The 84,520-nt window shown below is 36.4% G+C and carries 81 protein-coding genes, 6 tRNA genes, 1 pseudogene and 1 riboswitch; of the genes and pseudogenes, 24 read left to right on the top strand and 64 right to left on the bottom strand.

Annotated features, from left to right (window positions below):
- Window positions 1–227: 227 nt before the first annotated feature.
- Window positions 228–1,160 carry a D-2-hydroxyacid dehydrogenase gene (locus tag OSO01_RS03180; protein ID WP_147208631.1) on the bottom strand — a complete coding sequence of 311 codons (933 nt, stop codon included), beginning with the start codon at window positions 1,158–1,160 and terminating at the stop codon, window positions 228–230.
- A gap of 445 nt (window positions 1,161–1,605) precedes the next feature.
- Here OSO01_RS03180 and ileS point away from each other — a divergent pair, with 445 nt between their 5' ends.
- A complete protein-coding gene (gene ileS, locus OSO01_RS03185; protein ID WP_147208633.1) occupies window positions 1,606–4,683 on the top strand; it encodes an isoleucine--tRNA ligase in 3,078 nt (1,025 codons plus the stop codon).
- Between the two features lie 45 nt (window positions 4,684–4,728).
- Here ileS and OSO01_RS03190 read toward each other — a convergent pair whose 3' ends face one another.
- The 8 genes from OSO01_RS03190 to OSO01_RS03220 form a co-directional block, all read right to left on the bottom strand.
- Window positions 4,729–5,328, bottom strand: coding sequence for a short chain dehydrogenase (locus tag OSO01_RS03190; protein WP_147208636.1), 600 nt, complete (start codon window positions 5,326–5,328; stop codon window positions 4,729–4,731).
- Between the two features lie 162 nt (window positions 5,329–5,490).
- Window positions 5,491–6,951 (bottom strand): CoA-acylating methylmalonate-semialdehyde dehydrogenase, encoded by a 1,461-nt coding sequence (locus OSO01_RS03195; RefSeq protein WP_147208639.1) that lies wholly within the window; start codon window positions 6,949–6,951, stop codon window positions 5,491–5,493.
- Between the two features lie 100 nt (window positions 6,952–7,051).
- Window positions 7,052–7,195: a hypothetical protein gene (locus OSO01_RS23210; protein ID WP_186813535.1), complete on the bottom strand. Its 144-nt coding sequence runs from the start codon at window positions 7,193–7,195 to the stop codon at window positions 7,052–7,054.
- Window positions 7,196–7,422: 227 nt separating this feature from the next.
- A complete protein-coding gene (gene nhaC / locus OSO01_RS03200) occupies window positions 7,423–8,868 on the bottom strand; it encodes a Na+/H+ antiporter NhaC (RefSeq protein ID WP_186813536.1) in 1,446 nt (481 codons plus the stop codon).
- Between the two features lie 42 nt (window positions 8,869–8,910).
- Window positions 8,911–10,062: a beta-aspartyl-peptidase gene (gene iadA / locus OSO01_RS03205; RefSeq protein ID WP_147208644.1), complete on the bottom strand. Its 1,152-nt coding sequence runs from the start codon at window positions 10,060–10,062 to the stop codon at window positions 8,911–8,913.
- A gap of 204 nt (window positions 10,063–10,266) precedes the next feature.
- Window positions 10,267–12,303 (bottom strand): sigma-54 interaction domain-containing protein, encoded by a 2,037-nt coding sequence (locus OSO01_RS03210; RefSeq protein ID WP_147208647.1) that lies wholly within the window; start codon window positions 12,301–12,303, stop codon window positions 10,267–10,269.
- 59 nt (window positions 12,304–12,362) lie between these two features.
- Window positions 12,363–12,959 (bottom strand): hypothetical protein, encoded by a 597-nt coding sequence (locus OSO01_RS03215; RefSeq protein WP_147208650.1) that lies wholly within the window; start codon window positions 12,957–12,959, stop codon window positions 12,363–12,365.
- Between the two features lie 152 nt (window positions 12,960–13,111).
- A complete protein-coding gene (locus tag OSO01_RS03220) occupies window positions 13,112–13,741 on the bottom strand; it encodes a class I SAM-dependent methyltransferase (protein WP_246145011.1) in 630 nt (209 codons plus the stop codon).
- Between the two features lie 253 nt (window positions 13,742–13,994).
- Between OSO01_RS03220 and OSO01_RS03225 the strand changes: the two genes are divergently transcribed.
- The 3 genes from OSO01_RS03225 to OSO01_RS03235 all read left to right on the top strand — a co-directional run bounded on the left by OSO01_RS03225 (window position 13,995) and on the right by OSO01_RS03235 (window position 17,037).
- Window positions 13,995–14,486, top strand: a complete 492-nt coding sequence (locus tag OSO01_RS03225; RefSeq protein WP_147208652.1) for a sigma-70 family RNA polymerase sigma factor — start codon at window positions 13,995–13,997, stop codon at window positions 14,484–14,486.
- On the top strand, window positions 14,483–15,637 hold the full coding sequence (locus OSO01_RS03230; protein WP_147208655.1) for an anti-sigma factor: 1,155 nt from the start codon (window positions 14,483–14,485) through the stop codon (window positions 15,635–15,637). Before OSO01_RS03225 ends, OSO01_RS03230 begins: the two co-directional genes overlap by 4 nt.
- 218 nt (window positions 15,638–15,855) lie before the next feature.
- Window positions 15,856–17,037 (top strand): metal-dependent hydrolase family protein, encoded by a 1,182-nt coding sequence (locus OSO01_RS03235; RefSeq protein WP_147208658.1) that lies wholly within the window; start codon window positions 15,856–15,858, stop codon window positions 17,035–17,037.
- A gap of 68 nt (window positions 17,038–17,105) precedes the next feature.
- Here the strand turns inward: OSO01_RS03235 and OSO01_RS03240 are convergent, their stop codons facing one another.
- Entirely contained in the window at window positions 17,106–17,444 is a 339-nt protein-coding gene (locus tag OSO01_RS03240; protein ID WP_147208660.1) for a DnaJ family domain-containing protein, read from the bottom strand.
- Window positions 17,445–17,846: 402 nt separating this feature from the next.
- Here OSO01_RS03240 and OSO01_RS03245 point away from each other — a divergent pair, with 402 nt between their 5' ends.
- Window positions 17,847–19,484, top strand: a complete 1,638-nt coding sequence (locus OSO01_RS03245) for a hypothetical protein (RefSeq protein WP_147208663.1) — start codon at window positions 17,847–17,849, stop codon at window positions 19,482–19,484.
- A 153-nt stretch (window positions 19,485–19,637) separates the two neighbouring features.
- Here the strand turns inward: OSO01_RS03245 and OSO01_RS03250 are convergent, their stop codons facing one another.
- Together OSO01_RS03250 and OSO01_RS03255 are read right to left on the bottom strand one after the other, a co-directional pair.
- Complete coding sequence (locus tag OSO01_RS03250) at window positions 19,638–20,072, bottom strand: hypothetical protein (protein WP_147208666.1); 435 nt, start codon at window positions 20,070–20,072, stop codon at window positions 19,638–19,640.
- A 155-nt stretch (window positions 20,073–20,227) separates the two neighbouring features.
- Window positions 20,228–22,441, bottom strand: a complete 2,214-nt coding sequence (locus OSO01_RS03255; RefSeq protein WP_246145012.1) for a DNA topoisomerase — start codon at window positions 22,439–22,441, stop codon at window positions 20,228–20,230.
- A 192-nt stretch (window positions 22,442–22,633) separates the two neighbouring features.
- On the opposite strand from OSO01_RS03255, the gene OSO01_RS23215 reads away from it, so the two are divergent.
- Window positions 22,634–22,783, top strand: a complete 150-nt coding sequence (locus OSO01_RS23215; protein WP_175297047.1) for a hypothetical protein — start codon at window positions 22,634–22,636, stop codon at window positions 22,781–22,783.
- A 114-nt stretch (window positions 22,784–22,897) separates the two neighbouring features.
- Here OSO01_RS23215 and OSO01_RS23885 read toward each other — a convergent pair whose 3' ends face one another.
- Both OSO01_RS23885 and OSO01_RS23890 read right to left on the bottom strand, forming a co-directional pair.
- A complete protein-coding gene (locus OSO01_RS23885) occupies window positions 22,898–23,587 on the bottom strand; it encodes an MFS transporter (RefSeq protein WP_147208669.1) in 690 nt (229 codons plus the stop codon).
- Complete coding sequence (locus OSO01_RS23890) at window positions 23,541–24,128, bottom strand: MFS transporter (RefSeq protein ID WP_186813538.1); 588 nt, start codon at window positions 24,126–24,128, stop codon at window positions 23,541–23,543. The genes OSO01_RS23885 and OSO01_RS23890 overlap by 47 nt, the downstream gene beginning before the upstream one ends.
- A gap of 492 nt (window positions 24,129–24,620) precedes the next feature.
- On the opposite strand from OSO01_RS23890, the gene OSO01_RS03270 reads away from it, so the two are divergent.
- Together OSO01_RS03270 and OSO01_RS03275 are read left to right on the top strand one after the other, a co-directional pair.
- Window positions 24,621–25,328, top strand: coding sequence for a YdeJ family lipoprotein (locus OSO01_RS03270; protein ID WP_147208674.1), 708 nt, complete (start codon window positions 24,621–24,623; stop codon window positions 25,326–25,328).
- Window positions 25,329–25,437: 109 nt separating this feature from the next.
- A complete protein-coding gene (locus OSO01_RS03275) occupies window positions 25,438–25,983 on the top strand; it encodes a nucleoside-triphosphatase (protein ID WP_186813539.1) in 546 nt (181 codons plus the stop codon).
- 99 nt (window positions 25,984–26,082) lie between these two features.
- Here the strand turns inward: OSO01_RS03275 and OSO01_RS03280 are convergent, their stop codons facing one another.
- The 8 genes from OSO01_RS03280 to OSO01_RS03315 all read right to left on the bottom strand — a co-directional run bounded on the left by OSO01_RS03280 (window position 26,083) and on the right by OSO01_RS03315 (window position 34,420).
- Window positions 26,083–26,955, bottom strand: coding sequence for a helix-turn-helix domain-containing protein (locus OSO01_RS03280; RefSeq protein ID WP_147208680.1), 873 nt, complete (start codon window positions 26,953–26,955; stop codon window positions 26,083–26,085).
- A gap of 369 nt (window positions 26,956–27,324) precedes the next feature.
- Window positions 27,325–27,696: a cupin domain-containing protein gene (locus tag OSO01_RS03285; protein ID WP_147208682.1), complete on the bottom strand. Its 372-nt coding sequence runs from the start codon at window positions 27,694–27,696 to the stop codon at window positions 27,325–27,327.
- A gap of 41 nt (window positions 27,697–27,737) precedes the next feature.
- Complete coding sequence (locus tag OSO01_RS03290; RefSeq protein WP_147208684.1) at window positions 27,738–28,538, bottom strand: GNAT family N-acetyltransferase; 801 nt, start codon at window positions 28,536–28,538, stop codon at window positions 27,738–27,740.
- Window positions 28,539–28,564: 26 nt separating this feature from the next.
- Entirely contained in the window at window positions 28,565–29,854 is a 1,290-nt protein-coding gene (locus tag OSO01_RS03295) for an acyl-CoA thioester hydrolase/BAAT C-terminal domain-containing protein (RefSeq protein WP_147208687.1), read from the bottom strand.
- A gap of 89 nt (window positions 29,855–29,943) precedes the next feature.
- Window positions 29,944–30,417, bottom strand: a complete 474-nt coding sequence (locus tag OSO01_RS03300; RefSeq protein WP_147208690.1) for a GNAT family N-acetyltransferase — start codon at window positions 30,415–30,417, stop codon at window positions 29,944–29,946.
- A 196-nt stretch (window positions 30,418–30,613) separates the two neighbouring features.
- A complete protein-coding gene (locus tag OSO01_RS03305) occupies window positions 30,614–31,729 on the bottom strand; it encodes a 5-methyltetrahydropteroyltriglutamate--homocysteine S-methyltransferase (RefSeq protein ID WP_147208693.1) in 1,116 nt (371 codons plus the stop codon).
- A 95-nt stretch (window positions 31,730–31,824) separates the two neighbouring features.
- A riboswitch (SAM riboswitch) is annotated at window positions 31,825–31,927 on the bottom strand.
- A gap of 693 nt (window positions 31,928–32,620) precedes the next feature.
- Complete coding sequence (locus OSO01_RS03310; protein ID WP_246145018.1) at window positions 32,621–33,367, bottom strand: Fic family protein; 747 nt, start codon at window positions 33,365–33,367, stop codon at window positions 32,621–32,623.
- 576 nt (window positions 33,368–33,943) lie between these two features.
- Complete coding sequence (locus tag OSO01_RS03315) at window positions 33,944–34,420, bottom strand: DinB family protein (protein WP_147208699.1); 477 nt, start codon at window positions 34,418–34,420, stop codon at window positions 33,944–33,946.
- A 90-nt stretch (window positions 34,421–34,510) separates the two neighbouring features.
- Here OSO01_RS03315 and OSO01_RS23985 point away from each other — a divergent pair, with 90 nt between their 5' ends.
- Both OSO01_RS23985 and OSO01_RS23990 read left to right on the top strand, forming a co-directional pair.
- Window positions 34,511–34,849 (top strand): ArsR/SmtB family transcription factor, encoded by a 339-nt coding sequence (locus tag OSO01_RS23985; RefSeq protein ID WP_307725831.1) that lies wholly within the window; start codon window positions 34,511–34,513, stop codon window positions 34,847–34,849.
- 30 nt (window positions 34,850–34,879) lie between these two features.
- Window positions 34,880–35,206, top strand: coding sequence for a hypothetical protein (locus tag OSO01_RS23990; RefSeq protein WP_307725832.1), 327 nt, complete (start codon window positions 34,880–34,882; stop codon window positions 35,204–35,206).
- 78 nt (window positions 35,207–35,284) lie between these two features.
- Here OSO01_RS23990 and OSO01_RS03325 read toward each other — a convergent pair whose 3' ends face one another.
- The 3 genes from OSO01_RS03325 to OSO01_RS03335 all read right to left on the bottom strand — a co-directional run bounded on the left by OSO01_RS03325 (window position 35,285) and on the right by OSO01_RS03335 (window position 37,555).
- On the bottom strand, window positions 35,285–35,905 hold the full coding sequence (locus OSO01_RS03325; RefSeq protein WP_147208702.1) for a hypothetical protein: 621 nt from the start codon (window positions 35,903–35,905) through the stop codon (window positions 35,285–35,287).
- A gap of 203 nt (window positions 35,906–36,108) precedes the next feature.
- Window positions 36,109–36,618 (bottom strand): GNAT family N-acetyltransferase, encoded by a 510-nt coding sequence (locus OSO01_RS03330; RefSeq protein ID WP_246145013.1) that lies wholly within the window; start codon window positions 36,616–36,618, stop codon window positions 36,109–36,111.
- A 79-nt stretch (window positions 36,619–36,697) separates the two neighbouring features.
- A complete protein-coding gene (locus OSO01_RS03335; RefSeq protein WP_147208705.1) occupies window positions 36,698–37,555 on the bottom strand; it encodes a helix-turn-helix transcriptional regulator in 858 nt (285 codons plus the stop codon).
- Between the two features lie 109 nt (window positions 37,556–37,664).
- Between OSO01_RS03335 and fabF the strand changes: the two genes are divergently transcribed.
- Complete coding sequence (gene fabF, locus OSO01_RS03340; protein WP_147208708.1) at window positions 37,665–38,891, top strand: beta-ketoacyl-ACP synthase II; 1,227 nt, start codon at window positions 37,665–37,667, stop codon at window positions 38,889–38,891.
- Window positions 38,892–38,979: 88 nt separating this feature from the next.
- Here the strand turns inward: fabF and OSO01_RS03345 are convergent, their stop codons facing one another.
- Together OSO01_RS03345 and OSO01_RS03350 are read right to left on the bottom strand one after the other, a co-directional pair.
- On the bottom strand, window positions 38,980–39,855 hold the full coding sequence (locus OSO01_RS03345) for a phosphotransferase family protein (RefSeq protein ID WP_147208712.1): 876 nt from the start codon (window positions 39,853–39,855) through the stop codon (window positions 38,980–38,982).
- Between the two features lie 60 nt (window positions 39,856–39,915).
- Entirely contained in the window at window positions 39,916–41,679 is a 1,764-nt protein-coding gene (locus OSO01_RS03350; RefSeq protein ID WP_147208714.1) for an ABC transporter substrate-binding protein, read from the bottom strand.
- 104 nt (window positions 41,680–41,783) lie between these two features.
- Between OSO01_RS03350 and OSO01_RS03355 the strand changes: the two genes are divergently transcribed.
- Window positions 41,784–43,019 carry an MFS transporter gene (locus OSO01_RS03355; RefSeq protein WP_186813540.1) on the top strand — a complete coding sequence of 412 codons (1,236 nt, stop codon included), beginning with the start codon at window positions 41,784–41,786 and terminating at the stop codon, window positions 43,017–43,019.
- A gap of 384 nt (window positions 43,020–43,403) precedes the next feature.
- On the opposite strand, the gene OSO01_RS03360 is transcribed toward OSO01_RS03355, so the two are convergent.
- Window positions 43,404–44,000, bottom strand: coding sequence for a TetR/AcrR family transcriptional regulator (locus tag OSO01_RS03360; RefSeq protein WP_147208718.1), 597 nt, complete (start codon window positions 43,998–44,000; stop codon window positions 43,404–43,406).
- Window positions 44,001–44,095: 95 nt separating this feature from the next.
- Here OSO01_RS03360 and OSO01_RS03365 point away from each other — a divergent pair, with 95 nt between their 5' ends.
- Window positions 44,096–44,629: a 2TM domain-containing protein gene (locus OSO01_RS03365; RefSeq protein ID WP_147208719.1), complete on the top strand. Its 534-nt coding sequence runs from the start codon at window positions 44,096–44,098 to the stop codon at window positions 44,627–44,629.
- A 109-nt stretch (window positions 44,630–44,738) separates the two neighbouring features.
- Here OSO01_RS03365 and OSO01_RS03370 read toward each other — a convergent pair whose 3' ends face one another.
- Entirely contained in the window at window positions 44,739–46,163 is a 1,425-nt protein-coding gene (locus tag OSO01_RS03370; RefSeq protein WP_147208721.1) for an aspartate ammonia-lyase, read from the bottom strand.
- A 365-nt stretch (window positions 46,164–46,528) separates the two neighbouring features.
- Window positions 46,529–47,863 (bottom strand): hemolysin family protein, encoded by a 1,335-nt coding sequence (locus OSO01_RS03375; protein WP_147208723.1) that lies wholly within the window; start codon window positions 47,861–47,863, stop codon window positions 46,529–46,531.
- A 609-nt stretch (window positions 47,864–48,472) separates the two neighbouring features.
- Between OSO01_RS03375 and OSO01_RS03385 the strand changes: the two genes are divergently transcribed.
- On the top strand, window positions 48,473–49,951 hold the full coding sequence (locus OSO01_RS03385; protein WP_147208724.1) for an amidase family protein: 1,479 nt from the start codon (window positions 48,473–48,475) through the stop codon (window positions 49,949–49,951).
- Window positions 49,952–50,462: 511 nt separating this feature from the next.
- On the opposite strand, the gene map is transcribed toward OSO01_RS03385, so the two are convergent.
- Window positions 50,463–51,203: a type I methionyl aminopeptidase gene (gene map / locus OSO01_RS03395; RefSeq protein WP_147208729.1), complete on the bottom strand. Its 741-nt coding sequence runs from the start codon at window positions 51,201–51,203 to the stop codon at window positions 50,463–50,465.
- 419 nt (window positions 51,204–51,622) lie between these two features.
- On the opposite strand from map, the gene OSO01_RS03400 reads away from it, so the two are divergent.
- From OSO01_RS03400 to OSO01_RS03415, 4 genes are all read left to right on the top strand, one after another.
- On the top strand, window positions 51,623–52,336 hold the full coding sequence (locus OSO01_RS03400) for a response regulator transcription factor (RefSeq protein ID WP_147208731.1): 714 nt from the start codon (window positions 51,623–51,625) through the stop codon (window positions 52,334–52,336).
- Window positions 52,326–53,366, top strand: coding sequence for a sensor histidine kinase (locus OSO01_RS03405; protein ID WP_147208733.1), 1,041 nt, complete (start codon window positions 52,326–52,328; stop codon window positions 53,364–53,366). The genes OSO01_RS03400 and OSO01_RS03405 overlap by 11 nt, the downstream gene beginning before the upstream one ends.
- A gap of 74 nt (window positions 53,367–53,440) precedes the next feature.
- Window positions 53,441–54,361, top strand: coding sequence for an ABC transporter ATP-binding protein (locus tag OSO01_RS03410; protein WP_147208816.1), 921 nt, complete (start codon window positions 53,441–53,443; stop codon window positions 54,359–54,361).
- A complete protein-coding gene (locus tag OSO01_RS03415; protein WP_147208735.1) occupies window positions 54,354–55,073 on the top strand; it encodes an ABC transporter permease in 720 nt (239 codons plus the stop codon). Before OSO01_RS03410 ends, OSO01_RS03415 begins: the two co-directional genes overlap by 8 nt.
- Window positions 55,074–55,176: 103 nt before the next feature.
- Here OSO01_RS03415 and OSO01_RS03420 read toward each other — a convergent pair whose 3' ends face one another.
- From OSO01_RS03420 to OSO01_RS03450, 7 genes are all read right to left on the bottom strand, one after another.
- Complete coding sequence (locus OSO01_RS03420; RefSeq protein ID WP_147208737.1) at window positions 55,177–56,184, bottom strand: ketoacyl-ACP synthase III; 1,008 nt, start codon at window positions 56,182–56,184, stop codon at window positions 55,177–55,179.
- 238 nt (window positions 56,185–56,422) lie between these two features.
- Complete coding sequence (locus OSO01_RS03425; protein WP_147208740.1) at window positions 56,423–57,847, bottom strand: MDR family MFS transporter; 1,425 nt, start codon at window positions 57,845–57,847, stop codon at window positions 56,423–56,425.
- A gap of 322 nt (window positions 57,848–58,169) precedes the next feature.
- A complete protein-coding gene (locus tag OSO01_RS03430; protein ID WP_147208741.1) occupies window positions 58,170–58,934 on the bottom strand; it encodes a class I SAM-dependent methyltransferase in 765 nt (254 codons plus the stop codon).
- Window positions 58,935–59,128: 194 nt separating this feature from the next.
- Window positions 59,129–60,145, bottom strand: a complete 1,017-nt coding sequence (locus OSO01_RS03435) for a C45 family autoproteolytic acyltransferase/hydrolase (protein WP_147208743.1) — start codon at window positions 60,143–60,145, stop codon at window positions 59,129–59,131.
- A complete protein-coding gene (locus tag OSO01_RS03440) occupies window positions 60,142–60,906 on the bottom strand; it encodes a MerR family transcriptional regulator (RefSeq protein ID WP_147208744.1) in 765 nt (254 codons plus the stop codon). Before OSO01_RS03440 ends, OSO01_RS03435 begins: the two co-directional genes overlap by 4 nt.
- A gap of 140 nt (window positions 60,907–61,046) precedes the next feature.
- On the bottom strand, window positions 61,047–61,562 hold the full coding sequence (locus OSO01_RS03445; protein ID WP_147208746.1) for a ClbS/DfsB family four-helix bundle protein: 516 nt from the start codon (window positions 61,560–61,562) through the stop codon (window positions 61,047–61,049).
- A 36-nt stretch (window positions 61,563–61,598) separates the two neighbouring features.
- On the bottom strand, window positions 61,599–62,552 hold the full coding sequence (locus tag OSO01_RS03450) for a phosphotransferase enzyme family protein (RefSeq protein WP_147208748.1): 954 nt from the start codon (window positions 62,550–62,552) through the stop codon (window positions 61,599–61,601).
- Between the two features lie 209 nt (window positions 62,553–62,761).
- Between OSO01_RS03450 and OSO01_RS03455 the strand changes: the two genes are divergently transcribed.
- Window positions 62,762–63,337 (top strand): nucleotidyltransferase family protein, encoded by a 576-nt coding sequence (locus OSO01_RS03455; RefSeq protein ID WP_147208749.1) that lies wholly within the window; start codon window positions 62,762–62,764, stop codon window positions 63,335–63,337.
- 107 nt (window positions 63,338–63,444) lie between these two features.
- Here OSO01_RS03455 and OSO01_RS03460 read toward each other — a convergent pair whose 3' ends face one another.
- The 5 genes from OSO01_RS03460 to OSO01_RS24055 form a co-directional block, all read right to left on the bottom strand.
- Window positions 63,445–63,924 (bottom strand): NUDIX domain-containing protein, encoded by a 480-nt coding sequence (locus tag OSO01_RS03460; protein ID WP_147208751.1) that lies wholly within the window; start codon window positions 63,922–63,924, stop codon window positions 63,445–63,447.
- 122 nt (window positions 63,925–64,046) lie between these two features.
- Complete coding sequence (locus OSO01_RS03465) at window positions 64,047–64,262, bottom strand: DUF3923 family protein (protein WP_147208753.1); 216 nt, start codon at window positions 64,260–64,262, stop codon at window positions 64,047–64,049.
- 94 nt (window positions 64,263–64,356) lie between these two features.
- On the bottom strand, window positions 64,357–65,826 hold the full coding sequence (locus tag OSO01_RS03470; RefSeq protein ID WP_147208755.1) for an ATP-binding cassette domain-containing protein: 1,470 nt from the start codon (window positions 65,824–65,826) through the stop codon (window positions 64,357–64,359).
- A gap of 27 nt (window positions 65,827–65,853) precedes the next feature.
- Window positions 65,854–66,108, bottom strand: a complete 255-nt coding sequence (locus OSO01_RS03475) for a hypothetical protein (RefSeq protein WP_147208757.1) — start codon at window positions 66,106–66,108, stop codon at window positions 65,854–65,856.
- On the bottom strand, window positions 66,015–66,266 hold the full coding sequence (locus tag OSO01_RS24055; protein ID WP_371863280.1) for a Pr6Pr family membrane protein: 252 nt from the start codon (window positions 66,264–66,266) through the stop codon (window positions 66,015–66,017). Before OSO01_RS24055 ends, OSO01_RS03475 begins: the two co-directional genes overlap by 94 nt.
- Before the next feature lie 812 nt (window positions 66,267–67,078).
- On the opposite strand from OSO01_RS24055, the gene OSO01_RS03485 reads away from it, so the two are divergent.
- Window positions 67,079–68,347, top strand: coding sequence for an aspartate aminotransferase type Ic (locus tag OSO01_RS03485; RefSeq protein WP_147208761.1), 1,269 nt, complete (start codon window positions 67,079–67,081; stop codon window positions 68,345–68,347).
- 687 nt (window positions 68,348–69,034) lie between these two features.
- On the opposite strand, the gene OSO01_RS03495 is transcribed toward OSO01_RS03485, so the two are convergent.
- The 10 genes from OSO01_RS03495 to OSO01_RS03530 form a co-directional block, all read right to left on the bottom strand.
- Window positions 69,035–69,907, bottom strand: a complete 873-nt coding sequence (locus tag OSO01_RS03495; protein ID WP_147208765.1) for a DNA-3-methyladenine glycosylase family protein — start codon at window positions 69,905–69,907, stop codon at window positions 69,035–69,037.
- Window positions 69,908–69,936: 29 nt separating this feature from the next.
- On the bottom strand, window positions 69,937–70,380 hold the full coding sequence (locus tag OSO01_RS03500; RefSeq protein ID WP_147208767.1) for a GNAT family N-acetyltransferase: 444 nt from the start codon (window positions 70,378–70,380) through the stop codon (window positions 69,937–69,939).
- Window positions 70,381–70,413: 33 nt separating this feature from the next.
- Complete coding sequence (locus tag OSO01_RS03505; RefSeq protein WP_147208769.1) at window positions 70,414–70,893, bottom strand: GNAT family N-acetyltransferase; 480 nt, start codon at window positions 70,891–70,893, stop codon at window positions 70,414–70,416.
- Window positions 70,894–70,958: 65 nt separating this feature from the next.
- Entirely contained in the window at window positions 70,959–71,858 is a 900-nt protein-coding gene (locus tag OSO01_RS03510; RefSeq protein WP_147208771.1) for a PhzF family phenazine biosynthesis protein, read from the bottom strand.
- 75 nt (window positions 71,859–71,933) lie between these two features.
- On the bottom strand, window positions 71,934–73,178 hold the full coding sequence (locus OSO01_RS03515) for an MFS transporter (protein ID WP_246145019.1): 1,245 nt from the start codon (window positions 73,176–73,178) through the stop codon (window positions 71,934–71,936).
- A 296-nt stretch (window positions 73,179–73,474) separates the two neighbouring features.
- Window positions 73,475–73,867, bottom strand: a complete 393-nt coding sequence (locus OSO01_RS03520; RefSeq protein ID WP_147208774.1) for a RidA family protein — start codon at window positions 73,865–73,867, stop codon at window positions 73,475–73,477.
- Window positions 73,868–73,984: 117 nt separating this feature from the next.
- Entirely contained in the window at window positions 73,985–74,140 is a 156-nt protein-coding gene (locus OSO01_RS23225; protein WP_186813542.1) for a hypothetical protein, read from the bottom strand.
- Window positions 74,141–74,291: 151 nt separating this feature from the next.
- Window positions 74,292–74,423: a hypothetical protein gene (locus tag OSO01_RS23895; protein ID WP_281289813.1), complete on the bottom strand. Its 132-nt coding sequence runs from the start codon at window positions 74,421–74,423 to the stop codon at window positions 74,292–74,294.
- 125 nt (window positions 74,424–74,548) lie between these two features.
- The gene (locus tag OSO01_RS03525; protein WP_147208776.1) at window positions 74,549–75,781 is read right to left on the bottom strand and encodes an MFS transporter; all 1,233 of its coding nucleotides are present in this window, start codon (window positions 75,779–75,781) and stop codon (window positions 74,549–74,551) included.
- Window positions 75,782–75,786: 5 nt separating this feature from the next.
- Entirely contained in the window at window positions 75,787–76,830 is a 1,044-nt protein-coding gene (locus tag OSO01_RS03530; RefSeq protein WP_147208778.1) for an ArsR/SmtB family transcription factor, read from the bottom strand.
- Window positions 76,831–77,141: 311 nt separating this feature from the next.
- On the opposite strand from OSO01_RS03530, the gene OSO01_RS03535 reads away from it, so the two are divergent.
- The 4 genes and pseudogenes from OSO01_RS03535 (at window position 77,142) to OSO01_RS03550 (ending at window position 79,645) form a co-directional block, all read left to right on the top strand.
- A complete protein-coding gene (locus OSO01_RS03535; protein WP_147208780.1) occupies window positions 77,142–77,909 on the top strand; it encodes a DUF2087 domain-containing protein in 768 nt (255 codons plus the stop codon).
- Between the two features lie 12 nt (window positions 77,910–77,921).
- Window positions 77,922–78,452, top strand: coding sequence for a DinB family protein (locus tag OSO01_RS03540; RefSeq protein ID WP_147208782.1), 531 nt, complete (start codon window positions 77,922–77,924; stop codon window positions 78,450–78,452).
- Between the two features lie 261 nt (window positions 78,453–78,713).
- Window positions 78,714–79,220, top strand: a pseudogene (locus OSO01_RS03545) (GNAT family N-acetyltransferase).
- A gap of 77 nt (window positions 79,221–79,297) precedes the next feature.
- Window positions 79,298–79,645: a hypothetical protein gene (locus OSO01_RS03550; protein ID WP_156985591.1), complete on the top strand. Its 348-nt coding sequence runs from the start codon at window positions 79,298–79,300 to the stop codon at window positions 79,643–79,645.
- Window positions 79,646–79,691: 46 nt separating this feature from the next.
- Here OSO01_RS03550 and OSO01_RS03555 read toward each other — a convergent pair whose 3' ends face one another.
- The 11 genes from OSO01_RS03555 to OSO01_RS03605 all read right to left on the bottom strand — a co-directional run bounded on the left by OSO01_RS03555 (window position 79,692) and on the right by OSO01_RS03605 (window position 84,505).
- Window positions 79,692–80,201 carry a YolC/YozM family protein gene (locus OSO01_RS03555; RefSeq protein WP_147208786.1) on the bottom strand — a complete coding sequence of 170 codons (510 nt, stop codon included), beginning with the start codon at window positions 80,199–80,201 and terminating at the stop codon, window positions 79,692–79,694.
- A 56-nt stretch (window positions 80,202–80,257) separates the two neighbouring features.
- On the bottom strand, window positions 80,258–81,172 hold the full coding sequence (locus tag OSO01_RS03560) for a serine hydrolase domain-containing protein (RefSeq protein ID WP_246145014.1): 915 nt from the start codon (window positions 81,170–81,172) through the stop codon (window positions 80,258–80,260).
- A 28-nt stretch (window positions 81,173–81,200) separates the two neighbouring features.
- On the bottom strand, window positions 81,201–82,124 hold the full coding sequence (locus OSO01_RS03565) for a GNAT family N-acetyltransferase (RefSeq protein WP_147208788.1): 924 nt from the start codon (window positions 82,122–82,124) through the stop codon (window positions 81,201–81,203).
- A 75-nt stretch (window positions 82,125–82,199) separates the two neighbouring features.
- Complete coding sequence (locus OSO01_RS03570) at window positions 82,200–82,718, bottom strand: AAA family ATPase (RefSeq protein WP_147208790.1); 519 nt, start codon at window positions 82,716–82,718, stop codon at window positions 82,200–82,202.
- Between the two features lie 357 nt (window positions 82,719–83,075).
- Window positions 83,076–83,732: an SDR family oxidoreductase gene (locus tag OSO01_RS03575; RefSeq protein WP_147208792.1), complete on the bottom strand. Its 657-nt coding sequence runs from the start codon at window positions 83,730–83,732 to the stop codon at window positions 83,076–83,078.
- 257 nt (window positions 83,733–83,989) lie between these two features.
- Window positions 83,990–84,073: transfer RNA gene (locus OSO01_RS03580), tRNA-Leu, on the bottom strand.
- Between the two features lie 7 nt (window positions 84,074–84,080).
- A tRNA-Cys gene (locus tag OSO01_RS03585) sits at window positions 84,081–84,154 on the bottom strand.
- Window positions 84,155–84,162: 8 nt separating this feature from the next.
- Window positions 84,163–84,237 (bottom strand) — tRNA-Gly (locus tag OSO01_RS03590).
- Window positions 84,238–84,242: 5 nt separating this feature from the next.
- Window positions 84,243–84,317: transfer RNA gene (locus OSO01_RS03595), tRNA-Gln, on the bottom strand.
- 36 nt (window positions 84,318–84,353) lie between these two features.
- Window positions 84,354–84,426 (bottom strand) — tRNA-His (locus OSO01_RS03600).
- A gap of 5 nt (window positions 84,427–84,431) precedes the next feature.
- Window positions 84,432–84,505, bottom strand: a tRNA-Trp gene (locus OSO01_RS03605).
- Window positions 84,506–84,520: the final 15 nt, after the last annotated feature.

Below are 84,520 nucleotides of genomic sequence, written 5' to 3' on the forward strand. Positions count from 1 at the left end.
ACCCCTGCTGATGGCGAATCTGACTGCTCAAGCGCTGCTCCATTATAAATGCATCGTATATTAACAAAATTCTCTCTTTTTCTTGTATTATAGCAAACAACAATACAAAAATCCCTGTAAAATAAATGGACATCGTAGAAAATACCTAGGCAACATACAAAAGGAGAAAAGCATCTGACAACTGATACTTTTCTCCTTACAATCATTTCACTAATATCATATTATCCTCAATATCCTTTTTGGACATCTATCTTATTTTCCAACACCTGCCCTGACTTCACTTTTTCCAGCGTATCAATAAAACAGCCTACTGCTTCCTTGGCAGTTGTCACAGCTGAAATATGTGGTGTTATTGTGATAGCAGGATGCTCCCAGAATGGATGCGATGCAGGCAGCGGCTCTTCCCGAAAAACATCTAACACAGCAAATCGTACCTGACCTTTTTCTACTGCCTCCATTAGGGCTGCTTCAACTACAGATTTCCCTCTGCCTGTATTGATAAATCCAACCCCTTTTACTTGTTCAAAAAAAACTTTATCAAATAAATCAGCTGTCTTATCTGTTAACGGTAATGTATTAATTACATAATCCACTTCTTTTATAACCGAAAAATGTGAATCAATAGCTGCTACTTGGTTAAAAGCTGACTTTGGTTTGCCGCTTAAAGATATCCCATACACCTTCATTCCAAATACAGATAGTATTCCTGCTACTTTTTGACCAATTTCTCCCGTTCCATAGATAACGGCCCTCTTCTTACTCAATAATTCAGGAGTAATTGCATTCCAGGTTTTCTCGTCTTGCTGCTCTGCAAACTTCTGATGAGCCTGAGCATCTCTTAAAATATAGCTTAAGCAATATTCTCCAATCCGTTGTCCAAACGAGCAAATCGTCCGTGTTAATAATACGTTCTCATTCCAATTTCTGCCGGATAAAAATCCGTCCACACCAGCACCTAATGAATGTACCCAGTTCACTTTGCTGTAGTCTATATTTTTCTGTATTTGAAAGCCGCAGAAAGCATCTGCCCATTCCAGGTCTTCTTCTGTTAATTTATCATCTGTCAGGTAACGGATTTCTTGATCCAGATTATACTGATCTATGTATTCTTTTAATTCGTTTATCATTGGACTGACGATTATTATTTTTTGAATATCCATTTAACCGATCTCCCCTTCTTTTATTTCCTATTATACAGTCTACTTACCAATTTGCTAAAAAGCCAATAGTTGAAACAAGTTGACTTTTTATTTTTAATCGTTTATTGTTATTGTTAATTTAAAAATCTAATTCGATGACGGGAAAGAGTAATTATCTCCTCTTATCTACAGAGAGTTGACCATGTGCTGAAAGTCAACGTTAAGAAAGATGATGAAAATCCTCCCTGAGAAGCAAAGTTGAAAAGAAAACGGTAAGTATCTGAATGCTTCACCGTACATTAAACTTTGACGGCATTCTACCGATATCCGGAACGCGTATGATAGTACGTAGTGAAAATCCATTCGAAACCACTACTATGTTGGTTTTTTTATTTTTATGACGAATGTAACCATCCCGATTCTCCTGCGTAGAATCGGGATTTTTTAATTTAATGAGGTGAGAAAAATGAAGGAATCAAGTGCAGAACGTGAATTAAGAATCCGGAAAGAGTGGGAAAAAGATCATACTTTTGAGCGTTCTATTTCCAACAGAGAAGGAAAAGAAACCTTTGTCTTTTACGAAGGGCCGCCAACAGCAAACGGCTTGCCGCATGCCGGTCACGCTCTTGGCAGAACGATAAAGGACTTTGTAGCAAGATATAAAACTATGTCCGGCTATCAGGTTTTACGAAAAGCAGGATGGGATACTCATGGCCTGCCGGTTGAGCTGGAGGTTGAAAAGCAATTAAACATCCGCGGTAAGGAACAGATTGAGGAATATGGCATTGAGAATTTCATCGCAAAATGTAAAGAAAGTGTCTTCACCTACGAAAATGAGTGGAAGCAATTTACCGAAGCACTCGGATATTGGGTGGATATGGAGGATCCTTATATCACATTAAATAATGACTATATTGAATCAGTCTGGCATATTCTTTCTCATATTCATAAGAAAAATTATTTATACCGAGGACATCGTGTTGTTCCCTATTGCCCGCATTGTGAGACCTCCCTAAGCTCTCATGAAGTCGCTCAGGGGTATAAAGATGTAACTGATTTATCGGCGACTGCCAAGTTTCAGATTGCAGGAAAAGAAAATGAGTATCTGTTAGGCTGGACTACAACACCGTGGACACTGCCCGCCAATGTAGCTCTCGCTATGAATCCGGAAATGGATTATGTACGTTTGCAGCAGGGAAATGAAATATATATCGTAGCAAAATCGTTAGCCCATGATGTGATGAAGGAAGATTATAAAGTCTTAGAAGCTATCAAAGGACAGAATTTAATTGGTATTTCTTATCATCCGCCATTTGATTTTGCAGCTGTTTCCAATGGGCATGTAGTGATTGGTGCAGATTTTGTGACAGATACAAGCGGTACTGGAATTGTTCATATAGCGCCGGCACACGGAGAGGATGACTATAAAGCTGTTCAGGAGAATCATCTTGATTTTATTCATGTTGTCGATACAAAAGGCCGCTATAAAGATGCGATTGCGCCGCTTGCAGGTAAATTTGTCAAAGACTGTGATGTAGATATTATCAAAATGCTTGCTGAAAAAGGCCTTCTATTTGATAAAAAAAAATACGAGCACAGCTATCCGCATTGCTGGCGTTGTGACACTCCCCTTCTCTATTATGCAATGGAAGGCTGGTTTATCAAGACAACGGCAGTAAAAGAAAAGATGATAGAAAATAACCAAAAGGCGGAGTGGCTTCCTTCTCATATGAAAGAAGGCAGATTCGGCAACTTCTTGGATAATATGGTCGATTGGAATATCGGGCGAAACCGCTACTGGGGAACGCCACTTAACGTCTGGGTCTGTGATGACTGCGGAGCACAGAAATCACCGGGCTCCATCAAAGAATTACGGAAGCTGTCTGTCGATCCGCTTCCTGAGGATATTGAATTGCATAAACCTTATGTAGATAACATCCATTTTGCCTGTGACTGCGGAGGAAAGATGCACCGGACCAGTGAGGTAATTGATGTCTGGTTTGACAGTGGATCCATGCCGTTTGCCCAGTATCATTATCCTTTTGAAAATGAAGCATTATTTGATAGCCAATACCCTGCTGATGTGGTCATTGAAGGTGTTGATCAGACACGAGGCTGGTTTTACAGTTTATTGGCCGTTTCCACCTTATTCACCGGGAAACCACCATACAAACGCGTGCTGTCACTAGGACATATCTTAGATGAAAACGGACGGAAAATGTCCAAGAGTAAAGGAAATGCCCTATCACCCATTGATTTAATCAATGAATTTGGCGCGGACGCACTCAGATGGGCTTTACTTGCCGACAGCTCCCCATGGAATAATAAACGTTTTTCCAAAAAGACAGTCAGCCAGGCAAAAACAAAAGTACTGGATACACTTTTAAATGTGTATTCTTTCTATCAAATGTATGCAAAAATTGATGACTTTAAACCGGAAAAAGAGGCAGCCGGCCACCCAACTATGCTTGACAAATGGGTACTTTCCCGTTTGAATACGGTTATTCAGAAGGTTACGCAAAGCTTAAATGCCTATGATATCACCAAAGGTGCAAGGGAGATTTCATTATTTATCGATGAAGTCAGCAACTGGTATGTCAGACGTTCCAGACAGCGCTTCTGGAGTGAAGGAATGTCAGAGGATAAGCGGGCAGCATTCCATACCTTATTTGAAGTGCTGACAAAGCTCGCGCAAATCATGGCGCCTTATACACCATTCGTAACAGAGGAAATTTACTCTGATTTAATTGGCTCAAGTGTCCATCTGTCCGATTTCCCGGAAGCTGATAAAGCACAAATTGATGCAGAACTCGAAAAGGATATGGATGCTGTCTTACAAATTATCGAGCAAGGCCGTTCTCTACGAAATGCAGTTGAAATAAAAACAAAGCTCCCTTTATCACAATTAATTGTGATGCCAAAAGAAAACATTGATCTGTCTGCATTAGAAAACTACAAATCCATTATCAAAGAAGAATTGAATGTCAAGGATGTACTATTCAAACAGATGGACTATCAGCTTTTACAATTTGTTTTTAAATTAAACTTTTCAGTTGCCGGCCCCAAAGTTGGCAAGGCTGTTGGTGAATTAAAAAATAAAGTAGAAGCCTTAGATAATACAGAAAAAGAAAAATTTATTGCAGACAAAGAATATCCGTTTACCCTGCAATCTGGTGAAACAATTACTTTGACTACAGAGGATGTGCTTATCGAAAAGAAAGGAATAGATGGGTTTGCATTTGCTGAAGGTAATATGTTTATGACGCTGCTGGATATTCGCTTAACGGACGAATTAAGAGAAGAAGGATTTGTCAGGGAATTCGCACGTGCTGTTCAGACCTGCCGCAAAGAATTGAATCTGCCTGTGGAACAGCGTGTACAACTATTCGTGCATACGGATGCTGCTGCACAGCGTATTTTAACAAAATTTACTGAACAGGTGCATAAGCATCTTATTCTCGATTCCATTCATTTTGAGAAAAAGGAAGAAATGAAGTCATTTGAAATCGAAGGACATGTAATAGAATTATTTATACAGGGTTAAAAGAGAAAAGCAGATCGAACATTGTGTTTGATCTGCTTTTTATACTTAATATACTTTATAAGCCTGCCCTGTTTGCGCACCAAAAACGCTTTTCCTGTAAGCCAAACCAATCCGTTTGGAAGAAACAGGCTCAAATCCTTGGAACAGCTTACCATACTTTTCTTTTGATTTCTCAAGCATAGACGGGCTGACATGATTAATCCGGATTCCACGCGGCATTTCAATCGCTGCTGATTTCACAAACGCTGATACACCGCCATTGGCCATCGCAGAAGAGGATGCTGTTTTCAATGGATCATCCATTAAGACACCGGTTGTCAGGGTAATACTTCCATTATCCTTCAGATAGTGCAGACCGATTAATACTAGATTTACCTGCCCTAACTGTTTACTATTTACAGCAATCATATTTTGCTCCGGAGTCAGCTCATCCACCGTTGCAAAGTGTGCTGAACCAGCTGCACAAATAATAGCATCTACCTGACCTGTCTTTTCAAAAAGTGCATTTATACTCTCTTCGGAGGTGATGTCTACTGGATAGTCAGAAGAATTTCGGCTGGCTCGAATAAATTCCGCATCATCCTTCAGCTCTTCATATACAACTTCTCCGATTGATCCTGTTGCTCCGACTAATAGTATTTTCATATTCTGCCTCTCCTCATTTCTGAAAAATTTTATATATTTTCTTTGCTTCAGTATCTCATGAATTTTATAAAATGCATAAATTCCAGCTCATCACATTTTTTTGAAAATGACATAGGTAGTTAATTAGAAAAGCCACTGTAAATACAGTGACTTCCTTTTACCTTAAACCCATTTGGTTGTGATAACTTTCTTTCTTGTATAGAAATGTAATCCATCTTTTCCGTTGGCATGTAAATCTCCATAGAAGGAATCCTTCCATCCAGAAAAAGGGAAAAACGCCATTGGTGCCGGGACCCCAATATTAACTCCAAGCATTCCAGCATGAATCTTTTCCCGAAATTGACGGACACTTCCCCCATCTCTTGTAAAGATACATGCTCCATTAGCAAAGTGGGATTTATTGGCCAACCCAATTGCTTCACTTAAATTCTTCACACGAGCAATAGATAAAACCGGAGCAAAAATTTCATCCTGCCATATTTTCATTTCCGAAGTAACATGATCAAAGATAGTTGGACCGACAAAATAGCCTTTTTGTTTCACAGCCTCATCTTCACGGCCATCCCGTACCAGGCTTGCTCCCTCTTTTTTACCCGCTTCAATATATTTTAATGTACGCTCCTTATGCTTATCACGTATTACCGGCCCAAGGAAAATTCCTTCATCTAAACCATTGCCAATTTTAATTTCATTAGCTTTTTGTGTCAAAAGCTCAATAAATTCATCTGCAATGCTCTCCTCAACAGCTACTACAGAAGCTGCCATACAACGCTCTCCAGCTGAACCAAATGCAGCGTTCATAATTTGTGTGGTTGCATTATCAAGATTGGCATCATGTAACACAATGGAATGATTCTTTGCACCTGCCAGAGCCTGCACCCGCTTTAAATTATTTGTACCGCGTTTATAAACATATTCTGCTACCGGCTGCGATCCGACAAATGATATTCCTGCTACTTGCGGATGATCTAATATTCCATTTACAACATTATGTGCGCCATGAACGATATTAAACACGCCGCTCGGAAGGCCGGCTTCTTCCAGCAATTCGGCTAAACGATTCGCAAGCAGCGGTGTACGTTCAGAAGGCTTCATAACAAATGTATTCCCAGTAGCAATCGCCATTGGAAACATCCAGCATGGGACCATCATCGGAAAATTAAAAGGTGTAATTCCTCCAATGACTCCAATTGGATAACGATATATCCCGGACTCTAAGTCCGTAGCAATCGAAGCAAGCTGCTCCCCCATCATCAATGATGGTGCTCCTGTCGCAAATTCTACATTTTCAATTCCTCTCTGCACCTCTCCGTATGCTTCTGGAAAGTTTTTACCATTTTCAAGGGTAATCAGCTTTGCCAGATCATTATGATTCTCTACCAGGAGCTGCTGATATTTAAATAGAATCCGTGCACGTTTTGGTACGGGGATTTCCTTCCACGTTTCAAATGCTTCTGCTGCTGTTTCTATTGCATGATTTATGTCCTCTAAAGAGGATAGCGGCACATAAGCAAGCACTTCTCCAGTTGCCGGATTAACTACCGCTTCTGTTTTTACTGTATTCGCTTCAATCCATTTTCCGCCTACATAATTTTTCAATGCTTTTATTGCTTTTTGTGCCAATGAAATAACCTCCTGTAATAGTTCTTTATAAAGCAAGTTTACCAGTAATAATTATGATGCCTCGAACAATAATATTTATAAGGAAAACTGCTCTATACTCCTAGATGTGTGTCTCTCCAGAAATAGCTTTTACCTTTGTAACAGCAGCAATTCCTTTAAGCAGGAGTGAACTGAAATCGCCGGATGCCATCTCTAAATAACGGTAATGCCCAGGAATATACAATCTGATTTCATGAACTGGCATGCATCCATAGCTTTTTATTTAATTACATCATAAGTTTATCGAAAATTCAGTAAGGTAGCAAGGAACTCAAGTACAATTTCATAGCAAGACTGGTAATTTCTTTCATTCTTAGAATTTGGGACTACTATGCAAAGACTCTAGTATCTCTTAAACTAACTCACAAAAAACATCCTCTTTTTTTGATGCTGATAACATTCAAAAAAGAGGATGTTTCTGGTAAGATTTATTTACTGTTCCGGTTTAACTTCTGTAGTTTCTTCAGAATCCTCATCCGGTATTTTCGCGATGCCGATACCTGTATATCCTAAAATAATCGCAAAAATAAATCCTGTATAGCATAATACAGCCCATGGTGCATAACTCAGTGTAGAAACGCCCAGTGTTCCGGCCATAAACACCCCTGCTGATGACCAAGGGATAAGCGGTACTACAACAGTACCAGAGTCCTCTAAAGTACGGGATAAGTTTTTCGCCTGTAATTTCTTTTTCTTATACGTATCTTTGAAAATTTCCCCGGGTACGATAATAGAAAGATATGAATTCCCTGTAACCAAGGCCATCGTAATACAAGAAAGTACCGTAGTCAGAATTAAATCCCCTGTTCGTTTAACCACTTTCATCAATGTTTGGATAATCACTTCAAGTGATCCTGATTTAGCGATAATACCAGCAAAGATAAAAGCAGAAAAGGCAATTAAAACGACCCCGGTCATTGATTGCATACCGCCTTGATGCACCAGGCTAAGTACTTCAGGGATAACTGAATCAGGATCAAAATTTGCTCGATTCACCATGGCTACATCAAATCCTGAAACCGTAGATGCAAATACGTCACCAGCACTGAATCCTTGCATGAAAATCCCTAAAATTGCTGCAACAGCAGATGAAAAGATAATCATCGGAAGTGTAGGCTTTTTCCGGATGGCTCCATATAAAATAATTATCGGTGGAAGCAGCAGCAAAATATTCCAATCGAACATTTCTGTGAGTGTTTGCAGCATCGTATTCATTGTTTCAGGTGTTGCTGCATTACCGGAAGATAAATGAAGACCGGCAAAAAAGTATACAATCATACTCAGAATGGCTGCCGGGACTGTAGTCCAAAGCATATGACGAATATGCTCGTACAATTCACTTCCGGCGGCTATCGGCGCAATATTGGTTGTATCTGAAAGCGGAGATAATTTATCTCCAAAATATGCTCCAGCAACAACTGCGCCTGCAGTTGCAGGCAGACTCGCTCCAAGCCCAGTTGCAATCCCCATTAATGCCACACCGACAGTACCTGCCGATCCCCATGATGTTCCTGTAACAATAGAAATAATCGCCGAAACTACAAACGCAATCAGGACAATAAAAGTTGGATCAATTATTTTTAAGCCATAGTAAATCATCATCGGAATCGTACCGGCAATCATCCACGTCCCAATCAATATTCCAATTGAAATCAGAATTAGGATGGCAGGCATTGCCTGCTTTATTTTTTCTTGAATACCTTCCATCATTTCGTCCCATGTATATCCTAATCGCCATGCAATAAACCCTGCATATACAGAAGCTAAAATCAACAGAGGTTCCGGACTGAAGCCATACACACCAAAACCGATAGCAAGTAACAGCAGCATCACGACAATAGGCGAAAAAGCTTCAAATAAATTGGGTTGTTTTCTCATCTGTGAAATCCTTCCTCTCTTCATCTGTCAGTATAAATTTCTTTATTTTTCAAAGGTTCCTTTTACAAGAAGCTTTTTATTTTCCAGCATGTGACGTCCTTTCGCAAATACATGCTCAAGCGCCAGCGTTTCTTTATCTAAAATAAGTACATCAGCATCTTTACCTTCCTGGATGCCGCCTTTATTATTCAATTTCAATGCTTCTGCCGTATTACTCGTTACAAGCGGAAGAATTTCTTCTATAGACAGTGCTTGGTTTTTCACAGCGGCAATGACTTGCTGGTACAACGTCTGGGTACTCGCTACTCCAAAGCCAATCATTTTTCCTGCTTCATCAAATTTCGGCAGACTGCCATTTCCATCTGAAGAAATCGTTAAATGCTGCATATCGCCACCATTCTTCTTATAGTACGCAACCCACTCACCTGTTTCATCATCAGCAGTGATATCCACATAGCTGCCTTTGTTTGCCAGACGTATTGCATCATCCAGCAGCTCCTGACTACGGGTAATATGTGTAGCATAAAGATTCGAAGCAGGAAGCTCATACTCCTCTAAAAGCTGGTGCAGGAGTGATAAATATTCCTTCCCGGGACCAGTGTGAAAATGCGTTACTCCTGCTTTCCCACTGAGCATACCGCCTACACGGGCTTCTCCTACTATTTTAGCCAGCTCATGCAGGGAAGGCTGTCCGGAGCGGGAATCAGAAATAGCAATCTCAGCAGCTCCAATAATTTTATCAAACAGAATAATATCTTCCTTGACACTTGACGTTATTGTCGTTGTAGGAACCGCATAGTTTCCTGTATAAATAAATGTTGTCATTCCTTCCTCTTCCAGTCCACGAGCTTTTGCGAGAAGGGAAGTCATATGACGGGTTGTCCCATCTGTACCTAAAAGACCGACAACCGTTGTAATTCCAGACTGAATCATATCGCTCAGCTGTATTTCCGGGGTCCGGGTCGCAAAGCCCCCTTCTCCGCCTCCGCCAATTAAATGAACATGCGGATCAATAAAACCCGGCACAGCATAAGCGCCGTCAGCATCTACTATTTTATAGTCAATACCTAATCCTTTTACCGCTTCCTCATCCACTTCTCCTATTTTGGCAATTCTTTGATCAACCAATAAAATAGATGCTTTCCCTAATGACTCGGGAGCATAAACTTCTGCATTTTTAATTAATGTAATCATACATCTGACCTCCATTTGCTAAATAATACTTATTTTCTGAAAAAACATTTAACAGAAGCTCTGCTTCTAAATAAAACGCTATAAGGTACCTCATGCAAAAAACATGCCAATAAATTATAAAGCTTCAAGCAGCTGTTTTTCAAAAACAAGGCAAAATTTAGGAGTGTTTATAGGACCAAAACAACCCTATAAACACTCCTAAATTTAAATAAGTTTTATCATTTTTGCTCCGAGCTCCGTTATTCTTGTTCCCTGCTTTTTTATTCCAGTTTCTATTAAACCGTATTTTTTAAGCACTTCCAATTTTGTACGCAGTCTACTTTCAGAAATTTTATCAGAAAGCATTGCCTGTAATGTTGAACGGCCAATACCTGTATTCTCGTTCTCTGTAATAGATAAGCATTCTAGAATATTCTTAAAAAGATTTATATCTCCTGAGTGCTTAAGCAGTCTGATTATTTTATCCGTCTGGACATCTGTAAACAGATTATCCTTCATTTTGGATGGTAAATCAGCCAGACTCACTTCCGGCCCGTTCACAATAACTGACAAATAAGTAACCAGACTTTCCAATTCCCGGATATTTCCCGGCCATCTATAAGAGGAAAGCTGCTCCATAACATCCGATGGAAAGTTCAACTGGCTATTTTTCTGTGCTAAGAAATACTTTATTAAATCTGGAATATCTTCCCTTCTTTCGGATAAAGAAGGTATCCTTAATGGCAATTGGTTTAAACGGTAAAACAAGTCATCACGGAACTCTCCATTTCTGACCATCTCCTCTAAGTTTTTATTAGTTGCAGCAATAATCCGGACGTTAATTGGGATAACTTTATTTCCTCCGACCCGCATCACCTGTCTTTCCTGCAATACCCTTAAAATAGCAGCTTGAATTTTCAGTGGCGCGTCCCCTATTTCATCCAGGAAAATTGTCCCGTTTTGCGCTAACTCAAAAAGGCCAGCTTTCCCACCTTTTCTTGCTCCTGTAAAAGCTCCTTCCTCATAGCCGAATAATTCACTTTCTGCGAGCGATTCGGAAATCCCTGCGAAGTTTACTGCCACAAAAGGACCTTTGTTTCTGGAAGAATACTCGTGAATAGATTGTGCAAAAATCTCTTTTCCTGTTCCGCTTTCTCCGGTGATTAGTATGGTATAGTCACTTCTGGCTAACCTTTTCGCTATATGCTGTGTCTCCGTAATCATATGGCCGTTGCCAATGTTGTCATCAAAGGAATACTTTGTGGTTAATCCTGTTTGCAGCTTCTTTTTCCTTATCTCCTGCTCCATCCGTTCTACATGCGTTACATCCTGAAAAACAAGAACAATTCCCGAAAAAGCCTCATCAAGCAAAATCGGATTTAGCGTAACTAATAGGTTCATTCCATGTACTTGAATCAGTTGCCTGGGAATTGGCTGTTTTGTCTCCATAACTTTATCAATTTGAAATTCATGTAACACATCCGCATAGTGCTTATGTAAGACATCCTGTCCGTCTATTCCTAAAATATTGCCCGCTTCTTCATTAAATAAAGAAACATGTCCTCCACTGTCAATAAAAACAACACCATCCTGAACAGCATTGAGAACAGCTTGCAAACTGGAGTTAATATAATTCTCGTTTCGGACAGAATTAGCAAGCTCTCTGCCAATTCGAGCAAAATTTTTCACATAGCCCATCGTTATATGATGAGCATGATCAAAATTACACTTAAGAATTTTTGAAATATCAAAAAGTGTACTCAGATCAAGACGTCTGTTTCCTAAATCGATAACTGCTTCCAGCTCTGCCGGGACAAGGTTTGCTAATCCATGTGTAATCGCCACATCAATGCCTTTCATATCAGGAGGATTCTCCATATCAGGGGAGTACGCGTAAAAGTCTAAGTAGTCAAAGCCCAAATACTTCAGCATCGTTACAGATTCATAAGCAATAGCCTCATCATTGCTGACAAGCAGACATCGTGTCGCTTTAGGCAATTCAAATAATTTTTCCAGCTTTTTAAAATCAATAGATCGATTGGCAATCAGCATAGGTGCCTTTGTCTTCTCAAAATCAATAAAATCCTCAACCAGGCTATCCGGGGCCGAAGACAGGATTAAATCCACATCCTCCAGATGAACCGGTAAAAAATGATTGCTGCGCAGCCGGATTTCATTTCCGAAAACCTCCCGGATATTATCGCGAAACGTATAATAAAGATCAATTTCCTTGGTGAGTATCAGAATAACCGGGTTACTCATAGGTGTTCACTCCAATCAGATATTGCGGTAATTAAATAGTAAAAAAATCTTTGAACCAATTAGGTTATATAGATCAGTAAAATTAAAAAGAAGAGAAAGGTCTCCAAGTTAGTTACATAAACATTCGGTTTTACTTTAGCAAATAGCTTTACGGGGGTTACTAAGATATTATTCAGAATCAGAAATAAATAATAAACGCCAAATAAACTAAATAAAATCATAAGGCATCCCATCACATATTCTCCATTATTCCAAAAACCAATCGCTAAAAATAATGCCCATATACTTTTAAAAACATTCGCAAAAGCTTCAAATGGGTCAGACAGTGTTGCCATCATATATTTACTCTCTTTATCAGTAATTGCCTGTCCGGTATTATTCTTTACGATATATGTAATATGACCCGTTTGAAGAACCATTGTAATAATCAGCATAAACAAATAGATAAATCCAAAAATAATCCCTATTTGCAGATAGTCAAAATCCAGCAACTGATTTAAAACTAAAGGAACAGGAAGCCAAAAGGCATACATCCATGCCAATAAAAAATGGATAAAAGCAAATTCGTTATTTTTGGCCATTTTCGGAAATATAAATGCAGTTATAAGAAATAATATAATACCTGACCAGCCTAATATAATTGTAGAAATGATCATTTTGTTTCCCCTTTTAGGTTGATGAATTTTTTATTTATACTTTTTCGCAAGTATCGTAAATTCCCAAGGTATATCCTCGCCACCCCAGCCGCGGTGTTCATCAAATTTTTTAAGCTGAAAACCGGAGCCGATAACAGCATTAATAATGTCACTTAATGTATATAAACGGACAGATACACTGGGAAAATCAGTCTGCTCAGCTTCATCAAAAAATCTTTATAAGCTAAGTCACCTAATTGGAGATGCTTATTCTCAAAGTAACTTATCTTTTTACTATCAGCCAAGACACATTTTCTTAACGGATGAAAATCACTCAAAATCATTTTCCCATCCGTTTTTAAAAGTGCGTAAAGTATGCTCATCAATTTTTCAATATCATCAAAATAATGCAAAATCCCGCCCTCCAGATATAGTACGTCAAAATAGTTCTGATACGCAGATAAGTCAATTTCATAAATATCCGTCACAATATAATCAATATTGGTTTTGGCATATCTTGCAAGCTCCAAGGCATACTGCTTATTTTCTTTTGAGATATCAAATACAGTAACGTCTGCGCCTAGTAAAGCAATTGGAACTGCTTTTCTGCCATTAGATCCGCAGAGATTGGCAGCCTTCTTCCCCTCTATATGCTTAAAATAATCCTTATGCTTCTTCAATTGAGCAATCGGATTCTCCACTATCTGTCCAGCTAATTTTTGAGGCGTTCCATATCTTTTATTCCAATACTCATAAGCTCTATACTCCCAGGCAATTTTATTTCTTTTACTTTGTTCATTCATTTTTCTCCCTCTAAAACATAGGAATTTTATTTGTAATAAGGTTTCAATCTGCTTTCATTTTATATATTCTTTTAATCGTATCAAAGTTTTTAACGGATTTATCGCATAATAGCTGACAATCGTTGAAATACGGTAATGCTGCTATATATAATACCACTCTGGCAATTATATATTTTATTTTACTAAACTTGAAATAAATCTGTAACTTTTTTTAATTTGAAACGTGTTATGTGTAGATGGAAAGGAGGAACACATGAAATCGATTGATCAGGTTTATCAATTATACTTTCGAGATGTTTATCACTTCCTTCTTTCTCTGAGCCGCGACCATTATACAGCTGAAGATCTGGTGCAGGAAACATTTTTGCGGGCTTATCTGTATCTGGAATTTTATCATAATGAAAACGTAAAATCCTGGCTATTTACCGTAGCTTATCGTACTTATATTGATTATTATCGAAGGCATCGAAAAAATGTCGTTACAGATACGGACTTCTTTCAGCAACTACAGAAAAATGAAGTAGACATTCATCATCAGCTTATTTTAAGCGAAGAGGTACAAGAAGTTTTAGCACTCATTGACCAGCTGCCGGATAAACAGCGGACCGCTATTATTCTTCATGATATTCATGAGCTATCTTATAAAGAAGCCTCGCAGATAATGGATGTAAAACTCGGTCATTTTAAAATATTGCTGTTTCGCGGAAGACAGGCAATCAGACAGAGAAAGGATGAAAACCAATGAAAAGAACATTTGAAGAAAAATTACAGGCCTACGAAAAAGGCGAGTTAACAGAAGAAGAGAGAAAAGCATTTGAAAAGGAACTCGATACACTGGAAAATATCTTTGAAAATGGAGAAAAGCAGAATAATAATAATTCTTTCAATAAAAAAGAGCAGAAAATCCTGCGAAGAGGAAAATGGAAAGCCCGGATTCAGACAACTTTTTTCGTTTTTATTATATTTATTGGTGTTTTATTTATTAGCATGATAGGTACCGGCATCTATTACTCCTGGGGGACACCGGACAGATCAGAAATCATCATGAATGTTAATGATTATACTTCCGCACTGACAGACCCCTATGGCAGTTTGTCCTATTCTTCAGCACAGGGCGGTTTATTCTTTGGATTGGATGTAGAAACAACAAAGCGAAAACAGGTTGGAGATGAAATATTTGAAGTCGGTCAATCTAAATCGTCCTTCTTCTTTTCTTATTTAAGAGGGCAGGATGATACTTTATTTACAAATGCCAATTCCGCATCGCCAGGTTTTTATCTGCCTGGTGAGGAAGAGGCACAATACTCTGATTGGGAGCAGCTTGAAAATTTACCGGAAGGAACAGTATCCTCTGCTTATATTTCTTTCAATGAGTTTCTTGAAACAGATGAAGTATATGAACTCTTCGATAACTATAATTTAGAAATTCTTTGGTTCGGAGTTCAAAAAGGTGACATGTCGGATGAGTATGAAATTGATTTTATTTCTAGTCCCGATCCATTCTTTTTTGGATTTCCAGCCAGTCCTATCTGGCTGGAGGAGGATATGCATACCGTAGAAAGACAGGAAGAAAAAGGTTGGTTTGGTTCAGGAACTGTTTCTGAAACGAGCTCCTCTCCCACTTATGAGTATGGAGACAGTAAAATACTGCATGAGCAATTTTTTAAAGTACTACATTTCCTGTCAAACCACGAAAAGCTGGCTAATAAATATGTTTGGGATGATTTGCATATCGATGAAACCATACAATATTTTGAAGAGAACGGGATCAATCATTATGGTGTGGTTGTCACCGGACCGACAAAAGAACTGCTAAAACTGCGGGAAAATGACGAAATCTATGCATTGCAGCTGGATGAAACAAGACTTTGGAACTGGACAGACAGAGAAGAATAGAGCTGCTTTTATAGAGGCATCTTTTCATTGGTTCACTGCTTTTACAGTGGACCAATTGAGGGGTGTCTTTTGCTTTTTTAATTTTCATGTAAATAATTCCTCAAGAAAATAATTCTAAGACAAATTCCCACAATTCTCTCTTTTTTTATGATATATTTATTTGTATTCTAAAATTTTTCATACAACATTAGAAAAACCAATCATGAGGAGAGACAAGAATGACTACGATTTTATTTAAAAACGCTAAAGTATTTACCGGCAAAAACACAGATTTTGAAGCAATTGACTTTGCGGTGGATACAGAATCAGGTCGATTTATCAATCAAGAAACAAAAGCAGCAGATAAAGTCATTGACCTGAAAGGAAAATATGTGATGCCAGGTTTAATTAATGCCCACACACATATTGTTTTAGATCCTTTCTTCAAAATTGGCGGTCTATCCTCCGTGAATGCTGTCAAAACAGGAGCAGTTGTAAATACTTATATTGCGGTGGATAACTTAAACAAGCTTTTAAAAAATGGAGTCACATATATACGTGATGTCGGTTCTTCTGACAACATTGATTTACAATTATCTAATTTAGAAAAAGAAAATAAAATTACAGCACCAGGAATTATCGGATCCGGTCCCGCGCTTGTGATGACCGGCGGACACGGTGTTGAATTGGGACTCGAATCTGATGGTGTTGACGAGCTTCGTAAAAATGCTCGTACCAATATTAAAAATGGTGCACGAAACATTAAATTAATGGCTACCGGCGGCGTAAGCATTGATGGAGAAACACCGCATGATATTCAGCTGAGTGTAGATGAAATGCGTGCGGCGGTGGATGAAGCACATCATAAAGGTTATACAGCCTGTGCCCATGCCCAGGGAACAGAAGGAATCAAGAACGCAATCCGTGCTGGTGTAGATTCCATTGAGCATGGAATTTATCTTGACGATGAAGCGATACAAATGATGCTGGAAAACGATACCTATCTCGTGCCAACACTAATGGCGCCATGGGCGATTAATCAGCATCCGGACAAATTACCTGATTTTATGGTTAAAAAATCTCTCGCTGTTCAGGAAGCACATATTGTAAGTATCGGCAAAGCGGCAAAAGCTGGAGTTAAAATTGCAATGGGAACTGATTCCGGAACCGCTTATAATGATTTTGAAAATGGATCTTCCGAGGAGCTTGAACATATGGTCGAGGCCGGCTTAACGCCATTGCAAGCATTACAATCCGCTTCCGTTAATGCAGCAGAGCTGTTAAAAATCGACGATTATGCCGGTTCCATTGAAGCAGACAAGCTTGCTGATTTTATTATTATTGAAGAAAACCCGCTAGAGAATATAAAAGCTGTTCAAGGCGATAAAATCGTTTATAAAAAAGGAAAGAAAGTGGAATAAGTATAAGAGAAGTCCAGCTGGACCTGCAAGGTTAAGCTACATCCTGCAGGTCCAGTTTTTATTTATGATTACCATTCTTTCTTCGCTGCTTCCAGATTTGCTAAGCTGACAAATTTCTTTTGCAATGGCGCCGGGCATATTCGGTTATGCTTTTTAATCTGCTTGTTAATTTTTTTGATATCCCCTTCTGTCTGTGCATCCTGCACTAATAAGCCGATTTCCTTTTGCAGCTTCAACCATGGCGGCAAATAGCCTGCGTCCTTTGCTATTTTTTGAAAGTGTTGAAAAGTATCCTTCTGAATATAATCCTTCGATAAAGGTTTTCCCTTACCCGGCAAGTTCTTTTCATAACTGTAATCATTCTCTTTAATCATATCTCCAATTAAATCATTGTATTTTCTATCCAATCGTAATGCCCCCCTCTTCTGTTTTGTTAAAGACAATTCAATAAACATACAAAATCCAGAAAATTTAAATAATAAATGCTATTTTTTAGTATACTGTTTTTTTACACATCCTGCTATTAAAAAACAAATCATTATTTAAATATATCCAAAGTAAATCAATAAAATCTAATCAAATATGCTAGAATAATATTGTTTATATTACGTGTTCAAAAAGTCCGATAAATAGAATCAAGAAGTTCAAGGCGACTGGCATTTTCCGAACGGACTTCCACAGGATGCAGTGGCTTCTACATCGCCCACGCAACACAGGCGTTATTAGTAGAAAATCCTCTTATTGCAGTGCCATCTTTATTGGACTTTTTGAACATCCTCTTATATCAAATCATGCAGGAGATAAGAAAAATGGCAAAAAAACAAAAAAATAATACTTCTTTTTCAAAAGGCTGGATTTTCTTTTCTATTCCCTTTTTGATTCCTTTTATCATTATAGGATTTATGTTTTTTAAAGGCTATACAGAATTTCAACCCGAAAAGGAACAGATAGACCAATTAATCCATGAAGCAGAAACACTGGGTGAGAATGTAAATGAAATTTTGGAATATTATATTTTACCAAACGGTCATGGTTTAACAGCCAGATCAACAGACGGTACTATTTTGCTGGAGGAAGTGGACCCTGACGCCAATACAATTGTTCAAACAGAGCAGCTTAACAGCGATATATTTATGCGTTCATTTGTATCCTATCAAAAAGATGGATTAGTCTTTATTACAAAAGCTGATGATAATAGTATTATTAAGGGCTATTATTATGAATCTGGTAAAGAATTAAAAGAATTGGATATTCCGGAAATTCATGCAGATGGGTACTTGGAGAGTCATGTACTCAGCCATCAGGGTACAATCTATTTACTTGGAAAAAAGGGTGATGGGAGCTTCTCTTTATACAGCATTCATGAATTGCAATTGGAGGAGATAAACTTAACGGAAAATGAACAAATTGTTGATCTTGTAGATGCTAAACTATATTATTCCAGCACGTTTACAGATTTATTGCCTGCTGTGGAGCTTAGCTTATATGATCAATCACAATTTATGCTGACCTTATCGCCAAAAGCAGAGGAAAGATTCCTTATCCCAGAGGCGATGAGTTTTTGGGAAACAGAGGAAGAAGCTGTTTCCCAGCTCTATCAAGGTAAAGAATCAACCGTTATACGTATTGCTGATAATCAGCTTGTTCAATACGATATTCATACACATACCGTACAAAATGAAATCCCGACACCAGAGCCAATTTATTACCCAAGTCTATTTCAGATTGATACAAATCTGACCCTGGTCATTGGGAGAGAATCTGTCGATGAATCATCTGCATTAATTGGTTATGTTTTTAATCAATCTGGTGAAGAGCTGGTGGTGGACTTGACCGAGAGGCTGCAGGAGCAGTCTTTCGATTATAATAATGATGCATTTTTTGCACAGGTAACTGAAGAAGAGCTTTATATCGCTTCGGATAGAGCTGCCATATCTGTCAATTTAGCAGACCCATCAGTTAGCGAATGGTTAACACCGGAATTGGTGGAGAAAAGCTATCTTTCATTAGCAGAAGAAAAACAGCAGCAAGCAGAAAAACTCACGCAGGATTCAGATACTTTTTCTAAGGACAGATTACTGCAATATATCCGTGAAGATTCAGCTGGTCAAACATTCACTATAATTATTACTTTTTGGGTAGGTATCCCGTTGCTTATTATGATAATTATCTTCATAATCTCCAAGCTTAGTAAATGGAAACGAAAACGCATATTAAATAATGGCGGTATCAAAGTACAGGCAAAAATTATGCAAATTAATCAGACCGGTACCTATATTAATGAGCAGCCACAGGTACGCATGAAGGTTCAGTTCACCTATCAGCATGACCTTATTCAACGAGAGGTAAAGCAAGTTGTCAGTTTACTATATCCGCCAAGGCCTGGTGATTTTGTTGATCTTCTTTATGATCCTCGAAGCGGGAAGGTATATCTTTGGAGGGATTAATCAACATTATCATGGGCAAAGCAAGCATCTGGAGCCAATCTGGATGTTTGTTTTTTTATAAAAATCTAACTTAAAACAGAATTGCTTAATAAACAAAAAAGCTGCCCCATGAAGTACAACACCTCATAGACAGCTTATCTGTCTGCAAAACATTTATTGTGACATTTTTTTCTTTTCTGAGAATAGCTTTCCTCTTTCCAGCCATTTTTGTTTAGCTGCTTTTCTTCTCTTAACTTCTTCTTTTAAAAGCCTGGGGAAGGTATCCTCGGCAAAATCCTGTACACTGTCCCAATCTGAAAAAAAGAGAACCTTCATATCCTTTGAACCATCCTCGTTACGGCGTTTATTTAGACATACACCAAAAATCCGATCCGATTTCTCAATCATCCTTTTAAATAAGATGGGATGTTTTTCCTGATCTCTGTACAGCTCTTCAACCATTCCCATATAATGCGAATCGTAACGATGGAATGGCGTATCAGCATTAATACTTTTACTGCTGCGATATACTTTGCGGTTATTTGCGTAAATCCATATTAATGTACCATAATCCAGATTTTCCTTTGTGCTTACGATAACCTTTTTCATGTTGGGCATCCTGTCTAGAGGAAAATTTAGCATGGCAAATACAATTCTTTATATCTCCGTTTATTAAAATAATGCTACCTCTACCTTCCATTATACACTATATCCCGGTTAAAAGCTTGAAAACTTAGGAATGCGCACAACCTTCACAGGTTATTTCATTTGGTGAATTCCATTTTCCAGCTATAATAGTCATTTTCCTTATTCTTCTCATAGCTTAAATAAGCATTGAATTTCTTTCCTTTTTTACTTGTCAAACCCTTCACAAAGACTTTCTTCTCTTTCAATAGTTTTTTCACCATTGTTTTCGTCGGCTTTTTCCGCATCGAGGCTAAAAATTTATCATTTTTCCAAATCGCAAAGGAACAACCTTTCTTCCAATTACTGCAGCTAAAGGCTTTATAACCATCGGTCACCTTACCGCCGCACTCTGGACATGTCCCCAGTACTTCATTGGTTGCCCGTGTGGAGACCACTTTATTAATGATAACGTCTTCTCCACCTTTAATTGTTTCAACAGACTCCGTTGTGAAATCAAAAACAACTCGGAGAAACTCCTGTTTACTCGCTTTTCCTTTTTGAATATCTGATAACCCTTTTTCAAGACGTCCGGTGAATTCTAAGTCAAACAGATTTTTTACGGGAAAGGTCTCAACAAGACGATTGCCAAGCTCTGTGCAAAGCAAATGTTTACTTTCCGTTGTAATATATCCTACATCCTTCAATTTTTTAATGGTTTCCGCTCTTGTTGCAGCTGTACCGATACTGAATCCAGTTAAAATACTGCCCAGCAGTTCTTCGCTTTCATCCTCTTTATAACTTTTCCCGCATGTTTCCATAACACGCAGCAGGGTTCTTTCCGTATGGTGTTTTGGAGGCTTTGTTACATGGGAACTGACTTCAGAATCTGTCACATCTACAAGCTCCTCCTTGTTTACAACTGGCAGTAATGTATCCTTTGATTGGATTTTCTCTACTTTTTTCCAGCCTTCAATAAGCTGGACCTTCCCTTTTGAATGGAACACACCAGATAAATCCACATCCAGAATTTTTGTAATCAGCTTTGTTTCTTCATATTCGGCAATTGGCATAAATTGCATAATAAAGCGGTTTTTAATTGCTGTATACACGATTCCTTCGTCCGCTGAAAGTCGTTTCGGTTTCATATAGGTCGGAATAATTGCACTATGACTTTCCACTTTCGCGTTATTAAAAACACGCTTTGTTTTCATAAATTTAATTTCATCTTTATAAGGCAGCTCCTCAGAATGCACTTTTAACACATGGGCTGTTTTTCCAACTAAGCTCTCTTCTAATGCAATACTGGAGGTTCGCGGATAGGTAATCAGCTTCTTCTCATAAAGTGATTGGGCCACCTTTAGCACCTTATCAGAAGTCCATCCCTTGTACTTATTCGTTATAAAACCCTGCAGGTTGGATAAATTGAATAAAAATGGCGGGAATTCTTTTTTCTTCTCCACTTGTTTATCTGTAATGATAGCCCGTTTGTTTTGAATGGCCTCGTGAATCGGCTCCAATAATTCTTTTTTCTTAAATTTATCCTCTTTCTTTTCTGTAAAAATACCTTCATATTCCTGATTATCTGCCGTCTGAAATGTTGCTGTCAGTTTAAAATAATCCTCGGGTTTGAAATTTTTTATCTCCTGATCTCGATCATAGATAATTTTTAATGTCGGAAGAAGAACCCTGCCTATATTTAAAGCTTTACTTTTTCCCTGCTGATATTTTAATGTAGCAACAGATGTCAGATTAATGCCAATGACCCAATCAGCCCATTGCCTGCTGACTCCTGCATCCCGTAATGGCTGCATCGCAGTATTCGGCTTGAGATTTTCCAATCCCTGTAATACTTCATTTGGCGTCCATTCGTTTAAAAGCAGGCGATATACCGCAGCCTTCGGTTTCTTCCCGCCCCGGTAGATGATACTATCTGCGATTAGCTGCCCCTCCCGGTCGTAATCACAGGCGGAAATAATTGTTTCTACATCACTACGCTTCATCAGAGAGTGGATTGTTTTTAACTGTTTTGCAGCTCCGCCATCTGTCTGTGCCCGATTTCTGGAATTGCTTTTCACCTTATATTTAAATTCAGATGGGATAAAAGGAAAATTATCCATTTTCCAGCTTCGCATTTTCCCGTCATAGTCCTTTGCATCGTACAGCTCAACAAGATGGCCAAATGCCCAGGTAATGATATAGTTATTCCCTTCAAAATAGCCATCTTTCTTTGTTTTTATTTTTAATGCGTCTGCAATATTTTTTGCGACGGATGGTTTTTCCGCTAATATTAATTGGACTCCCATATCAATTTCATCGCCTTTCCTGTAACGCAATTTCAGTCTGTTTTCCATTATTATTTTTACCTTATTAGAAACATTCGTTCGATATACTATTATGCCACAGATCGTACTTTTTTTCTAATGGATGACCACTTTTCAATGAATTTCTGGCAGGATATTTATAGCTTATAATTTACAATTATATGGTTAAACTAACTTCATTGGTGATAGAATTCACCCTGAATATTTACAGGAGGTGCAATCATGTCCGAACAAAATAAAAATCGAAACAAGGATAAAGGGAAACAAAATAATCGCAATAAGCATAATAAAACAGGTAATGATACAGAATTTGCAAGTGAAAATAGTGAATTCTTAAACTTGGATAATAAGAAAAACAAACGAAAAAGATAATATCTTTGTAAAAATAGCTGAGTCAATGCATTAATTTTTGACTCAGCTTTTTTATTGCAAGAAGCATCCCTCTTTCAAGTGAATGCTTCCCTGTCTCAATAACCTATTTACTCTTTACCACTCCAGCTTTTCCACCTTATCAATATCTGGCAGGCTTTGAATACTTCGATTAAACAAGTAAAAACCTCCTAAAATAATTAAGCCTATCCCAAATAAACATAGTACAAAAATGGGTGATGCAAGCTCTGTTAAAAAACCTCCAGCCAGTGAACCTATAGGCATTGCAAAACTAATAATACTTTCAATAGCTGTATTCACCCGCCCCAGCATCTTTTCTTCAGGAAGCTTTTGAAAAAGAACTGTAAACAGAACATTGATGGCACCAATAAATGAATAGGATATAGCCAATAAAATATAAAAAATAATTTCTGACAGCTGAATGCTGAACACCATCAAAAGCCAAGTGCATCCAGATAATATAAATCCGGCAGACATCATTATACCTAATCGCTGTTTTGTCCTGAAATTATCTATAAATAAAGCACCCAGCATTGAACCTAAGCCTAAGAATGCGATTGTCAAACCATATGTTGACGGACCATTCCCATATTGATTTGCAAAGGACGGTAGCGTTACAAGAATCATGGCAAATAAAAAGTTAATAATCGTCAACGGAACCAGGAATGCCCGAAGCAAAGGATGATTAACCACTTTCAAGCCTTCCAGCAATTCCTCTTTATAACTGTTTCCTTTATCCTTACTCTCTTTTTTTCCTCTTGAAATATTTATTTTTAATAGCATCATTAAAAATATTGGAATAAGAAAAAATAATAAATTCAATCCATACAGCACTGTGATTGCAAGAAAGTCCAATCAGAATGCCAGATAAACCATTAAAAACAAAATCTAACCCTTGATAAGCCACAGACATAACAGAATTTGCTTTAACTAACTGACCTTTTTCTACAACCTTTGGTATCAGGACATTTTCAATTGGATATACAACTTCAGAAAAAATGGTTAATAGGAGAATAATAAAAAGTAACATCCATACATTCATTTCACCAATTCCCAAGGTAAATAAAATGATTCCTAAGAGAAGCGCCTGTATGATACTTGCAAAAATATATAATTTTTTTGGATGACTGCGATCAATTAACGGACCTAAAAGCACATTGAAGATAGAAGGCAGTGTAAATAGAAATCCAGCCACCCCTGTTAATATTGGAGATCTGCTTATTTCTAAAATCGCCCACATGGAAACAATATAGAAAATGCTGTCACCAATATTTGATGAAATTCTTGACCAGAGTAAAAATTGAAAGTTTTTATTTTTAAATAGCATAACGATTCCTCTTTTCTGCAAAATCTTTTTCCACATAATAAGAGGGGGACAGCGTTTTATTTTTTATTTAAGAACACCAAAAAAAGACTGCTCGATTAACGAACAGTCTCCCCGTCAAATTAATGAAAAAGAATAGTTAATCAGCTGTGAAACATACTTATTTTGCTAAAATTGGACAGGCTTCTCCCATTGTCAGCAAAACAAGCATAATTACACAGGTGAAAACAATCGTATATTCAGTTTTTTCACCTGTGCTCACAGCTATTACATCCATTCTTTTTCACCTCCGTTCTAAACTTAAAGTAACTTTACCATTATTTTCATCCACCGTAAACCACTATTTGATTTTTTTTGCTAAATTTACTTTGACTTCCGAAGTTTTACAACTCAACTATAATACTTTATGATTAATTTATCATGTTTCCTTATTTATTGAATTAGGATTTATAAGATTATTGCAATTTTCAATCAAAAGAAAGGAAAGGTTGTAAAATGATGAAACGAATGAAATTTACCTGCTGCGGTCTTCTACTTCTGTCCATCACCTTTGTACTGATTGCCTGCTCTGATAATACAAACGAGAGCGGCAGTAATGATTCAGCACCAAATGAAACGACTGAAGAACCAAATGCAGCAGAAGATGAGAATGAATCTGATAAGAATACTGCTGAGAATGATTCTGATAATAATTCAAGTGAAGAATCGGAAACAGATTCTTCTGACGACAGCTCAGTTGAAAACGAAGAAAGTAATGGCAGCTCTTCAGAAGAAGACGAAGATAATGCATTATCCAGCTATTCCCCCGAAGAAATTGAATATGCCCGCGTTTGGCTGCAGCTTGGACCAAATCAGGATATCAATGAATTATATGTAGATCATGTTCCAGCCGGTACACCGCTTGATCCAAATGATGAGGAGAATGATGTCAGCTACACGAAGGATGTTATTCAAGTATCTGGTTCTCGTATTGTAGATGGCATGGTAACATATAGCGGCAACGGCGACGGCACAATTAATGTCTATAACATTCCATACGGAAACCGCTGGTATGGAGGCACACCCCGCCCTGATGATATTGATTTAGAAGACGTCAAAGAGGAAATGAGAGATATGCTTGAAAATCCAGAATTAGTCTACATCGATCCCGGCGATGATGAAGAGGTTAAAAATATTATTGAAAAAATGTATATTATTGAATGATAAACTGTCAGCTCTAAAAAAAATTGGCAGGAAAGTGTCTGTTAAAAAAGTCCCCTCCCGCAAGAACAGGAATGATTTCATTGATAATTAAATGAAAGAGGGATATTCAATGCGAAATATATTTTTAATAACTGGCGAACCGCGAGTTGGAAAATCTACCTTAGTTAAAAATCTAATATCAAGATTTAACCAGGAGTATTTTTATGGTCTGATAACGGAGGAAGTTACCGAAAATTCTCAAAGAATTGGTTTTACAACTGTATTATTAAGTAGATATGCTAAACAAATTGCTTCCAAGCACTGGGCAGAAAATAAAATGGGCAATTACGGTGTAGATATTGCAGCTATTGATCAAATGGCACAGGATTTACTGCATATGGAATCTGTCTTCGGGAAGCACATACTTATTATTGATGAAATCGGCCCGATGCAAGTATTGTCTGATGAATATAGAAAGATTTTAGAAGCTTTATTGAAGAGTTCATCTGCGTTAATTATAGGAACAATATACAAAGGGACAGATAACAAGATAATAGATGCTGTCAAAGATAAATATTCAGATTGTATCCATTTGCTGACCTGCGATAATAGAGAGCAAATAGAGGTATTTTTGACAGCAGAAATTGAAAAGTATTTAAAACTGAACATTGCATGATATACAATAAAGCGGATAGAAAACATTGACTCTATCCGCTTTATGTTTATCTGTAGCAATATTCATCTTTTTACATTATTTCACACACAATACACATCCCTATATAGATTTGTGCTCCTCCAAAATTCCCTTCACAATATTCACCATATTCGTGTTTCCCTGAACCTCAAACAAAGTCTTAGCAGTTTGGATATAGTCCAATCCTTCCTCTTTTCTATTTAATTTCACCAGATTATTACCAGTCTGATAATAGCTGTCCGGAAGCATATAGAGCGTATTTCTTTCCACACAAATAGATATCGCCTGTAAGCTATACAATTTTGATTCGTTGTATTCCCCTAAGTAAGTTAGCGTCTGCGATAAACCGAAAAGAATTTTCAGCTCTGTTTCAAAATCATCTATTCCTTCCATTTCCTCTAACTGGTTCCAGACTTCTTTATATAACTGGTAAGCTTTATCATAATTTTTTTCATCCTGATATATGCTGGCAATACTTGTTTTCACATTAATATTCAGCAGTTTATCAGAAGCAGTGTTTTCTTCAACCAATAAATCCTTCAGCAGCCGCACACTTTCCTCAAAGTTATTAGTTAAATGATAAAGCGAAATACCTTTATGCCATAATAAATAGCGATGTTCATAAGGAGCATATCTATTTGCATTAACCGTCAGCTCATTATCTACTATATATTTAATAGAAGCGTAGTTTCTTTGTGCTTTTAACTGCTTTATCATGTTTTTTATTTCAATAAAATGCTCGTTGGACTTTACAGGATCGGTCTCAAAGAAATAATTCATATCAACCAATAGCCTTTTGCTCAGCTCAAACAAAACAAGGCTTGAAGGATTTAAAGCACCTTTTTCAATATTGCTGATTTGTGCCTGTGTACATATATCAGAAGCAAGCTCTTTCTGGGTAAGACCTAATTCCAGCCTTCTTTTTCTTATGTTAGTTCCAATATGAAATGCCATCAATCTGCCTCCATTATATTCATATAAATGTATTCTAAAATGAAATTTTCACATTTATTTTATAACTAAAAAATATTCATTGTTTATTATTTATATCATAAAGTTATAAGCAGTTCAACAGAGGCAGAAATGCTTTCGTACTATGTAGAAGTAACTCAAAGTGAAATACAAAAGATGCTTTAAATGCATATACTCTTGTCTAAAATGAGCAGCTGCATATAAAGCATTTCCTGAAATAACAAGTTTACAATAACCTTTTACTCTTACTTTTGAAAAGTATCTTCTTTCATATTTTCTCCGACAAAAATAAAGAAACGCATATTAAATATCTAAGTATACATTTTTTTTATCAGGAAAATGGTTAGCAGATTAATAACTTGTAATTACATTCTTTAAAACAGGCACTTTCTGGGAATTTAAATTCTTTCCCTCTATAACTAAAGCACTCATCTGAGAATCTGTGCCGGCAGCATGAAATTCTCCTTTTTTCCAAAAAGCAGCTTTTCCAGAAGACAGTGAAATTCTATTTTCATCCTCACCGCAGACCCAGCCTTCACCAGATACAATCATGAAAAGCTGATCTGCCAGCGCCTCATGAAATGGAATTTTATCATCATTCCCAAGATACATATATCCCATTCGAATCTCATTGGCATCCATTAAAATCCGATTGGAGGTAAACTTCGTTGTCTTTGTATCTATGAATGCTCCATATTCTTTTTCAAATGAAATAATTTTCACAGCTTCCATCTCCCTATTTTATTTTAATAAAAGCAGTATTTTCATTCTGCTTCATAACGAAGCATTGACCACATGCCGATATCTTCAAATCCTAACCGTTTATAAATATTTCCAGCCGCCGGATTATCATAGAAAAGACAAAGTGATTTTCCTTCTGCCAATAAGGTGATGCATAACTTCTCCATGCATTTCGTTGCAAAACCCTGTCGTTCGTATCCTGGGCGTGTACATACACCAACGATCATTGCAGAATGAGAATTCTCAGCAGTTGTAGACGCGGATGCAACCATTGTCCCTTTTTCATCACGAATAAAATAGGTACGCCCAGTTTTATTTTTCTCCTCATTCTCCCTTGTTTCAATTGTTACGTTACTGGCTGCAAATTCAGGAACGGACGCCAGCATTTTTATATTCTCTTCATAATCAGCAGGCTTCAGATACTCTACCTGCTTTGTTTGTTCCAAATTCACCGCATAGCTTATTTCTTCACAAGCTGCATAATACATTTCTCTATGTACACGGGTAACTTTATCAATATATGGTAATAATGGCTCCACAATATACTTCAAACCACTAAAATTACATCGTTGCTTATAGCTGTTAATAATCTCCGCAAACCCTTTCAGATCATATTCCGTTTCGCTATAAATTATGTAATTCTCACGATAGCGCAGGAGAACAGCGATTAGATTACCCTGTTCCCATTGTCCCCAGACATCTTGCACATCAGAATCGTAGCCAAACGCTTCTATATCACCGATTATAAATAAGTTTTCTGCAGCTTTTGGCTCAATCAACTCCATTACTTTTACGTGATCCTCTTTTGTCAGTTTTCGTATCATTTAATTTCCTCCAATTAATATAAACATTATAAATTTCTACTGTTTTCTGTTAGAAATCTCTGTATTTTTTCCCAGGAATCCTTTGCTGCAGCTGTATTTGCTGATTTTGATCCACCAAATGTCATCGTCATATTACCACCCACCTGCATAACTACATTAGCTGGCAGATTAACGAAACTATATGGAAAAGATATGAAATGTCCGGCTTCTTCATAATATAAATATTGATCTTGATACGGCCTCTTTAAATTCTTTAGTGTATCTTCCATCATTTTTACACAATGGCTGGAAGGCCATAGCTGATCATCTCCACCAGCTATTAACATAACGGGGGCTTGAATATTCTCGACCGGAATTCTTGCTGCTGTTTTCTCCTGGTTCTTCAATGTATTATTCCAAATAGCTAAAAAAGAGACAGGATTCTTGGTTAACCAGTTCTTTATTGTAGAAAGCATCACGGAAAGAGGGTATTTAAACTTCACAGTGGGCAAAGCTTCCTGATTAAAAACCCACGATGTTACAGGAGCAAAAATACCATTTTTCATTCCTGGTGTTATATAGGCATTAGGAGCACCTGCAATGACAGATTGATAGTTATCAAACGTCGCTGCTAAAAGCAGAGCAAGTTCTCCTCCTCTTGAATAACCAATTAGGCTTACGGTCCCGTTCGCGTATTGGTGGTTTTTCAACCATGTCGTTGCTTCCTGAAAGTACTCTAACGATATTTCCTCAAGGTCTTTTGGCGTTCCTTCTGCCCCAAAATAAGCCAATGCAAATGCTGTATATCCTTTAGAGGCTAATAAAGCTGCTGCGTGCTCCTGTATTCCGCCATCTGATCCACTTAGCACTAAAACAGCTGGATAATGTCCCTTTTCTTCTGGATGAAATAACGTTCCTTTCAGCTGGTTATGCTGAACAACTTCCTTTGAAACACCATCCATATAAAAATATCGGTTAATGGTTACAGAACCTTGCTCCTTCCCATCTACATTTAAACTCAGAGTGATTGATACCTTGTTCGAACTGCTCTTTTCATAATAATCTCCCCATTTGGAATCTGCATGCTCCATAGACCAGAATAAGCCCGAGGCATCCACTTTATCATACGTGCCTTCCACTGGCCTTTGCGAGGATACATCAACAACACCTTCATGACCTGCAATAAATATTGCATAAGAACAAAACTGCTTTTGCTCTTCATCATATGTTGTCGCATAGATGGATACTTTTGCATTTTCTGAACATCCAATTACTTTTATGATAACTGTCTCGTCAATATAAGAATCTATTGAACTAATTTGTAGTTTAGGTGACATAGTACTCTCCTTTTTTCGACAAATATTTTAAAATATTATCTCATTGCTATTACCTTAAATAAATTCTTATATATTCGTTTAAAAAGGATTTACTCCAGCTCTTTTTTAAACAAAACTCTATCATTATTCAATCCATCATAATTCGCCTTTACAGACACCCCGTCTACTATTTTATCTCCATGTTCAATAACAAATCCCATTCTTTGATGAAAGGCAATTGACGTTTTATTTACTGGTGAAGTGATGCAGCGGATGACACTTCGATTTGCCATTTTAACCTTGGCGAAGAATTTTTCATAAAGGACTTTTCCAATATTTTTCTTCCTGTAATCCGGATGTACACCAACAAAATGAATATAGGCTTCATCTAATTGATCTTGGGACAAAAAACCGATTATAAAACCTATAATTTCACTATCTTCTTCTGCCACAAAGCTTGTATTTTTAAAATGATTGAAAAATAATTTAGGCAGCATACCTGCCATATCACGGCCGCCCCACCAATCATTTATCCTTGGAGCCAAGACATCATAATCAGAGCTTATTAAACTGCGAATCTCCATTTTATACCACCTTATTAAGTTATATTATCCATTAAAAATAGCTGAATATTCTTATTGTACATTTCTAATATATCAAAAAATTATATTAATGTCTTTCCCCATTCAAAATAAGCGCCGCTATAAATATATGTAAAATAACATGTAAAAAGGGGATTTGGAAAGCTCACCTCTCCAAGTCCCCTTTTTCTAGTAAAATTTATTTCCATACGTCTTCCGCTATTTGAACAACATGGCGGATTTTTCCCCATTGCTGCGCCTCAGTCAGCAAATTCCCTTCCTCTGTGGAAGCAAACCCGCATTGAGGGCTCAAACAAAGCTGATTCAACGGTACATATTCCGCAGCTTCTGCTATTCTTGCTTTAACAGCCGCTGGATCTTCCAGTTTACTGAATTTAGAAGTGATAAGCCCAAGCACAATATATAAATCATCGCGGTTCACATGACGCAGTGGTTCAAATCCGCCCGAGCGATCATCATCAAATTCCAGGAAAAGTCCATCAACCTGCAGACCTCCAAAAATGGTTTCTGACACGGCTTCGTAACCGCCGCTTGACATATAGGTAGACTGAAAATTTCCCCGGCAAATATGCATCGTCACCAGCATATCATCCGGTCTGTTTGCAATCGATTCATTAATTGCTCTTGCACATAATTCCGCTGTTTTCTCGGGATCTCTTCCTTTTTCAATCAAAGAGTTTCTCCCCTTTTCTGAGAAAAAGGTTGCCCAGGAAGTATCATCCAGTTGTAAGTAGCGGCAGCCTTCATCATATAATGCCTGAATGCCTCCTTGATAAGCAGTAACCAGGTCATCGATAATTGCTTCATCACTTTCATAAATACCTTCTTCAAAATCCGCCCGAAAAAAAAGCATATTCGGACTTGGAATCGCAAATTTGGCAACAGCATCTCCGGCAATACCATGAAGAAATTTATAATGCTCAAGCATATAATGGTCACTGAAACCAATTTTACCTGTTACTTTAATACCCCGCTTTTTGGTTTCTACTCCCGTAAACTGTAAACCTTGTTCAGCGGTGTAACCTTCTACACCATCTAAGCCTTCCAGAAAATCAAAATGCCACCATGCACGGCGAAACTCGCCATCTGTCACTGATTGAAGACCGGCTTCCTTCTGCTGTTCTACCAGTTTGATAATTTCCTCATCTTCAATCTGCCGCAATTGTTCAGGACTGATTTCTCCTTTTGCTTTTTGCGCGCGAGCTTCCTTTAAACGCTGGGGACGGAGAAAGCTCCCTACATGATCTGCTCTGAACGGAGCTCGTGTATTTTTTGTTTCTGTTGATATTGTCATCGAATACCCCTTCCTCTCTACCTGCTATCTTCATTCTATAATCCAATTAAAAAACCCCTTCTGAAAATAGAAGAGGTTTGGTATAGTAAAATCTCTTCTTATCTTCAAGCAAAAATGCTTCTGGAATTAGCACAGTACAAATTAGTGTCTGCTGCTAAGGCTTCAACGGGCCAGTCCCTCCACCTTTCTGGATAAGAATATATGGAATTATACGAATAATTACAGATTACTTTACATGGAAGCGTTGGATTCGTCAAGGAAAATCCCAAAATATAGGGATTCTGCTGCAATTGATTTAAAATCGAGGTAGTGTCAGCTTTTGTTATCAGAAAAAATTTTATAATCTTCGCTGATAACAAAAGCAGACAAATACAAGCAGAAGAATAAAATGGCTGTTCCTTCCCATGATATATTAATTCTCGTAAAAAGAGGCTCAATAAAGTTTTTATAAAAAATAACACTACATAGCAGCTGCACCGTATAACTCAGAAACATTACTTTCTTCGTTTCTTTCATCTTTGCCACTTTAAGAATAAGCTGATATAACAGATCAAAAATTACTCATACAAGATAAGAAAGAAAAAGCAAGCCGCCAAAATAAAGAATATTAATGAAAATATTATCAAAGAATCGTATTTCAATAAGATTCCAGCCTGCTAAAATATTTGATAAACCATATATTATCAAAATCGGGATGGCCACAATAACTACAGCACTAACAATTACTAGGCCGGTAAGCAGCAGATTAGCAATAAGGTTGGAATAATCTATTTTTTTCTCAAACGAAAAAGACCTTTACCATATAGTTTGATAAAAGCCTTCATAACCCTATCTTTTCAGTGCTCTAATTTATAATTATTATCCACTTTATGAATCTTTTTATTTTTCAATTTATATATCCTTTAAAAACTCTAAATAATTCTCTAAAGTATCCACTGCTCGTTCAGCTATAAACAATATAAAAGGCTCATAATCTCCTTTTGTTCCAGAAGTATCCAGAACCTCGTAATACCTGAATCTATCGTCTTTTTCAATTGTAATTGGAGGAAACCCACATTTCATCAATTCAAAATTCATTAATAGTCTGGAGGTTCTTCCATTGCCGTCGGAAAAGGGGTGGATATTTACAAATTTCGCATGTAATAGACCGGCTTTTTCTACTGGATGTAAATCATTATTTTTTTTATACCGATCCATCAGGTTATCCATCTCATCTTGTATTTTTTCATGAGATGGAGGTGTATGATTAGCACCTGTTATCAAAGCTGCAGTATTTCTATATTTTCCAGCGGTTGTTCTATCTATGCCTTGCATCACAATTGCGTGAATATCTTTCATTGTACGCTGGCTCAATGGGATATTATCATTTATTAATTCTTCAACATACTCAATCGCTTCTTTATGATTATTCGCTTCGGCGTGTTCACGAAAAGATTTGCCTTGAATGGTGATACCATCTTCTAAGACTGCCTTTGTTTCATATAAAGTTAATGTATTTCCTTCAATTGCGTTGGAATGGTACGTATTTTTAATGTGAAAATCCTCTTTCATATCTTTTATGACTTCATAAGGTAAAGGTCTCTTTTTATCTAATTGCTCTTTTAAAACACTGGATTTATTCAATAATTTCTTGTTCACATCCAAACATATCACTCCCATCTTTTCGTAAAAAGGCGCTAAGTTCTCCAGCTTTTAAGTTTCTAAAAAAATATTTTAATCGTTCCAAATGAGGTTACTTACAATTGTATCATAAATGAAGTACAATACAGCTGTTCATTACTCTACTACAGGATTATTATGCAGGAATACTCTTTAATTGTCCTACAACAAAAAAACCACAGCACTATCTAATAGTAGGTACACTAATGGTTTGAAATAATCTATGATTTATTTATTACTCTATTAAACAATAAGTTTACTTTATTTGGAAAATTGTTCACTTGGCTTTCTTCAAAATATTCACGTCTGCCCTGGTAGATAATAATTCTGTTATCATTATTAATCCCCCTGTTTCTTCCATAAATAATTTGGTATATTAATGATCATTAATATACCAAATTATTATATATCATATATAAGTTGTTTAATAGTTCATTTGTAAATCAGTAATTCCTCATTTCATTGCAAATGTACTATTTTCAATCGAAAGGTATTGATACTAAATTAACTGATATAGCTTCTATCCAAGCCAGTATTCACAGCTAAGAAATAAATCTAATCCCATATCTTAGGGCGTTCAACCCCCATTGTTCTCATATAATTTAACAGCTGACCTGTATGCACAGATTCATGATATGCAATTCGCAACAGCATATCACCTAATTTTCTTACATACCCGACATCCGAACGGTCAATCTCAATTTTATCTAAATCAATTGCACGAATTTCCGTTATGTATTTCATAAATTCATCCCGGTATGGCTGTGCAAATTCCAATTCATCATCTACTGTTGTAAAGAGTCTTGCCTCAAATGGATTAAATATATTGTTTAATACTTTACTTCCTCTGCCCACCAGAATTTGATGATATAGAAATTCCCCTTCTACTACATGCCTAATCATTTCTACACAGCTAAATGCATTTTCATCAGGTCTCCATTTCAGCTTTTCCTCCGGTATTGCTTTCCAAACCTTTTCACTTCTGCGTCTAACTTCTTCAAAATTAATAATGAGTAAATCGTTTGTATTCATTTCTAAAACCCTCCTGTCGTAATATAATTTATTGTAGCACGTGAAAACTTCGGCTATAATCGAACTATAAATGTTTTAGGAGGAATAAGAATGGGAAGCAGACCTGATTTTTCATTTGTTGCTAAACTAATGGCTGATTCATCAAGAGCAGCTATGTTGGAAGCTTTGCTTGACCTGGATGGCCTTCCTGCGAGTGAACTGGCAAAAAGAGCCAATATCTCGTTGCAAACAGCAAGTGGTCATCTGACAAAACTCGTAGAAGGAAACTTACTTAGCATGGAAAAGCATGGGCGGCATCGTTATTTCCGAATTGCTCATGCTGATGTGGCACAAGCAATAGAAATGTTGACCGTTATTGCCCCTCCGCCGAAAATTAATTCCTTGAAAGATTTTTCGCGTGCCAAAAATATTCAAATTGCCAGAACCTGATATGATCATTTAGCTGGAAAACTGGGTGTATTGTTAACAAGGGCTTTGATTGAGAAAGGTTATTTACATGAAAAAGAAAATAATTTTCTAGTAACAGCAGAGGGTGAACAATTCTTTTATGATTTTAACATTGATCTGAATGCTTTGCGGCAAACACGGAGACATTTTGCCCGAAAATGTCTGGATTGGAGCGAAAGACACTATCATCTGGCTGGGGCTTTAGGAAATGGTATTTTAATTCGATTATTTGATTTAGGCTGGATTGAAAGATTGCCTGGACGAGCTGTGAAAGTTACCGATACAGGAGAAAAAGGATTGTATGAAGCACTTGGTATTATAACAAAAGAGTTGAGCTAGCTTATCATTCAAAGCCATTTGGAGTGGTGGCTGTCACTTAATTCCTGATGGAAGAAGTATCATCCGGGCACGATAAATTCAATCCTGCAGTGAAATATATTCTCCCGTTTCAACATTAAAGGATACTTCTCTCATTTGGGTCTGTCCTCTATTCCAGCCTACTACTGATATGAAGCTAATATTTTTCTCTATGTCCTTTAAAAGAATAAAATTATAACCCTTGGCCCAATCCTTACCTGGATAAAGCCTCCCTGTTTTCAATGCCTTTTTTAGCAGCTCTGGTGAATCATAATGAATATCATCTATTTGTGTAAACTCTTTTTTAAAGTAAGGAGTATCACCTTGATTGGTCAAATCATTGATTGCATCAATTTTCCCATTATGGATGGTTACTAAAAAAAATTTATTTGTATCCGGCACTCCAAAGGCAATATTCCAATGCTTTCTTTTGCCGTTCCTGCCAATTACTTCATTAGATTTTTCATCCAGGTCAATATCCACTGCCCTGAGCAGAAGAGCATTTTTATCCCATTTTAATGCAGACGGGTACGCTAACTTAATTGCTTGTTTTATTGTTAAGTCCTGATACTCAATGGCTGCTGATTTATTTTCAGCTGATTCCCGGGAATGAGCAGGTATTTTCTCAAAAGTATAAAGGGATATTAACAAAAGAAAGACGATAAGAATTGCCTTATTCATTTTCTTCAATCCTTTTTAGGATGTATTCTTTCCTTTATCCTCCATATTATCCTGTCATACTACAACACATCAATACAAGTGTACTCCTTTATCTAATATTCACAAGGATTAGTACAGTTCTTTTTATAGTATTTCGTCATTGTTTTTAATTCTGATTGGTGTTACAACATTCTTGTAGATAACTAAGATTACTGAACAATGAATCAAGACTTAAAAACCAGTATTGGGCCTTGCCATACCTCATTATGCAGTACCTTTTCTTTTAATATATTATTACCCGTATACCCTGTAATTACTTTTTTCCAAAATTCATAAGCGTTTTTATTAGAATTTGTCTGTTTAACTTCCCACACACCTTTAAACTGTTTAAATAATGAAAATGCAGCTTTCTTTCCTACACCCTTGCGTCTATATTTTCTCATTATAAAAAAGTCGCTTATTACATTTGTCTTTTCTTCGGAACTAAGCTTCACGTAACTTTTTGGCACATCAAGGATAAGCAAGGCAAACCCTGCAATTTCTCCATTAACTTTTATTAAAATCGGCTGGCGGTAATCTTCCGTCCATTGATGATCTAAGTATTTATAAGAGTATAAACCATGTTTATTTAAGGTATGAGCATCAAACTCACTGCTATCGTACCGATATAATTGAATCAGCTGCGAAAGAATCTGCTTATCCTCATATGCTATAGATTGCAAAGTAACTTCCACCTGTAATCTCCTCCTTTTTAAATTCGAATAGCTCTTACACATTCTATTTGTACATTTTCCCATACTAGACACAGATAAATTATCTATCATCAGATTTATTCAATAAATTCCTTAACTTTAATTCCGTATCTGTATCCATTACCGGAGTATATACACTGCACCGTAAATCCGAGGTCCCCTGAACCTGTAAAGAGGTCAAATTAAACAACATTTTCCCAGCCTTCGCATGACGGAATTCAATTAAAACATCCGGTGCTGAACTGACCTCTTCCTCATCCCATAGCTTTTTAAATTCGGGAAATTGCTGTTCCATTTTCTCGATAAATTGTTTATACCATTCATCAGCCACATATTGTCCATAGTAGGATCTAAAGATGGAGAGATACCCTTTTACAAAATGCTCCCAGTTTACTGCGAGACTTTTAAATTCTTTTCTAGAAAATAATAAAAAGATAATATTCCGATCCTCTTCAGCTATTTTATCGAAATCGATAAAAACCATTGCTGCTGCTTTATTCCAGCCGACAATCCGGCAGTATTTATCTGAAATAATGGTGGGGCAATGACGCAGCTCCTGCAAAATTCTATTTAAAGAAGGGGTCATCAAGGATTTCTCTGCTTCATTTATAGTAGATGAATTTTCCACTGCTCTTTCACCGGAAGCAAGTGCATACAAATATTGCTTTTCATCTTTATTTAATCTTAAAGCATTCGCAACAGCATCTAATACAGAACCAGATACCTTAATATCTCTTCCTTGTTCAAGCCATGTGTACCATGTTGTACTTACTCCGGCTATTTGAGCTACCTCCTCCCTCCGCAGTCCGGGAGTTCTTCTTCTAGTTCCTGCCGGCAGGCCAACCATCTGCGGATGAAGCTTAGCTCTTTTACTCTTTAAGAAATTGGATAGCTCTAAAAGCCTTGTTTCTTTTTCCATTCATTCTGCCTCCTCTTACATAGTATTAATTATACTATGATAAACGCCAACTTGTAATGGGATAAAGTTTCCGTAAAATAAAATGTAGATACAGTAGGGAGGAATTCTTATGAACAGAGTAGTTATTACCGGTGCTGGTATTATTTCACCTCTAGGTAACAACGTTCATACATTTTGGAATAATTTAAAGCAGGGAAAATCAGGTATTTCTATATTAGATGTGGATGAGGATTATGGAAAAACAGCTGCAGGTATTGTATATGATTTTGATCCTGTAGAGATATTTGGTAAAAAACAGGCCAGAAAAATGGACCGCTTCACGCAATTTGCTTTGGCTGCCACAGAACAGGCATTGGAAAGCTCAGGGCTGGAGCTGGATAAAATAAATAAAGAACGGCTGGGCGTTTTTGTAGGCTCTGGCATCGGCGGTATAAATACGCTGATTGAAAATGTAAATATCCTGAATAAAAAAGGATCAAGCCGAGTCAGTCCAAGCTTAGTTCCAACCATGATCCCTAATGCAGCTGCAGCACAAATCAGTATTCGGCTGAGCGCACTAGGCCCATCAATTTCACCGGTCACTGCATGCTCAATTGGAAACACATCCATCGGGGAAGCTTTTAACACAATAAAACACGGAGATGCAGATATTATCTTTGCTGGCGGAACAGAAGCGGCCATTAATAGCTTATCTTTATCAAGCTTTAGAAATGCACAGGCTTTAACTAAAAATCTGGATCCAGCCTCTGCAAGCCGACCATTTGACGTGGAAAGAGATGGTTTTGTTATCAGTGAAGGTGCAGGTATATTAGTTCTTGAATCATTAGAAAGTGCCGTAGAGAGATCCGCACCTGTTATTTGCGAGATTATTGGCTATGGATCCAGTTCTGACGCATATCATATGGTATCTCCAAATCCAGAAGGAATCGGTGCTTATCTATCGATGAAAAAAGCTTTAGAAAGCGGAAATATGACACCAGACGAAATAGATTTGATTAGTGCACATGCGACAAGTACAAAAATTGGAGATATCTCCGAGACACTTGCCATCAAAAAAGCATTTGGTAAAAAAGCTGACAGCATACCAATTACAGCTAATAAATCAATGCTGGGTCATATGCTTGGCGCCTCTGGGAGTGCAGAGGCAATCGCTTTAATTGAAAGTATAAAGCATGGCATCATACCACCAACAATTAACTTAAATAATCCTGATCCGGACTGTGATCTGGATTATGTTTCAGAAGGCATGAGAAAACAGCAAATAAATATTGGTTTGTCTAATTCATTTGGATTTGGCGGGCATAATGCCACGATTTTACTAAAGAAATATTTATGATTTGTAAAAGGCTGACAGAGAAGATTCCACAACGTGACATTCTTCTCTGTCAGCCTTTTTATATCCCTATCAAATTGAGCTTATTATTTTATCTGTAATCTTTTATTCCATTTTCAAATGCCTGTTGGTCATTATTTTCAATTCCATGCAAAGCTTCTTGTAATGCAAACGTACTTTTATAAAATTTTACCCGTTCAGATATCTCGTTTCCATTAGGATACCGGCCGATACACATATCAAAAAATTTCTCTCCATAACTGGACAATATTCCGGCAAAATCATATGCTGGATCTCCTATACCTGAACCTCCAAAATCTATTATCCCTGAAATACTTCTAGATTTGGGCTTCCATAAAATATTAGATGCTCCGAAATCTCCATGTATCAGTACTGTTTTTAAATTTAAAGCCGCTTTTCCGTTCAAGAAGGATTCAAAGGCTTGGTTTATTTCCTCCTGCGCTTCTCCTCTAATAAAAGGAAACAGCTTATTTTGTATTCTATTAAATAGATCGGACATTTCCGCAGTAGGATTATTATCATTTAAGTTTAGATCATTCTTTGCTTTTTCTTTAGAAATAGAGTGAAGCTCCATCAGAAAAGTCACCAGCTGTGATGCCAGCCCCTTCAATAATTCTTCATTCTTTATATTTTGTAAGCTGTCTTTCCATAATGGAACCCCTGCAATTAATTTATACCCTGTGAATACTTCTCCAGGCTTTGAAGTTTCAAAAGACTGATATGTCGGATGCGGGATTGGCATTGTGATTATTTCATTTATGTACTCCAATAGTTCTGTTTCTTTTTTTAATTGAATGATGCCTTGTTTATACTTTGGAAACCTGAATACTAATGAATTATTTACAATTAGTACATCATTATTCTGGCCAATTTCATTAGGATAATAATTTTCTATGGTAAGATCGGGATATATCTGTTTAATGCTTTCTATATATTTAAAAGACATTTTCACCCTTCTTCCTATGTTTTTGTATTAAAAATATTTATAACCTATTCCCACTTTACTTCAACATCCCTTTTTAATCCATAACTTATGAAGCACCGGCCAGCCATATCCACTGATTTGAATGCCTTGTAAATTGGATTGGAAGGTATTCTGCTCCGAAGCATGGACAGTGAATATAATAGTACCACTTTCTTTCAACTTTTCCTCCACTGCTTGAAATTCCTGAAGAAAGCTTTCATAATCCGGCTGTTTAATGATAGATTTGAATCCATTGTCTAATTCGCTCAATTGAGATGGATTAAGAAATATGCGAATTCCATACTCATTCCGAAGTAATATGAGAATTGCCAGCTCCATATTATCTTCAAAACTTTCTCCTGTATACACAGCATCAAAGGCTAACATGAAGTCTTCATTATAGATATCAGACAGCTCAATCGGATGAACCTTGACCTTCATACCAATCTCATTGAGTTTTTGCTCCATCCAACGGGCATCCTCTAAAAAATCATCAAAACGTAATACAGCTAAATGAATGGTTTCTCCTTTGTACCCAGATCGATTAAGCAGCTGTTTTGCTTTCTGAGTTGAATGCCTGATATTACTGTAGTCACTCCTGTCCGGAATAAAACCTGTGGAAGGGGCAACTCTTGGTCCACCCAGTTCCTGTACCATTTGCCGCGAATCTATCATTTCACTTACAGCCTGCCTAAAAAAACTGTTTTGGTGAATACCTGTCTTTTTCATATTAAAGATAATGTAATTACTGCCATTATCATCGATGGTATATGTGGAGCGATTCTTTTTTTCTTTCTCCAAATTTTCATGTGTGAAAAAGTTCAGAGGATCAAGCTTACTTTCAGGCAGATTCCACATATGAATCCTATCCAGAAAGGGTCTTCCTCGAAAATGATAATCGAAAGCTTTCAAAATCATTTTTTCATCATTGACATCTTCTATTTTGAAAGGGCCTGTTCCTTTCAGTGAAGAACTTTTGATATCTGATTCTTCAGGAACAATAGATGTAAAAACGGCACTTAAAAAATAAGGGAATACTCTATTTCCATTCTTTAAATGAAAGGATATGGTGTATTTGTCCTGAACTATAATTTCCTGTACCCCTTCAAATAACCATTTGTTTGGAATTTTTATTTCTTCGTTTATAATTGTTTGAAATGTCCATTGCACGTCTTTACTGGTTAGACTACTCCCATCATGGAACCGAACCCCTTTGCGAATATAAAAGGTCCAGAAGGTGTAGTCTTCATTCACTTCCCACCCATGTGCAAGATGGGGTTCAACCGTTTTATTGTCAACATTATACCGAACTAATGTGTCAAAAATTTCATTTAAAATATGAGCCTCCACAGCAATTGTTACAAAGAAAGGGTTCATATTGTACAGATTATGCTGCAGCGGAATATGCAAAACGTCATTCATTTCCTCTTGTTGTTCTATATGCTGGATGCCAAATGCCCTTTGGATAGTATTTAGGAGCAGCTCTTTTAGCCGAGCAGAAAAATGACCTTCTGTTGCAAAGCTTACTGCTTCTTTCACTTTCTCCCTTTGAACCAAATTTTCCACATGAAGAAATGCCGCTTCATCCAGAGATTTTAGAAATGTCAGCTTAGATTTTTTACCCCTTCCGCGTTGTCCCTGCCAGCCAATATACCCTTCCTGTACCCATTTTTGTAATATATAGTGCGCATTTCTGGAAGAGCAGAATAAAATATCTGCGATTTCTTGTTTAGATATGCGAATTTCGTATGCCTGCTGGTATTCTGGCAGGCATTTTAAATCAATATAGTACTCTAAAACATCCATTAAGATATACTCCTTCTAAAATAGGAAATATAAAAATACACCTTGCTCTTTTTCCTTCCTATTTTCCAATATACAATAAAAAAAGTGGAAGGAGAAGACGAATAATGAATTTATCAGAATTTAAACAGTTTCATTTAAATATTAAAATCCGTATGATTGTTTCATTTATTTCGGATATTGCAGAGATGAGTATATTCCCTTTTATGGCCATTTACTTTTCCAGTAATCTAGGAATAGCTTGGGCAGGAGCAATTTTAACATTGACAACCGTTGTAGCTGTTACTTTTGGTATGTATGGAGGTTTTTTTGCAGATCAATTTGGAAGAAAAAAAGTTATAGTATCGGGAAGCATCATCCAAACAGCCTCATTTATCATTATTGCGCTTGCTAATTCACCATGGTTTGAATCCGTCTGGCTGACTTTTGTTATGTTTTTCTTATTAAGTATTACTAGCAGATTTATCGATCCTGCTTCAGAAGCTCTTCTGATAGATGCCAGTTCAGAAAATGAACAGCCATTGATGTATCGTTTTATTTACTGGTCTACAAACCTGGCATTCTCTATTGGCATTATTGTTGGGGCCTTATTCTTTCAAGAGCATAAATTTGAGTTATTTTTAGGATTTTCCATTCTCTCCATCTTTACATTTCTGTTGACACTAGGATGGATTCAGGATGATTATGTACCTCAAAAAGATAAAAAAAAGAAAAATAATATATTTTCAGGATTATTTTTCAGCTACGTAGAAGTATTAAGAGACACTTGTTTTATGATTCTTTGCATCTCAACCTTACTTGTCCTCTCTTTAGAATCGCAGCTTTACGGCTTTATTGCAGTCCGCCTAAATGAGGATATTCATACTTCGGTATTCGGCATCATCATTGATGGTCCAAGGATGTTAAGTATTCTCATTATCACGAACACAATAATTGTGATTTTTGCCTCTGGTTTCATTGGTAAAACAGCTCAAAAGTTCAATATAAAGACTACTTTGTTTGCGGGCTTGTTTTTGTATGTAGCAGGTTACAGCTTCTTAGCATGGAGTGAGCTGATCATTGTGTTGGCTATCGCAATTGCTATTGCAACGGTTGGAGAAGTTCTCTTTCAGCCTATACGGTCAACCTATGTAGCACAGCTGGCAAACAAGAATTCAAGAGGTTCTTATATAGCAGTGAGCGGATTATCCATGGATGCAGGACAAATCTTAGGCAGCTTAGGACTAATGGTTAGTGCTCTATTATCCAATACAACGATGGCAGGACTGTTCTTATTAATAGGCGGACTTGGAATATTGGGTTTCTTTTGGTCTGTTCAGGACAGTAGATTAAAAGCAAGATAAAAGGTTACAAATATTAAAACTTATTTGTAAATTTATTTAAACTATGTTAATTTTTAACAAAAGGTGAAAGGGAGCGTAGTTTATGGGGCTTTACTATTGTATTTTATTAAAATTTATTTTGACAGCTATTGGTATTGTTCTCATCTCAGCGCTCCCCGCTTTGTTTGATGGCATGAAATTAGATATTTCTTCTTATATCTAATTTCATGCCACAATCCGGTTCAGTCGTTAAACAAAAATAGAATAATATTTCTATGCTTTTTTACATTCTATCTTTCATGTATCCAAACCGCTCCCTCACCATTCTGCTAGAGTTATTGATACTGAATTTAGTTTCACTCTAAAGTATATAACCCCCTTCTCAAGAAATTTAGCAGCTATGCATTACTGTAAAAGAGATTGAAGATGATAATTTAAAGTCTTAATCATTTCTTCATGTGTAAACTGCTCCGGATTTAATAAGTGATGCATCGCCATCCCATCGACGATTGCATGGAGCCTGTTCACCTCCAATTCAAGGTCAAGCCCCTCCTTGGCAATTTCAAATAATTGTAATACCTGAACGACATTTTTTAATCCTTGATGCATATCTTGATATACTTTATTGCTCAATTCCTGAAGTGTTTTATCGATCAGAACCTTTGCTGAAAAAGCCAGCCATACCTCCATTTCTATTTTTCGTTCTTCATCGATAGGCAGTACTTCATATATTCCCTCTGCCACAAATTCCAATGGATTCTGTTCTTTTGAAAACTTCCTTTCTTTAGCTCTTTGAATTACCCGTTCTGACACAAGTTCCATGGAAAAATGCAGCAATTCCGACTGTGATGCAAAATAATGTCTTACAGCACCAACCGAGAGATCTGAAGCCTGTGCAATTTTTCTCACTGTTGCCTGCTCGAGCCCCTCTTCCACAATGACTTTCCATGTTGTTTCTGCGATTTGAATTTTACGTTTTTGATGATCAACTTTTTTCGGCATATTTTTATTTTAGCACACTTGTATTAAATAAACAATTATGCTACCATTTATTTTAATACATTTGTACTAAAATAAACATAAAGGATGTGCTCCATTTGATTGGTTTATTGATTATAGCTTGTGAAATTGGATTTTGGGTCTTTGTTTTAGCTGGATTAGTATCCAGGTATATATTGAAAAAGAAAAAATTGGGTACATTTTTGCTAATCTGTACACCTTTTGTGGATCTCATCTTGCTTATTGTAACTATATTCGATTTAAAAAATGGCGCTGTTGCTACCGCGATGCATGGAATAGCTGCGGTTTATATTGGGGTAAGTATAGGCTTTGGCCATCGAATGATTCAATGGGCAGACAGCCATTTTAATTATCGGTTTGGAGATGGGAATAAACCTGTGAAAATTAAATATGGAAAAGAGCACGCCAGAAAAGAACGTAAAGCATGGTATCGTCATTTGCTTTCCCTGATAATTGGTGGTGGAATCCTAATAATTATCATTTTCTATATTAACAATTCCTATCAAACGGAAGTGTTATTGCAGATAATGCTGCTCTGGTCTCTGATTGTGGTCATCGATTTTTTCATAAGCTTCAGTTATACGCTTTTTCCAAAGAAGCAAAAGACGTGATAATACATTTTTGGAAGAGAAATGGGACATTATATGCGTGAAGTTTAATTAAACAAAAGGCAACCACCTCCTTTAAAATACAAGCAGATGGTTGCCGTTTTGTTTATGTTCATTTATTTACCAGAAACTCGTTCCCGGCAATTCCTGGTGTAGTCATCTCATTTGGATCCAGAATAGTATCCAATTCCTTCTCCGATAAAAGGTCATGTGCTTTGCAGATTTCTTTGATAGTCAGCCCTGTTTCAATTGCCTGCTTGACTACCTTGGCAGCTGTTTCATATCCTAAATGTGGATTCAATGCGGTGATAATGCCATAGCTTTCTTCCACATACTCACGACACTTCTCCACATTGGCTTCTATACCGCTTACTGCATAGCGTGTAAATACATCTAAGCCATTATCCATTATTTTAAGGGACTGCAGCAAATTAAAAATGATAACAGGCCCCATCACATTTAACTCAAATTGCCCGGCTTCAGATGCCATACAAATCGATTGATCATTGCCCGCAACTTGAAAAGCAACCTGATTTACCACTTCGATCATGACCGGATTTACTTTCCCAGGCATAATGGAAGAACCCGGCTGCTTTGCGGGAAGAATAATTTCCTGAAGACCTGTCATTGGTCCAGATACCATCAGGCGCAGATCATTACAAATTTTGGACATATTCATTGCCAGCACTTTCAATGCTGCTGATAGTGCTGTATAAGCATCCGTATTCTGTGTACCATCAACTAAATTTTTCGCTGAATGAAGTTTTACACCAAGCTGGGCGGATAACTGCGTTACTGCCTTTTCTATATATTCAGGTTTTGCGTTAAGCCCTGTCCCGACAGCTGTTGCACCAATATTGACCGTGAGCATTGCCTCCGCCGCTTGCTTAATTCTTTTAATATCGCGGCCAACCACTTCCGAATATGCACTGAATTCCTGGCCTAACAGAATCGGCACAGCATCCTGCAAATGGGTCCTTCCCATTTTTAGCACATCCTGAAATTCCGCTTCTTTCTTCAGCAGTTCTTCTTCCAATCTCTTCAAAGTCGTGATTAATTCTTGAGCCATACGATAGGACGCAATTTTTAAAGCCGTTGGTATTGTATCATTTGTGGACTGGGACATGTTGACATGCGTATTAGGCGAACAGAAATTGTACTCGCCTCTTTCTTTTCCCAATATTTCCAAAGCACGATTGGCCAAAACCTCATTCATGTTCATATTAATGGAGGTGCCTGCTCCGCCCTGGATGGAATCTACAACAAACTGATCCAACAGTTTTCCTTCAATCACTTCCTCGGCAGCGCTTACAATAGCCTCCCCAATAGTTTCCGGAAGCATTCCAGTATGCATATTGGCCATTGCTGCTGCTTTTTTCACCTCAGCAAGAGCGAGAATTAACTCTTTATGAACGGGGATTTCCGTGATAGGAAAGTTTTCAAGAGCACGTACTGTTTGAACGCCGTAATAGACGTCCTGAGAAATCGTTTTTTGACCCAAAGAGTCTTTTTCAGTTCTAAAGCTAGTTTTCTTCATTATATACACTTCCTGTACTAATACTAATCTATCACGTTCATTATACTATCAAAAGCAAATTATTCCTACCCATCCTTTATGTTCATATTCGTTCCATATGTTCTGCTTAATTTCCGTAATTTTTTAGAATACAATAGAATATTAATTCATACGTAAAATGATGGGGCTACGATTACTCACCCCACCATAAAAATTTGTTGATGTCCCCAGGATATGCACCTAAAGGAATGAACAAAAACCGGTCTTCCTAAAGTCCCTTGAACTAATTTGGCCATGATTAGCTGCCTGCTCCACTTAGAATTTTTGTTTTTTCTTTATTCTTAAAACGGAGTCTTACAGCAAATTACAATGTGGTAAAAATACAATCACTCATTTTTTGTTTGATCATCTGAATAATTAGCTTCATTATCCTTGTTTATCTTTTTGGCTTCAATTAATTTTATTTGATACCTGTCCACTTTTTTCACTGTAAAATGGTAGTTGTCGTATTCAATCGATAAACCAGGTTTTGCTTCACCCAACTGATTAAAAATCCACCCGCCAATAGTATCGAGTTCATCATCATCAATCTCAGTACCCAATAATTCATTAGTATCTGAAATGAGCAACCTGCCATTCAGTAAATAAGTATCCTCGCCTGTTCGTTGCATCATTGGTATTTCATCTATATCAAGCTCATCCTGTATCTCACCAAAAATTTCCTCAATAATGTCTTCAACTGTAACAAGACCGGCTGTTCCACCGTATTCATCGACAACAATGGCCATATAACTGTGTTCCTTTTGCATTTTAGTCAGTACTTCATGGACTGGTGTATTTTCAGCAACATGAACAATTGGTTTAATATACCCTTTGAAATCCTCTTTTGGTGTTTCATTAAGAAAATCGTTAAAAAATTCTTTCGTGTTAATAACACCGATAATTTGGTCTTTATCCTCTTCCGCTACAGGATATCTTGTATATTTTTCTTTTTTCAGGACATCCAGGTTTTCTTCGTACGTATTATCATTATAAATACAGGCAATTTCTGTTCTTGGAACCATGACTTCCTTTGCCACCCGTTCGTCAAAATCAAAAACATTTTTTAAGTAACCCATTTCCGAAGCATTAATTTCCCCGCTTTGGTAGCTGGATGATAAGATCGTACGTACTTCTTCTTCTGAGTAAACCTCTCCATTTTCCGTTGCAGGCGGTAACCCGAACAGACCAACTAAAAAACGGGAGGCTCCATTTAATGCCCAGATGAATGGATACATAATTTTATTAAAAATAATTAATAATGGAGAAACCAATAAACTGACTGCCTCTGTTTTTTGGATTGAGAATGATTTTGGTGCCAGCTCGCCAATGACAACGTGCATGAACGTAATAATACCAAATCCAATAATTACAGACACTGTAGATACAATCGCTTCTGAAAGTCCCAGTAAAGCAAATAGTGGTTGAATCAGATGAGCGACTGCGGGCTCCCCTAACCAGCCAATACCAAGCGAGGTAACTGTTATACCTAATTGGCAGGCAGCTAAGTACCCGTCTAAATTACCTGTAACCTTTTCAACAGCTTTTGCCCCGGGTTTGCCCTGTGCTACCAGCTCGTCAACTCTTGATTTTCTCACTCTGACAATCGCGAACTCTGTTGCAACAAAAAACGATGATATTAGAATTAAAATAACTACCATTATAAGACTGAATATATCCAAAATGCTCCTTACACATAAATATGTAAGGATTTCACCTCCGAATGAAATAAATTTAATTGATAAAATCATGAAAACATGTACAATTTTATTTATTATTAAGCTCAATGATATTAGATAAATGATTTTGAAATGCATCTATAAATTTTCTTGTTTATCATAATAATATTGATAATTGGAAGAGGCACGTTTTATTTTTAACAGCTCTCCAAATTCATTGTCTATACTTAATTATATATTAAATGTAAAAAAGCTTACAGTATGACGCAATTGTTTAAAAGCATTTCCAACATTGTACAATAAATACACTAACAAACTTTTTATTAATTACGCCCCCTATATAAACGTATTTTTCCTTATTCATCATTCTATTAAATAATCTATTTCCGCAAAACAGGAAATCAATATTTATCCCATTAAAAATATTGTTCCAAATACCCTCCATTCTCTTAAAAGATAGGTACTATTATGGTTTCATTAATATTTTAATACAAACCAGGAACGGAGATACTACGATTCTAAATAGGAATTTCTACAATTTAAAAAGGACTTCTTCATGCAAATGTAGAAGTTAAATAATGCCAAAGAAACGTTAAAGAATGGAGAAATTGAATGAGTATAAGGTTTAAAAGTTTTTTTAAAGAAGAATTAACAATCAATGAAATACAAACAGCTATGAATAATGGTGAAATAACTTCAAAAGAATTGGTGATGTATTACCTGAATAGGATGGCTAAGTATGATCAGGCTGGTCCAAGAATTAATTCAATGCTTGAAATAAATCCTTCAGCAATATTTATTGCTGAAGGGCTAGATAATGAAAGAGAAACAGAAGGAACCAGAGGTCCCCTTCACGGTATTCCTGTTGTGCTTAAAGATAATATTGAAACAAATGATTTCATGCATACGAGTGCTGGGGCAATTGCATTAGAAAATCATTTAGCTGATAAAGATGCATTTCTAGTGAAAAAGCTTCGAGACGCAGGTACTGTTATACTAGGTAAAACCAATATGACGGAATTAGCTAACGGGATGGCGAGTGGAATGTGGGCTGGCTACAGTTCCAGAGGGGGACAAACGTTAAATCCATATGGTGACCCCAAGCTTTTTGTAGGTGGTTCCAGCTCAGGTTCGGCAGTGGCAGTTGCTGCGAATTTTTCTGTTTTATCTGTTGGAACAGAAACAGATGCATCTATTCTTAGTCCCGCTGTTCAAAACTCCGTTGTCGGTATCAAACCTACTACCGGTTTAATAAGCCGAAGCGGAATGATTCCTTTTACATATTCCCAGGATACTGCAGGTCCATTTGCAAGAACTGTTGAAGATGCTGCTATATTATTAGGCACACTAACCGGTATAGACAAAAATGACGTTGCCACATATAAAAGTGAAGGCAAAACGCAGCAAGATTATACAACCTATTTAGATCCGGCAGGACTAGAAGGTGCCAGAATTGGTATCTTTAATGATGCACATAAAGAATATTATGAATCTGATGAGTATGATGAGCAGTTGTTTAAAAATTCTATTCATGTTTTAGCTAAGCAAGGCGCTACTATTATGGAAGGTATTGAAATTCCTTCTTTTCACAGAGATTGGAAAAAGGAAGTAACTTCGTATGAGTTGAAACATAGTCTGGATAATTACCTTACAAAGCTACCTTCACATATGCCAGTACATTCAATATCTGAATTGATTCATTTTAATAGAAGCATAGAAGAAAAAGCGCTGAAATATGGGCAGGATACTTTGGAACGCATAGAACAGCTTCCTAATACATTAAGCAATCCTGAATACTTAAATGCAAAAATAGAGGACTTATACTATTCTCAAGAACAAGGAATTGATTATGCATTGAAAAAGTATAATCTTGACGCGATTCTCTTCCCTTCCTATATAGGATCAACAATTAGCGCTAGAGCCGGATATCCTTCTATAGCGGTTCCTGCCGGCTATATGGAAAGTGGCAGACCCTTTGGGATAACTTTTGCCGGGACTTCTTTCAGTGAAGGAGAATTAATTAAGCTTGCTTTTGCTTTTGAACAAGCAGCCAATATTCGCAAAAGTCCAAAGTTTAATATAGAAGGCTAAATTATGTTTGATTTTCATAAAAACTTTGACACAATTGTGTTGCCAAACTGGAGTTGCGACGATTCAGCTATAGAATAATTCTTGTTAAAAAGAGAGGAGAATTTGTTGGTAAACTTATTAGAAAATATATACCAATTATCTGGAGCAGCTTTATTGATATGTGCCGTTTATTATTATTTTCATTTTAAAAAAATCAAAAAGAAAAGAAACTTAACGCCTGTTGAACTGATATTTTATATCATAACTCAAATAGCAGGTATTCTATGGGTGTTAAGTAATTTGCTTCTGTTTTTAGATAGAAATTATTAAAGGACGGTTATGGATTTATTATGCCGCACCGCCCTTCTATTGAATAGACTACTTATTATATTCGACCAAAAAAATTATAAGTTTGGTTCACTTTCAAACTTGCTAATTTTATTTTGAAGATATCTTAGTCCTTGTTCTTTATTGTATATGCGTTCATTTGTATATACTTTCTTACTCTTTAACAAAAAAGTAAGAGTACTTCCTACAATGTAGTAATAATCGGCCCTTCCTTTGTCAGAATAATCGTATGTTCATATTGAGCTACAAAGCTTTCATCTGTAAAAAAAGTCCAGCCATCATCGGATTGTAAAACTTCCTCTTCCAATGTAGAAATAAATGGTTCAAAAGCAATGACCATTCCATCTTTTAAAATTTCGTCATCCCAACGGGAATAATAATTGAAAATATGGTCTGGTGCTTCATGGATAGATCGTCCAACACCATGTCCAGTAAGATTTTTGATAACCGTTAAATCATGCTGTTTTGCTACATTGTTTACAGCTTTCCCAAGTGCACTTTTTTTCGAGCCTGGTTTTGCTTTCTCAAGACCAGCGTCAAATGCTTCTTTTACCACATCACATATTTTCTGTAACATTTTATCTCCCTTGCCGACTACAATAGAAATTCCAGTATCTGCGAAGTAACCATTTTTTGAACCCGAAACATCGATATTAACAAGGTCTCCTTCTTGAATAACCCGTTTCCCTGGAATCCCGTGCGCTACTTCTTCATTTACGCTGATACATGTATACCCAGGAAAATCGTATTCTCCTTTCGGTGCAGATTGAGCACCAGCTTTTTCAAACATCTCCCCTGCAAATTCATCCAGTTCTTTCGTGGTAATTCCAGGTTTAGCACGCTGGACTAATTCATCCCGGATTGCTCCGCAAATTTTACCAATTTCTTTTAATCCGTTAAAATCCTCTTCTGTCTTTGCAATCATTATATATCCTCGCTTTTAAATTTATTTTATGAGCTATAGTCCTTTTAGATTTTAACATACATGCAATGATTTTTCCTTCAACTAAAGATTCGTTGAAAGAACAGGTAATTTGAAAGACGGTCTTTTCCATTCTTAAAAATGATTATATGTCTTTTTTTGGTTGTCTTTATTTGTTATAGTATGCTCTATCTATAGATTCTGTACGAATAAAAGCATATATGAAATCACCTTACTTAATGGCATGTATTCATAAACTTGTAGATCTTTTACAAGAGAAATATAATGAATACGTCAAACATTAAAATAAAGATTGTGTATGAAACCTGAAAAATAACGTCAAGGAACAGAAGGAAGAAACACACTTATGAATCGCAAACCAGCAGTAATATATCATTTAACCTTAAAAAGCAGGTGGAAATATGGAGAACATTCAAATTCTGATAGCTGATGATGAAAAAGAAATTAGAGATTTATTAAAAAAATATTTAGAAAGAGAACAATATCAAATAGATTTGGCTAAAGATGGTGAAGAAGCCTTTCAATTATTTGATAGAAAGCAATATCATCTTGTCATTTTAGATTTGATGATGCCCAAGTTGGATGGGATAGAGGTGTGCAGGCGACTCAGAGCAAAAACAAACGTCCCGATCATGATGCTTACTGCGAAGGATCAGGAGATCGATAAACTTTTAGGCTTGGGAATTGGTGCAGACGACTATATTACAAAACCTTTTAGTATCCATGAAGTGGTCGCCAGAGTCAAGGCTCTGTTACGAAGATCTTTTATACGGGAGATGGATAATAGTTTCCTTGAAAAATCATCGATCACTTTTAAAGACCTCACGATTAATCTTAAAAACTATACACTAACCATTGCCGGGAAGGAAATTCCGCTGACTGCAAAAGAATTTGAACTTCTTAAATTTTTGGTCTCCCAGCCTGAACAAGTTTTTACTAAAACACAATTATTTCGTAATGTCTGGGGAAGCGATTATATAGAAGATGATAATACTGTAATGGTACATATCCGAAAGCTCAGAAAGAAAATAGAAATAGACCCCTCTAATCCTAAATTCATTCAAACGGTATGGGGAATCGGCTATAAATTTGTTGGTGAAATGGATGAAGAATGACAAGGTTCTCCTTCTTATTATTTTTCAGTTTGTCATATTGGCAGGAGTATGTATTGTAGATATCAATGCCCATTCAGGAGACGCATTAAAATGGTCTTTATACATTATCTTATTTCTCATATCCACTGCTTTTTTTATTTTGAGATTTCGATATTTTACACAATTAAAACGGATGAATATAGAAATAAGGCGTGCAGTTGATGGAAACGTAAAAACAAGATTATTAACTAAACACGATAAGGAATTAAATGAATTTGTTTTTTCTATTAACGAGTTAGTGGAACAACTGGAAAAGATCCAAGTTCATTCAATAAAATCAGAAAAAGCAAGAAAAGGAATACTGTCAGGAATTTCACACGATATCCGTACACCCCTTACGTCTATTATCGGTTATGTTGATGCTCTAAAAGATGATATCGCTGCTTCAGAAGTAGAAAAGAAAGCGTATATTGAAATTATATCCAGAAAAGCAAACGGCCTAAAGCAATTATTAGATGAACTCTTTCATTTGGCAAAAATTGATGCGGATGAAATTACATTAAAGGCAGAACAACTCGACTTTGCTGAAATTACAAGAGAATCCTTAATTGAGTTCCTGCCTGATTTAAAAAAAGAAAATATTGAATTAAAAACCGTTATTCCGGAAGAAAAATGTATCATCACAGCAGATCATTTGAGCCTTAAACGAATCGTAGGTAATTTAATCAAGAATGCCTTGTATTATGGCAGAGAAGGAAAAATATTAGGGATAGAACTTACAGAAACTCCTAAAGACTATCAATTACTTGTATGGGATCAGGGACCGGGAATTGCAGATAAAGATGTAATACATGTGTTTGAAAGAATGTACCGTGGAAATCAGTCAAGAAATCAGCTATACGGTAGAAGCGGGCTCGGTCTGTCTATTGCAAAAGCATTAGTAGAAAAACATCATGGCAAGATTTGGGTCGAAAGTATTCCATGGGAAAGAACTGCCTTTGGCTTTTCTATTCCTAAACACCCCCTCCAGCTTGAATTAAGAAACAATTAAGAAACGGTTAAGCCCGGATTAAAATCTGCTCTTTATAATCTAATTATAGACTCAATTGAAAGCAGGTGTTTCAAATAGGTGAAATCATTAAAACTACAAATCTGACGAAAGTTTATGGACAGCAGAAATCGGTGGATCATCTTAATATTACTGTGAATCAGGGAGAAGTTTATGGCTTTCTCGGCCGAAACGGAGCCGGGAAAACTACTACAATTCGAATGCTATTAGGGCTGATCAAACCTACTTCCGGTCAAATTGAATTATTTGGTGAAAATCTGTTTAAGAATCAAAAAGGAATTTTAAGAAGAGTTGGTTCAATAGTGGAAGTTCCGGGGTTTTATGAAAATCTTACGGCAAGGGAAAACCTTTTAATCAATGCTAAAATCATCGGTGTGCATAAGAAAAATGCAATAGAGGAAGCCTTAGAGATTGTTGATTTACATCATGAAACGAAAAAACTTGTCGGCAAATATTCTTTAGGGATGAAGCAGAGATTAGGCATTGCCAGAGCGCTGCTTCATTATCCGGAGCTGTTAATATTAGACGAGCCTACTAATGGTTTAGATCCAATTGGCATCAAGGAAATGCGAAGTCTTATCCAATCATTGGCTAAAGAAAGAAATATAACCATTTTTGTATCAAGCCACATATTATCAGAAATCGAACAGCTGGCAGATCATATGGGAATTATCCATGAAGGAAAGCTCATGGAAGAAATCGCTTTTGAAAATCTCAGGAAACGGAACCGCAAATATTTAGAGTTTCAAGTTTCTAATGATAATAAAGCAGCGATGCTCCTGGAAAGCCACTTCGGTATTTCGGATTATGAAGTCCATGATAAAGGAAATATTCGTGTATATTCGCATTTAGGAAATCAGGGTAAGCTTAATAAGGTTTTCGTTGAAAATGATATTGAAGTGTTAAAAATAAAAGTAAGCGAGGACAATTTAGAGGACTACTTTACAAAATTGGTCGGGGGTGGAGCAATTGGCTGATTTATTATTCACGGAATTATTAAAACTCAAGCGTTCCAGCATGTTCCTGATAAGTATACTTGGAGCAGCTGTCGCCCCCTTTGTAGTAGTAATAGCTACATTTATTCATGAACCAGCCACTCCTTTTGAGGATCTGTTTTACAATGTTAATCTGTATACCGTTCTCATCATAGGGGTCCCCTTATATGGCGTGGTGACAACGTATCTTTTCAACCGAGAATATGCGGAAAATACATTGAAAAATTTATTAACGATACCTGTGTCACGAATGAGTTTTATTATTAGTAAAATGCTTTTGCTGTTTATGTGGATCATGATGCTATCAATAATAGCCTGGGTACTCACATTAACTTTAGGCTTATTAACACAGTTTGATGGTTTAGACACTTCCTTATTGCTGGATTCATTAAAACAATTTAGTACAGGAGGGTTATTATTATTTGTCCTCTCCACTCCTATTATCCTGGTGACATTAGTGCTGAAAAATTATGTGCCGACCATTATTTTTACGGTTGTAATTACGCTGATTAACGTTATGGCTGGAAATTCAGAACATAGAGGGTTATTTCCATGGGCAGCTGCAGGAGATATTTCTAATCATACACTTCCCTCGACTTATCCGGCTGAATATTCGAATATTATTATTGCAGCTACAGCTATTATTGGATTGATAAGTATGCTTGTTTATTTTAAAAAGACAGATATTCATTAATATGATTAAATCAAAACTTTTAATCATTGCTTTAGAAGCTTGATTAAAAAGGATTTTCGTTCATGACACACGAAAATCCTTTTTCTTTACTGCAAATATTTAATTATAATGGTGTCGGATTATTGATTTGTTCATCAAAATGCATCTTTAACAGCTGGCCTGCATGGACTAAACCAGAGCCAAACCCGTACATAAGTACTTTATCTCCATTGTTTACTTTTCCTTCCCGGATTCCAAGGTCAAGCGCTAATGGAATGGTTGCTGCTGAAGTGTTTCCAAATTTCACGAGACTATAAAGTGTTTTTTCGATTGGATGTCCAATTTTCTCACAAATAGGTTCAATCAATCTCAAGTTTGCACTATGTGGAATAAACCAATCCACTTCATCCAGGCTCGTTTCTGTTTTCTCTAAAAGCTCTCTGATACTCTTCGGTACATTCCTTACTACCCATTTAAAAACTTCTCTTCCATTTTGAACAAGATATTGTGTATCAACCAGTTCTACTCCATTAACTGTTTTGGATAAGCTTGTTTGATAGACATGCTGTGCTCCACTTCCATCACTTCCCAAATGGAATCCAACAAAATCTTCTGATTCCTCATCTTTTTCAACCAGTACCGCCCCGGCAGCATCTCCAAATAAAATACAGGTACTTCTATCCGTGTAATCTGTTATTTTAGATAGTGCATCTACTCCAATTACAAGTACTTTTTTGTGAAGACCAGAGCGAATTAAACTATGCGCTGTATGCAAGCCATAAACAAAGCCTGCACATGCTGCACTCAGGTCAATTGCACCTGCCTGTGTGATATTCAGCCGATTCTGAATGATGCTGGCAACTGACGGAAAAGGGAAATCCGGTGTACTTGTTGCAACAATAATCATATCAACGTCTTCTACTGTTTTATTATATCTGTGCATTAAATCTTTCACAGCTGAAACACATAAATCACTTGTAAATTCATCGGAACGCGCTATTCTCCGTTCATGAATTCCTGTTCTTTGAACAATCCATTCATTCGTTGTCTCAACCATTTCTTCCAGATCAAAATTGGTTAATTTTTTCTCAGGTACATAACTTCCTATCGCGCTCACTCTTGTTCCTGTCATCAAACCCCTCCAATTTAATTAGAAGTTAGTATTATTACTTGGTACTAATTATAACATAAAAAATATCTGACAGCTTTCTAAAATGAATATTTAACTGGCTAAAAAAATGCTGAATGATAATAAAGGGAAACAAGTATCTTTATATTAAATAAGTATAATAACCTTAAAAAAGCGCTAAGGAACACCTTAACGCTTTTTAAACTCTAATTGAAATATTTGCCGGGATACATGATTTTTTTTAGTGTTCTCCTTTATTATACTGTACATGATTTTGCTCTTCTGCTGGTGAATTGCCATTCTTGATAAAAAAGCTAATTATAATCCCAATCAGCGAGAGTACGGTAATGACCATAAAGGCAACATTGATACCATGAATCATCGGATAGGCTATTTCGGGATTAAGCTCCGCAGATACTTCCGTCGTTGTCATTACGGTGATGACAATAGCTGTCCCAATTGATGCCGAGACCTGTCGCATGGTATTGGTCATTGCTGTACCATGTGAAATCAATTCTCTTGGGAGCTGATTTAAACCTGCTGTTGTTACAGGCATCATGACCATAGAAAGTCCAAACATCCGAACCGCATACAAAATCATAATCATCGTCATCGATGTAGAAGGCCCCAGATTGGAAAGTGCGAAAGTGGAAGCTGTAATAATGGTAAGCCCGATAATCGAAAGCCACCTTGCACCGAAGCGATCAAATATACGCCCCGTAATTGGAGACATCATTCCATTCACAAGTGCACCGGGAAGAAGAGCAATTCCTGCTTCCATTGCTGTGAAGCCGCGTGCGTTTTGCATATAAAGAGGAATCAATGTCTCCGCACCAATTAGTCCCATAAACGCAATCATGGGGATGATAGTCGACAGGGTGAAAATAGGGTTTTTAAATACCCTGAACTCCAGCATAGGTGTCTTCATACGTAATTGCCTGATTATGAAACATACCAGAGACACAGCCCCAATAACCAGCGTAGTAATCGTAATAATACTTCCCCAGCCGTTGTTGCCCGCGCTTGTAAATCCGTATAAAAATCCCCCGAAGCCGAAAGATGATAAAATAATTGATAAGATATCCAGCTTTGGATATGTTAATTCTGTAACGTTTTTCATCACTTTGGCAGCGACCAGGATAACAATAATAGCAATTGGCAATATAATCAAAAATACAGCACGCCAGGAATAATTGGTGATGATCCATCCAGACAAAGCAGGTCCAATCGCCGGAGCGAAAGATATTACGAGGCCCACCAGTCCCATCGCCATCCCGCGGTTTTTAACAGGGAAAATTAATAGAAAAACAGTCTGCATCAGTGGCATAATCACACCAGCTCCACTGGATTGAATAATTCTGCCTAAAATCAGCATACCAAAGTTTGGAGCCAGAGCAGAAAATACTGTACCGACAGCAAATACTGTCATTGCAGTAATAAACAGCTGTCTTGTCGAGAACCGCGCCATTAAAAATGCTGTAACAGGAATCATCACACCATTTACGAGCATGAAAACGGTCGTCAGCCATTGCCCTGTATTAGCAGTCACATTCATTTCTTCCATGATTGGCGGAATTGCGGTAATCATGGTTGTCTGGTTTAAAATTGAAATGAATCCGCCAATGAGAAGAACAATAATGATAGGTGTTTTATTAAATGATTGCACGTTTTAGTGATTACCTCCCTTAATAATAATTTACAATAGAGGATATGTTACAGGACTCCTCTCGTTTTGTCGATGAATGTGCTTTTCATCACATTTTCATCCATATACATATAGAAGTATTTTCTAAAATAAGTATCTTAGACTTCTACAAAATATAATGACGTCTCGACAAAAGGCATATATGAAAACCAAGCTGCATTTGTATAAAAAAGCAAATGAAAGTCTCTTCTATTGGATATCATTTTCAAAGTTAAAAGCGTATTAGGAATCTGACTAATACGCTTTTAACTTTGTAATATCATTCAACTAAAAGAAATCATTCCTATTTTAATTGGCAATGAACTATCATTGAAGTGCTATCTTTCACAAAAGTATCTTTTTTCCAGGAACCATATAAGTTTATTAATTCAAAACCATGTGAGTCTAATAGGCGATACAGCTCCATTGGATAAACATAACGCAGTGAAATGGAATCACTTGCCGCATGAATTAATTGCTCATTTTCAAAAAATTCAGTGTGCGTTGTGCAATTCAAAATTTGAGTTTCATGATTGTACTCTTCACGGCTCTTTTCGATTATAGTTTGATTTTCGTTATTTATATAAGATTCCTCAAATTCCCCGGGAACAGACAACTCCTCTATATTTGGATTTCGTGTATCAAATATAAATTGTCCACCCGTTAATAAATGTTTTTTCACTGAATGTAATAACGCATCTTGGCTTTCATTTGTTAAAAAATGTTGAAACGAATTACCAGTCATAAAAACCAATGGTGATTTATAAGCTAAATCTAATTCCGTACAATCTTGCTGTTCAAAAATAATATTTATCTGTTCATCATCTGCTTTTTGCTTTGCCCTGCTCAGCATACCAGCATGCAAATCTACTCCTGTCATGTTTAATCCACTTTTAGCCATAGGTATCGTTAATCTGCCTGTGCCGCAAGCAAGATCAATGATAGGTTCATGCATTCCACTTGCATAATCCATTAAATATAGTAAATCATCTTGATATTTACTATACATTTCATCATATTTCTCAGGGTTTTCATATTTCTCAAAGTTATTTTCAAATATCTCTTTCAAAAATTTGCTCCTCCTTACGTGTCGAAGCAAAATATTTGTGATCTATTATTTTGCTTCACCTGCATATATTTGATGGAAGTTATTCATATTTTTCATTCGCAACACAACCTTTCAAAGTAATATACTTATTATATCAGATATTGAAAATTCAGGATGTATCATTATTGATTTCTGACGCCGGCAGGAATGCTTGCTTAACTTATTATCTTCCCTTCAAGCATGCCAGGCAGTTTTTCTTTTCCTTTGAGCCATTCAGTAAAGGAAAATTCATAAGGAGCACAATCTCCACCAATACCAATCATTACATTTAAATCTTTTGGGCAATAAACAACTGTATGCAATGTACCAAAAAATTCTTTATAGTGTTTGAAAAACAATGGTGAGTGTTCCCTGTTAAAAATATAATAAGCAGAGTCTGGCGTCAGCTTTTCTTTTTCTAGTACTGATAAATATTTTTTCCGTTCTAATGATCCACTAATGACTGCTCTATTTTTCCTGTTTAGCTGCTCAGATTCAAAATGATTTGTACAAATAATCTGCGCATTTTTACGAACAATCTGTTTTTCAGGCGATGCTTCCACAATGGCGTTATTTCCTTCCTTATCCATTATAGAAAAATTAACACAATATTGATGAGGAATTTGTTTAATAAACGACACTGCTTCACCTGTAACAGCGCAATGCTCCAGAACAAGGCGGCAAACTGCTGTTGCCAAAAACCCTTCTTGGCCGATCCTTTCATTTACCAAATGCAACCCAATAACAAGCCCCTTCTCATTCATGCCATCCAGTCTGCCTGTAATCTGCTGACTGAACCCGATGCTTGCGTATCCGTTGTCCGGTCTGATTAGGACAAGTCTGGCGTCATATAATTCATCATTGAAATCATAATTTCTTACATAGAAGGAATCATTGGCCAGTGTCGTACAACCCATAGAAGGCATCTGCATATTATAGCCTCCAAACAGCTTTATTGCGGTATTTATATTGATCCCCATCCCTGCAGCCAGACCTTCTATCTCTTTCAAAAGAGTTGGGGAAATTTTCTCTATCTGCTTCCTTGCTTCTGCCATATCTTCATTTATCTGTAATTCTTCCTGTTGTCTCCATTTTGGATGTAATTTTAGTGCAACGCCCTGTTTCACTCCTATATCATAAGCAGAGCCTTTTAATTCAACAACTTCCACCTGTAAATTTTTTCTTTGACTCATGGCTTCCCTCCTATATATGTGACGGGTATAATGATATCCGCTTCGTCCATCTGATCACCGCGATACCATTCAAAAATAGAACCGGCCGGAGCCCAGTTATTTGTCATACAATATTGAATTAATTTGCGGTAAGCGGCTTCTATTTTGGAAAAATCCTCTTTGAAAGCAAGGCCAATACAGAAGCTCCTCCTCATTTCTTCTGAAAAAGCTTCTGGAACAGGGGCTGTATTTATATTAGCTGGTACACCAAAGCCAATTTCTGCATTGATTTGCTTGCTGCTTCCGGACAAATACCGTAAGTACGTATTCTTAATTGGAATATGATGCTGCTTCATCTGTTTGCGTCTTAACTCAAATTCCCCGCTAAATTGTCCTGGAGAAGCTTCCGCCTCAAACCAGATAACCTTCTCTGCAGGTTTTTCAAACATATAAATCTCCTCTTCTCCATAATCACTTTCTAAATAGCGGAGACTGATTTCCAGCTGTCTCTGGTTTTCTTTTATTGTCTGAATCCATTTCTGCTTCATCTGCTTCTGCCTGTTTTCATCCGCTTTTAAGTAGAGCTGGATATCATGAATAGGAACCTTCGCTGTCCGCAAGCTTGCAATCATCTTGGCAAGAGGGACCTGATTCTCTGCATACATGCGATAGTTACTATAATCCTGCCGCACTGATGTCAGCAGATGCTTTTCTTCATAAAAGCGAAGTGTGCTTTTGGGAATTCCAGTTTTCATTGAAAATGCCTGTATTGTCATCAACATGCTTTCCTCCTGTCGCCCTCTCTATCTATCAGCATAAACGTTAAAGTAACTTGAATGTCAAGAGTAATTTTTCATATTAAAACACATTTAAATTTAAATGTGTTTTAATAGTCTATTTTTAATTTATATAATTAATCTATTTATACTCCCCGAACCTTTTTCCACTTTCTAATTTTTGTCCGAAATGACTTGAATGGCGCGACTGTATTAATATGAATCCATTTCCAAATCGGCCAGCTGGAAGGTGTAGTCGTTGCCCATTGTCTGCCTCCCTGTTCAAATATTTCTTTATCATGATAGCTTTCTACTAATTGGATGATGCGATCAACATCATGGTTGAACTTCTCAATCAGCATTTCCAGCGAATCAACAGCATACTGACCATAAAAGCTTTGATAGAGACCTCCGAGGTTATTCCATTTATATTCTGGAGTCGGTGTGATAACATCCTTTCCTTCCTGGTTATCCTGCTCCCAGGATAAGATTAAATTCATCCAGCCTAGTTGATAGGCAATCATTTGTGCGGGTGTTCTATCGACTTCGCTTACGGTATCATCTTTATCTGCGGTATTAATTGCATCAAATTCACTGATAAATAGATCGGCTCTTTTTGTAATTTCATCAATTAGAGCCTGTTTATTCTCGTACGCCTTCATTTTAAATCACCCTTCTTCTTATATGTATTGTTAAAGTTATCTCTTATCTCCAGGAATAAAAGGCACATCATTTTCAATCCGAAACCGCATTTTTTCCAAATGATTTTTAACTTTTGTGCCCATTTCTCTTCCCTGAAAAGAATTCTTAAAAAATAAATAAGAATATAAGAGTCTGTATTCCAAAAAACGGGGAATTAAATGCAATTGCTCCTCAGACAAAGCTGTTTCCTCTGTATAACCTTCCAAAAATAACTTTGTAAAATGTCGATAGAGTTCCAGCTGTTCTAACCTGCCAAGCTGTCTATTATTTTCCATAAAATGAAAGATTGGAATCGCAGTATCATAAGCATACCAGCTTCTGCGGACATCACCAAAATCTAAAACATACATCGCTTTATTTGCAATCATGATGTTTTCATTATGGAGATCATGGTGTACAATTCCATAATTGTTTTTATCCTTCGGGAGAGCAACAAACTCGTCCATATATTTCTGCCACTTCTCTTCTATTATTTTACCGTGGCCTTTTGCAAAGTCTTCCCTTTTTATATCGTGGTCCCACCCTAAATAATTCTGCTCCATTTTATGACGATTTAATTTGGTTATTTCATGCATTTTACCAAGCAGCTTCCCCCAGGCTTTTATTACATGATTTTCTTTCAAATCAGGAGACAGAACCTCCCCATCAATATATGTATATGTCATCAAATAAAATTTTTTCTCTTCCCCATTGATTTGTTCTATAAGCGTGTCATTTTTTGAAGGGATAAGACTGGGGGTTTTTATTCCATGCAGAAGCATTATTTCTATTATTTCCTGTTCATTGAGTAAATTAATTTTTTTATATGCTTTCGTGTCCAATATTTTTATAACCATCTTCTGATTACGGCTGAGAAATACATTATTATGAAAGCCTCCAAGTAATTCAAGAGCCTCTATATTTTCTGTATATAATGATTTTATTTGTTCCAGAATAATTGGATTTATCATTACTCTTCGCTTCCTTTCATAAATAAGGTCGATTATTTCTTTATTTCTTTAATCTACTAACTGCTTTTTATGATTAGGCTCTTTTCGTATGCTTTGTTGCTTTTAGATATTAAGTTTAATTGACAATCTTAATGGAATATTCCTCCTTTTCACTTTGATATGTTAAAATAAGAATATACGTTCTATTATTAAGAGGTGGTAACTTAAAGATGTTAAAGAATAAAGAAGATGTAATAAAGCTAATCCAAAGCGACGAAAAGATGATGGAGATTATAAAGGCTGCAAGTACTTTGAATTTACCTGACTGGTGGATATGTGCAGGATTTATACGTTCAAAAATCTGGGACACATTGCACGGGTTTAATGAAAGAACGGAGACCCCAGATGTTGATGTTATCTACTTTGATAACACAAACATTAATGAGAATTTTGAAAAGGAATTAGAGAATAAGCTGATAAGCATCATTCCTAATATACCTTGGTCTGTTAAAAATGAGGCAAGAATGCACGTCCTTAATAATCTTCCTCCCTATACTTCTTCGGAGGATGCTATTTCAAAGTTTCCAGAAACTGCAACTGCTCTGGGAGTCAAGCTGGACAAGGATCATAATTTGGTTCTTACTTCTCCTTGTGGAATAGATGATGTCATTAATTTAGAATTGAAACCGACTCCCTTCTTTATCGAAACAAAAGAACTTGCTGCAATTTACGAGGAGCGGATTATCAAAAAGAATTGGAAAGCTATTTGGCATAAAATTAAAGTTCATCATATAATAGATAACTGATTACGGAATATGCCGTTTCATTTGATGAAATGGCTTTTTTATATCCAACGAAAAAATCGACAGTGATTGATTAAGATAGAATTGAACACTTGCCTTATCAGGTTGTTTTATTTATTCGTATCATTCCAGACTAAATCCTTATCTAACCTATAAAAACAAGTACATTTAGTTTTCAGCCATTCTGTTAATGGAGCGGACACACCTGTATTTTTTATGTAATTTTCAATCTCTGTAAGAGGAACCCATTTTATATCTGTAATTTCACCATCTGGATCATTTATTTTAAGTTGTTCCTGATGCTTAACGGATACATTACAAACGGTGACTAAGCTCTGAGCAGCATGTTCAGGTATATAGCTTTCGTGGATATAAGCTATTTCAAAATTTGTTACGCTTAATCCTGTTTCCTCATACACTTCTCTCGACAATGCTTCTTTAATCGTTTCTCCTGCTTCAATTTGGCCGCCGGGTAGGCTCCAGATATAGTTAGCATATTCATCTTTGTTTTGCACTAAAAGAATTCTTTCATTTTCTAAAATGATGGAAGACACGATTCGATATAATTTAAAAGCATTTAAGCGGACCATGTTTTTTCCTCCAATAGCTGCTATTTTATGATAAATGAAGGCCGGATTCCTTATTGTGATCCAGCCTGAACTTCCGTTAGAGTAATCTTATAGAAATAATATTCAGAATAAAAACGCAATAACTAAACTGCTTTTCGTTTTCTGACAAAATAGAGGAATAGCAGCTGCCCAATTAAGACAACGATGAAAAAACCTCCCAAAATAATAAACGCCAGCATTTTTAATTCTGGAGTCTGCGCTATTCCTGCTCCATCCACATTTCTAACTCTTATAACAATTGAAGCCCCTGTAAAAAATATTAACCAAAACACATTTGTTGCCCACCATATTTTCATCATCTATATCACCTGTTCCTTTTCTTGTTTGAGCTTAATCGTACATATGTAAATATCTATTTTTCATTTATAAACCAAAAAATACCACTCCCACTAATCAACCTCTCTTAATCAGCTCCAGCGTCTTCGTAGCAACAGAATCTACAAAATGCTCATTATGATCTACGCCGATCATTGTCGGTTTATATTTATTTATTGCTGCAATTAATTGATCAATCACCATCATATCTAAATAATTTGTCACTTCATCCCATACAAATAAGGAATGGTTACCTAACAACGCATTTGCCAAAAATACTTTCTTCTGCTCCCCCGAGCTCCAATGCTCACTTGAACGATCAGCAAAACTGGATCGTTTGGAACCTAACTGCCGCAGCAAATGCAGATAAGATTGTTTTTCCTCTGCTGTTAGTTGTTGAAGGATAGAGGCATGATCCTCGTTAAGCTGATTTTGCTGCTGCAGGAGAGAGATTTTATCCGGCAGTCTGATTTGATAATCTCCTATGAATTCAAACTGACCATTCCCAAGTATAAAATTCAGCAGGGATGTTTTTCCTGCCCCATTTTTTCCTGTAATAAATAAGCGTTCAGAGGGATAGACATCTATATTGACCGGTTCAAACAAGCTCCTTCCATTCTGTAAAATAGAAAAATTCCGAAGTAAGAAGACTTGTTTATGAGGTTGATCAACCCGCATTTTTAATGCTTCCACAGTTTCAATATTATGAATCAGAGCTTGTTTTTCCACTATCTTTTCTTCTGTTCTTTTTTTAATTGCCTTGGAGCGCTTCATCTGTTTTGCTGCTAATCTTCTGCTGGCGGCGTCTTTGGAACTATCCTCTCTCAAATGTCCCCATGAGCCAACTCTTTTTGAAACAGTTTCCAGTCTATTAATCTCATGATGAAGTTTATGATTTTTTTCTTCAGCAAGTTCATCAGCATTCTTTTTCTCATAGGCCCATGTATTGATATCACCTTTTACTACATCAATGCTTTCTTTGTTAATTGCCATAGTGTGGTCAACAAACTGATTGAGAAAATGCTGATCATGACTGACGACGATAAAGCCCTTCTTCCGATTCAGGTAATCCCCGACAACCTTCCTTCCATGAACATCTAAATTATTTGTCGGTTCATCTATCAGCGGGAAAGTATCCACATTGAGGAATAACTCTATTAATAAAATTTTTGTCTGTTCACCGCCGCTTAAAACATAGAAATCTCTGTCCAGCACTTCCGCAGGTAAATCCATATAGGATAACTCCAACTCCAATTCCCAGCGTTCAATCATTGAATTTTCCTTAAGCAATACTTCTTCGGCAGTAAGATGATTATCTGGAGCAGGAAATATTGGGAAGTACTTAAATATAAATGAGGATTGAACATTCCCATCGTAATCCAGATCTCCTAAAAGGATTTTAAAGAAAGTCGTTTTGCCGCGACCATTCCTCCCAAGCAGCCCCAGCTTCCAATTTTCATCAATATTCACTGTTATATTTTCAAATAAAGGATGAATCATGGATGGATATTTAAATGTCAAATTACTGATGAGTATATTACCGGCCATATACGTGACCCCCTTTCCTTATTTTTATTAACTATCAAATATATCTTTTTTATTATCCCCACTCATTAATATTCGGTTTAATATAATTAATAAAAAACTCAGCATGATATAAACAAATAGAAAAACAGCAATAAAGGCCGCATCATTCGAGTAACTGCCAACACCAGACGGAATTTCCTCATTTGGATTTAAAAAGAAATAAGGATAAAAACCATCGAATATCCCCTCACAATTGAAATAATACAATAAAGAACTGGATAGACCATCCAATAAAAAATACACTTATAACTGCACATTTTCTTCGATTCAAAAAGAAACCAATTAATAATAACGGCTAAAGGAATAAAAAAATGAAACGTAAAATTTGTGATAACCCAGATTCCAGCATATTGACCGCCACTGGCGAGAAGAAAATGATATGTAAAAATACAAAAGAACATATAAATAACAGAAGCATTTTTGAAAAAATCCAAAAACGGAGTCTGCTTCTTCCTAAAAAAACAGGACAAGACCGCTTCATAAGAAGGTTATTGAAACTTTCAAATTTGCTTGAAAGGTGAATTTAGTTAAAGAGACCCAAAGGTCAGGAGATTACAAAACACGTAAAATCACACTGATAAATCCTGTGACAGTAATTAGAAGATGCAATGCCAGCTTTAATTTAAACATCCATGATATTCCAATTATATTTCCCATAAAATGGCCCCTATTTTTCATTTTCTGTCAGTAATAGTGCTGCAGGAAAATGATGTTATATGTATAAATCTGAACACCTGCCTATATACATAATTCTCCATATTTAACATTTATCCTGCTTTTATAGCTGTATTTTCTATATATCTCCCAAACAGGCTGCCATTCTTATTAGAACACCTCAGTTATCCATCGAAACAAACCTCTGAAGGACCAAAAAAGAAGACGTATTGGAAATATGATGATTTCGGGAATCCAAAAGAAAATATCGAACAGAAAATCTCTTGTTGTATAATCCCCTTTATTCTTTCTGCTTTTTCTTGTTTTTGACTTTTTCTTTCTCCACCATTCATTCATGGATTTCAGTTCTCCCTTTTTATATTGTTATATTAGCTTACGAATTAAAGCCTGCAAACGTTTCAATTATCCAATTATTTGAAGAAAAAATATCTTAACTGACAAATTTGCGACTTTCCGCATTTCCCCTTTGCAATTCCCATTGAATGCAATAAAATAATAACAAGAGACAAAATCAAGGTAAGTACTGCGGAGGGATAAAATGAGCGAGTTAAAACAGATGGATCATTCCAGTCTGCAAAATCTTTATAATAAAACAAAGCAAGAATTTGAATCTATAAAAAAACAGAACCTGGCTTTAAATATGGCCAGAGGAAAGCCTAGCGCTGAACAGCTGAAATTATCATTGAAACTATTAGACAGTGTGAATTCTGAAAATATCGGTGATCATCTTTCTGTTCTGAATTACGGGCTGGTTGATGGGATACCGGAAGCAAAAGCATTGTTTAAGGATATGCTTGGAGTAGATACAGAAGAGATTCTAATCGGAGGCAATGCCAGCCTGAATATCATGCATGATCTTATTTCAAAAGCATTGATTAAAGGTGTTGTCGATAGTGAAGCTCCTTGGGGCAAAGAGGATAAAATTAAATTTATCTGTCCGGTCCCTGGTTATGATAGACATTTTACGATTTGTGAACAGTACGATATCGAAATGATCTCCGTCGATATGCTGGAAGATGGTCCGGATATGGATAAAGTGGAGGAACTTGTCCGAAATGATGCGTCCATCAAAGGTATGTGGAGTGTTCCCAAATACAGTAATCCTGATGGTGTTACATACAGCGATGATGTTGTGGAGCGTTTAGCTAAAATGGAGACCAAAGCAAATGATTTTAAGATTTTTTGGGATAATGCTTATGTTGTACATGACTTAACCGATTATTCTCCAAGACTAAAAAATATTTTGGAAGCATGTAAAAAACATGGCAACCCGAACAGAGTATTTATGTTTGCATCCACTTCGAAAATCACTTTCCCTGGAGCTGGGGTCGCAGTAGTAGCGGCAAGCAAGGAAAATATTAATTTTATTAAGGAACAGCTTAGCGTACAGACAATCGGTCCCGATAAAGTAAATCAGCTGCGCCATGTCCGCTTTTTTAAAAACTATGATAATATCCTGGCACATATGAAGAAGCATGCGGATATTATGAAACCTAAATTCGATGCAGTATTAAATATACTCCATTCCAAATTAGATTCCTATGGTGTTGCTACATGGACAGAGCCTGAGGGCGGCTATTTCATCAGCCTGAATACCATGGATGGCTGCGCTTCTGAAGTAATCAGGCTTGCCAAAGAGGCCGGAGTAACATTAACCGGAGCTGGAGCAGCCTTTCCATATGGAAACGATCCGCGCGACAGAAATATTCGCATTGCACCATCCTTCCCAACGTTAGAGGAAGTAGAGCAGGCAATAGAGGTTTTATGTATTTGTATTATCCTCGTAAGTACGAATAAGCTTTTATAAAATAAGGAAAAACCATTTGGCATTAAAACGTTAAATGGTTTTTTGCTTATTTTATAAGATTTAAAGGCAGGGTTCAAAAAATCTATTCCGGTTCTGCACAAGAGCAGTATATATAAAAATTACAGCAGAAAATAAATTACAAAGAGAATTAATGTAGTCCAAATAAAAGAAAACATGATTTTATTTTCATTTGGGATTGTATTCTTTTTTAATTTATAGATAAATGCCAACACCACTAAATTTATTAAAAATAGCATATAATAAAACAAGATATATAGCAGCCAACGGTGACTTTCTATTATATTACTTACTTATATTACTTACTGAATCTATCAAAAAGAATATCAAAATAAAAAGATATAGCAAATAAAACGGGCATCAGGATGTACATTTTATCCCATAACGGTTGCTTTAAAAATGTGTGACTTTTCTTCGTTTGGAAATACATTAACAGGCTTAGCAAACCAATTACAGCTATTATAAACAAAAATGTCATCACCTCAGATCCATTTGCTTCCATACTTTCAGAAGCAGGTATGGCAATTTCTGTCTTAAACAAATCCGCTATAAAGGCAAGCCCTGCCAAAGAAATAATTATAATACCTTGAAATAATGTCCAGCGTGAAAAAACATCATAGATTAAACTCCCTGCTCCATTTTTGCTCCAGCGTTCCCTGCATATGAAGATTACCTGTCAAACCAATAAGCCAAGAATTTATACTCTCCCCACTCTTTATATAATTGATGCAGCTGTGCATTAGGAGGAAGCTCACCTGAGAAATATTTATTTTTTACATGCTTCTTAAATTCGCTGTCTACAGGTAGATAGTCATACCTTCCCAACAGCATTAGAATATTACTGAGCGCATATGGTCCTACCCCTTTAATTTTTTTCATTTTAAGCACAACGTCCTCTGTTGAAATTTCCGGATTTTTTAGTACATCTAAATCATAGACGCCATTTACTATATTTAATGCAAGCTCATAAATATAGTCACTTCTATATCCTAATTTGACAGTTTGATTTAAAAAGTCCCTATCTTTTTTTAAAACTGCTTCAGGTGTGGGAAACGTAAATAATCCTGAATCGTCCGAATATCTTTCTCCTAAAAGTGTTACAAAATTAGTTGTCATGGAAATCGTCCGGCTCCAGGTAGTATTGGTTGTGAGGATTGTCTTTACAATATCTTCAAATATACTCGGTGATCGTAATAGTCTGCCTCTATTTTCTGTTACGATTTCCTGCATGTCCTTGTTATCTGCGCACATTTTATAAAAGGCACTATAATCCTCATCCAGCCGGTACATCCAGCTGATTTTACGAATTATCTCCTCACTTTCTTTATTTGTTAAGGTCTTCTTGTCCTCTATTTCAATAATTAATTTAGCATTATCTTGTTTGATGTGAAGCATAACGATCTTACCAGTTGATAATTTTTCCACTCTGTTCAAAGCACTCATATCATCATTACTGTGAAAGGGAGGCAGCATATACCAGCCATGATCTGTAGTTGCAGCTTTGAAATTAAATTTTTCTGGTAATTCAATGACCTTTTTCAAGATAATCTCCTCCTGATCAAAGGGTGGTTTTAAAGTAATGATTTCACCATCATGCAGTAATTGCTTCCAGGCGGATATCCTTCTATCTCACCGGCAACCTGATATCCATTCATTTCATAAAAGGAACGGGCCTGAAATTCAAAAGTTGTTAGCAAAGCCTTCGTTGCCCCTTTTTCTTTACCAACCATCTCCGCTTCAATAAGAATTCTCCTTCCTAAGCCTTTACCTCTATGCTTTTCACAAATCCAAAAATAATCAACCTCCAGCCATCCCCAGTAAACCTCTGCACTTAAACCGCCAATCCAATTATTATCGTTATCAGAAACAATAATATTTATTGGGCGTATTGCTTCTTTTTCTCTTATTCGTCTATGATGGGGGGAGTGCTTATTATTATAATCTTTAATCTTCTGGTGTAAAAAATCGGTGAATTTGTTGTCTTTTTCTAAACAAATATCAATTTTGTGCTCCATTTTTTCAACTCCTTATCCTATGATGACAGCTTTTTAAATCAACCATTTAGACAAAAGAATTTCATCCCGAATCGGAATTCCATCATTCCCCAATTGCGGTATTTCCGGCTTGCGTTCTCTTGCTCTGTCCACTGCTCCTTTAAGTAGGGCGCTTAAACAATATCCACGCTTCTGATAAAATTTTAATGCATGTAAATTATCATTTGTAGTAATAAGTTTGATTTTCTGACAGCTTCTTTCCTTCGCCATATGCTCTACAGCCTGAATTAAAGCTGTTCCAATTCCTTTGCCCTCTTCTATGCTGTCTAAAGAGATTATTTCACACTCACTATCCGTTATAACATATGAGATATAACCGATTATCTCACTGTTTTTATTTAACACTGCATATCCTTCCAAGGTGGTACAATCAAAAACACCGCTGGAAATAACCATTTCAGGACTTCCCCATTGCTTTATAAAAAAGGTATTAATTTTGTCTTTAGGTAATTGTTGAGATACTTTAATTTGCACGTTATTTCTCCTTTGACCCTAATCATTTCTGACCCATTTATTGAGCTGCTATCCACTGGGATTCTTTAATCATTTATCATAATATTTAACTCGTTAACAAAAACAGCACTTCCTGTAATTTGAACATTATATAACTCACCGTTCTCAGAAACCTGGACACCTACTCTGCCATTCTTGCCAATTTCATTCCCCTGCTCAACCACAAGCTTCAAAGCTTCTTTTCTATCCTTTCTTATATATTCAGCATAATAAGCACCCATAACCCCTGACGCAGTACCAGTTACTGCATCCTCAACAGTTCCTGAATAGGGAGAGGAAAAGTGCCGGGCATGCATGTCAGCCTCTTCATCATAAGTTTCTAAACTAAATGGATGAACAGATGACTTAGGTATTTCTTTTAATATAGAAGGAAAATCTTCATTTTGGGGTTTCATTCTACGAAAAGCCTCTAGGTGTTTTATTGGGACTAACAGCGTCCAAGTCCCTGTACTTCCGTATAAAATTGGTAAGGTGTCATGGATATCGGCTTCTTCTAACCCTATAGAATGAGCTAAATCTCTTTTTGAACCATGAAATGCTTCAAATATTGGCGCTGCCTGGTTCATTGTTATTATTATTTCTTTATTGGCAGTTGAATGAAGCTTTACAGGTAAAATCCCTGCTCTTGTTTCGATCGTCAGCTCTGTTTTTTCTCCTAACAATCCCTTTGTTTTTAACACATACACCGTTGCCATCGTCGCATGCCCGCATAAGTTCATTTCATGCCCTGGTGTAAAAAAACGTATGCCAAGGTCTGCTGCTTCAGACATAACCGGAAAGGCTGTTTCATTAAATCCTACCTTAAACGCAATTTCCTGCATTTGATCCTCTGTTAATTTATCTCCATCTAGAACTACTCCAGCCGGATTTCCTTTATGAGGTTCTTTACTGAACGCATCATAATGAAATACTTCTACAGATCTCATGATAAATTCCTCCAATAATTATATTAAAATTCTCGATGAGTAATTTTCATCGAGAACCCTAATATGCTATGTTGCTTACACTTTTCTTTTCTTGTAAATGGGCTCAACCTTGCTCAAACTCACACCAAATTTTCTGGAGCTGATCAGTATGAAAGCCGGGATTAAAAGGATAAAAGCGCCTATTATCAATGCAATTTCCCCATTAAGTAACTCCGGGATAGCTCCAGCTAAAAAAGTGCCAAGCATCGTGAATATACCTCCGATAACATAGGTTGAGCTCCTGACTCTGGATAAAAATTCGTTTGGAGTAATTCCCTGATGCACAGCTCCCTGTACAATAAATGCCATAGAGAGAGCACAATCAAAAACCGCCATTCCTATACACATTATAAGGAAAGCATTTGTTGCTGCAATTATTAATATACCTATTCCGGAGATAACCATTAATAAACCCATCAGCATAATCCAATTATTATTTTTAAATTTATTTATCAAAAAAATACCTATAATATTACCCACACCGGCACTTGATAGCAAAATACCAATTAGCCCTTCTGACAGCTCCATCGTTATTTGGGCATAAAAAATAATGGTTAATGTAATAAATACAGTTATAAAACCCAATATACACATTACCAATGTGCTGATCAGCTGCTGTGGATTATCTACCAAAATCTTTAAGCCTTCTAATGATTTCCCTAAAAACACTTTCAATTTATTTGTTTCCGATTCTTTCTTGTCTACTTTTATAAAATCTGCCTCATTACGAATAAAAGCAATAAATAAAGCAGACAAAAGGGATAAAGCTGCACAAATAATCAATGTTAATACTGAATCTGTTTTTGCTAATAACACCCCGCCCAATGCAGGACCGATTACAGTGGCAATAGCATCAGCAGCTTCGATATTTGTATGTGCTCTCAATAAGTTCTCTCTGCCCGCAATAGCAGGAATCATTGTAGTAAACGCTGTTCTGCTGATTAATGCAAGTAATCCCATTACAAATAATAATGAAGCAATAATAACTGCACTTACATTATTGGTTGCTATCAGAAAAGCAAGTATAAAGATCCCTGCACCATATAGAAAATGACAAATCCCTGCTACCCTGATCTTATTCTTATTTTCCACCCATGTTCCAATGGGTATAGCAAATAAAATTGTACCTAGTTGCTGTGATAAAGCCACAAGTGCTGTAATTAGCGGTGAACTGGTTAATCCCAACACAACCAATGGAATCACTAATTCTCTAAATCTGCTATTTAAGATAGAAAGAAGCTCTGATCCCCACATACATCTGAAATTTCTATTAATAAGCACCGTCTTCAATTTAATTCTCTCCTCTATATGGGAGAAACATTGCTTCAAGGACTCACATTCTCTTCCGTTTAACCGTTTCTCCCTGTTTAATATTGGTTAAATATTTGAACAGAGAGAATATTAGATTGGACGATCCATTTTATTTAGCTCCTTATAATTACAAGATTATTCTTTACATGTAAAACTGAATTAATTATCATCTTATATTTTTACGTCTTTTTTATTATTCTGTAAATTTAAACTGAGTAATAAAAACATTATAAAAATCAAATCAGTTATAATACCTAATTAGATGTTTATGTATTCTCTTTACATGCCCATGCATCTATCTCTACTTTAAATTGCGGACCGGCTAATCCAGCTACAAAAACCATTGTAGTACATGGTAAATGCTCACCTAAAAATTCGCCTATTACTTCTCTTCTTCTGTCCGCGTCCATTTCTCCAACAATGTAAAACACCAGCTTTATCAAATTTTTTACGTCCATATCCGCTTCCAGTAAATTGATACGGATGTTTTCAAAAGCCATTTTTAATTGTTCAACTGAATCTTCCGGGACCTTTCCTTCCAAATCCATTCCCAGCTGTCCTGATAAGGTTAACCATCGGATATCCCCTGAAGCTTCGATTTGATGACTATACGGAGCCAATGGTTTATGTACATTTTTGGGATTTCTAGATTCTATCATCCTGATACCTCCCCTTTATTCTCTTCCTTTTAATACCTTTATGATAAATTAGTGAAGATAATTATTCAATATAAAAACATTATCATTGATTATTATTTACTATATTACTTTTTCACCTTATTCCTCATCTGTTTCTTTCACTACAAAATGTGGAGAAGCTTCCGCATAAAATATAACTATTTCAGGTGACCGTCCTTCTCCACCCAGAGTAATTTCAGCTTTATTTTCTCTTATCCAGCGAATACTCACATCTGATTCATTCAATGATTTCAAACCGTTATTTACTTCGATATCTATATTTTCTCTATCATACTTTATTCTAATAGTATGTGGTTTAAAAAGAACGCCTCTCCTTTTTCAACAATTTCAATCGTATTTGTTTTGGGGAAGTACTGGTTAAAAGCGTATCCTCTTTAAAATTTATTTAGTAAAATAATACAGCAGCAACCGAAATAAAAGGTCCAAATATTAACAATAACCCCCATGCCAGGTAACCTAGCTTCCTTAAAAATTTCTTCTTTTCTATCTCCAATTCCAGCTCAACGTTTTGATCCATTGGTTCACCAGCTTTTTAATTAATTTATCACTATTCTAAACCATCATTCTTTCTGTTTCATCCCGTAGAAGATACTGACGATATATTATAGAGACAATAAGTAGAAATATTTCAATTAAAAAAAATTATTGTACTTCTTTTTCTGCAATAATCTCTTCTTTATTCTCTACCCTGACTATCCGAATTAGCGATAACGAAGAGAGACTCACAATAGCACCAAATATCATTAAAATCGCAGTCATCGAATAATGTTCTATAATCAACGAACCAAATAATTGCCCCAATGGAACGGAAGCACCTAACATCATAGAAACTAAGCTCAATACTCTTCCCATCATCTCTTTCGGAATCATAGTTTGGTACATGGTATTTAAGCCCACGCTGGCAAAGCAGACTCCCAACCCTAATAAACCAGCCGCAGCAACTGTAGCATAATAACTTAATGTAATTCCCATAATAAGCAGTGCAATACCTTCAAGCAGCAAGCCTGCCACTGCCATTCTGTATTTATTTTTAAATACATTAAACATAATCATTAGTGACCCAAACATTGCGCCTGTAGCCAGAACAGAATTAATAAACCCTAAACCGGATGCCCCAACATCAAAAATATAATCACTCATATATGTGAAAAATATTGTCAGTGGTGCTAAGAAAAAGTTAATAATAATTCCGCCGACAATAACCAGAAATAATAACTCCCTGTCTTTCTTCACATATTGGAACCCATCCAGCATTTCGTAGACAAATGATTGTTTCCCATCTTTTTTATGGTTATTCATACGCGGAACCTTTATCCATGATTCTGTTATTGCTGATATGACAAATGCAGCACCGCTGATAATTAATAGAAAGCCAATATTTCCAACGAATCCAATCAATATCCCTGAAAGTGCTGGCCCTAAGATATTACTTCCTTGTGTACTGAGCTGGTTTAAGGAATTCGCTTTTGTCAGATGCTCTTCTTCAACTAGTAAAGGTATACTTGAATTTGCGGAAGGGTTGAATAAAGCCATGGAAGCAGCTGAACAGACTAATAAAACATATAATAAAGGGAGTGATAACGACCCGTTTATCATCAATACCGCAATAACCAGCATCGTACTTCCAGTAAAAATATCGGAAAATACCATAATTTTCTTTCTGTCAAAACGATCGGCTGCAACTCCCGCTAAGGGTTCTATAATAATAGTTGGCACTGTAAAGCAAAGCACGGTCATACCAAGAGATAATGCAGACCCAGTCCCCTGCATTACAAACCAAAGGACAGCTAGATTAAAAAAACGGTATCCAAACCTTGAAACAGATAATCCGGCCCACAGCAGCATATAATTACGATTTGCAAATAATGCTCTCACTCGCCTTACCTCTCTTTCTGTATCAACATGTCGGACATACTTTTTAATGCTTCCTCAATCAGCTTTTGATTTGCCTGATAGAAAATTTTATTTTCATATCTTTTCGCCGTGATTAAACCTAAATCAGATAATTTTGAGATATGATGCGAAATAGTCGGACTGGATAGATTCAATTGCTTTGCCAGTTCAAAGCCATATCGCGGCTGTCGATTTAGTTCCTTTATAATTTTAATTTTTGTCCGATCAGAAAGAGCTTTTGCCAGATCAATCACCTTATCCTCTTCCCTGCTTTCATCCATCGTCTGTTCAATAATCTCTGTACCAATGAGATAAATAGCTATATCACTCTCGGAGCTATAAGAAAATAAAGAGCTGTTATAATAAAAATAAGACGGAGCTAGTATAATTTTATTTGGCTCATTTGCTTCAAAAGAATCAAAATGCGGATTAGTTATTTTGTATATTTGCTTTCTGTTCATTCCCGATAATTTATGAATACTGTCTTCATGATAAGCGTTTATTTTCTTTATGGAAGGCTGATATATCTTCTCGTTAATTTCTTCAACAACCTTTAAAAAACGTTGCTTGGTATTTTCTTTATCAAAATATAAATAAAATAACTTTGCCTGTTCAGAAAAAGGTAATACAGAGGACTGAATATGCGAAAATACTTCCTGCCTATCCGTATAATCCTCTACTCTTTCTGGTGACGAGTAACCGCTGGTCAAAAACGCTGAAATGATTTCTTCAAATTCCAATTGCGCCAAAAAACTTAAAAAGGATGGTATATCATGCCATTTATTATGCTGATAAAGAAGCTGAACAAATGTTAATCCAAAAAAACTATCCTTATGAAAAAAGCAATCTAGTTCCTTTTTTGTTTCATCAGATAGTAAAGAAAATGAATCCTGTATAAAATGGTTAAAGCTTTCTTTTTTGCGATGCTTTTCTGATTGCATGTATTCATAATTATTTAAACGGAACATGAGCGCGAGTAATTCAAATACATCGGATTGTTCTACATAATAATTATCAGATACATTTTTCATAATATTTAACCTCCATCAAATATGTTATTTTAAGTATATCTAACAAAAGAATAATTACAAGTTATTTTTTATCCTTTACTCTTTCCATGAAGGAATTTATTTGAACATTTTCTTATTATTGTCCATGTCTTTCTCCAGACTTTTATATAAAAATAAAAAGGAGCTTCATGCTTATAATTATTTAAAACAGGCATTATATTTTGATTTTTGCTTTATTAATCTCTATTCTCCAGTCTAGAAATCATTGAATAATAATGGACGTTATTATATAATGTTTGTAAATAAGTAGACAAATAAAAGGGTGGTTTAGTATGTCACATGAAAATCATTTTTGGGATACCACAGTTGATGATCTTTCAAAAGGTTATTCTTATGCTGATAATATCGGCAGCTATGTATGTGTGCTATGTAATGAACATTTTGAAGATGGAATAATTTATCCAATAGACGGCGTATTATACGAAGCAAAAAAAGCAGTTATCCAACATATTGAACAGGAGCATGGTTCCGTGTTTGATTATTTGATTCAACTTGAAAAGAAATACACTGGATTGACAGACCATCAAAAAGAATTACTAACCTTTTTTTATCAGGGGTTAACTGATAAAGAAATCGTCAAAGAACTAGGCAGCGGAAGTCCTTCCACTATCCGGAGTCACCGCTTTAACTTAAAGGAAAAGGAAAAACGCGCAAAGGTTTTCCTGGCATTAATGAATCTGTTAAATAGAGAATCTCATCAGGAAAACGATCATAAATTTATTCACTTTCACAAGGGGGCAAAAATGGTGGATGATCGTTACGCCATTACAGAGGACGAGAAAAAGAAGGTTTTATCAACTTATTTTAAAGACGGCCTGAATGGTCAGCTGGACAAATTCCCAAGTAAAGAAAAAAGGAAGTTGATTGTCCTGCAAAATATCATAAACCATTTTGAATTAAACAGGATTTATACGGAGAAGGAAATAAATACTGTATTAAAGCCTGTCTACAGCGATTTTGTTACAATTAGAAGATATTTAATTGAGTATGGTTTTATGGAGCGCAGTAAAGATGGTATGGAATATTGGGTAAAGAACTAAGGAGGATATAGTGTGAACGAAAATAATGCGCTGCTAAATAACATCACATTTCAATTTAGTATCTCTAAACAACTGCTGGAATATCATCTTACTTCATTGGAGCAGGAAGAATACAGGTGGCTGTCACCAAATGCCGGACTTTTTATTAAAGAGGAAAACGGAGAATGGTATGCTGATTTGCCTGAAACGGAAGCTTATCATATTGGAACTCCCAGCCTCGCCTGGACATTATGGCATATTACTTTCTGGTGGGAAATGGTATTGGATCATGCTTTCGGAGCTGGCACGCTGACGAAAGAGGAAATTAAAGTTCACGAAGATGTTGAAGCAGTAAAGACAGTCATTCATTCCCTAATTGCAAAATGGGAAGAGGTACTAATGAATTTAAAGGAAGAGGAGCTTTACAGCAAAGCATATACTGCATTTCCATTTAATAATGAGGTAGAATTTCATCAATTAGCTTCATGGTTAAATCTCGAACTAATGAAAAATGCTGCCGAGATTGGCTATGTCCGCTTTGAATATGCCTCTGTTAAAAAATAGTTTTATGGTAGAGGAAAGCTCTTATATAAAGCTCCCCTTCTATCTTTTCAGCATTCTTCTAATTAAATAAATAACAAAACCAACAACGATAACAGTAATAATCATTCCCGGGATTCCGATGTTTCCCATCATATATATCAATCCTTTCTCTAATTTACTATAATTTAGATTGATAAACTATCCATTGCAGTACTTTCATTTTAACCTATCATTTCGTTTGGAATCAATGAACGCAGCAATAAAAAAGAAAGGATGCTATAAATGTCATCAATTACCTCAGAAAGATTATTATTTCGCCAATATCATGATAATGATTTTGATTTTCTGATGTCTTTATTGTCAGACCCTGAAGTAGTCCGTTTTATTGGAAATGGAGAGACACGGGATGAAAATGGAGGAAATATTTTTTTAAACTGGATATACAGCACCTATGAAGTTGGTGAAAATATAGGTTTAAGGCTTTTAGTCCGCAAAGAAGATAACACTCTAATCGGACATGCAGGTATCGTTCCTCAAACAATTGATAATACTTTGGAAATGGAAATAGGTTAATGGATCTCCCGTAAATATTGGGGTAAAGGATACGCTACTGAAGCAGCTGAGGCACTGTTAGATTACGGCAACAAACAGCTTGATACTCAAAGATTTATCTCATTGATTCAGCCTGATAATATTTCTTCCCAAAATGTGGCGAGAAAAATTGGAATGGAATTAGATAAAGAAATTGTGCTGGGCGGAAGAAATGTAAATCTATATTCTACTAAATGACTAGCCAATGCTTCTTCGGATGTCTGATACTCCAGTTAAATTAAGAAGCAAATAATATTATTTAAACAGGTGAAAGAATGAATAGCACCAGAAACTTTTTACTTATATTTGGATACTTCATGCTTTTCCTTATTGCTTCAACAATTTGGACAGAAGCTTTTTCACGTCCGTTACGTCCATCATCCAGGAACGATTCGCTTCCTATTGGTATTTTACATAAAATAGGATTGAGAACATCATATGCACTTTTAATAAGTACAATCTGTTTTATCCTGTCTACTATATTAACTGAGAAAAAAATGAACAATCTCCTCATGCTAATATCGATTACAGGTACGTTCCTATCCACATTAGGTATTGTCGGAGCACTTCTTTGTCGGAGCTTTTTAGCAAATAAAAATATAGGGCCGGCTCCTTTTGCTTAAAAAACTGGCTCTTATTATAAAATCTCTTTTTATAAGCAAGTCAATTTCACTTATCTTCATAAATCTCAACATCCAGAAAATCCTCCATCATCTTATTTAACTCCTCTGCACTCAGATCAGAATCATCAGATAGATGCAATCTAATGTCTAATTTAGAGTCATCATTAAATTCAACATCTATATTATTAAGATTATGCTCCTCTAAGTAATCGGAAATCATACCCTCAATATCTATTTTTAATCTTTCAGCTCTATGCTCTTCATCTGAAGTCTGTTTAATTTCCAGTTCATACTTACCCAACAGGTTACGCTTATCTAATCTTTGTGTAATATCTTCCTGAAATTGATGATAATCCTCTGTATCATCAATCTCAAAGTATAACGAGTTATCGCCGGCCATATAAGCATATATTAGATACTTTTCATAGGCATACTCCATAATTTCCGACACTATCTCAGATTCATTTTTTTCCTCTGTAAAGAATTTCCCGGCTACAAAGATTGCTAATAAAATAGTAAAAATGCCAATAGATAAAAATATTGTTTTCTTATTCATGTCTTTCCCTCTCTTAATCCATTCAATCTATTTATGCAGTAGCTGTATTTTAGTTTCTACGATTTAATACAAGCGTTAGCTAATAGATACTTCTTAAAATACTCTATCGGCCTTGATGAATCATCAGTAATATCACTTGTGAATACAGCTGTTAATTTATAGCTTGGAACAACAAAGATATACTGTCCATTTTTTCCAAGAGCAAAAAAAGTTTCAGGTATAGGAAACTCTTGATCATCCCCTGTTAAAACCCACCAGTGATAACCATATGAAAATGTATTATTTATTTTAACACTGGCTGCAGTAGACTCCTTAACCCAATCACTTGGCACAATCTGTTTAGATTTCCATTGACCATTGTTCATATAGAGCATCCCTATTTTTAATAAATCCTCCGTTTTCATATTCAATCCAAATCCGCCAATAGCAATTCCCTGCGAGTCACGGTTCCATTTATATTGTGTTATACCCAGTGGCATAAATAAATGCTTTTGCGCAAAGGATACAGTATCTAAACCAGTTGCTTTTTGTAAAATAGCACTAATTAATTGAGAAGAACCGCAGCTATAAACCCTCTCTTCCCCCGGCTTATATTCAACTGGTTGGCTCAGAACAAATTTAACCCAATTTTTACTCGGTATCATCGCTGTATTGCCTGGCCAATGCAGCCCTGAGGTCATTGTTAATAAATGTTTAATCGTAATTTCATCTCCAGCTGAATCCTTCCTGCTGTCTGGAAAGTATGCAGTAATTGGCGTATGCACATGTGGTATATAGCCTTTGTCAATTGCAATACCGACAAGGATTGATAAGATACTTTTGGTAACAGAATATATCTTATGCTGTCTTTCCTTCATTTTATTATTTCGATAATATTCAAAAACAGTCTTACCATCATGCTGGATGAGACAGCTGTCAATTTTATCTTTTGTTACTTCTCTTTCAAACTTCTTCATAAGATTTTCATTCATATTGACGTCCCCCGAAATCTTGGATTCATTATAGATCTATCCAATATCGTTTCTCTTCTTTTATAGTTTCAAAGCCAAGAGACCTGTAAAGCTTTAATGCAGATTCATTCTCCGTTTCAACAAGAAGCTGTACTTTACTCAGATTGCAGCTTTTTAAATAGTGGAGCCCCTCTGATATCAGGTAACTGGCAAGTCCATACTTTCTCCAGTGCGGCTTAACGAAAACATTCTCGATAGTTCCTATATCCTCCTGTTTTTCTTTCCAAGCCATGATACTCCCAATTATCTCACCGTTATAAAAAGCCGTAATCGCTTTCCAAAATGGATTACTTTTATACGCAGGTAATTTTTCTAAATTGGTAGGCTCATCCGGCCAAATTCCCTGCTCTGCCTGCAAATATGCTAATTCTTCCACTCTTGTTCCCATATCCCAATGCTTTACGGAAATGTCTGGTATTTTTAAAGCTGATTGCGGAATCAGGTTGTTCAATTTACAGCGCATCCAATACAGACTTTTAAAATGGTCAAAGCCTCTGGATTCCAAATAAGCATTTTCTTTTGCTTCTGATGCAAAATTTCCGACACAAAATTTCACAGGAAACTGAGCTGGAAGCTTCTTTTTCAATAATTTTGCTCCTTCGAGAACTTTTTTATAAAGAAGATTCCTCAATTCATTATCATCTTCCCAATTAGAGTGCAATTTTATATTAAAGAATAATAAATGACTTGCATTGGCTGAATGGTCTGTCGAGACAATATTAATCGCTTCTAACTGCCCTTTAGCAATCATTAAATCCTTATAAAAAACACAATATACATTCTTCCAATTACTTTCTGGACCAGGCTGCCAATAAATAATGTCCGAATGGTGTTCAATCAAATTTTTATATAATTGTATTGCAGCTGGTTTATCCTCAGATTGATAGTTTCTAATTATGTATTTGCTTTGCATAACACATTCCCCCGCTTACTTACTAGTTCTACAATATATTTTTACAAACCAAGTAATTACTTACTGGAGATTATATCAGCTGTTTTTAAAATAATTTATAATTTCAATGTCACTTTTAACATAAATTAATTTATGTTCATAAGGTCTTAACATATTCAAGATTTCTGGCTTAGTATGATATTCAAAAGCAGTATTATATTTATATAAATCTTTTAGAATCTTTAATGTTGGCTTATAATTTGCTGTTTCTAAGCCCAATTTCTGCCTAATAAACCTTTTGATAATTCTAAATTTCCTTATTGATAGCTTAGTATCTATAAACAGAATAACATCAGCATTTTGAAAACTCGAAGCAACCCATTTATGATGGACTCCTTCAATAATCCAACTGTCAGAATTAACGATATTCTTCAGATATTCATCTCTTTCTTCTGGAGTCCTTTTAATATCTCCTGTATTAGATCTTTTCCAAACAACATTATCCAATTCATAATAAAAAACTTGCAGTTGAGCGGAAAGCTTCCTGGCCAAAGTCGTTTTTCCACTTCCAATTGATCCTATAATATGTATTTTCCCGGGAAACTTTTGATTCATTTATCCACCTCAAACTATTCAGCAGCTTTACTATGTAAATAACTAATCTTTTTTTACGCTGCTGAATAATTCTATTTATATAGCAACCTTATAATCACATACTACCATACTATTTTATACTTTAATTGTAAATTTCTGAAATTACAACAATTTGGGGATGAAAAAGTACAGTTTCAAATAAAGAGCAGGATTACTTAAACTCATCAATGACTGAAAAGCTCTATTCACTTTGCAAAGATGCCTCCTGTCTGAAGTTTATACGCTCATAAAAAACTGTCTGTATTCTACATAAATATCTTATTTAGGGCCATTTTCTCCCATAAAAAATCGGGCATGCGTCTGCCCGATTTTTAATAATTATACCGACTGTATTGCTTCTTCAACAGGTGTTTGTCCACCTACTGCCCGGAATCTTTTACCAATGGTTGTGTCATTTTTCAAGCTGGCATAAATTACTTTAGCGATATCCTCTCGTGGTACTTCTCCCCGTTCCACGCTGGCTCCAAGATTGACTCGATTCGTACCAGGATTATTCGTTAACATACCTGGATGGATGATGGTGTAGTCTAAATCAGTGTTTAACAGCCACTCGTCTGCATAATGTTTCGCTACGACATAGGGTGCAAATGACTCAGGCGCAGCTTGAATAGCTTCGCGGCTGGTATCAAACGAACTAATCATGATAAAACGCTTGACGTTCGCTTTTTCCGCGGCCTGAATGGTTTTTACAGCAGCGTCTAAGTCAATCATCAGGGTTTTATCCTTTCCTGTTTTAGGGCCAGATCCAGCTGTGAATACAACCGCATCAACACCTTCTGCCGCGTTGGCGATCGCGTCTATTTCATCCTCTAAGTTTACAATGGCTGTTTCAGCTCCTAATTCCTTGAAATAAGCCGCTTGTTCTTCCTTGCGGATAAGCGCACGTGCCTGATCTCCATTTTCCTGAATCAACTTGACCAGGTGCTTCCCTATTTGTCCATTTGCTCCTACTACTAAGATATTCAATACCCTCATCCTTTCATTTTGAGTTCTTCTTTTTATTGTAAAGGTTCCAAGGAGAGATGTTAAATAATTGGTTTGAGTAGAATAAAGCTCTGATATCTGTATGGCTTATATCCAGTTAAGACTTGTGTTGCAAATGTGTTGTAAGTTTAAAAACCTATGTTTTTATATGTTACTCCTATAAAATAAAAAATGCTTATGAACGTTGTTATATCAACATTCATAAGCATATTGATGATTTCTAAAATCATCCTAAATCGACCTGCTAATACCGGTGGTCGGGGTCGAACCGACACGTCCCAGAGGACACGGGATTTTGAGTCCCGCGCGTCTGCCAATTCCGCCACACCGGCACGTTTTTGGAGGCGGTAACCGGATTTGAACCGGTGATAAAGGTTTTGCAGACCTCTGCCTTACCACTTGGCTATACCGCCATTTCTTCTGGAGCGGAAGACGGGATTCGAACCCGCGACCCCCACCTTGGCAAGGTGATGTTCTACCACTGAACTACTTCCGCGAAAATGGCTGGGCCACTAGGATTCGAACCTAGGGTACACGGGATCAAAACCCGATGCCTTACCGCTTGGCTATGGCCCAATGATCAAATATTAATTTATGTATTAAATAAAAAAGGGCGACCGGTGGGGATCGAACCCACGTGTGCCGGAGCCACAATCCGGTGCGTTAACCACTTCGCCACGACCGCCATATTGGCAGGGGTAGTAGGAATTGAACCCACATCAAAGGTTTTGGAGACCTTCGTTTTACCATTAAACTATACCCCTATGAAATTTTATAAA

It is taken from the genome of Oceanobacillus sojae (assembly GCF_007991515.1).
Classification (GTDB): domain Bacteria; phylum Bacillota; class Bacilli; order Bacillales; family Amphibacillaceae; genus Oceanobacillus; species Oceanobacillus sojae.

Excerpts from the sequence above, each read along its gene's own strand:
- OSO01_RS03575 (WP_147208792.1), bottom strand. The coding sequence starts at position 83,732 with ATGAGGGTATTGAATATCTTAGTAGTAGGAGCAAATGGACAAATAGGG.
- OSO01_RS03385 (WP_147208724.1), top strand. The coding sequence starts at position 48,473 with ATGAGTATAAGGTTTAAAAGTTTTTTTAAAGAAGAATTAACAATCAAT.
- OSO01_RS03535 (WP_147208780.1), top strand. The coding sequence starts at position 77,142 with ATGTCACATGAAAATCATTTTTGGGATACCACAGTTGATGATCTTTCA.
- OSO01_RS23985 (WP_307725831.1), top strand. The coding sequence starts at position 34,511 with ATGGGAAGCAGACCTGATTTTTCATTTGTTGCTAAACTAATGGCTGAT.
- OSO01_RS03350 (WP_147208714.1), bottom strand. The coding sequence starts at position 41,679 with ATGGATGTTTTAGAGTACTATATTGATTTAAAATGCCTGCCAGAATAC.
- OSO01_RS03230 (WP_147208655.1), top strand. The coding sequence starts at position 14,483 with ATGAAAAGAACATTTGAAGAAAAATTACAGGCCTACGAAAAAGGCGAG.
- OSO01_RS23210 (WP_186813535.1), bottom strand. The coding sequence starts at position 7,195 with ATGCCAGTTCATGAAATCAGATTGTATATTCCTGGGCATTACCGTTAT.
- OSO01_RS03485 (WP_147208761.1), top strand. The coding sequence starts at position 67,079 with ATGAGCGAGTTAAAACAGATGGATCATTCCAGTCTGCAAAATCTTTAT.
- OSO01_RS03530 (WP_147208778.1), bottom strand. The coding sequence starts at position 76,830 with ATGAAAAATGTATCTGATAATTATTATGTAGAACAATCCGATGTATTT.
- OSO01_RS03500 (WP_147208767.1), bottom strand. The coding sequence starts at position 70,380 with ATGGAGCACAAAATTGATATTTGTTTAGAAAAAGACAACAAATTCACC.
- OSO01_RS03215 (WP_147208650.1), bottom strand. The coding sequence starts at position 12,959 with ATGATCATTTCTACAATTATATTAGGCTGGTCAGGTATTATATTATTT.
- OSO01_RS03300 (WP_147208690.1), bottom strand. The coding sequence starts at position 30,417 with ATGGAGATTCGCAGTTTAATAAGCTCTGATTATGATGTCTTGGCTCCA.
- OSO01_RS03355 (WP_186813540.1), top strand. The coding sequence starts at position 41,784 with ATGAATTTATCAGAATTTAAACAGTTTCATTTAAATATTAAAATCCGT.
- OSO01_RS03450 (WP_147208748.1), bottom strand. The coding sequence starts at position 62,552 with ATGATAAATCCAATTATTCTGGAACAAATAAAATCATTATATACAGAA.
- OSO01_RS03550 (WP_156985591.1), top strand. The coding sequence starts at position 79,298 with ATGAATAGCACCAGAAACTTTTTACTTATATTTGGATACTTCATGCTT.
- OSO01_RS03470 (WP_147208755.1), bottom strand. The coding sequence starts at position 65,826 with ATGGCCGGTAATATACTCATCAGTAATTTGACATTTAAATATCCATCC.
- nhaC (WP_186813536.1), bottom strand. The coding sequence starts at position 8,868 with ATGAGAAAACAACCCAATTTATTTGAAGCTTTTTCGCCTATTGTCGTG.
- OSO01_RS03270 (WP_147208674.1), top strand. The coding sequence starts at position 24,621 with ATGATGAAACGAATGAAATTTACCTGCTGCGGTCTTCTACTTCTGTCC.
- OSO01_RS03445 (WP_147208746.1), bottom strand. The coding sequence starts at position 61,562 with ATGAAGGCGTACGAGAATAAACAGGCTCTAATTGATGAAATTACAAAA.
- OSO01_RS03565 (WP_147208788.1), bottom strand. The coding sequence starts at position 82,124 with ATGCAAAGCAAATACATAATTAGAAACTATCAATCTGAGGATAAACCA.
- OSO01_RS03455 (WP_147208749.1), top strand. The coding sequence starts at position 62,762 with ATGTTAAAGAATAAAGAAGATGTAATAAAGCTAATCCAAAGCGACGAA.
- OSO01_RS03325 (WP_147208702.1), bottom strand. The coding sequence starts at position 35,905 with ATGAATAAGGCAATTCTTATCGTCTTTCTTTTGTTAATATCCCTTTAT.
- OSO01_RS03460 (WP_147208751.1), bottom strand. The coding sequence starts at position 63,924 with ATGGTCCGCTTAAATGCTTTTAAATTATATCGAATCGTGTCTTCCATC.
- OSO01_RS03555 (WP_147208786.1), bottom strand. The coding sequence starts at position 80,201 with ATGAATAAGAAAACAATATTTTTATCTATTGGCATTTTTACTATTTTA.
- OSO01_RS03290 (WP_147208684.1), bottom strand. The coding sequence starts at position 28,538 with ATGATACGAAAACTGACAAAAGAGGATCACGTAAAAGTAATGGAGTTG.
- OSO01_RS03315 (WP_147208699.1), bottom strand. The coding sequence starts at position 34,420 with ATGAATACAAACGATTTACTCATTATTAATTTTGAAGAAGTTAGACGC.
- OSO01_RS03190 (WP_147208636.1), bottom strand. The coding sequence starts at position 5,328 with ATGAAAATACTATTAGTCGGAGCAACAGGATCAATCGGAGAAGTTGTA.
- OSO01_RS03180 (WP_147208631.1), bottom strand. The coding sequence starts at position 1,160 with ATGGATATTCAAAAAATAATAATCGTCAGTCCAATGATAAACGAATTA.
- OSO01_RS24055 (WP_371863280.1), bottom strand. The coding sequence starts at position 66,266 with ATGTTCTTTTGTATTTTTACATATCATTTTCTTCTCGCCAGTGGCGGT.
- OSO01_RS23215 (WP_175297047.1), top strand. The coding sequence starts at position 22,634 with ATGTCCGAACAAAATAAAAATCGAAACAAGGATAAAGGGAAACAAAAT.
- OSO01_RS03435 (WP_147208743.1), bottom strand. The coding sequence starts at position 60,145 with ATGAGTCAAAGAAAAAATTTACAGGTGGAAGTTGTTGAATTAAAAGGC.
- OSO01_RS03305 (WP_147208693.1), bottom strand. The coding sequence starts at position 31,729 with ATGACAATATCAACAGAAACAAAAAATACACGAGCTCCGTTCAGAGCA.
- OSO01_RS03220 (WP_246145011.1), bottom strand. The coding sequence starts at position 13,741 with ATGAATGAACAAAGTAAAAGAAATAAAATTGCCTGGGAGTATAGAGCT.
- OSO01_RS03245 (WP_147208663.1), top strand. The coding sequence starts at position 17,847 with ATGGCAAAAAAACAAAAAAATAATACTTCTTTTTCAAAAGGCTGGATT.
- iadA (WP_147208644.1), bottom strand. The coding sequence starts at position 10,062 with ATGATTACATTAATTAAAAATGCAGAAGTTTATGCTCCCGAGTCATTA.
- OSO01_RS03440 (WP_147208744.1), bottom strand. The coding sequence starts at position 60,906 with ATGTTGATGACAATACAGGCATTTTCAATGAAAACTGGAATTCCCAAA.
- OSO01_RS03360 (WP_147208718.1), bottom strand. The coding sequence starts at position 44,000 with ATGCCGAAAAAAGTTGATCATCAAAAACGTAAAATTCAAATCGCAGAA.
- OSO01_RS03210 (WP_147208647.1), bottom strand. The coding sequence starts at position 12,303 with ATGAGTAACCCGGTTATTCTGATACTCACCAAGGAAATTGATCTTTAT.
- OSO01_RS03560 (WP_246145014.1), bottom strand. The coding sequence starts at position 81,172 with ATGAATGAAAATCTTATGAAGAAGTTTGAAAGAGAAGTAACAAAAGAT.
- OSO01_RS03405 (WP_147208733.1), top strand. The coding sequence starts at position 52,326 with ATGAAGAATGACAAGGTTCTCCTTCTTATTATTTTTCAGTTTGTCATA.
- OSO01_RS23890 (WP_186813538.1), bottom strand. The coding sequence starts at position 24,128 with ATGCTATTTAAAAATAAAAACTTTCAATTTTTACTCTGGTCAAGAATT.
- OSO01_RS03335 (WP_147208705.1), bottom strand. The coding sequence starts at position 37,555 with ATGGAAAAAGAAACAAGGCTTTTAGAGCTATCCAATTTCTTAAAGAGT.
- OSO01_RS03510 (WP_147208771.1), bottom strand. The coding sequence starts at position 71,858 with ATGAGATCTGTAGAAGTATTTCATTATGATGCGTTCAGTAAAGAACCT.
- OSO01_RS03465 (WP_147208753.1), bottom strand. The coding sequence starts at position 64,262 with ATGATGAAAATATGGTGGGCAACAAATGTGTTTTGGTTAATATTTTTT.
- OSO01_RS03420 (WP_147208737.1), bottom strand. The coding sequence starts at position 56,184 with ATGACAGGAACAAGAGTGAGCGCGATAGGAAGTTATGTACCTGAGAAA.
- OSO01_RS23895 (WP_281289813.1), bottom strand. The coding sequence starts at position 74,423 with ATGGATCAAAACGTTGAGCTGGAATTGGAGATAGAAAAGAAGAAATTT.
- OSO01_RS23885 (WP_147208669.1), bottom strand. The coding sequence starts at position 23,587 with ATGATGCTATTAAAAATAAATATTTCAAGAGGAAAAAAAGAGAGTAAG.
- OSO01_RS03370 (WP_147208721.1), bottom strand. The coding sequence starts at position 46,163 with ATGAAGAAAACTAGCTTTAGAACTGAAAAAGACTCTTTGGGTCAAAAA.
- fabF (WP_147208708.1), top strand. The coding sequence starts at position 37,665 with ATGAACAGAGTAGTTATTACCGGTGCTGGTATTATTTCACCTCTAGGT.
- OSO01_RS03275 (WP_186813539.1), top strand. The coding sequence starts at position 25,438 with ATGCGAAATATATTTTTAATAACTGGCGAACCGCGAGTTGGAAAATCT.
- OSO01_RS03345 (WP_147208712.1), bottom strand. The coding sequence starts at position 39,855 with ATGTCTTTTAAATATATAGAAAGCATTAAACAGATATATCCCGATCTT.
- map (WP_147208729.1), bottom strand. The coding sequence starts at position 51,203 with ATGATTGCAAAGACAGAAGAGGATTTTAACGGATTAAAAGAAATTGGT.
- OSO01_RS03225 (WP_147208652.1), top strand. The coding sequence starts at position 13,995 with ATGAAATCGATTGATCAGGTTTATCAATTATACTTTCGAGATGTTTAT.
- OSO01_RS03250 (WP_147208666.1), bottom strand. The coding sequence starts at position 20,072 with ATGAAAAAGGTTATCGTAAGCACAAAGGAAAATCTGGATTATGGTACA.
- OSO01_RS03255 (WP_246145012.1), bottom strand. The coding sequence starts at position 22,441 with ATGGAAAACAGACTGAAATTGCGTTACAGGAAAGGCGATGAAATTGAT.
- OSO01_RS03570 (WP_147208790.1), bottom strand. The coding sequence starts at position 82,718 with ATGAATCAAAAGTTTCCCGGGAAAATACATATTATAGGATCAATTGGA.
- OSO01_RS03520 (WP_147208774.1), bottom strand. The coding sequence starts at position 73,867 with ATGATAGAATCTAGAAATCCCAAAAATGTACATAAACCATTGGCTCCG.
- OSO01_RS03280 (WP_147208680.1), bottom strand. The coding sequence starts at position 26,955 with ATGGCATTTCATATTGGAACTAACATAAGAAAAAGAAGGCTGGAATTA.
- ileS (WP_147208633.1), top strand. The coding sequence starts at position 1,606 with ATGAAGGAATCAAGTGCAGAACGTGAATTAAGAATCCGGAAAGAGTGG.
- OSO01_RS03295 (WP_147208687.1), bottom strand. The coding sequence starts at position 29,854 with ATGTCACCTAAACTACAAATTAGTTCAATAGATTCTTATATTGACGAG.
- OSO01_RS03235 (WP_147208658.1), top strand. The coding sequence starts at position 15,856 with ATGACTACGATTTTATTTAAAAACGCTAAAGTATTTACCGGCAAAAAC.
- OSO01_RS03400 (WP_147208731.1), top strand. The coding sequence starts at position 51,623 with ATGGAGAACATTCAAATTCTGATAGCTGATGATGAAAAAGAAATTAGA.